Annotated in this window: 91 protein-coding genes, 1 other RNA gene, 4 pseudogenes and 1 riboswitch (2 of these 97 only partly in view); of the genes and pseudogenes, 66 read left to right on the top strand and 30 right to left on the bottom strand. The window is 68.5% G+C overall.

From position 1 onward, the window contains the following. The 3 genes from H570_RS0111580 to H570_RS0111570 all read right to left on the bottom strand — a co-directional run. Positions 1 to 909 carry the 5' portion of a proline--tRNA ligase gene (locus H570_RS0111580; protein ID WP_027080880.1) on the bottom strand. 798 nt of this gene lie to the left of the window's left edge, so 909 of the gene's 1,707 nt are visible here — the first part of the coding sequence; the start codon lies at positions 907 to 909; the stop codon falls past the left edge of the window. Between the two features lie 92 nt (positions 910 to 1,001). Next, on the bottom strand, positions 1,002 to 1,277 hold the full coding sequence (locus H570_RS0111575) for a DUF4124 domain-containing protein (protein ID WP_027080879.1): 276 nt from the start codon (positions 1,275 to 1,277) through the stop codon (positions 1,002 to 1,004). Between the two features lie 30 nt (positions 1,278 to 1,307). Then, positions 1,308 to 1,709 (bottom strand): DUF4124 domain-containing protein, encoded by a 402-nt coding sequence (locus H570_RS0111570; RefSeq protein WP_036136034.1) that lies wholly within the window; start codon positions 1,707 to 1,709, stop codon positions 1,308 to 1,310. A gap of 134 nt (positions 1,710 to 1,843) precedes the next feature. Here H570_RS0111570 and pssA point away from each other — a divergent pair, with 134 nt between their 5' ends. The 3 genes from pssA to rimI are packed head-to-tail and all read left to right on the top strand — an operon-like array spanning position 1,844 to position 3,380. After that, positions 1,844 to 2,623, top strand: a complete 780-nt coding sequence (gene pssA, locus H570_RS0111565; RefSeq protein WP_027080877.1) for a CDP-diacylglycerol--serine O-phosphatidyltransferase — start codon at positions 1,844 to 1,846, stop codon at positions 2,621 to 2,623. Next, positions 2,620 to 2,883, top strand: a complete 264-nt coding sequence (locus H570_RS17360) for a hypothetical protein (RefSeq protein ID WP_051176336.1) — start codon at positions 2,620 to 2,622, stop codon at positions 2,881 to 2,883. The genes pssA and H570_RS17360 overlap by 4 nt, the downstream gene beginning before the upstream one ends. A gap of 14 nt (positions 2,884 to 2,897) precedes the next feature. Further along, on the top strand, positions 2,898 to 3,380 hold the full coding sequence (rimI, locus tag H570_RS0111555; RefSeq protein WP_036136033.1) for a ribosomal protein S18-alanine N-acetyltransferase: 483 nt from the start codon (positions 2,898 to 2,900) through the stop codon (positions 3,378 to 3,380). A 428-nt stretch (positions 3,381 to 3,808) separates the two neighbouring features. On the opposite strand, the gene H570_RS0111550 is transcribed toward rimI, so the two are convergent. The 3 genes from H570_RS0111550 to H570_RS0111540 form a co-directional block, all read right to left on the bottom strand. Further along, positions 3,809 to 6,772: a valine--tRNA ligase gene (locus H570_RS0111550; protein WP_027080875.1), complete on the bottom strand. Its 2,964-nt coding sequence runs from the start codon at positions 6,770 to 6,772 to the stop codon at positions 3,809 to 3,811. 94 nt (positions 6,773 to 6,866) lie between these two features. Continuing rightward, positions 6,867 to 7,286: a DNA polymerase III subunit chi gene (locus tag H570_RS0111545; protein WP_027080874.1), complete on the bottom strand. Its 420-nt coding sequence runs from the start codon at positions 7,284 to 7,286 to the stop codon at positions 6,867 to 6,869. A 42-nt stretch (positions 7,287 to 7,328) separates the two neighbouring features. Then, the gene (locus H570_RS0111540) at positions 7,329 to 8,834 is read right to left on the bottom strand and encodes a leucyl aminopeptidase (protein WP_027080873.1); all 1,506 of its coding nucleotides are present in this window, start codon (positions 8,832 to 8,834) and stop codon (positions 7,329 to 7,331) included. A 227-nt stretch (positions 8,835 to 9,061) separates the two neighbouring features. On the opposite strand from H570_RS0111540, the gene lptF reads away from it, so the two are divergent. Then, complete coding sequence (gene lptF / locus H570_RS0111535) at positions 9,062 to 10,162, top strand: LPS export ABC transporter permease LptF (protein ID WP_027080872.1); 1,101 nt, start codon at positions 9,062 to 9,064, stop codon at positions 10,160 to 10,162. Further along, the gene (gene lptG, locus H570_RS0111530; protein WP_027080871.1) at positions 10,159 to 11,268 is read left to right on the top strand and encodes an LPS export ABC transporter permease LptG; all 1,110 of its coding nucleotides are present in this window, start codon (positions 10,159 to 10,161) and stop codon (positions 11,266 to 11,268) included. The genes lptF and lptG overlap by 4 nt, the downstream gene beginning before the upstream one ends. Positions 11,269 to 11,333: 65 nt before the next feature. Here lptG and H570_RS0111525 read toward each other — a convergent pair whose 3' ends face one another. Beyond that, entirely contained in the window at positions 11,334 to 11,819 is a 486-nt protein-coding gene (locus H570_RS0111525; protein ID WP_036136031.1) for an RDD family protein, read from the bottom strand. A gap of 215 nt (positions 11,820 to 12,034) precedes the next feature. Here H570_RS0111525 and xerD point away from each other — a divergent pair, with 215 nt between their 5' ends. The 3 genes from xerD (at position 12,035) to purL (ending at position 18,106) form a co-directional block, all read left to right on the top strand. Further along, positions 12,035 to 12,982 carry a site-specific tyrosine recombinase XerD gene (gene xerD, locus H570_RS0111520; RefSeq protein WP_036136028.1) on the top strand — a complete coding sequence of 316 codons (948 nt, stop codon included), beginning with the start codon at positions 12,035 to 12,037 and terminating at the stop codon, positions 12,980 to 12,982. A 97-nt stretch (positions 12,983 to 13,079) separates the two neighbouring features. Beyond that, positions 13,080 to 13,907 carry a DsbC family protein gene (locus H570_RS0111515; RefSeq protein ID WP_027080868.1) on the top strand — a complete coding sequence of 276 codons (828 nt, stop codon included), beginning with the start codon at positions 13,080 to 13,082 and terminating at the stop codon, positions 13,905 to 13,907. A gap of 131 nt (positions 13,908 to 14,038) precedes the next feature. Continuing rightward, the gene (gene purL, locus H570_RS0111510) at positions 14,039 to 18,106 is read left to right on the top strand and encodes a phosphoribosylformylglycinamidine synthase (RefSeq protein WP_027080867.1); all 4,068 of its coding nucleotides are present in this window, start codon (positions 14,039 to 14,041) and stop codon (positions 18,104 to 18,106) included. Positions 18,107 to 18,130: 24 nt separating this feature from the next. Here the strand turns inward: purL and H570_RS0111505 are convergent, their stop codons facing one another. Further along, on the bottom strand, positions 18,131 to 18,976 hold the full coding sequence (locus tag H570_RS0111505; RefSeq protein ID WP_027080866.1) for a right-handed parallel beta-helix repeat-containing protein: 846 nt from the start codon (positions 18,974 to 18,976) through the stop codon (positions 18,131 to 18,133). Here H570_RS0111505 and H570_RS17355 point away from each other — a divergent pair. Then, positions 18,956 to 20,077: a glycosyltransferase gene (locus H570_RS17355; RefSeq protein WP_211219107.1), complete on the top strand. Its 1,122-nt coding sequence runs from the start codon at positions 18,956 to 18,958 to the stop codon at positions 20,075 to 20,077. The genes H570_RS0111505 and H570_RS17355 overlap by 21 nt on opposite strands. A gap of 307 nt (positions 20,078 to 20,384) precedes the next feature. Here the strand turns inward: H570_RS17355 and H570_RS19155 are convergent, their stop codons facing one another. Beyond that, complete coding sequence (locus H570_RS19155; protein WP_169447774.1) at positions 20,385 to 21,257, bottom strand: sulfotransferase family protein; 873 nt, start codon at positions 21,255 to 21,257, stop codon at positions 20,385 to 20,387. Next, entirely contained in the window at positions 21,254 to 21,805 is a 552-nt protein-coding gene (locus H570_RS19150; protein WP_169447773.1) for a hypothetical protein, read from the bottom strand. Before H570_RS19150 ends, H570_RS19155 begins: the two co-directional genes overlap by 4 nt. An 802-nt stretch (positions 21,806 to 22,607) precedes the next feature. Here H570_RS19150 and H570_RS17350 point away from each other — a divergent pair. The 19 genes and pseudogenes from H570_RS17350 (at position 22,608) to pncB (ending at position 48,336) form a co-directional block, all read left to right on the top strand. Continuing rightward, positions 22,608 to 28,238 (top strand): ESPR-type extended signal peptide-containing protein, encoded by a 5,631-nt coding sequence (locus H570_RS17350; protein WP_169447772.1) that lies wholly within the window; start codon positions 22,608 to 22,610, stop codon positions 28,236 to 28,238. A gap of 101 nt (positions 28,239 to 28,339) precedes the next feature. Beyond that, positions 28,340 to 28,828 (top strand): YadA C-terminal domain-containing protein, encoded by a 489-nt coding sequence (locus tag H570_RS18265; RefSeq protein WP_051176333.1) that lies wholly within the window; start codon positions 28,340 to 28,342, stop codon positions 28,826 to 28,828. Between the two features lie 218 nt (positions 28,829 to 29,046). Then, entirely contained in the window at positions 29,047 to 31,008 is a 1,962-nt protein-coding gene (locus H570_RS0111480; RefSeq protein WP_027080863.1) for a S8 family serine peptidase, read from the top strand. A 73-nt stretch (positions 31,009 to 31,081) separates the two neighbouring features. Next, positions 31,082 to 31,513, top strand: a complete 432-nt coding sequence (locus H570_RS0111475) for a post-PEP-CTERM-1 domain-containing protein (protein WP_027080862.1) — start codon at positions 31,082 to 31,084, stop codon at positions 31,511 to 31,513. Beyond that, the gene (locus tag H570_RS19145; protein WP_051176332.1) at positions 31,510 to 33,516 is read left to right on the top strand and encodes a PA domain-containing protein; all 2,007 of its coding nucleotides are present in this window, start codon (positions 31,510 to 31,512) and stop codon (positions 33,514 to 33,516) included. The genes H570_RS0111475 and H570_RS19145 overlap by 4 nt, the downstream gene beginning before the upstream one ends. A 171-nt stretch (positions 33,517 to 33,687) precedes the next feature. Next, on the top strand, positions 33,688 to 35,409 hold the full coding sequence (gene gspE / locus H570_RS0111465) for a type II secretion system ATPase GspE (protein WP_051176331.1): 1,722 nt from the start codon (positions 33,688 to 33,690) through the stop codon (positions 35,407 to 35,409). A gap of 293 nt (positions 35,410 to 35,702) precedes the next feature. Then, a complete protein-coding gene (gene xpsF / locus H570_RS0111460) occupies positions 35,703 to 36,920 on the top strand; it encodes a type II secretion system protein XpsF (RefSeq protein WP_027080860.1) in 1,218 nt (405 codons plus the stop codon). Between the two features lie 104 nt (positions 36,921 to 37,024). After that, a complete protein-coding gene (gene gspG / locus H570_RS0111455; protein ID WP_027080859.1) occupies positions 37,025 to 37,459 on the top strand; it encodes a type II secretion system major pseudopilin GspG in 435 nt (144 codons plus the stop codon). Positions 37,460 to 37,624: 165 nt separating this feature from the next. After that, a complete protein-coding gene (gene xpsH / locus H570_RS0111450; RefSeq protein WP_051176413.1) occupies positions 37,625 to 38,098 on the top strand; it encodes a type II secretion system protein XpsH in 474 nt (157 codons plus the stop codon). 254 nt (positions 38,099 to 38,352) lie between these two features. After that, positions 38,353 to 38,763 (top strand): type II secretion system protein XpsI, encoded by a 411-nt coding sequence (gene xpsI, locus H570_RS0111445; protein ID WP_027080857.1) that lies wholly within the window; start codon positions 38,353 to 38,355, stop codon positions 38,761 to 38,763. 167 nt (positions 38,764 to 38,930) lie between these two features. Further along, positions 38,931 to 39,569, top strand: coding sequence for a prepilin-type N-terminal cleavage/methylation domain-containing protein (locus tag H570_RS0111440; protein WP_027080856.1), 639 nt, complete (start codon positions 38,931 to 38,933; stop codon positions 39,567 to 39,569). After that, a complete protein-coding gene (locus H570_RS0111435) occupies positions 39,566 to 40,420 on the top strand; it encodes a type II secretion system minor pseudopilin (protein WP_027080855.1) in 855 nt (284 codons plus the stop codon). Before H570_RS0111440 ends, H570_RS0111435 begins: the two co-directional genes overlap by 4 nt. Next, positions 40,417 to 41,595: a PilN domain-containing protein gene (locus H570_RS17340; protein WP_051176330.1), complete on the top strand. Its 1,179-nt coding sequence runs from the start codon at positions 40,417 to 40,419 to the stop codon at positions 41,593 to 41,595. Before H570_RS0111435 ends, H570_RS17340 begins: the two co-directional genes overlap by 4 nt. Further along, the gene (gene gspM / locus H570_RS0111425; RefSeq protein ID WP_027080854.1) at positions 41,576 to 42,196 is read left to right on the top strand and encodes a type II secretion system protein GspM; all 621 of its coding nucleotides are present in this window, start codon (positions 41,576 to 41,578) and stop codon (positions 42,194 to 42,196) included. The genes H570_RS17340 and gspM overlap by 20 nt, the downstream gene beginning before the upstream one ends. Further along, complete coding sequence (locus H570_RS0111420; protein ID WP_027080853.1) at positions 42,186 to 42,995, top strand: hypothetical protein; 810 nt, start codon at positions 42,186 to 42,188, stop codon at positions 42,993 to 42,995. The genes gspM and H570_RS0111420 overlap by 11 nt, the downstream gene beginning before the upstream one ends. Before the next feature lie 9 nt (positions 42,996 to 43,004). After that, positions 43,005 to 45,230, top strand: coding sequence for a type II secretion system secretin GspD (gspD, locus tag H570_RS0111415; protein ID WP_027080852.1), 2,226 nt, complete (start codon positions 43,005 to 43,007; stop codon positions 45,228 to 45,230). A 19-nt stretch (positions 45,231 to 45,249) separates the two neighbouring features. Next, positions 45,250 to 46,083, top strand: a pseudogene (locus H570_RS17335) (glycosyltransferase); the annotation flags it as partial. 214 nt (positions 46,084 to 46,297) lie between these two features. Next, a complete protein-coding gene (locus tag H570_RS0111405; RefSeq protein WP_036136215.1) occupies positions 46,298 to 47,167 on the top strand; it encodes a glycosyltransferase family 2 protein in 870 nt (289 codons plus the stop codon). Then, positions 47,164 to 48,336 (top strand): nicotinate phosphoribosyltransferase, encoded by a 1,173-nt coding sequence (gene pncB, locus H570_RS0111400; protein WP_027080850.1) that lies wholly within the window; start codon positions 47,164 to 47,166, stop codon positions 48,334 to 48,336. Before H570_RS0111405 ends, pncB begins: the two co-directional genes overlap by 4 nt. Positions 48,337 to 48,510: 174 nt before the next feature. Here pncB and pyrF read toward each other — a convergent pair whose 3' ends face one another. Together pyrF and ettA are read right to left on the bottom strand one after the other, a co-directional pair. Next, positions 48,511 to 49,323 carry an orotidine-5'-phosphate decarboxylase gene (gene pyrF / locus H570_RS0111395; RefSeq protein WP_027080849.1) on the bottom strand — a complete coding sequence of 271 codons (813 nt, stop codon included), beginning with the start codon at positions 49,321 to 49,323 and terminating at the stop codon, positions 48,511 to 48,513. Positions 49,324 to 49,367: 44 nt separating this feature from the next. After that, a complete protein-coding gene (gene ettA / locus H570_RS0111390) occupies positions 49,368 to 51,029 on the bottom strand; it encodes an energy-dependent translational throttle protein EttA (RefSeq protein WP_027080848.1) in 1,662 nt (553 codons plus the stop codon). A gap of 218 nt (positions 51,030 to 51,247) precedes the next feature. Between ettA and H570_RS0111385 the strand changes: the two genes are divergently transcribed. The 10 genes from H570_RS0111385 (at position 51,248) to thiL (ending at position 59,792) form a co-directional block, all read left to right on the top strand. Beyond that, positions 51,248 to 51,733 (top strand): RcnB family protein, encoded by a 486-nt coding sequence (locus H570_RS0111385; protein ID WP_027080847.1) that lies wholly within the window; start codon positions 51,248 to 51,250, stop codon positions 51,731 to 51,733. A 192-nt stretch (positions 51,734 to 51,925) separates the two neighbouring features. Then, a complete protein-coding gene (gene glyA / locus H570_RS0111380; RefSeq protein WP_027080846.1) occupies positions 51,926 to 53,194 on the top strand; it encodes a serine hydroxymethyltransferase in 1,269 nt (422 codons plus the stop codon). A gap of 96 nt (positions 53,195 to 53,290) precedes the next feature. After that, positions 53,291 to 53,824, top strand: a complete 534-nt coding sequence (gene nrdR / locus H570_RS0111375) for a transcriptional regulator NrdR (RefSeq protein ID WP_027080845.1) — start codon at positions 53,291 to 53,293, stop codon at positions 53,822 to 53,824. Positions 53,825 to 54,098: 274 nt separating this feature from the next. Further along, entirely contained in the window at positions 54,099 to 55,196 is a 1,098-nt protein-coding gene (gene ribD / locus H570_RS0111370) for a bifunctional diaminohydroxyphosphoribosylaminopyrimidine deaminase/5-amino-6-(5-phosphoribosylamino)uracil reductase RibD (protein ID WP_027080844.1), read from the top strand. A gap of 324 nt (positions 55,197 to 55,520) precedes the next feature. Continuing rightward, a riboswitch (FMN riboswitch) is annotated at positions 55,521 to 55,755 on the top strand. A gap of 75 nt (positions 55,756 to 55,830) precedes the next feature. Continuing rightward, entirely contained in the window at positions 55,831 to 56,478 is a 648-nt protein-coding gene (locus H570_RS17330; protein ID WP_051176329.1) for a riboflavin synthase, read from the top strand. Beyond that, positions 56,475 to 57,587, top strand: coding sequence for a 3,4-dihydroxy-2-butanone-4-phosphate synthase (gene ribB, locus H570_RS0111360; RefSeq protein WP_027080843.1), 1,113 nt, complete (start codon positions 56,475 to 56,477; stop codon positions 57,585 to 57,587). The genes H570_RS17330 and ribB overlap by 4 nt, the downstream gene beginning before the upstream one ends. Positions 57,588 to 57,685: 98 nt before the next feature. Further along, positions 57,686 to 58,153, top strand: a complete 468-nt coding sequence (gene ribH, locus H570_RS0111355; protein ID WP_027080842.1) for a 6,7-dimethyl-8-ribityllumazine synthase — start codon at positions 57,686 to 57,688, stop codon at positions 58,151 to 58,153. Next, the gene (gene nusB / locus H570_RS0111350) at positions 58,102 to 58,620 is read left to right on the top strand and encodes a transcription antitermination factor NusB (RefSeq protein ID WP_051176328.1); all 519 of its coding nucleotides are present in this window, start codon (positions 58,102 to 58,104) and stop codon (positions 58,618 to 58,620) included. Before ribH ends, nusB begins: the two co-directional genes overlap by 52 nt. A 3-nt stretch (positions 58,621 to 58,623) precedes the next feature. After that, positions 58,624 to 58,833, top strand: a complete 210-nt coding sequence (locus H570_RS0111345; protein WP_027080840.1) for a hypothetical protein — start codon at positions 58,624 to 58,626, stop codon at positions 58,831 to 58,833. Between the two features lie 5 nt (positions 58,834 to 58,838). Then, positions 58,839 to 59,792, top strand: coding sequence for a thiamine-phosphate kinase (thiL, locus tag H570_RS0111340; protein ID WP_027080839.1), 954 nt, complete (start codon positions 58,839 to 58,841; stop codon positions 59,790 to 59,792). Between the two features lie 150 nt (positions 59,793 to 59,942). On the opposite strand, the gene H570_RS17325 is transcribed toward thiL, so the two are convergent. The 4 genes from H570_RS17325 to H570_RS17320 all read right to left on the bottom strand — a co-directional run bounded on the left by H570_RS17325 (position 59,943) and on the right by H570_RS17320 (position 63,552). Continuing rightward, positions 59,943 to 60,542, bottom strand: a complete 600-nt coding sequence (locus tag H570_RS17325) for a uracil-DNA glycosylase family protein (RefSeq protein ID WP_036136023.1) — start codon at positions 60,540 to 60,542, stop codon at positions 59,943 to 59,945. Continuing rightward, positions 60,539 to 61,918: an FAD-binding oxidoreductase gene (locus H570_RS0111330; protein WP_027080838.1), complete on the bottom strand. Its 1,380-nt coding sequence runs from the start codon at positions 61,916 to 61,918 to the stop codon at positions 60,539 to 60,541. The genes H570_RS17325 and H570_RS0111330 overlap by 4 nt, the downstream gene beginning before the upstream one ends. A gap of 90 nt (positions 61,919 to 62,008) precedes the next feature. Continuing rightward, the gene (locus H570_RS18945; RefSeq protein WP_027080837.1) at positions 62,009 to 62,377 is read right to left on the bottom strand and encodes a YraN family protein; all 369 of its coding nucleotides are present in this window, start codon (positions 62,375 to 62,377) and stop codon (positions 62,009 to 62,011) included. Then, positions 62,374 to 63,552: a penicillin-binding protein activator gene (locus tag H570_RS17320; RefSeq protein ID WP_051176327.1), complete on the bottom strand. Its 1,179-nt coding sequence runs from the start codon at positions 63,550 to 63,552 to the stop codon at positions 62,374 to 62,376. The genes H570_RS18945 and H570_RS17320 overlap by 4 nt, the downstream gene beginning before the upstream one ends. A gap of 127 nt (positions 63,553 to 63,679) precedes the next feature. On the opposite strand from H570_RS17320, the gene rsmI reads away from it, so the two are divergent. The 16 genes and pseudogenes from rsmI to lpxC all read left to right on the top strand — a co-directional run bounded on the left by rsmI (position 63,680) and on the right by lpxC (position 82,825). After that, on the top strand, positions 63,680 to 64,543 hold the full coding sequence (rsmI, locus tag H570_RS0111315) for a 16S rRNA (cytidine(1402)-2'-O)-methyltransferase (protein WP_051176326.1): 864 nt from the start codon (positions 63,680 to 63,682) through the stop codon (positions 64,541 to 64,543). 471 nt (positions 64,544 to 65,014) lie between these two features. Next, an RNA gene (gene rnpB, locus H570_RS18355) (RNase P RNA component class A) lies at positions 65,015 to 65,430 on the top strand. Positions 65,431 to 66,280: 850 nt separating this feature from the next. Further along, positions 66,281 to 66,727: a division/cell wall cluster transcriptional repressor MraZ gene (gene mraZ / locus H570_RS0111310; RefSeq protein WP_027080835.1), complete on the top strand. Its 447-nt coding sequence runs from the start codon at positions 66,281 to 66,283 to the stop codon at positions 66,725 to 66,727. A 56-nt stretch (positions 66,728 to 66,783) separates the two neighbouring features. Then, the gene (gene rsmH, locus H570_RS17315) at positions 66,784 to 67,806 is read left to right on the top strand and encodes a 16S rRNA (cytosine(1402)-N(4))-methyltransferase RsmH (RefSeq protein ID WP_084500223.1); all 1,023 of its coding nucleotides are present in this window, start codon (positions 66,784 to 66,786) and stop codon (positions 67,804 to 67,806) included. Then, the gene (gene ftsL / locus H570_RS0111300; protein ID WP_027080834.1) at positions 67,803 to 68,066 is read left to right on the top strand and encodes a cell division protein FtsL; all 264 of its coding nucleotides are present in this window, start codon (positions 67,803 to 67,805) and stop codon (positions 68,064 to 68,066) included. The genes rsmH and ftsL overlap by 4 nt, the downstream gene beginning before the upstream one ends. Next, the gene (locus H570_RS17310; RefSeq protein WP_084500101.1) at positions 68,063 to 70,000 is read left to right on the top strand and encodes a penicillin-binding transpeptidase domain-containing protein; all 1,938 of its coding nucleotides are present in this window, start codon (positions 68,063 to 68,065) and stop codon (positions 69,998 to 70,000) included. The genes ftsL and H570_RS17310 overlap by 4 nt, the downstream gene beginning before the upstream one ends. Continuing rightward, positions 69,997 to 71,472: a UDP-N-acetylmuramoyl-L-alanyl-D-glutamate--2,6-diaminopimelate ligase gene (locus H570_RS0111290; RefSeq protein WP_027080833.1), complete on the top strand. Its 1,476-nt coding sequence runs from the start codon at positions 69,997 to 69,999 to the stop codon at positions 71,470 to 71,472. Before H570_RS17310 ends, H570_RS0111290 begins: the two co-directional genes overlap by 4 nt. After that, positions 71,469 to 72,881 (top strand): UDP-N-acetylmuramoyl-tripeptide--D-alanyl-D-alanine ligase, encoded by a 1,413-nt coding sequence (locus H570_RS0111285; protein WP_027080832.1) that lies wholly within the window; start codon positions 71,469 to 71,471, stop codon positions 72,879 to 72,881. The genes H570_RS0111290 and H570_RS0111285 overlap by 4 nt, the downstream gene beginning before the upstream one ends. Further along, positions 72,871 to 73,959 (top strand): phospho-N-acetylmuramoyl-pentapeptide-transferase, encoded by a 1,089-nt coding sequence (mraY, locus tag H570_RS0111280; protein WP_027080831.1) that lies wholly within the window; start codon positions 72,871 to 72,873, stop codon positions 73,957 to 73,959. Before H570_RS0111285 ends, mraY begins: the two co-directional genes overlap by 11 nt. 5 nt (positions 73,960 to 73,964) lie before the next feature. Further along, the gene (gene ftsW / locus H570_RS0111275) at positions 73,965 to 75,326 is read left to right on the top strand and encodes a putative lipid II flippase FtsW (protein ID WP_036136201.1); all 1,362 of its coding nucleotides are present in this window, start codon (positions 73,965 to 73,967) and stop codon (positions 75,324 to 75,326) included. After that, on the top strand, positions 75,323 to 76,774 hold the full coding sequence (murC, locus tag H570_RS0111270; protein WP_027080829.1) for a UDP-N-acetylmuramate--L-alanine ligase: 1,452 nt from the start codon (positions 75,323 to 75,325) through the stop codon (positions 76,772 to 76,774). The genes ftsW and murC overlap by 4 nt, the downstream gene beginning before the upstream one ends. Continuing rightward, positions 76,771 to 77,724: a D-alanine--D-alanine ligase gene (locus H570_RS0111265; protein WP_027080828.1), complete on the top strand. Its 954-nt coding sequence runs from the start codon at positions 76,771 to 76,773 to the stop codon at positions 77,722 to 77,724. The genes murC and H570_RS0111265 overlap by 4 nt, the downstream gene beginning before the upstream one ends. 256 nt (positions 77,725 to 77,980) lie before the next feature. Beyond that, on the top strand, positions 77,981 to 78,859 hold the full coding sequence (locus H570_RS0111260; RefSeq protein ID WP_027080827.1) for a cell division protein FtsQ/DivIB: 879 nt from the start codon (positions 77,981 to 77,983) through the stop codon (positions 78,857 to 78,859). Continuing rightward, positions 78,856 to 80,091, top strand: a complete 1,236-nt coding sequence (gene ftsA, locus H570_RS0111255; RefSeq protein ID WP_027080826.1) for a cell division protein FtsA — start codon at positions 78,856 to 78,858, stop codon at positions 80,089 to 80,091. Before H570_RS0111260 ends, ftsA begins: the two co-directional genes overlap by 4 nt. Before the next feature lie 273 nt (positions 80,092 to 80,364). Beyond that, positions 80,365 to 81,340: pseudogene (gene ftsZ / locus H570_RS0111250) on the top strand (cell division protein FtsZ); the annotation flags it as partial. 579 nt (positions 81,341 to 81,919) lie between these two features. Continuing rightward, positions 81,920 to 82,825, top strand: coding sequence for a UDP-3-O-acyl-N-acetylglucosamine deacetylase (lpxC, locus tag H570_RS0111245; protein WP_036136019.1), 906 nt, complete (start codon positions 81,920 to 81,922; stop codon positions 82,823 to 82,825). Positions 82,826 to 83,329: 504 nt separating this feature from the next. Here lpxC and H570_RS19435 read toward each other — a convergent pair. Then, entirely contained in the window at positions 83,330 to 83,776 is a 447-nt protein-coding gene (locus H570_RS19435) for a DciA family protein (RefSeq protein WP_027080823.1), read from the bottom strand. A gap of 9 nt (positions 83,777 to 83,785) precedes the next feature. Between H570_RS19435 and H570_RS0111235 the strand changes: the two genes are divergently transcribed. From H570_RS0111235 to H570_RS0111220, 4 genes are all read left to right on the top strand, one after another. Further along, positions 83,786 to 84,778, top strand: a complete 993-nt coding sequence (locus H570_RS0111235; protein WP_084500098.1) for a M23 family metallopeptidase — start codon at positions 83,786 to 83,788, stop codon at positions 84,776 to 84,778. A gap of 302 nt (positions 84,779 to 85,080) precedes the next feature. Then, positions 85,081 to 87,831 (top strand): preprotein translocase subunit SecA, encoded by a 2,751-nt coding sequence (secA, locus tag H570_RS0111230; protein ID WP_027080821.1) that lies wholly within the window; start codon positions 85,081 to 85,083, stop codon positions 87,829 to 87,831. Between the two features lie 171 nt (positions 87,832 to 88,002). Next, complete coding sequence (locus H570_RS0111225) at positions 88,003 to 88,956, top strand: Nudix family hydrolase (protein ID WP_027080820.1); 954 nt, start codon at positions 88,003 to 88,005, stop codon at positions 88,954 to 88,956. A 201-nt stretch (positions 88,957 to 89,157) separates the two neighbouring features. After that, the gene (locus tag H570_RS0111220; RefSeq protein ID WP_027080819.1) at positions 89,158 to 89,634 is read left to right on the top strand and encodes an REP-associated tyrosine transposase; all 477 of its coding nucleotides are present in this window, start codon (positions 89,158 to 89,160) and stop codon (positions 89,632 to 89,634) included. A 271-nt stretch (positions 89,635 to 89,905) separates the two neighbouring features. Here H570_RS0111220 and coaE read toward each other — a convergent pair whose 3' ends face one another. The 4 genes from coaE to pilB all read right to left on the bottom strand — a co-directional run bounded on the left by coaE (position 89,906) and on the right by pilB (position 94,885). Continuing rightward, positions 89,906 to 90,514 (bottom strand): dephospho-CoA kinase, encoded by a 609-nt coding sequence (coaE, locus tag H570_RS0111215; RefSeq protein ID WP_027080818.1) that lies wholly within the window; start codon positions 90,512 to 90,514, stop codon positions 89,906 to 89,908. A gap of 310 nt (positions 90,515 to 90,824) precedes the next feature. Then, a complete protein-coding gene (locus H570_RS0111210; RefSeq protein WP_027080817.1) occupies positions 90,825 to 91,685 on the bottom strand; it encodes a prepilin peptidase in 861 nt (286 codons plus the stop codon). A 7-nt stretch (positions 91,686 to 91,692) separates the two neighbouring features. Then, positions 91,693 to 92,973, bottom strand: coding sequence for a type II secretion system F family protein (locus H570_RS0111205; RefSeq protein ID WP_027080816.1), 1,281 nt, complete (start codon positions 92,971 to 92,973; stop codon positions 91,693 to 91,695). 187 nt (positions 92,974 to 93,160) lie between these two features. Continuing rightward, entirely contained in the window at positions 93,161 to 94,885 is a 1,725-nt protein-coding gene (gene pilB, locus H570_RS0111200) for a type IV-A pilus assembly ATPase PilB (protein ID WP_027080815.1), read from the bottom strand. A gap of 129 nt (positions 94,886 to 95,014) precedes the next feature. Between pilB and H570_RS0111195 the strand changes: the two genes are divergently transcribed. The 4 genes from H570_RS0111195 (at position 95,015) to H570_RS18630 (ending at position 98,574) form a co-directional block, all read left to right on the top strand. Continuing rightward, complete coding sequence (locus H570_RS0111195; protein WP_036136017.1) at positions 95,015 to 95,866, top strand: glycosyltransferase family 2 protein; 852 nt, start codon at positions 95,015 to 95,017, stop codon at positions 95,864 to 95,866. Positions 95,867 to 95,972: 106 nt separating this feature from the next. Continuing rightward, positions 95,973 to 96,566: a methyltransferase domain-containing protein gene (locus H570_RS0111190; RefSeq protein WP_169447770.1), complete on the top strand. Its 594-nt coding sequence runs from the start codon at positions 95,973 to 95,975 to the stop codon at positions 96,564 to 96,566. 20 nt (positions 96,567 to 96,586) lie between these two features. Beyond that, the gene (locus tag H570_RS0111185) at positions 96,587 to 97,687 is read left to right on the top strand and encodes a glycosyltransferase (protein WP_169447769.1); all 1,101 of its coding nucleotides are present in this window, start codon (positions 96,587 to 96,589) and stop codon (positions 97,685 to 97,687) included. Then, complete coding sequence (locus H570_RS18630) at positions 97,684 to 98,574, top strand: GNAT family N-acetyltransferase (protein WP_084500094.1); 891 nt, start codon at positions 97,684 to 97,686, stop codon at positions 98,572 to 98,574. Before H570_RS0111185 ends, H570_RS18630 begins: the two co-directional genes overlap by 4 nt. On the opposite strand, the gene H570_RS18260 is transcribed toward H570_RS18630, so the two are convergent. The 9 genes and pseudogenes from H570_RS18260 to H570_RS0111135 all read right to left on the bottom strand — a co-directional run bounded on the left by H570_RS18260 (position 98,541) and on the right by H570_RS0111135 (position 110,961). Beyond that, positions 98,541 to 99,290, bottom strand: coding sequence for a class I SAM-dependent methyltransferase (locus tag H570_RS18260; RefSeq protein WP_051176325.1), 750 nt, complete (start codon positions 99,288 to 99,290; stop codon positions 98,541 to 98,543). The genes H570_RS18630 and H570_RS18260 overlap by 34 nt on opposite strands. Further along, a complete protein-coding gene (locus H570_RS0111170) occupies positions 99,283 to 100,236 on the bottom strand; it encodes a lysylphosphatidylglycerol synthase domain-containing protein (protein WP_156899957.1) in 954 nt (317 codons plus the stop codon). Before H570_RS0111170 ends, H570_RS18260 begins: the two co-directional genes overlap by 8 nt. Beyond that, positions 100,233 to 101,396: a DegT/DnrJ/EryC1/StrS family aminotransferase gene (locus H570_RS0111165; RefSeq protein ID WP_027080809.1), complete on the bottom strand. Its 1,164-nt coding sequence runs from the start codon at positions 101,394 to 101,396 to the stop codon at positions 100,233 to 100,235. The genes H570_RS0111170 and H570_RS0111165 overlap by 4 nt, the downstream gene beginning before the upstream one ends. Before the next feature lie 207 nt (positions 101,397 to 101,603). After that, positions 101,604 to 103,475, bottom strand: coding sequence for a hypothetical protein (locus H570_RS0111160; RefSeq protein WP_169447768.1), 1,872 nt, complete (start codon positions 103,473 to 103,475; stop codon positions 101,604 to 101,606). 45 nt (positions 103,476 to 103,520) lie between these two features. Next, positions 103,521 to 105,371, bottom strand: coding sequence for a hypothetical protein (locus H570_RS18255; RefSeq protein ID WP_051176324.1), 1,851 nt, complete (start codon positions 105,369 to 105,371; stop codon positions 103,521 to 103,523). Between the two features lie 429 nt (positions 105,372 to 105,800). Further along, a pseudogene (locus tag H570_RS19640) lies at positions 105,801 to 105,903 on the bottom strand (prepilin-type N-terminal cleavage/methylation domain-containing protein); the annotation flags it as partial. A gap of 449 nt (positions 105,904 to 106,352) precedes the next feature. Next, a pseudogene (locus tag H570_RS19635) lies at positions 106,353 to 106,455 on the bottom strand (prepilin-type N-terminal cleavage/methylation domain-containing protein); the annotation flags it as partial. Between the two features lie 726 nt (positions 106,456 to 107,181). Then, positions 107,182 to 108,606: a sigma-54-dependent transcriptional regulator gene (locus tag H570_RS0111140; protein WP_036136008.1), complete on the bottom strand. Its 1,425-nt coding sequence runs from the start codon at positions 108,604 to 108,606 to the stop codon at positions 107,182 to 107,184. Between the two features lie 735 nt (positions 108,607 to 109,341). Beyond that, positions 109,342 to 110,961 carry a sensor histidine kinase gene (locus H570_RS0111135; protein ID WP_027080805.1) on the bottom strand — a complete coding sequence of 540 codons (1,620 nt, stop codon included), beginning with the start codon at positions 110,959 to 110,961 and terminating at the stop codon, positions 109,342 to 109,344. Positions 110,962 to 111,249: 288 nt separating this feature from the next. On the opposite strand from H570_RS0111135, the gene sucC reads away from it, so the two are divergent. The 4 genes from sucC to H570_RS0111115 form a co-directional block, all read left to right on the top strand. Beyond that, positions 111,250 to 112,416 (top strand): ADP-forming succinate--CoA ligase subunit beta, encoded by a 1,167-nt coding sequence (gene sucC, locus H570_RS0111130; RefSeq protein ID WP_027080804.1) that lies wholly within the window; start codon positions 111,250 to 111,252, stop codon positions 112,414 to 112,416. A 100-nt stretch (positions 112,417 to 112,516) separates the two neighbouring features. Continuing rightward, positions 112,517 to 113,392, top strand: a complete 876-nt coding sequence (sucD, locus tag H570_RS0111125; RefSeq protein ID WP_027080803.1) for a succinate--CoA ligase subunit alpha — start codon at positions 112,517 to 112,519, stop codon at positions 113,390 to 113,392. A 299-nt stretch (positions 113,393 to 113,691) separates the two neighbouring features. After that, on the top strand, positions 113,692 to 114,069 hold the full coding sequence (locus H570_RS0111120; RefSeq protein WP_027080802.1) for an endonuclease domain-containing protein: 378 nt from the start codon (positions 113,692 to 113,694) through the stop codon (positions 114,067 to 114,069). A 16-nt stretch (positions 114,070 to 114,085) separates the two neighbouring features. Beyond that, positions 114,086 to 115,343: the 5' portion of an NAD+ synthase gene (locus H570_RS0111115; RefSeq protein WP_027080801.1), read on the top strand. It continues 395 nt past the right edge of the window; the window shows 1,258 of its 1,653 coding nt (coding positions 1-1,258); it begins with the start codon at positions 114,086 to 114,088; its stop codon lies off the right edge, out of view.

Below are 115,343 nucleotides of genomic sequence, written 5' to 3'. Positions count from 1 at the left end.
GTCGTGGTCGCCGCGCACCAGCGCCAGCACGAACTGTTCGTTGCCGTCGGCGTCGGTACCGATGAGCGCGATCGACTTGGCCGTGCGCTGCAGCGCGATGCCCAGCAGCGCGGCCACGTCCTCGCAGGTCTTCTGGGTGGGAGTGTCGACCTTGCGCATCGCCTCGGCGGCGGCCGGGCGCGCGCCGGGCAGCGCGGCCTGCGCGGCCTCGACGTTGGCTGCGTAGTCGGAGCCGGTGGAGAAGGCGATCGCGTCCTCGCCCGAGTCGGCGAGCACGTGGAATTCCTGCGACGCATCGCCGCCGATCGCGCCGCTGTCGGCCTGGACCGCGCGGAAGCGCAGCCCCAGGCGGGTGAAGATGCGCACGTAGGCCGCGTGCATGGCCTCGTACGAGCGCTGCATGCCGGCGTCGTCGAGGTCGAACGAATAGGCGTCCTTCATCAGGAACTCGCGCGAACGCATCACCCCGAAGCGCGGGCGGATCTCGTCGCGGAACTTGGTCTGCACCTGGTAGAAGTTCAGCGGCAGTTGCTTGTAGCTGGCCAGTTCGTTGCGGGCGAAGTCGGTGATCACTTCCTCGGCCGTGGGCGCGTAGCAGTATTCGGCTTCCTTGCGGTCGCGGATCTTCAGCAGCTGGCCGCCGAATTTCTGCCAGCGTCCGGTTTCCTCCCAAAGCTCCCTGGGCTGGATGGTCGGCATCAGCAGTTCGATCGCGCCGGCGCGGTCCATCTCCTCGCGCACGATCGCCTCGACCTTGCGCAGCACGCGCAGGCCCAGTGGCGACCAGGTGTACAGGCCCGCGGCGAGCTTGCGCAGCATGCCGGCCTTGAGCATCAGCCGGTGGCTGGCGATCTCGGCTTCGGCCGGGGTTTCCTTGACGGTATGGAGATGGAACTGCGACAGGCGCATGGGCGTGGCGGTCGGGGAAAGGGCGTTCATTCTGCCATGCGGCACTGCAGCAGGGCCGCGGATGCCGATCCGCAGGAAAGTCGTTGCAACCGCTACTGGCGGTTGCCGTGGACCTCGATCGCCGGGTCCGGCTCGATCGGGACGCGCTCGTACCTGCGGCCCTTGGGCGCGGTGTCGGTGACGTGCAAGGCGTCGTTGTCGTCGCGCCAGCGGTACAGCACAGGGCGTGATTCCTCGAAGTTGGCGGCAGCGGCCGCTTCGGCGCGGGCCTGTTTCTCCTGCGCCACTTCGGGCGGGTCGCGCGACAGCCACCAGGCCAGCGCCACGCCGGCCATCGCGCCCAGCACGAGCGCCCAGCCCAGCCGCATCAGCAGCCCCTCGCGGCCATCGCCAGGTCGCTAGTTCGCCGCCGCGGCGCTTTGCGCGCAGTTGGCCTTGAGCAGGGCTCGCGCGAGCTCGAGCTGGTTGGCACGCTCGGTGTCGTCAAGGGTCTTGTCGGGCTTGCCGTCACCGTCGGAGTCTTGCTGCACGGCGCCCTTGCTTTCGAGCATGGCGATGTTCGCGCGGGCCGTGGTGCACTGCGCCGACTCGGCCGGCTTGGCGGTCGCCGTCTCGACCGGCCGGGCGCTGGCGCGGCCGCTTTCGGTGCGCTCGGTATAGCTGCCGCTGGCCGGCGGGGTCTGCGAATAGTGGGTGACGCCGTTGGCGTCCTTCCACTGGTAGAGATCGCCGGCGCAGGCGGTGGATGCCGCAAGCAGCAGGGACAAGCCGAACAGGGTGGCAAGCGCGAGACGGGGCATCGGGGGAATCCTGCGGGAAGCGGTTCTGCGGAGGATTGCAGCACCGCCGGCGCGCCGGCGCAAGCCGCGGCGCGCCGAAGCGTGACCGCGCCACGGCCTGCCGCCGCGTCGCCGGGGCGGATACACTCGCGGCCATGGACGACCAGCCCCTGCAACGCCCGCGCGGCCGCGGCATCTACCTGCTGCCCAACCTGTTCACCACCGGTGGCCTGTTCGGCGGCTTTTTCGCGATCATCGCCGCGTCCCAGGGCCGCTTCGAGGCCGCCTGCGTGGCGATTTTCATCGCCGCGATCCTCGACGGACTCGACGGCCGGGTCGCCCGGCTGACCAACACCCAGAGCGAGTTCGGCGTGCAGTACGACTCGCTGGCCGACCTGATCAGCTTCGGCATGGCACCGGCGCTGGTGATGTACCACTGGGCGCTGGTGTCGCTGAAGCTCGACGGCAGCACGCCCGGCAAGATCGGCTGGCTGGCGGCGTTCCTGTACGCCGCGTGCGCGGCGCTGCGGCTGGCGCGCTTCAACAGCCAGGTGGGGAAGGTCGACAAGCGCTGGTTCATCGGCCTGGCGAGCCCGGCGGCGGCGGGGCTGATGGCCAGCTTCGTCTGGACTTTCCACGGGCTGGACTGGAGCGGCGACGAGATGCGCTACGCCGCGCTGGCGATCACCATCGTCAGCGGCCTGCTGATGGTCAGCGGGCTGCGCTACAACAGCTTCAAGGGCGGGCGCGGGCCGAAGTCGGACAAGGTGCCGTTCTTCGCCCTGCTGATCGCGGTGGCGGTGATCATCGCGCTGGTGATCGAACCGGCCAAGACGCTGCTGGCCGCGTGCGTGCTGTACGCGCTGTCCGGCCCGGCGTTGTGGTTCAGGCGCCGCAGGCTGTCGCACGAGGACGAAGCGGAGCCGTCGCCGTGACCTGGGATCCGCTGCAGCGCGAGATCCTCGAAGCCCTCGGCCACACCGTGTATCGAGCCACCGCGCCCGCGCCTGCGGCCCTGCCCGACGACGCACTGCTGCATGCGCTGTTGCGCGCGGCCGGGCGCGACGCGGATGCCGCCGATGCGGCGGCGCTGTGCCGCCAGTGGATGCCGACCGCGCGGCTGCGCGACCCGGCCGCAAAGCGCGCGCTGTGGCCGACGCTGCGCGCGCTGCGGGCGTCGACGCCGTCGCGCTGAGGAGGCGTGGGGCCATGAGCGCGATCGCCTCCGACCGGGCCGACAACGCGAACGGCCGCCTGCGGCCGATGCGCGAGGACGACCTCGACACGGTGATGGAGATCGAGCGCCGCGCCTATCCGTTCCCGTGGACCCACGGCATCTTCCGCGACTGCCTGCGCGCCGGTTATCCGGCGTGGATCCTGCATGAAGGCGAACGCATCCTCGGCTACGGCGTGCTCAGCGTCGCGGCCGACGAGGCGCACGTGCTCAACCTGTGCATCGATCCGCGCGCGCAGGGCCACGGCCTCGGTCGCCGGCTGCTGCGCGCGCTGCTCAAGCTTGCGCACGGACATGGCGCGCGGCGGGTGTTCCTCGAGGTGCGGCCGTCGAACCCGCACGCGATCGCGCTGTACGACGACGAAGGGTTCAACGAGATCGGCCGTCGACCGCGCTATTACCCCGCGCACGTCGGGCGCGAGGACGCGATCGTGATGGCGATCGAGTTGCTGGACTAGGCGCGGCAATTCCGGCCGGTCGGTCCGTCCGAAGGCAAGCAAAAGCGTTTCGCGCCGTGACGGCGCGAGCCTGTGCAAAGAAACCTGGCGCAAGGAAAGCACGCCCCGCCTGCGCGCCCGATGCGGCGCATCGGGTTCGCGGAGCCGGCGGGAATTTTCCGAGAGGGCATCCTGCCCTCGCGGAGAACGCCGCATATCCCTGTGCGGCGCCCTGCGGGTTTGACCCGCCGTCTCCGCCGCTTCGGAGGGGTCCCGAAGTGCGAAAGGCGACAGCAACAGCGGCAGTAAAAGCGGCAGTAAAAGCGGCAGTAAAAGCAGGGGCAAGCGCGCAGGTTGATGAATATCTGGCAGCGCTGGCCGTAGCGCGGTCCAGAATGCCGGGTCGCGCCATGCGATGTCGCCAGCGCGCGCCCGTCAGTGCAGACCCGTCAGCCCAGTCGGCCCCGCTGGACCGACAGGGCCTCGAGCTTCGTGGTCCAGTCGGCCAGGCGCTGGCGCTCCTGCTCGACCACGGCGGCCGGCACGTTGCCACCGAACTTCGCCAGCTTGGCCTCGCTCTTGCCCTTTTCCGCGGAGACCTTGGCGATCTCCTTGTCCAGGCGCGTGCGTTCGGCGTCCAGGTCCACCAGACCTTCGAGCGGCACGAACAGCTGCATCTCGCCGACCACGGCGGGTGCGGCCGCAGGCGGTTCGCCGGCCAGCATCTCGATGCGTTCGAGCCTGCAGAGGAAGCGCAGTTGTGCGTCGAAGCGGGCGATCCGCGCGCGTCCGGTATCGTCGCCGCTGCGGACCAGCAAGGACACCTGCTTTGCCGGCGACACGCCCAGTTCGCTGCGGATGCGGCGCACGGCGGAAATGACGTCCTTCAGCCATTCGACGTCCGACTCGGCCGCCAGCAGCTCCTCGGTCGGGAATTCGTTGCCGTCGAACATCGTCGGGTAGGGCTGGACCATGATGCTGCCGGACTTGCGCAGCTTCGGCGCGACGGCCTGCCACAACTCTTCGGTCACGAAGGGGGCCAGCGGATGGAGCATGCGCAGCAGCGCGTCGAGCACGTAGACCAGCGTGTGGCGAGTGCTTTGTGCGGCTTCGGCGTCGCCGCCGTTGAGCGCCGGCTTGGCGAGTTCCACGAACCAGTCGCAGAACTGGTTCCATGCGAACTCGTACAGGCATTGCGCCAGCAGGTCGAAGCGGTAGCTGGCGAAATGCTCGCCGGCTTCGGCACTCGTGCGCGCCAGCTGCGAGAGGATCCACTTTTCCGCATCGGTCTTCGGCTGCGGCGCGCCTGCGAACACCGCATCGTCGCCGGTGTTCATCAGCACGAAGCGGGTGGCGTTCCACAGCTTGTTGCAGAAGTTCTTGTAGCCCTCGGCGCGCGCCAGGTCGAACTTGATGTCGCGGCCCGGGCCGGCCAGCGCGGCCATGGTGAAGCGCAGCGCGTCGGCACCGTGGGCATTGATGCCGTCCGGGAACTCCTTGCGCGTGGCTTTCTCGATCTTCGGTGCGTCCTGCGGTTTCATCAGGCCGGTGGTGCGCTTGGCGACCAGGTCGTCCGCGCTGATGCCGTCGATGATGTCGAGCGGGTCGAGCACGTTGCCTTTCGACTTGGACATCTTCTGCCCGTGCGAGTCGCGCACCAGGCCGGTGATGTAGACGTCGTTGAACGGCACCCGGCCGACCAGCCGGTCGGTCATCATGATCATCCGCGCGACCCAGAAGAAGATGATGTCGAAGCCGGTGACCAGCACGCTGGTCGGCAGCGCGATGTCGAACCCGAGCTCGCCCATCGCGTCTTCGTCGGGCCAGCCCTGGGTACTGAACGGGAACATCGCCGAGGAGAACCAGGTTTCCAGCACGTCCGGGTCCTGGCGCAGCGGCGCGTCGCCCAGGCCGTGTTTTTCGCGCACCTCGGCTTCGCTGCGGCCGACATGCACGTTGCCCGCCTCGTCGAACCACGCCGGGATGCGGTGGCCCCACCAGAGCTGGCGGCTGATCGTCCAGTCCTGGATGTTCTCCAGCCAGTGGCGATAGGTGTTGATCCAGTTGGGCGGGAAGAACTTCACCTCGCCCGGCTTGCCGTCGACGCCTTCGACCAGTTCGAGGCCGCGCCTGGCCAGCGCGTCCATCTGCACGAACCACTGGTCGGTCAGGAACGGCTCGATCACCTGGCCGCTGCGGTCGCCGAACGGCTGCATGATCGGCTTGGCATCGACCACCGGCGCGCCATCGGCGTCGGTCACGGCCAGGCCTTCGGCGGTGACCTGTGCAACGATGCGCGCGCGCGCTTCGTAGCGGTCGAGGCCGCGCAGTTCCGCGGGCACCAGGTTCACCGTGGACACGTCGCCGACATCCTCGCCGCGAGCTGCGCGGCCGGCGATGGCGACGCTGTCCTCGAACGACAGGCCGTCGGTGCGCATGTGCGCCGCGTCGTCCATCAGCGCGTAGAGCGGGATGCCGTGGCGTCGCGCAACCTGGTAGTCGTTGAAGTCGTGCGCGCCGGTGATCTTGACCGCGCCCGAGCCGAAGTCCGGGTCGGGGTATTCGTCGGTGATGATCGGGACCAGGCGCCGATGCGCCTTCGGCCCCACCGGGATCTCGCACAGCTTGCCCACGATCGGCGCGTAGCGCGCATCCGCCGGATGCACCGCCACGGCGCCGTCGCCGAGCATGGTTTCCGGCCGCGTGGTGGCGATGGCGATGTAGTCGCGCGTCTCGCGCAGGGTGACGTTGCCGTCGGCGTCGCGCTCGATGTATTCGTAGGTCTCGCCGCCGGCGAGCGGATACTTGAAGTGCCACATGTGGCCGGGCGCTTCGCGGTTTTCGACCTCGAGGTCGGAGATCGCGGTCTTCAGCACCGGGTCCCAGTTGACCAGGCGCTTGCCGCGGTAGATCAGCCCCTGTTCGAACAGGCGCACGAAGGCCTCGGTGACCGCGTTCGACGCCATCGGATCCATCGTGAACACGCTGCGCGACCAGTCGCCGCTGGCGCCGAGGCGGCGCATCTGGCGTTCGATGGTGTCGCCGGAGTGCTGCTTCCACTCCCACACCTTCTCGATGAACTTCTCGCGCCCGAGCGAGTCGCGGGTCTCGCCGTTGCCCTCCAGCGCGAGGTTGCGGCCGACCACCATCTCGGTGGCGATGCCGGCGTGGTCGGTGCCCATCTGCCACAGCGTGCGGAAGCCGCGCATGCGGTGATAGCGCACCAGTGCGTCCATCAGCGTGTGCTGGAACGCGTGGCCCATGTGCAGGGTGCCGGTGACGTTCGGCGGCGGCAGCAGGATGGTGTAGGCCGGGCCGTTGCCCTGCGGGGCGAACACGCCGCTGGCCTCCCACTGCGCGTACAGCCGCGATTCGAAGGTCCTGGGGTCGTAGCCGGTGGCGAGGGTGGTCATGGCGGGTCGTGATTCGAAGGAATGGGTTGATTGTAGGAGCGCCCCATGGGCGCGATGGGCTTCCGCGGGAAGCCATCGCGCCCACGGGGCGCTCCTACATGTCGTGCTTGCTGACGTCCAGGCCGCGCGCCTTGTACTGCTTCCAGCGCTCGCGCAGCGGCTCGCGCGCCGAATCGTCGGCGGGCACCACTTCCAGCACCCGTTCGAAGCTGCCTTCCACCGCCGCGTCGCGCAGGTTGATCACCAGCGGGCGCAGCGGCGTGTCGACCTCGGGCGGCGCGATCAGCACCGGCGTGACGTCGTCCTCCTCGTCGCCGGCGACCTGGTGCGCGATGTAGGCGTCGTCGCCCATGTCCCACAGCATTTCATCCAGCGCTTCGGCCTGCGCCGCGTCGCGCGCCAGCACCAGCGTCCACAGGCCTGCATCGTGGGCCTTGCGCGCCAGCTCGCACACCAGCCGCAGCGGCTCGGCGCGGAAGCGCGGCTTGGCGATGAGGTAGAAGTCGGCGCGCATGTGAAGCCGGGAATGGGGAATGGTAAGGGCGGGCTTCGGCTTTTACCGATTCCCGATTCCCGATTCCCGATTCCCGGCCCTGTCCAGCAGCCACTGCGCCAGCAGCCCCACCGGGCGGCCGGTCGCCATGCCGCGCTTGCCTTCGCCGCTGGCGGTGCCGGCGACGTCAAGGTGCGCCCAGCGCTGGCCTTCGGTGAAGCGCGACAGGAAGCAGCCGGCGGTGACGGCGCCGGCCCAGCGGCCGCCGATGTTGTAGACGTCGGCGAAGCTCGAATCGAGCATGCCCTGGTACTCGTCCCACAGCGGCAGGCGCCAGGCGCGGTCGAAGACGTTCTCGCCGGCGTCGAGCAGTTCGGCGCCGAGGTCGTCGTGCTTGGTCATCAGGCCCGAGGCGAAGCGGCCCAGCGCGACCATGCAGGCGCCGGTGAGCGTGGCGACGTCGACGGTGGCCTGCGGCTCGTACTTCTGCACGTAGGTCAGCGCGTCGCACAGGATCAGGCGGCCCTCGGCGTCGGTGTTGCCGACTTCGATGGTCTTGCCGGACATGCTGGTGATCACGTCGGACGGGCGATAGGCGTTGCCGTCGATTGCGTTCTCGACCGCCGGCACCACCACGACCAGGTTGATCGGCAGTTTCATCTTCACCGCCGCGACGAAAGTGCCGATGACCGTGGCGCCGCCGCACATGTCGTACTTCATCTCCTCGATGCCGCCCTGGGTCTTGAGGTTGACGCCGCCGGTGTCGAAGGTGATGCCCTTGCCGACCAGCGCGAACGGCTTGGCGTCGCCGCCGCCATTCCATTTCAGCACCACGAGGTGCGGACGGTTGGCCGAGCCGCGTGCAACCGCCAGCAGCGAGCCCATGCCGAGCGCTTCCATTTGCTTCTCGTCGAGGATCTCGGACTCGGCGCCGTTGTCGGCGGCGAACTTGCGCGCCTGCCCGGCGATGTACGCCGGGTTGCAGATGTTGGGCGGCAGGTTGCCCAGGTTGCGCGCGAACTCGACGCCTTCGGCGATCGCGATGCCCTGCGCCAGCGCGGTGGCGTCGTCGCCGGCGATCGCCAGCGACTTCAGGCCGCTGTCGTCGTTCCTGGCCTTGTTCTTGTCGCCCAGCGTGGCGGTGTAGCGGTAGCTGGCATGCGCGGCGGCGATGACCGCCTGGCGGATGTTCCAGGCGGCGTCGCGACCGGGAACCGCGAGTTCGGACAGCGTGAACAGCGCGCTGGCGCAGGCACCGCCCTTGAGCGCGCGCGCCGCGTCGGCCACCGACTTGAGGTATTGCGGAACCGCGAACTTGGCCTTCTCGCCCAGGCCGACCACCAGCACGCGCGCGGCGGTGATGCCGGACAGGTCGTGCAGCAGCGCGGTGCGGCCGGTCTTGCCGGACACGTCGCCGCGCTCGGCCAGCGCCTTCAGGCGGCCGCCGCTGGCAGCGTCGAGGGCTTCGCCGGCCGGGGACAGCGACTTGTCGGCGAACATGCCGACGATGACGCAATCGGTGGCGGCGGAGGCGGGGGCGGACTGGTTCAGTGCGAATTCGAGGGTCATGGGGTCTTCTTGTGTCTTCGTAATGCGAATGGCCGCGTCGGCAGCGGTGGACGGGCGGGGCTTCGGCGGGATCCCGGGGGCGTCCATGGCCGGCATGAACGCTTCCTCACGAAACCCGCGGCGTGTTCCTTACAATTGGCCGTTCAGCAACGCAGCACGACGCTGCCGGCGCTGCGGCCGAGATGACGCGGTTGGACTCCCAATTCTAAGGCAAGCCCCGCCTGATGCTGAAAAAGCTCGATTCCTACCTGTTCCGCGAATTCGCGCAGGCCACGTTCGCCACCCTGGTGGTGCTGATGATCGTCAGCCTCGGCGGCGTGTTCGCCGACGTGCTGGGCGACGTCGCCCGCGGCCGGGTGCCGGCCGGGATGATGCTGGCCCAGCTTGGCCTGCAGATCCTCAACTACCTGCCGCTGATCCTGCCGCTGGGGCTGATGCTGGGCCTGCTGCTGGCGGTGGGGCGGCTGTACCGCGATTCGGAGATGCCGGTGCTGACCGCGATCGGGGTGGGCCCGCGGCGCCTGCTGCGGCCGCTGCTGATGCTGGCGCTGCCGGTGGTGGGGCTGATCGCGCTGTGCTCGCTGTGGCTGGGGCCGTGGGCGCGGGATTATTCGCAGAAGATGATCGAGGCCGGCAACCGCAGCCTGCTGGTGGCCGGGCTGGAGCCCGGGCGCTTCATCGAGCTGCCCGGCGGCGGCGGGGTGGTCTACGTCGGCTCGATGTCCGATGACGGCACCGGCCTGACCCGCGTGTTCGTCTACCGCCAGGACGGCGACCGCCTCGATGTCACCACCGCGCGCACCGGCAAGCTCAACGTCGACGGTGAGGATCGCTTCCTCACCCTGGGCCAGGGCTTCGAGGTCGAGGGGCCGCTGGGCGCGGGGCGCGACTATCGCCTGATGCGCTACGCCAGCAACGACCTGCAGCTGCCGGACGCCGAGGGCGACTCCGACGAGAACGACCCCGAGCGCCTGCCCACCCGCGCGTTGCTCGACGATCCGCGCCCCGAGGCCACGGCGCAGCTGCATTTCCGGCTGGGGCCGCCGCTGCTGGCGCTGGCGTTCGCGCTGCTGGCGGTGCCGCTGGGCCGCAGTTCGCCGCGGCAGACCCGCTACGGCCGGGTGATGCTGGGCTTCCTCGCCTACATGGTCGGCATGAACCTGGTCTACCTGGGCAGCGACTGGCTGGCCAAGGGCAAGCTGCCGCTGGCGGCCGGGCTGTGGTGGCTGCTGCTGCCGCTGCTGGCGTTTGCCACCTGGGCCTACCTGCGCGACGGGCGGATGCGCAGCGCGCGTTTGCCGCGGCTGGCGGCCGGGAGGCAGCGATGACGCCGTTCCCTAAAATCCACGACCTCTACGTCAGCCGCACGGTGGTGACCACGGTGCTGCTGACTTGGACGGTGCTGGTGGGCCTGGACGTGGTCAACGCGATGGTCGGCGAGTTCAGCGACATCGGGAAGGGCAATTACGGCTTCTTCGAGGCGCTGACCTACATCGCCTACACCGTGCCGCGGCGCGCCTACACGATGTTCCCCACGGTCGCGGTGATCGGCGCGCTGATGGCGCTGGGCCAGCTGGCCGCGAGTTCCGAGCTGACCGCGCTGCGCGCGGTCGGGCTGTCGCGGCGCCGGCTCAGCCTGTCGGTGGCTGCGCCGCTGCTGGTGCTGACCGCGCTGATGGTGGTCAACGGCGAAAGCCTGGCGCCCTGGGCGCAGCGCAGCGGCGACACCCTCAAGGCGGCGGCCCGGTCGAAGGACATGACCGTCGCCCAGTATTCCGGGCTCTGGGCGCGCGAGGGCGACACCTTCCTCAACGCACAGAACGGACAGGAGCACGCCGAAGGCAAGGACACCTGGCTGGAGCTCAACGACGTGCGCCTGTTCGAGTTCGCCAAGGACGGGCGGCTGGAATCGATCGCCCGAGTCGCCTCCGCCGAGCATCGCAAGAGCGGCTGGCTGCTGCGCGACGTCAAGCGCACCTATTTCGAGGACAACGCGGTCACCCAGACCGAGGTGATGGAAGAGCGCTGGGCCTCGCAGCTTGACGCCTCGGCGCTGGCCGCCAGCGCCAGCAACATCTGGCGCCCGCGCTTCATGTCCGCGCACGACCTGCGCAGCGGTATCAGCTATCGCAAGCGCAACAGCCTCGATGCCAGCGAGTTCGAGGAGTATTACTGGGGCCGCTGGTTCTACCCGCTCAACGTGCTGGCGCTGTGCCTGGCGGCGATTCCGTTCGCGTTCGGCACGCTGCGCAGCGGCGGTGCCGGCAAGCGGCTGTTCATCGGCATCGTGTTCGCACTGGGGTTCTGGCTGCTGCAGCTGCAGTTCGTGAAGCTGGCCGGTGTGTACCGCTTCGATTACCGCATCGCCTACCTGATGCCGCCGCTGGTGATGCTGGGCGTCTCGGCCTGGCTGTTCCGGCGCAGGAGCGGGTAGGAGCGCCCCATGGGCGCGATGGGCAACCGTGAACCGTGAAAGCCCATCGCGCCCATGGGGCGCTCCTACGGAGCCTTGCGCGCCACTCGCACCATGCGCGTTCCGCTGGCCCGGTCGTGCCACGCCAGCCGGTCGCGGTCGAGCCACGCCCACCAGAACCCGAGCCCCGCCGCCAGCAGCGACGCCGTGCCTACGAGATAGCGCAGGCACAGCGCCCGCCACGAAGGCACGCCGCCATCGGCAGCGACCACGCGCAGCCGCCACGGCCGCATCCCCAGCGTCTGCCCGCCGCGCCGCCAGCTGAGCACCGCATACAGCCCGCCGAGCAGCCAGCACACCAGCCACAGCAGCCACTGCAGGCCGCTGAGCGGCGCGATGTTGTCGTGCGGGTCGTGGTGGCCGGCAATCGTGTAGCCCAGGGTGAAGCACAGCGACGCCAGCATCCACAGCGCCAGCGCCGGCCAGAAGTCGTAGAACAGCGCCAGCAGGCGCAGGCCGACCAGCGGGCGTGGCGGGGCGGGCGTGGCGGCTTCGGGGGCGGTGTCGGGCATGCGCGACAGGATACCGGGCGCCCGATTGAAAGCCCTTTCCGACGCCGGGGGTCGTCCAGCGGCAGCGGCTTCGGTGGCGAGCTGTCCCGTGGCAGCCGGCAACGACCAGGAGCACGCGGCTGGAACCGCTTCCGCACGGCTGTGCTCGTTCGCTCGAAGGCTTGCGTGCCGGCGTCCGCGCTACGCTTCCACTGGCTTCCACCGATCGCCGCCCCATGTCCACGCCCGCCGACCGCCGCGCACTCACCGGAAGCCTGCCGCCGCTGCAGGAGGCCGACGCGCGCGCGATCGAGGCCTTCATCGACGCGATCTGGGCCGAAAGCGGGCTGGCCAGGCAGTCGCTGGACAGCTATCGCCGCGACCTCGAAGGCTTCGCGCGCTGGCGCAACGGTGCCTGGGGCGGGCTGGCCGGCGCGGATCGCGCGGCGCTGTTCGAGTACCTCGCCTGGCGGACGCGGCACGCCTGGTCGCCGCGCAGCAACGCGCGCCTGCTCTCGGCGCTGCGGGCGTTCTTCGGCCACCAGGTGCGGCAGGGTCGGCGCCAGGACGATCCGACCGCCTTGCTCGAACCGCCCAGGCTGCCGCGTTCGCTGCCCAAGGCGCTGGCCGAGAGCCAGATCGACGCCATGCTCGCCGCGCCGGACGTCGCCACGCCGCTGGGCCTGCGCGACCGCGCGATGCTGGAGCTGATGTACGCCGCCGGCCTGCGCGTGAGTGAGCTGGTCGGCCTGCCGGCCACCGCGGTGAACCTGCGCCAGGGCGTGCTGCGGGTCACCGGCAAGGGCAGCAAGGAGCGGCTGGTGCCGCTGGGCGAGGAGTCGCAGCACTGGCTGGAGCGTTACCTTGCCGAATCCCGCCCGCAGCTGGCCGGCAAGCGCAGCCTGCCGGCGCTGTTCCTCGGCAGCCGCGGCGAGCCGCCGAGCCGGCAGCAGTTCTGGATCCTGGTCAAGCGCTACGCCGCCGCCGCAGGGATCGATCCGGCCAAGGTCAGCCCGCACGGCCTGCGCCACAGCTTCGCCACCCACCTGCTCAACCACGGCGCCGACCTGCGCGCGCTGCAGATGCTGCTGGGGCACAGCTCGCTGTCGACCACCCAGATCTACACCCTGGTCGCGCGCGAGCACCTCAAGCAGCTGCACGCGAAGCACCATCCGCGCGGCTGAACCGGCTGCCCGGCGCCTGAACGCGGAGCCCAGCCCCGGCCGCCGCGGCGGGGCGCATGCGACAATGCCGGGCTTCGAGCCTTCCCCCGGAAAATCCATGAAACAGTACCTCCTCGCCGCGCTCGGCGCCTTCAGCCTGACTGCGTGCGCGCAGACGGACAGCCCGCAGGTTGCTGCCGGGAAGGCGCCGGCCCCGGCGGTCGCCCCGGCTGCGGTCGCCAGCGCCCCGAAGGTCGAGCCCGGCTCGGCTGATGCGCGGGCCGTGGAGGCGATCCGCAAGCTCAACAGGCAGCTGCAGGTCGACCACGTCGGCGCGGCGCCGATCCCGGGCTTCCGCGAGGCCATCGTTGGCGGACAGACCCTGTACGTCAGCGATGACGGCCGCTACATGCTGCAGGGCAGCCTGTACGACCTCGATGCCCGGCGCGACCTCAGCGAAGCCAGCCTGGCCAAGCTGCGTCGCGACCTGCTCAAGACGATCCCGGTCAGCGACCGGATCGTGTTCGCGCCCGCCAACCCGAAGTACACGGTGGCGGTGTTCACCGACGTGGAGTGCGGCTTCTGCCGCAAGCTGCATTCGCAGATCGACGAGTACAACGCCGAGGGCATCGAAGTGCAGTACCTGGCGTTCCCGCGCATGGGACTGGGCAGCCCGGACTTCCAGAAGATGGTCAACGTCTGGTGCGCGACCGATCGCAAGCAGGCCCTGACCGACGCCAAGAGCGACCGCGCGGTGCCGCTGCGCAACTGCAAGAACCCCGTGACGATGGAATACGACGTGGGCCAGCGCATCGGCCTGGCCGGCACGCCGCTGATCGTTGCCGCCGACGGCTCCGCGATGCCCGGCTACATGCCGCCGAAGGAGCTGCGCGCCGCGCTCGACAAGCTGGCGGCCGCGGCCACCGGCAGCGCGGGCAGCCGGTAGGCGAAGCGGCATCGGGCGGCCGCGCCGCGTCCGGCGGGCGGTCGTCCCGGTTCCCGCGCCGCGGTTCCTGCGGACTTGCCCCCGGCTCCGGCTACAATGACGCCCCCCGCAGCTCCCGACCGCCTCCGGACATGATCGTCCTCGAGGGCCAGCCGGCCCTGTCGCAGTTCCGCCGCGAACGCCTCGAAACCCGCCTCCAGGCACTGTCGCCGGACGTCCGCGTGGCCGGTGCCTGGCACGTGTACTGGATCGAGCCGGAAGCCGCCGCGCAGGCGGTCGACAGCGCCGCGCTGCATCGCATCCTGCAGGCCGGCGACAGCCCCGCCGCGCGCGAAGGCGATGCAACCTCGCGCTACGTCGCCCCGCGCCTGGGCACGATTTCACCGTGGGCCAGCAAGGCCACCGAACTGCTGCGCGGCGCCGGCCTTGCGGTGAAGCGCGTCGAACGCGGCCTGCGGATCGACATCGCGGGCTGGCCAAGGGCGGCGGCGGACAGCGACGCGCTGGCCAACCTGCTGCACGACCCGATGACGCAGTCGCTGCTCGCCTCGCACGACCAGGCCGCCGCGCTGTTCCACGCGCCCGCGCGCGGCAAGCTCGAGCGCATCGCGCTGGCCGATCTCGAAGCGGCCAACGCGCGCCTCGGCCTGGCGCTGGCCGACGACGAGATCGACTACCTGCGCCAGCGCTTCGGCGAGCTGGGCCGCGACCCCAGCGACGTCGAGCTGATGATGTTCGCGCAGGCCAACTCAGAGCATTGCCGGCACAAGATCTTCAACGCCACCTGGACGATCGACGGGCAGGACATGCGGCTCGACGACGGCTCGCACGACGTCGGCGCGCCTGCGTCGCTGTTCAAGATGATCAAGCACACCCACGCGCGCACGCCGCAGTACACGCTGTCGGCGTACAGCGACAACGCCGCGGTGGTCGAAGGCTATCCGGCGCGGCGTTTCCGCCCGGACCCGCGGACGCACGCTTACCGGGCCGAGCCGCAGCGCGACAGCGCGTTCTGCATCAAGGTCGAGACCCACAACCACCCGACCGCGATCTCCCCGTTCGCGGGCGCGGCCACCGGCGCCGGCGGCGAGATCCGCGACGAGGGCGCGACCGGCCGCGGCGGCAAGCCCAAGGCCGGGCTGTGCGGTTTCTCGGTGTCGCACCTGCGCATCCCGACGCTGCCGCAGCCGTGGGAACATCCGCGCGCGCTGAATCCGCGCATGGCGCCGGCGCTGGAGATCATGCTCGACGGCCCGCTCGGCGCGGCCGCGTTCAACAACGAATTCGGCCGACCGAATCTCACCGGCTACTTCCGCTCGTTCGAACTCGAGCAGCCCGCGCACGGCGACGATCCCGCGCTGGTCCGCGCCTACGACAAGCCGATCATGCTCGCCGGCGGGCTGGGCGCGATCGACCGGGCGATGGTCGAAAAGACATTGCTGTCGCCCGGCGACGCGGTGATCGTGCTTGGCGGCCCGGCGATGCTGATCGGCCTGGGCGGCGGCGCGGCCAGTTCGGTGGCATCGGGCGAGAGCGCCGAGGACCTCGATTTTGCGTCCGTGCAGCGCGACAACCCGGAGATGGAGCGTCGCTGCCAGGAAGTGCTCGACCGCTGCGTCGCGCTCGGCGACGACAACCCGATCCTGTGGTGCCACGATGTCGGTGCCGGCGGCCTGTCGAACGCGATCCCGGAGCTGCTGCACGACTCCGGCGTGGGCGGCGTGATCGACCTCGACAAGGTGCCCAGCGACGATCCTTCACTGTCGCCGCTGCAGCTGTGGTGCAACGAATCGCAGGAACGCTACGTGCTCGGCGTGGCGCAATCACAGCTGGCCGAGTTCGCGGCGCTGTGCGAGCGCGAACGCTGCCCGTTCGCGGTGGTAGGCACGGCGACGGCGGAAGAGCGGCTGGTGGTCGGCCACGGCGTTTCCCTTCTCCCTCCGGGAGAAGGTGCCCGAAGGGCGGATGAGGGAACGCAGCCACAAGTTGCATCGAGGGGTAATCGCAGCGGAGAGTCCACGCCCTCATCCGTCGCTGCGCGCCACCTTCCCGCGGAGGGAGAAGGAACGACGGCGCACCCGATCGACCTGCCCATGGACGTGCTGTTCGGCAAGCCGCCGAAGATGCACCGCGATGCGCGCCGCCCGCGCCACTCGCGCTGGACGTCGCTGTCGACCGACACGCTCGACCTGCACGAAGCCGGGCTGCGCGTGCTCGCGCACCCGACCGTGGCCTCGAAGAGTTTCCTGGTCACCATCGGCGACCGCAGCGTCGGCGGGCTCACCGCGCGCGACCAGATGGTCGGGCCGTGGCAGCTGCCGGTTGCGGACTGCGCGATCACGCTGTCGGATTTCGAAGGCCACGCCGGCGAGGCGATGGCGATCGGCGAACGCGCGCCGGTTGCGCTGATCGATTCGGCCGCCGCCGCGCGCATGGCCGTGGGCGAAGCGATCACCAACCTGTGCGCCGCGCCGGTCGAAGCGCTCGACCGGATTAAGCTGTCGGCCAACTGGATGGCCGCCGCCGGCCATCCGGGCGAGGACGCGCGCCTGTTCGACGCGGTTGAAGCGGTGGGCATGGCGCTGTGCCCGGAGATCGAACTGAGCATCCCGGTCGGCAAGGATTCGCTGTCGATGCAGGCGCAGTGGCACGCGCCCGATGAAAGCGGCGACCGCGTCGCCCAAAAATCAGTGTCGCCGGTGTCGCTGGTGGTCACCGCATTCGCGCCGGTGCCCGACGTGCGCGGCCAGCTGACGCCGCTGCTGTCGCGCGACGCCGATACCGAGGTCTGGCTGATCGGCCTGGGTGCCGGCCGCCAGCGCCTCGGCGGCTCGATCCTGTCGCAGTGCTTCGACGCGTTTGGCGGCGCGGCGCCCGACCTCGACGATCCGCAGCGCCTGCGCAGCCTGTTCGAACTGGTCCGCGACGCGCGCGAAGCCGGCCTGCTGCTGGCGTACCACGACCGCTCCGACGGTGGCGCCTTCGCCGCGCTGTGCGAGATGGCGTTCTGCTCGCACCTCGGGCTCGACATCTCGCTCGAAGGCTGGGGCGGCGACCGCGCCGACGACGTCTGCCGCACGCTGTTCAACGAAGAGCTTGGCGCGATCGTGCAGATCCACGGCGCCGACCGCGCCGAGTTCGCGGATCTCGTCGCACGCCATGGACTGATCGAATGCGCCCAGCGCATCGCCCGGCCCAGCACCGCGCCGTCGATTCGCGTCATCGACGACGGCAAGACCCTGGTGGAGTGGCACTGGGAAGCGCTGTTCGGCGCCTGGTGGGCGACCAGCCACGCGATGCAGCGGCTGCGCGACGATCCCGAATGTGCCGACGAGGAGCGCGCCGCGGTGTGCCGCTTCGACGCACCGGGGCTGCACCCGACGCTCACGTTCGACCCTTCCGAGGACGTTGCCGCGCCGTACGTCAATGCCGGCGCCGCGCCGCGCGTGGCGATCCTGCGCGAGCAGGGCGTCAATGGCCAGATCGAGATGGCCTCGGCCTTCGTGCGCAGCGGTTTCGAAGCCGTCGACGTGCACATGAGCGACTTGATCGCAGGCCGCGCCGACCTGTCGACGTTCGCCGGCCTGGTGGCCTGCGGCGGCTTCAGCTACGGCGACGTGCTCGGCGCCGGCCGCGGCTGGGCCACCTCGATCCTCGAGCGCGAAGCGCTGCGCGAGGCGTTCGAACGCTTCTTCGCGCGTGGCGACACCTTCTCGCTGGGCGTATGCAACGGCTGCCAGATGATGTCGCAGCTCAAGGCCATCATTCCCGGCGCCGATCACTGGCCGCAGTTCCTGCGCAACCGCAGCGAACAGTTCGAGGCCCGCTTCGGCATGCTGGAAGTGGTCGAGTCGCCATCGCTGTTCTTCGGTGGCATGTCCGGCTCGCGGCTGCCGGTCGCCATCGCCCACGGCGAAGGCCGCGCGACGTTCGCCGATCCCGCGGAGCGAGCCGCCGCCCGCGTCGCGCTGCGCTACGTGCAGGGCGACGGCAGTCCGGCGACGCATTTCCCGGCGAATCCGAACGGTTCAACCGGCGCCATCGCAGGCCTGTGCAGCGACGATGGCCGCGCCACCATCCTGATGCCGCACCCCGAACGCACGCCGCGCATCGCCAACCTCAGCTGGGCGCCGCGCGACTGGTCGGGGGATTCGCCGTGGCTGCGCATGTTCCGCAACGTGCGCACGATCATGGAGTGAAGGCGAGGCGATCCGCGGATGTCATCAGGGCAGGTTTCCAATGCTCGAGCCGCATGTGCCGTAGGACGTCGCAAAGTTGCCAACCGTATTGCCGACACAGAATTGCATGGATCTGATGCCGGTGCCGACGACCGATTGACCCACTGCGCCCGCGAGAACCTGATTGCGGACCGCGCTGGTCAAGTTGGAGAAGCCGGCAATGCCCGTTGCGTAGCCACTTCCGTTGCTAACGTTCGGTTCGACCCCGACCACCCGGTTTTCACTGACTACGGGGCCGAGTGCCTGGATCCCGAACGGCCATGAGGGTGTCACCGAGGAGAAGACACCCTGGACATCGTTGTCGACGATACTCGCATAGGCAACGATGCCCGTTGGAGAGTGCGCTATTCCGCCAACCGCGCCGCCGGTGTCGTACACCGCATTTTGCCGGACACGGTTGTTGTCGCCGGAGACGAAGATGCCGACATCCAGGTTGTTGTCCAAGCGGTTGTCCTCCACAAGGTGGCCGGCTCCGCCCTGAAGGTGGATGCCGCTGCGGAACCCGCGCACGTTGCAGTGGCGCACGGTCGCGTTCTGCCGGTTGACGGCGTGGATTCCGATGGTTTGCGAGGTATTCCCGGCCGCCAGCCCACCGACCTTGAAATCGTTGCAGTCGATGGTGACGTTGTTGGCGTTGATCGTGATCGCGTCGCCGCTGGTATTGGCCGTGCTCAGGTCCTTGCGCAGGCACCACACGCCCTGCTTGCCGATCGTGGCCGGCAGCGAGTCGATGAAGCCGGTGCAGTTGTCATAGCTTTGCGCGGCCAGCGCCGGCTGGGCGCATGCGCCTGCCAGCAGGAGGGCGAGGGCATGGACGGAGGAACGCGGCATGGTGTCTCCTTTCGGCGGTTGCGGGACGGAAACGAGCAGCAAGGCAACAGCAGCCAGGCAATACCTGGTACGGACGGGAAATGGTGGTGGCTGCGGCCATCTTCGACGATCGGCAAGGACCGCCGGTCAACCGGGCCGCGGCATGTCCCTGCCCGCGCGATGGCACAATCCATCAGCGGCGACGTGGTGTCGTCCGGGGAGTCGTTGGTGCAGCCGCTGCTATCGATCGTCGTGATCTGCCACAACATGGTGCGCGAGGCGCCGCGCACGCTGCATTCGCTGAGTCGTCGCTACCAGCGCGGCATAGAGGACCTGGAGTACGAGGTGATCGTCGTCGACAACGGCTCGTCGCGACCGCTCGCCGAAGCGCAGGTCCGGGAATTCGGGCCGGAATTCCGGTACGTCTTCTTCCCGACGGCGTCTCCCTCGCCGGTGGCCGCCATCAATGCGGCCGTGGATGCGAGCACTGGGAGCCACGTCGTCATCTGCATTGATGGCGCGCGCATTCTCTCGCCGGGCATGCTGCGCTTCATCGCGCTTGCGATCCGGCTGTCACCGAGGCCGGTGATTGGATCGCTTGCATGGCACTTGGGAAGCAAGGTGCAGAAGGTCTCCATGCTTGAAGGCTACAACCAGGAAGCGGAGGACCGATTGCTGGCCGATTCCGGCTGGTTGGAGGACGGGTATCGGCTGTTCTCGGTAGCCTGCCTGGCCAACTCGTCCGGCAAGGGATGGTTTCGTTCGATCTCCGAGTGCAACTGCATTTGCCTGTCCAGGGGCATGTATGACGAGCTCGGCGGGTTCGACGAGCGGTTCGTCCTGGCCGGAGGCGGGTACGCCAACCTCGACTTCTACAAGCGCGCTTGCGAACTGCCGGGCGCGCAGCTGATCACCCTGCTGGGCGAAGGAACGTTCCACCAGTTCCATGGTGGTGCGGCGACGAATGCGCGGCCGGAATCGCATCCGGGTAAACGTTTCGCGGACGAATACCGCGGTCTGCGCGGGATGCCGTATGCCAAGCCGGAACAACTGCCGATCTACCTGGGCTCGTTGCCGAAGCAGGCAGTTCCCTTCCTGAGGCAATCCGCAGAGCAAGCCTAGTCCATGAGTGGCGGTGACCTCGCTGTTCTCACGGCGTCGACACCCGCGGCGCTGCGGATGAAGCCGCGCAGGTCCGTCTTGATCGAATCGACGCTTTGGCGGCATCGGGGTGATCCAGTCGCTGCTTCGTTTCAGGCTGGCCGTCGGTTGCCGGCGTAGCGGCAGCGCGCTCATGGGGAACATGCCAGGGGCACGCTTTGTAGAAGCGGCCGGGGTGATCGGCGTTGTTTCCCTGCCATGGAGGCATTGCGCTCGGCATGAAGGCCATCGCGGGCAATTGCACGCAGGACAGAGACCCATTGGTTCTTCAGGCGATTGCCGGCTCTGTACCGGCGGGCGCGGTCGTGTCGTATCCAAGCGAGTGCACGAAGGCGATATCGGCCGGGTCGAAGGCGTCCGTGCCATCCAGCTCAACCCACCGGGAGCGTGGAGGCTGGATCATGTCGCACTGCGCGCCTGTCGGTCTGGACGAATAGTCCAGGAAGCGGTACAGCGCGGAAAGTTCGGCTTCAGGGTCACGGCACAGCGCATCGTAATCCAGCCAGTACATCCGGTCCGGATTCTTCGCCAGCAGGCCTTGCATGCGCTTGTGCACCTTGCACCAGTAGGCGAGCGACCGCGCCGGGGTCGCTTCGCCCCCGGTGCCAAGCACGGAAGGTCCCCACAAGTGCAACTGGTTCTGGTTGCTGCTGTAGGCCATGTCCAGTCCGTGGCGGACGACGTGGATGTACCGAAGCGTTGGCAGACGCTGCCACAGTCGTTCGATGACAAAGTGGGTGTTGGGTTCCTTCCAGCCCCAATTGCCGTGGAAGCGTGGCTGGCGGGCGGCATCGCGCAGGGAAACGGCGCGGCTTCGCAGCCACGATGCCGGATGCTGCGCACGACCCCGTGCGGACAAGTCCTGCAGCAATGCACAGGTAGCCCGATCCAGCGGTTGCCCGCCCCGCAGGCCTGACACCAATGCCTGCGTCAGCAGGTCGAACTCGGCGTCGTCGCAGTCCAGGATCTCCTCGCGCTTGAACAGCAAGGTGAACCACAACAGGTCGTTGGCCTGGTTGAGATCGCCGCCGATATGCACACCTGCTTCTCGCAGCAGTTGCGCGACGAGGCGTGTCCCGCTTCCGCCAACGCCGCCAATGGCAACCGGCGGTCGGCTCGCGCAAGCGTCGGTCGCGGTCACTGGACGTCGAAAGCGACCGTGCGCAGGGTCTTCCCGTTGATCGCGAGTTCGATGTTGTTCCTGCCCGCAGGCCAGCCGTCCGGCTTGCTCAGGCTGATCACGGTCCGCTTCGGGCCAGCTTCGTTGACCCTGATGCCGTAGTCGGCAAGGACCTCGCCATCGGCGCCGGTCCACTTCGCGTAGATCGTGTAGGCGCTCGCCGTGCCGTTGCTGCGGATTTCCGCGTAAACCGAGTCCTTCGGGCCGAAATGGGTCTTGGGGGGGCCCAGCGTGTTCTGCTCGGTGTCGCCTTCGGCACTGAGCGTCACCGCGTCGATCACCGTGTCCACGGGCGTCGTGTCGCGTTCCGGCAGTGCCGATGACGGGTCGCGCATCGAATCGGCGTCGACTGCACTGGCTGGCGGCAGCTTGGCTGCCGGTGCCTGCTCCTGGGCCGGAGTCGTACTGGCATCCGAAGTATCGGCTACCGGTTGCGATGGTTGGCAAGCCAGCAGGAAGCCAGTGACCAGCACAAGGCCCGTAAGACGGAGTTTGGCGCGTCGACCCATATCGTTCCCCTAGCGTGGTGGCACCGTCTTCGACATATGCCGGCGGATATCCAGTTGTACATCGTAATGTCAAAGCGGGCCGGTTTGGGCGGCCGTGCGCATGGCCGCCCTGGGATCCCGTTGTTTCCGACGACCCTGATTGCCTGCTGCGCCGCCATGCAATCGATCCGAAACGACTGGCGGGAGGAGCGCGGCCGTCGTCCGCGTATGCCAAGTGCGCACCTGCCGCGGCACGGAAGCGTCCGCAGGGCCCCGGGGGAGCGTCGGGGTCACGGCATCGCGTGGGTTTCTTCGCGTGCGCGCAAAAAGCGAGTCAGGTGGGGACGGGTCGCATCCCGTCCGGACCGCCGTTGTGCGCAGTTTGCCCTCCATGCGCATGCGGATGGAAGGGTGTTTCGCGACAGTCAGAAAAGTTCTCACAGCGTCGAAGTTCTGCGGAGTGCGCGAGTTCAGCTTGCCGGGCGTACGCAAGAATGGCTCATGTTCTTTGCATCTATCTATTTGAAATATATAGAAAACTATCGTGACGCTTTTGCTCTAGTTAAATGTTTGTTCCAGCGTGCTGAGCTCCGTGAGCATGACTTGACGCACAAAATTCGAACGGTAAGTATCGGACAGCGTCGCCGATTCCGGATGTGTTCATGTCCGTGTCGAAGGCCAATGAACCGCGACGGGGCCAGGGCCTTGGCTGCGCGTCCATGACTGAAGCGGGAAGGGGTAAGCCAATTCAATTCGATCGTCAGGCTGCAAGCCTGGCGGTCACTGTCAACTTCGCCATCAATTTCAAAGGGGTATGGAGTCAATGAACCGCATTTATCGCAAGGTCTGGAGCGTCCAGCGTGGTGTTGTCGTGGCGTCTGAAATGGCGAAGGCGAAAGGCAAGGGCAAGGGCGCCCGGCTGCTGCAGGCCGTCGTCTTGGCTGGGGCAGTGGTCTCCGGATCGGCAATGGCGGGCGAAGTCTGTGTCCTTGAGGATGGGGGTGTACCCGCGACGGCAACGGGCAGCAACGCCCTGGCGTGCGGCTCGGGCAGCATTGCCGATGGCAATGGTGCGACCGCAATCGGGGTCAAGAGCTACGCCTCGGGCAACATGACGTTCGCGGCCGGCTATTCGAGTCAGGCATTGACCCCCAATGCCGTGGCAATCGGCGCATATAGCGAAGCGAGTGGAGTGTCATCCACGGCAATCGGCTATCGCAGCGAGGCGTCGGGCGGCCGGTCGACCGCAATGGGCGTGAAGAGCACGGCAAGCGGCAACTATTCCACAGCTTTCGGCTTCCAGAGTGTCGCCTCAGGCGCGTACTCCATCGCGTTGGGCTACCAAAGCGCTGCCTCGTACTACAACGCGGTGGCGATCGGGTCGATGAGCGATGCGAGCGGATTGACGGCGGTCGCCCTGGGATATCGGAGCATTGCCACCGGAAAGCGCTCGGTAGCGCTGGGCGGCAAGAGCGAGGCGACCGGTGAACTCTCCAGTGCTGTGGGTTTCGGCAGTCTGGCGAGCGGGGCGAACTCGACCGCACTGGGTGCACACAGCGTGGCATCGGCGGACGACGCTACGGCCGTCGGCGTTGATGCGACGGCGACCGAAGTTGGCGCGAGCGCCTTCGGCGTGGGGTCGGACGCCAGCGGGTTTTACAGCACCGCGAGCGGGTTCGAATCCACGGCTTCCGGCCTGCAGGCCACTGCAAACGGTTTTCGCAGCGATGCCTTCGGCGATGGCAGTACGGCGCTAGGTAGCTACAGCAGCGCGGTCGGCACGCTGTCGACCGCAATCGGTTATTCCTCGGATGCCAGCGCGGATTCGGCCACGGCCATGGGCGCGGGCGCGACCGCGTCCGGCCTGGAAAGCACCGCCGTCGGTGGCACCGCGTACATTTTCTCGGCAGAGGCGACCGGGATGAACTCGTCGGCGTTTGGCGCCGGCGCCGGCGCGACCGCCGACTACAGCACTGCGATCGGCAGTCTGTCGTGGGCTGACGGCGAAGGGTCTTCGGCCTTCGGCTACAACGCGTATGCGGCGGGCGAGAACTCGGTGGCATTGGGCGCCGAATCGCTGGCGCTGCGCGACAACACGGTTTCGGTCGGCGTCGAAGGGTTCGAGCGCCAGATCACCAACGTGGCGGCCGGCACCGAGGGCACCGATGCGGTGAACCTGGACCAGTTGCAGGAAGTGGCGAAGACGGCCGACAACACGGACCACTTCTTCAAGGCCACGGACGACCCGGACAACCCGGGCGTGGGTGCCTATGTGGAAGGCATCAACGCGACCGCGGCCGGCGAAGCGACCAACGCCATCGGCGACGGCGCGTCGGCCTACGGCAGCGGCGCCAACGCGATCGGTGCGAACACCGTTGCCGTGGGTCAGAACAGCATCTCCGACGGAGATGGCAGCGTCGCCGTCGGTGGCATGGGCCAGGCCTACGACCAGTACAACTCTCCGATCTACGATGAGGATGGCAATCCGGTCCTGACAGGCACCAGTGCAGTGGCAGGATCCACAGCTCTCGGTGCGGGCGCTCAGGCCACAGGCGAGGTCAGCACCGCCTTAGGCTACGGCGCGCAGGCACTGGGCAACAATTCGTTCGCGGGAGGCTACAAGTCGCGCGCCACGGGCGATTACAGCGTCGCGATCGGACAGGATTCGCTGGCCAGCGGATATTTGTCCACCGCGGTCGGCTGGTTGGCCTGGGCCACGCAAGAAGGTGCCACCGCGTTCGGCTCGAACGCCTGGGCGACCGGTGCCGACTCTTCAGCATTCGGTGAAGCCGCATGGGCCAGCGGGTCCGGCGCCACATCCATCGGCTACAACAGCTGGGCGCCGGGACGGAGCTCGACAGCCGTAGGCCGCGGCGCCTTCGCTTATCAGGACTACAGTGTTGCCATGGGCTACCAGGCGCTGGGCAACCAGATCAATGCCATCGCCATCGGTACCAACTCACTGGCCGATGCCGAGAGCGCGATCGCGATCGGAGCGGGAAGCGAGGCGACCGGCAACAACGCAGTCGCGCTGGGTGCCGGATCCATTGCGGATCGCGATTACAGCGTGTCTGTGGGCGATGTCGGCAGTGAGCGCCAGATCACCAACGTGGCGGCGGGTACCGAGGGCACCGATGCAGTGAATCTGGACCAGCTCACTGCGGTGGCCGAGGTTGCCGAGAATACCGACAAGTACTTCAAGGCCACCGGCAGCGACGACAGCGACGCCGGTGCATACGTGGAAGGCGACAACGCAACTGCCGCCGGTGAGGCGGCCAATGCGATTGGCAACGGCGCGTCGGCGTTCGGCAGCGGTGCAACTGCATTTGCCGATGGCGCTACGGCCGTGGGCTTCAACGCCCTGGCCGTGGGCCAGAACAGCGTGGCGTTCGGCCAGAACGCGCAGGCGACCGGCCCGGCCGCAGTGGCCGTGGGCGGCAATGCGGTGGACGAGGACGGCAATCCGCTGATCACGGTCGGCGGCGTGCCGGTGGACACCGGTGCGACCAGTGCCGGCGTGGGCGGCACGGCGCTGGGTGCGAGCGCGAACGCGGACGGCTTTGCGTCAACGGCCGTGGGCGTGGGCGCGCAGTCGGTGGGCTCGCAGTCCTCGGCGTTCGGTGCGGTGGCCAATGCCCTGGGTGATTACAGCACCGCTGTGGGTACGCAGAGCGAGGCCAGCGGAACCAGCAGCACGGCAGTGGGTGAATCCAGCATTGCCTCGGGCGAGGAGAGCACGTCGGTAGGCGGCGCGACCTTCTTCGGCCTGATCGCGACCGAAGCCAGCGGTACGGGTTCGTCGGCGTTCGGCAACGGCGCCTGGGCGACGGGCGAGTACGCCACGGCGATCGGCTGGAACAGCTGGTCAAGCGGCGACAGCAGCACGTCGCTGGGCGAGAGCGCGTTTGCGACGGCGGACGGCGCGACCGCGCTGGGTGCGGGCGCCAATGCCGATGCGCTGAACAGCGTGGCGCTGGGCGCAGGCTCTGAAGCTGACCGCGACAACAGCGTGTCGGTGGGCAGCGCAGGCGAAGAGCGCCAGATCACCAACGTGGCGGCCGGTACCGAGGACACCGATGCGGTGAACCTGGCGCAGCTGCAGGAAGTGGCGAAGACGGCGGACAACACCGATCACTTCTTCAAGGCCAGCGACGATCCGGACAACCCGGGCGTAGGCGCCTACGTGGAAGGCATCAACGCGACCGCCGCCGGCGAGGCGACCAATGCCGTCGGCGACGGCGCGTCGGCCTATGGCAGCGGCGCGATGGCAATGGAACTCAACGCCACCGCGATCGGCTTCAACGCAACGGCCATTGGTGCCAACAGCGTGGCCTTGGGCGCAGCGGCACAGGCTGCCTCCGAATACGCGACGGCGGTGGGCGCGGAGAGCGCCGCGCTGGGCGAGCAGAGCACGGCAACGGGCGCGGCGGCCTATGCGGTTGGCGACGGCAGCGTGGCAATGGGCGCGCTGAGCGAGGCCGACGGCATCGAGTCGACCGCGGTGGGTTACTTCAGCACGGCGGCGGGAGACGCGTCGACCGCCCTGGGCGCGGAAAGCATTGCCGAAGGCGTGGAGTCCTCTGCAGTCGGCTACCAGGCCACGGCGACGGGCCTGGGTGCATCCGCCCTTGGTGCGGAAAGCCTGGCTAGCGGCGACTTCTCCACGGCGGTTGGCGTGGTGGCCGAAGCCTCCGGCGCGAGCAGCACGGCGGTGGGCGAGTTCAGCGTCGCCTCGGGCGCGGAGTCCACCGTGGTCGGCGGCACCGCGTTCGGCTTCATCAGCGCAGAGGCGACCGGAGATGGCGCATCCGCGTTCGGCAACGGTGCCTGGGCCACCGGGGACCAGAGCACGTCGATCGGCTGGATGAGCAGTGCCGATGGCCTGAACTCGACTGCGCTTGGCGCGGGGTCGTGGGCGGAAGTGGATGATGCGACGGCACTTGGCTATGGCTCGTATGCAAGCGCCGACAACAGCGTGGCGCTGGGTGCCGGTTCGGTTGCTGATCGCGCCGATAGCGTGTCCGTCGGCGAGATCGGCGGCGAGCGCCAGATCACCAACGTCGCGGCGGGCACCGAGGACACCGACGCGGTGAACCTGGCGCAGCTCAACGACGTGGCCGATGCTTCCGCTGCGGCGACCCGCTACTTCAAGGCGGCCGGTGCAAACGACGGTACCGACGATGCGGCGGTCAACGGGACGCTGGGCGTGGCGGTGGGCTCCAATGCCGAGTCCAACGGCGCCTATGCGATCGCGATCGGCAACAACGCCAGCACCCAGGGCAACTACGGCGGCACGGCGATCGGCGGCGGCTTTGCCAACGATCCGACCAGGCAGAACATCGCCGGGCAGTTCGGCACCTCGGTGGGCTTCGGTACGCAGGCCAAGGGCGTGGGCGACACGGCGATGGGCACGTACGCCAACACCGGCGACACGGTCGATCCGACCAGCGACGCGACCAACTCCTACCGCACCGCGATTGGTTACAAGTCGTTCGCTTCGGGTGATGCAGCAGTGGCACTGGGTACGTTCAACACCGCCATCGGCCAGCGCAGCACCGCGCTCGGCTACGAAGCCGACTCGAACGGTGATGACAGCGTCGCGGTGGGCTCCAGGTCGTCGGCCAACGGCATGTCCTCCATCGCAATCGGTGACAGCGCCAGCGTGCAGAACGACCTGGGCGTGGCGATTGGTTCCAACGCGCAGTCCAATGGCGTGTACGCGATCGCGATCGGCAACAACGCCAGCACCCAGGGCAACTACGGCGGCACGGCGATCGGCGGCGGCTTTGCCGACGATCCGACCAGGCAGAACATCGCCGGGCAGTTCGGTACCTCGGTGGGCTTCGGTACGCAGGCCAAGGGCGTGGGCGACACGGCGATGGGCACGTACGCCAACACCGGCGACACGGTCAACCCGACCGATGACACGACAAACTCGTACCGTACGGCGATCGGCTACAAGGCCTTCGCTTCGGGTGATGCCGCGATCGCGGTAGGTACGTTCAACAGTGCCACGGGAGCCCGTAGCGCCGCGTTGGGCTACGAAGCACACGCCAATGCAGATGACAGCGTTGCTTTGGGCTCGAACTCGGTTGCCGACGAGGCCAACACCGTATCGGTGGGCAGCCTTGGCAACGAGCGCAGGATCGTCAATGTCGCCGATGGCAACGTCAACGCGAGCAGCACGGATGCGGTCAACGGCCGCCAGCTGTTTGGCGCGATGGATGCGGCTGCGGCGGCACTGGGAGGCGGTGCCACCGCCTTCACGGCTCCGACGTACGTGATCCAGGGATCGAGCTACAACAACGTCGGCTCGGCACTCGATGCGCTCAATGCGAAGGTGACGGAGATCGATGGAAGGGTGGATACCCTGGAGGCGAACAACGTCGTGGCCAACAACGCACGGGCACCGACGCCGCCACGCCGCCGACCGCATCCAGCAAGGGTGAGCTGACGGGCAAGGGTGACCTTGCCGGCCCTGGGCGCGATGGCCAGGAAGACGCGCAGACGGCCAGCACCACGGACGATGCAGGCACCGGCAAGCCGGGCGACCGGATGGACAAGAACGGCCGTCCGTCGACCGGCGGTGGCATCAACACCGGTGGCGATGGCAACCAGCAGGTCGCGAGCGTTGGTACGTCCAACGCCCCGGATCCCGAAACGCTTGCGGAGGCCAAGACCTATACCGACACCACCGCAACCAAGACGCTGGCCGACGCGAAGTCCTACACCGACGCCAAGTTCGCCGCATGGGACGATACGTTCACCGCGTTCCAGGGCGAGGTCGACCACCGCTTCCGCGAGCAGGATCGTCGCATCGACCGCCAGGGCGCGATGGGGGCCGCCATGCTCAACATGGCCACCAGCGCCGCCGGCATCCGGACGCAGAACCGCGTCGGCGTCGGTGTCGGCTTCCAGAACGGCGAGAGCGCGCTGTCGATCGGTTACCAGCGTGCGATCAGCGATCGCGCGGTGATCACCGTCGGTGGTGCGTTCAGCGGCGACGAGACCTCGGTGGGCCTCGGCGCGGGCTTCGGCTGGTAATGGCAGACCCGGTCGCGGGCTCGGTGCCCGCGACCGGGGTTTGATCGAAGGGCCATGGAACGCCCCCCGCATGCGCAAGGGAGGTGCGCGAACCCGCTAAACCTGATTGCTCCCACTCCGTACCGGGCGGGGACGCGGCCAGCATGCGAGCACTGGCCGGCTACGGAAAAACAAGTTCAACCATCCGCATCAACCACAAATTATCCGGGGTCCATTCGATGAAGAAGAAAAAGCTCGCAGTTACGGTTCTCGCCACGGTCGTGGCAGGCATCCTGGCCAGCACTTCGGCCGTAGCTGCGCAGAAGAACAAGCTGGGGATGGGCGAGGCGCCCAAGGTCAATGCAAGCGGTGTGGGTGAATCCGAGACATTCAGCCGCTTCATCGTGCGCTATCACGATGGGGCGACGGCCAGGAACAACAAGGCGGCGGTGGTGAAGAACGCCACCACGGCCCTGAGCCGCGCAGGCCTGTCACGGGCGCGCGCCGCCAGCGGCGCGACCGCTGCGGTTGGCGTGACCTACATGCGCAAGCTTGCCACCGGCTCGGACCTGATCCGCCTGTCGAGCAAGCTTGACCGCGCTTCGGCCGAGGCCTTCGCGCGCCAGCTCGCCGCGGACCCGAATGTCGCCAAGGTGACGATCGACAGGATGCGTCATGCGACGGCGCAGCCCGCCTACGTTCCGAATGACCCCTACTTTGCCGAAGACCACTGGCACTTCATGGCCCCGAACGGCACGCCGACGTACAACGGGGTCGCCAACTACGGCGGCGCCAACGTAAGCGCCGCCTGGGATGTCGCCGATGGCACCGGCATCGTGATCGCGGTGCTCGACACGGGCATCACCGCCCACCCGGACGTGGATACCTCCCTCGGCGACGCCGGCTACGACTTCATCACCGACAGCTATGTGTCGGGCCGTGCGACCGACGGTCGTGCCGCCGGCGGCTGGGACCTGGGCAGCTGGACCAACACCGCGCCGTGGAACACCGATCCGCAGTGCGTCAGCGCCTCGCGGCCGCCGGCCAACAGCAGCTGGCATGGCACGCATGTCTCCAGCACCGCCGGTGCCGAGCTGACCGACAACGGCGTTGGCGAGTCGGGCATTGCCCACGGCGCCAAGATCCTGCCGGTGCGCGTCCTGGGGCATTGCGGTGGCTACGACAGTGACATCAACGACGCCATCGTGTGGTCGGCAGGCGGTCACGTGGACGGCGTTCCGGACAACCAGAACCCGGCGCAGGTGATCAACCTCAGCCTCGGCGGCAGCGGTGCCTGCGCCGCGGATGACGATGCCGCCCTGGCAATCGCGCAGGCCAGGTCGCTGGGCGCGGTGGTGGTGGTGTCGGCCGGCAACAGCGGCGCCGATGCCGGCAACTACTCGCCGGCCAGCTGCCCGGGCGTGATCACGGTCGCATCGAACGGCGTGACCAGCAGGCGCGCCTACTACTCCAACTACGGCAGCGCGGTGGAGATCTCGGCGCCGGGCGGCGGCGTGTACGCCAATGACGGCAGCTCGGGCAGCCAGGCGTACGACGGTTTCGTCTGGCAGGCGAAGAATCCCGGCGCTACCACGCCGGTCCCGGTTGGCGAGATAAATGCGGCAACCGCATACGGCGGCATGGCCGGTACTTCGCAGGCGGCTCCCCATGTCAGCGGCATCGTTGCGCTGATGCAGGGCGCGCGCCTCGACGCCGACCTGCCGCTGCTGACGCCGGATGAGGTGCTGTCGATCCTGCAGTCGACCGCCAGGACGCCGCAGATCGCCCCGGACCGTCCGATCGGTGCGGGCATCGTCGATGCCGCGGCTGCGGTCGCTGCGGCGGTCAACGTCGAAGAGCCGTGCGATCCGGAAACCGAGGAGTGTGATCCGCCGGGCTCGGTGGCTACGCCGCTGACCAACAAGGTGCCGGTGGGCGGCCTGGCGGGCAACGCGGGCGAAGTGCTCTACAGCTTCGAGGCCCAGGCAGGTGCGGTGCTGAGCATCATGACCTACGGCGGCAGCGGCAACGTGTCGATGTACGTCAGCCTCGGCGAGGAGCCGACCACGGACGCCTACGACAGCAAGTCGACCCGCGCCGGCAACAGCGAGACCGTGCGTTTCACTGCCCCGACGGCAGGGACGTACTACATCAAGCTGACAGGTACCTACAGCGGCCTGACACTGGTCGCACGCCAGTAAACGATCGGTGCCCGGGCCGGTGACATCCGGCCCGGGCGAGCTCAGTTCATTCTTTCAAAGGGAGAGACCAGCGATGCAGAAGAAACTGATGGGGGCGGTGGCCGTTGCGGCCGTTGCCACGCTCGCCGCAAGCGGCGCCGCCATGGCGGCACAGCCGTTGTCCAAGGCCAAGCCGGCGGCCGTTGCGCAGCAGGGCGTGCAGGCAGCGATCGACCCGGCCACCGGGCGCCTGCGCGCACCCACTGCCGCCGAGCGCAAGGCGCTCGCCAACACCTCGCAGAGCCTGCAGGCGACGCGCCCGGTGGCGGGCCAGCGGCCGCGTACCGAGGCCGAAGCGCTTTCCACGCTCAAGGTCAACAGGAGGGGCAGGATCGGCATGTCGATGCAGGTCCCGGACAGCCAGTTCAACTACCTCACCGCGCATCGCAATGCCGACGGCACCATCAGCATCGGCCACGAAGGTGACGGCGAAAGCCGTGCCCAGGCGCAGGAGGTGACGCAATGAACCGCACCTTGTTGTATACCGCGCTGCTCGCCGCCGGCCTGATGCAGGCCACCGTCGCCCACGCCGACTCCACGATCACCGTCGTCAACCTCGATGCGGGCACCGGCCAGGGTCTCGACGACCCGACGCCGGCCACCCCGATCGGCGGCAATGCGGGCACCACCCGCGGCGAGCAGGCGCGCATCGTGTTCCAGTTCGCGGCCGACCTGTGGGGCTCGGTGCTCGACAGCGACGTCGAGATCCTCAATACCGTCACTTTCCAGCCGCTCAGCTGCAGCGAGACATCGGGCGTGCTGGGGTCTTCCGGCACCAACTACATCTTCGCCTTCAACGACCCGGCGCCGGCCGGCGCGCTCGCCAACACCTGGTACCACTCGGCGCTGACCGATGCGCTGCTGGGTACGGATGCCGGGGCTGAGAACGACCTGCCGCCCAACACGCCCGACATCATCAGCCGGTTCAACGGCAAGCTGGGCCAGCCCGGCTGCATGAGCGCGTCGGGCTGGTACTTCGGCATCGACGGCAATGCGCCGGACAGCCAGATCAGCCTGCTCGACGTGGTGATGCACGAGATGTCGCATGGCCTGGGCTTCTCCGGGTTCAACAACCTGGCCACGGGCGCGATGAACCAGGGCCGGCAGGACATCTACTCGGTCTTCGTCAAGAGCAACCGATCCGGGAAGGCGTGGACGGCAATGACCAATGCCGAGCGCCAGGCAGCTGCGGTTGACGACACCCGGCTGGTCTTCACCGGCGACAACGTCAAGAGCGAAGCACCGTTGGTGCTCAGCCCGGAGATCGCGTTCTCGGTGAGTGCGCCGGCGGCGATTGTCGGTGATTACGCCTACAACGCGGCCCAGTTCGGCGCCGCGCCGACCCCGGCGAACTTCTCCGGCGACGTGGCCGTCTCCAGCGGGGCCAACAACCTGGGCTGCGGTGTCGGTGCGCCGGTGCCGGGCGTGTCCGGCAAGCTGGCGTTGCTCGATCGCGGCACCTGCGCGTTCACCGAGAAGGCAGCGAACGCCCAGGCAGGCGGCGCCACCGGCCTGATCATCGCCAACAACGTCGAGGAGGGCATCATCCCGGCGGGCGAGGACGCGTCGATCACCATCCCGGTGATCGGAGTGCCCATGTCGGTCGGTACGACCTTCAAGGCCAACCTGCCGGTGACCGCAGGCCTGGTGCAAAAGCCGGGCATGAGCGGTACCGACGCCGAGGGCAACGTGTTGCTGTACGCGCCGACGGTGCTTGCACAGGGTTCGTCGTTCTCGCACTACGACACGAGGCTGACGGCGAACGCGCTGATGGAGCCGTTCATCAACGACTCGCTGTCGGCCGACGTCATGGTCGACCTGACGCCCGCGCTGTTCAAGGACATTGGCTGGGGCGTCAATGGCGGCAACCAGATGTTGCTCACCTGCGACACCGGCGTGCCTGCCAGCGTGCAGGGTGGCCTGATTGCGGGCGCCAACATCTACGCCAGCGCCAGGGCATTCGCCGGCAAGGCGGCCGATGTCGCGGTCTATCGCGACGAGATCCGCGGCCACGTCGACGTGCTTGCCGACGCCGAGGTGATCACCGACGCGCAGCACACTTCGGTCATGGCGTGCCTCACGGACGAAGCCACTTCCGCTCAGTTCGCGGAGTGGGGCAATGGTGAAGAACCGCCGTGCGACCCGGAAACCGAGCAGTGCGGCCCGGTGGCCACGCCGCTGACCAACAAGGTGCCGGTGGGTGGCCTGACGGGGACGGCCGGCAGCGAAGTGCTTTACAGCTTCGAGGCCCAGGCAGGTGCGGTGCTGAGCATCATGACCTACGGCGGCAGCGGCAACGTGTCGATGTACGTCAGCCTCGGCGAGGAGCCGACCGCGGACGTCCATGACAGCAAGTCGACCCGTGTCGGCAACAGCGAGACCGTGCGCTTCACCGCCCCGACGGCGGGGACGTACTACATCAAGCTGACGGGCGCCTACAGCGGCCTGACGCTGGTCGCGCGCCAGTAACGACCGGAGTCCCGGTCGGCGTTACCCGGGACCCCGGCTTCGGCCGGGGTCCTTTTTTGTGCGTGAACCGCAGCCGGGCCAAGCCGCCGCGAACGGCGGCCGGCGCGTTTCGCAAGCTGTTAAAGTCGACTCCCCATGCCGGAGCGGAACGTGAACGCGGCAGCAGACACCATGGCAAGCCAACAGGGCCTCGACGCCGGGATCGACGAACGCATCGTCGCCGCCCTGCTCGCGAAAGGCCGCCTGAAGGACGCGGACCTGGCGCGCGCCAGGCGCCTGCAGGAGGAAACCGGCAACGACCTGCTGTCGCTGCTCGGCCGGCTCGGGCTGGTCTCCGAGCGTGACCATGCCGAGACCTGCGCCGAGGTCATGCAGCTGCCGCTGCTGGCCGGCAGGGAAGCCCCCGAAACGCCGCCGGAGCTGCTGTCCGATGCACAGCCGCTGTCGCTGCGTTTCCTCAAGCAGTTCCACCTGTGCCCGTTGGGCGAGGACGAAGGCCGGCTGCTGCTGTGGATGGCCGATCCCTACGACCGCTACGCCATCGACGCGGTGCGGCTCGCGACCGGCCGCGATGTCGCGCTGTGCGTTGGCCTGCGTTCGGAGATCGATGACCTGGTCGAGCGCTGGCACGGCCAGGGCCGAAGCGCGATGGGCACCATCGTCGAGACCGCCGACGGCGAAACCTCGGGCGACATGGATGACGTCGAGCACCTGCGCGACCTCGCCTCCGAGGCGCCGGTCATCCGCCTGGTCAACCTGGTCATCCAGCGTGCGGTCGAGATGCGCGCGTCCGATATCCACATCGAACCGTTCGAGAACCGCCTGAAGGTGCGCTACCGCATCGACGGCGTGCTCGAGGAAGGCGAAAGCCCGCCCACCAACCTCACCGCCGCGGTGATCAGCCGCATCAAGATCATGGCGCGGCTCAACATCGCCGAGCGCCGGCTGCCGCAGGACGGCCGGATCATGCTGCGCGTGCAGGGCAAGGAGCTCGACCTGCGCGTGAGCACCGTGCCCACCGCGCACGGCGAGAGCGTGGTGATGCGCCTGCTCGACCGCGAGACGGTGGTGTTCGACTTCCACCGGCTCGGCTTCACCGACCACTTCCTGCCGCAGTTCCAGAAGGTGCTGGAGCAGCCGCACGGGATCCTGCTGGTCACCGGCCCCACCGGTTCGGGCAAGACCACCACGCTGTACACCGCGCTGAGCAAGCTCAACACCAGCGACGTCAAGATCATCACAGTCGAGGATCCGGTCGAGTACCAGATCGAGGGCATCAACCAGATCCAGGCCAAGCCGCAGATCGGGCTGGACTTCGCCAACGCGCTGCGCAGCATCGTCCGCCAGGATCCCGACATCATCATGATCGGCGAAATGCGCGACCTCGAGACCGCGCGCATCGCGATCCAGTCCGCGCTCACCGGCCACCTGGTGCTCAGCACGCTGCACACCAACAACGCCGCCGGCGGCATCACCCGCATGCTCGACATGGGCGTCGAGGACTACCTGCTCACGTCCACCATCAACGGCATCCTCGCCCAGCGCCTGGTGCGCCGGCTGGAGCGTACCCACGCCGAGCGCTACCCGGCCTCGCCGGAGGAAATCGAGAAATTCGGCCTGCGCCGCTACCAGCCCGAGGGCGAGATCTTCCTGTATCGCCCGGTCGGCTCGGCGATCGCGCCCACGGGGTACCTGGGCCGCACCACGATCATGGAATTCCTGGTGATGAACGACGAGCTGCGCCGCGCGGTGATGCGCCACGCCGGCATGGGCGAACTCGAGCAGATCGCTCGCCAGGCCGGCATGCGCACGATGTACGAGGATGGCATCGCCAAGGCGCTGGCGGGCGAGACGACGATCGAGGAGGTGCTGCGGGTGACGGAGGACGCGTGATGCGCGCCATCCAGCAATCCGCGAGGGCTCTGTTGCTCCGCCATTCCCGCCAAGGCGCAGGCTTCGCTGTCATCCCCGCGTGACCAGACTGTCGTCTGTTGAACGCCGCGGGGCTGACCACCAGGAGCGATAGCCTTTCCCGATTCCCGATTCCCGATTCCCGATTCCCGATTCCCGATTCCCGATTCCCGATTCCCGATTCCCGATTCCCGATTCCCGATTCCCGATTCCCGATCCCCAATCCCCAATCCCCAATCCCCAATCCCCAATCCCCAATCCCCAATCCCCATTCCATGCCCCTCTACCACTACAAGGCGCTCAACACCCGCGGCGAGGCGCTCAACGGCCAGATGGAAGCCGCCAGCGACGCCGAGGTGGTCCTGCGGCTGCAGGAACAGGGGCATCTGCCGATCGAGGCCAGGCTGGCCAGCGAAGGCGGCGGCGAGCCGGCGTGGCGGGCGCTGTTCAAGCCGAAGTCGTTCGCAGGCCAGCGACTGGTGCAGTTCACCCAGCAGCTGGCGACCCTGCTCGGCGCAGGCCAGCCGCTGGATCGCGCGCTGACGATCCTGCTCGAACTGCCGGAAGACGAAACCGCGCGGCGCACCGTGACCGACATCCGCGACGCGGTGCGCGGAGGCGCGTCGCTGTCCACCGCGCTGGAACGCCAGCACGGCGCGTTCTCGCGCCTGTACATCAACATGGTACGCGCCGGCGAGGCCGGCGGCAGCCTGCACGACACTCTGCAGCGGCTGGCAGACTACTACGAGCGCAGCAACGCGCTGCGCGGGCGCGTGGTCAACGCGCTGATCTATCCGGCGATCCTGCTGGTGATGGTGGGCGGCTCGCTGCTGTTCCTGCTCGGCTATGTGGTGCCGCAGTTCGCCGCGATGTACGAGAGCCTGGACGCGCCGATGCCGTGGTTCACCAGGCTCGTGCTCGGCCTGGGCCTGTTCGTGCGCGACTGGTGGATCGTGGTGCTGGCGGTGCCTGCGCTGCTGCTGTGGTGGTTCGACCGCAAGCGCCGCGATCCCGCCTTCCGCGCGCGACTGGACGAATGGATCCTCGGCCGCAAGCTCGCCGGCTCGCTGGTCGCCAAGCTCGATACCGCCCGCTTGATGCGCACGCTGGGGACGCTGCTGAAGAACGGCGTGCCATTGCTGACCGCGATCGGCATCGGCCGGAACGTGCTGCTCAACCGCTCGCTGGCCAGCGACGTCGCCGCCGCGGCCGAGGACGTGAAGAACGGCGTTGGCCTGTCGACCGCGCTGGCCAAGGGCAAGCGCTTCCCGCGCCTGGCGCTGCAGATGATCCAGGTGGGCGAGGAGTCGGGCGCGCTCGACACCATGCTGCTCAAGACCGCCGATACCTTCGAACAGGAAACCGGGCAGGCGCTGGACCGCATGCTCGCCGCGCTGGTGCCGGTGATCACGCTGCTGCTGGCCGGGATCGTGGGCGCGGTGATCCTGGCGGTGCTGATCCCGATCTACGACCTGACCAATTCGATTTCCTGATGGACGCAAGCCCCGCTCCCGCGGGACCACCGGACCGCGGGACATCCGCGCGGTCGTCCAGAATGACCTGCAGGCACATCCGCAAAAGAGGAGGAATCCCCACCATGCGCAACAAGCGTTCCATCACCCGCTCCCCGCGCCCCGCCGCGCAGGCGGGCTTCAGCCTGATCGAGATCATCATCGTCACCGTGCTGATCGGCGGCATCGTCGCCTTCGCGGCCACCAAGATTCTCGGCGGCGGCGATCGCGCCAACCACAACCTGGCAAGGGCGCAGGTGCAAACGCTGGCGCAGCAGGTCGAGTCCTACCAGATGGACACCGGCAGCCTGCCGAATTCGCTGGAGGACCTGGTCAGGCAACCGGCGAACGTCAGCGGCTGGCTTGGCCCGTACGCGAAGGAGGCGGCGCTCAAGGATCCATGGGGCACGCCTTACCTGTACCGGGTGCCGGGCGACAATCGCGGCTTCGACCTGATCAGCCTGGGCGCCGACCGCAAGGATGGCGGCACCAGCGTCGACGCCGACATCAAGTACGAGTGATGTGCAGGCGTTGCGCGAACAAGGTGCGTTGAATCAGCGATGACGCGTCCGTTTCGCGCCGAGCCTTCGACTGCCGGTCGGCCTCCCGGAACCTGGCGATTCATTCGCGCAAGCCGTTCCGACGGGATTGTTTCCGCAACCTCGGAAGGCAACAGGGCGCGAGGCATCATTGCTGCCGCGCCGGTGCGTTCAGCGCAGTGCGGTTTCACCCTGCTGGAAATGGTGGTGGTGATGGTGATCATTGCCGCCGCGGTGCTGCTCGGCGCGATGGCCACCACCGGCGGCACCCAGCGCATGCAGCTGCAGTCGAGCAGCAAGCAGATCGCCGCCAACCTGCGCTACACCCGCGCGCAGGCGATCGCGAGCGGGGTACCGCAGCGTTTCACGATCGACCCGCGCGGACACGCCTGGCAGGCGCCGAACGGACGCCACGGCAAGATTCCCGCCGCGCTCGATGTCAACTTCACCGGCGCGCGCCAGGTGCAGCCGGAGGCGGGCGTGGGCGCGATCGTGTTCTTCGACGACGGCGCGTCCACCGGCGGCCGCGTGCAGTTGGGCAGCGGCAGCACGGCGTGGAACGTCGACGTGGCCTGGCTGACCGGAGAGGTGACGCTGAAGCGCGCGGAGCGTGGGCCGTGAGTGGGGGCTGGAAACCGGGGACTGGCGCAAGACGCGTCTTGGCCCGTCATCGGCTCGCAATGATTCAACCAGACGGACCGACGTCAACCCTGCGACATTGTTGGCGGCACGGTGCGGAAAAGCCCAGGCGATTCATTGGCGCAAGCCGTTCCGACGGCATCATTGCGGCCATACCGGCCGGCTCGCGGGGGCGGGGCATCATTGATGTCGTACCGGTTGGTTCGCGGGGGCAGGGCATCATTGGTGCCAGGTCGGTGCGTTCGCGGGAGCGGGGCTTCACCCTGCTCGAAGTCATCATCGCCTTCGCGGTGCTGGCGCTGGCGCTGACGCTGCTGCTGGGCACGCTGTCGGGGTCGACGCGCGAGGTGCGTGCGTCCGCCGATGCCGGACGAGCGGCGATGCATGCGCAGTCGCTGCTCGACCAGGTGGGCGTCGGCGAGGCGCTGCGGCCGGGCGATCGCGACGGCGAGTTCGAAGGCGGCCGCTATCGCTGGCACCTGAGCATCGATCCCTACGTCGACCCTACCCGGCGCGCGCGCGACACGATCGAGCCGGGTGCGCCGCGGCTGATGCTGCTGGAGCTGCGCGTGGAATGGGGCGACGGCGGCCCGCGCCAGCGCCTTGACCTGCAGTCGCTGCGGCTGGCGCAGCCGGAGGCGTTATGACGACGCGGACCGGCGGGCGGGAATCGCGAGCTTTGCGGGAGCAGTCCCCGTGGGAGCGGCTACAGGACGCAAGGCCCCGGCGATTTTTTGGTGCAAGCGGTTCCGACGGCATCATTGATGTCGTGTCGGTCAGCTCGCGGGGACGGGGCATCATCGGTGCCAGGTCGGTGCGTTCGCGGGGGCGGGGCTTCACACTGGTCGAAGTGCTGTTGGCGACCGCGCTGCTCGCCGCGGGGCTCGCGCTCGCCTTCGCCACCGTGCGCGCGGCCACCGCCACCGCGCAGCGCGGCGAAGAGCTGTCGCAGCGCAGCGAGCGGATGCGCGCCGTCGAGGGGTTCCTGCGCCGACGCATCGCCTCGGCGCTGCCGATCGGCTTCGAAACCCTGCCCGACACCGGCGAGCAGATCCGCTTCATCGGCGAGCCCACGCGCATGCGCTTCGTTGCCGACCTGCCCGACTACCTCGGCCGCGGCGGCCCGCACCTGCACGACGTGGAGCTGTTCGACGATGGCGCCAGCCATCGGCTGGCGGTGTCGTTCACCATGGTCGCCGGTGCGCAGCTGCTGCCCGAGCGCCGGCCGCGGCCGCCGGAAACACTGGCCGCCGGACTGTCCGAGGTGCGTTTCCGCTACCGCGGGCTCGACCAGGACAACGCGCTGGGCGAATGGCGGGACCAGTGGGAATCGCCCGGCCAGCTGCCGCTGCAGGTTTCGATCGACATCGTCGACGCCGACGGCCGCAGCTGGCCGTCGCTGGTGGTGGCGCTGCCGCAGGCCGGCGCGGGCAGCGGAGGACTGTTCCAGTGAGGCGCCAGCGGGGCATCGCATTGTTGCTGGTGACGTGGCTGACAATGCTGCTGGCCGCGGTGGTGGGCGCGTTCGCGCTGACCGCGCAGATGGAGAAGCTGCAGGGCCGCACGCTCAGCCGCGGCGTGGTCGCCGAGCAGGCCGCGCGCGCGGGCGTGGAGTACGCGCTGACCCGGCTGGCCGAATCGGATCCGAAACAGCGCTGGCAACCCGATGGCCGGCCCTATGACTGGGCGTTCGGCGGCGCGCACGTGCGGATCGAGGTGGTAGACGAATCCGGCAAGGTCGACCTCAACGCGGCGGATGTCGACCTGCTGGGGCGATTGTTCACGGTGCTCGGCGTCAACCAGGCCGATGCGGGCGCGATCGCCGCGGCGATCGCCGACTGGCGCGACAGCGACGACCTCACCCAGCCGCAGGGCGGCGCCGAGGACCCGGCCTACGCCAGCGCCGGGTTGCCGTGGGGTGCCAAGGATGCGCCGTTCGACACCGTGGCCGAAGTCGAGCAGGTGCTTGGGATGACCCCGGAAATCTACGCGAAGGTGGCGCCGTTGCTGACCGTCTACAGCGGCCAGGGGCGTCCGGATCCGCAGTTCGCCGCGGCGCCGGTGCTGCAGGCGATGGGCGAGGATCCGGCTCCGATCCTTGCCAGGCGCAATGCCCGCGCACCATCGCCGGAAGACGCGTTCTTGGGTGGCGGCAGCGGCACGTATAGTATCGACAGCCGCGCGCGGCTCCCGAATGGCCGTCAGGCAATCTTGAGGGTCGTCGTGCGCGCGGGGATCGGAACCGTACCCGGTTCGACATACACCGCTTTGCGATGGGAACAGGGAGCCACGGCACCACGATGACGGCGGCAGTCGACAACCAGTCTGCGACCCTTTCGCTCCGGCAGCGCCTCGGGCGGGCGGGCGGCCGCCTGCGCCCGGGCCTCGGCGGATTCTGGACCTGGTGGACCCAGGCGCTCGCCAGCTGGCTGCCGCCGCGCTTGCGCACGCTGCTCGGGCTCGCCCACGAGCGCGTGCTGCTGCAGCTGGCCGGCAGCGAGCTGCGGCTGGCGCTGGAGCGCGGCGACGGCGTGCAGGACATCGCGGCATTGCCGTGGACCGGGCACGAAGCCGCGCAGGGCGACGAACTGCTTGCCTCGCTGCTGGCGCCGCGCGTGGCCGACAAGCCGCGCTGGCTGCTGCTGCCCGCCGGTGCCGGGCTGCGCCGCCGGCTCGCGTTTCCCGCCGCCGCTGCCGAACGCCTGCGCGACGTGGTCGCGTTCGAGATCGACCGGCAGACGCCGTTCGCCGCCGCCGACGTGCATTTCGATGCGGGCGTGGTGTCGCGCAGCGGCGACCAGATCGAAGCCGAACTCGTCGCCGTGCCGCGGGCTACGCTCGACGCCGCGCTGGCATCGCTGGGCAGCCTGGACGGCACCATCGCCGGCGTCGACATGGCCGGCGACGACGGCAGGCCGCTGAACATCAACCTGCTGGCCAGCGCCCGCCGACACCGTCGCGCTGACCCGTGGCGCGTGTGGAACTGGGCGTTCGCCGCGCTGGCGGTGGCCGCCGTCGCAATGGCGATGTGGCAGGTGCTCGCCAACCGCCGCGCCGTGGCCGACGCCCTTGCCGATCAGGCAGACGCGCGCGCGCGGCAGGCGCGCCAGGTGGCCACCGAAAAGCGCCAGCTGGTCGACCTGGTCGAAGGCATGGCGTTCCTGCAGCGCACCCGCGCGGCGCGGCCGACGACGGTGGAGGTGCTCGACGAACTCGGCCGCCGGCTGCCCGATTCGACGTATCTCGAGAAGCTCTCGATCGAGGGCGACCAGATCCTGCTGATCGGCCAGAGCAGCCAGGCCTCGGCGCTGGTCGGGCAGCTGGAAACCTCGAAGCTGTGGCGCTCGCCGGCGCTGACCGGCGCGCTGCAGCCCGACCCGCGCACCCACCGCGACCGCTTCACCATGACCGCGCAGCTCGCCATCGAGCCCGCGCCTGCCACTGACGGAGGCAAGGCCGATGCGCGCCGCCAACCCTGACCGCGACCGCTGGCTGGCGCTGGGCATCCTCGCCGCGCTGCTCGGCCTGGCCTACCTGGTGCTCGTGCATCCGTGGTGGACGCTGCCGATGCTGGAAGTCGACGGCCGCATCGGCGACCTCCAGCAGCGCGACCTGCGCGCGCGCATGGAACTGCGCCAGGCGCCGGAAGTGAGCAAGCGCCTGCAGGCCCTGCGGGCGGAATCGGCGCGGATGCCGGGGTTCATGCCCCAGCGCAGCCCCGAACTGGCCACCTCGGCGCTGGTGCAGCGGCTCGAGACCGCGGTGCTCGAAGCCAGCCCCGGCAACCGCAGCTGCGCGATCATCAACCGCTCGCCGCTGACCGAGGCACGCCAGCAGCGCTTCCCGCGCGTCGCCGTGCAGGTGCGGCTGCGCTGCGGCAATCCCGAACTGGCCGCGGTGCTGCATTCGCTGGAAGGCGGTTCGCCGCGGCTGTTCGTCGACAACCTCAACATACTGACCCTGGGCAGTTTCCGTTCGCGCGCCAACGGCGACGGGCAGGGCAGCGGTGGGCTCGACGCCAGCTTCGATCTTTACGGCTACCTGCAGCCGCCGCCGGGAGCGCCCGCCGATGCGCGCTGACAGCGCCAGCGCCAAGACCTGGCTGCTCGGCGCAACCGCGGCCTGGGCGCTGTGCGCCTGGCTGCTGGCGTTGCTGGGCATGGGCGGCAGCGTGGCGTCGCTGCCCGAGGATCCGGCCCTGCTGCAGCCGCTGCCGCAGGCCGGCAAGCCGCCGCCCGAACGCCTAGGCCCGCTGCCGCAGTACGCCGAGATCGGACGCCGCCCGCTGTTCTCCGAGAACCGTCGCCCGCAGCCGTTCGTGATCAATCCCGACGGCGAGGACGACGGCAAGCGCGGCTTCGACTACGTGCTCACCAGCGTGCTGATCGCGCCCGGTTTCCGCATGGCCATCCTGCAGCCCGCCGAGGGCGGCGACCCGGTGCGGGTGCGGGTGGGCAACGCGCCCGAATCCGCGCCGGGCTGGCGGCTGGTCTCGCTGGAACCACGCAAGGCCGTGTTCGAGGGCCCCGAGGGCGAACGAAAGCTCGACCTGCGGGTCTTCAACGGCGAGGGCGGCGCGCCGCCGACGGTGATGTCGACACCGACGCCGGCGTCGGCAATGGATGCCGACGCCGCGTCGCCCGCGGCCGAAGCGCCGCCGATGGTCGACGACGCGGGCATGGGGACACCGATGCCCGTCGCGAGCGGCACGGCCGGCACCGGCACGCAGCGCCCGGGCACGCCCCCCGACAAGGCCGGGCAACCGGACAACCGCGCGTCGTCCGACCAGATCGAAGCCATCCGCAAGCGCATCGAAGCCCGGCGCGCCAAGCTGCGGCAGGACGAGATGAAATCGTCCTCGCCCGGCAACAAACCGTAGAGTGCACGCATGAATCAACCTTCCCTGATCAAGGCGTTCGCCGCCGCCCTCTTCGCCACCCTGCTGGCGGGCTGCTCCACGATGCCCGCCCCCGAGCTGAGCCGGCAGGGCGACCGTGCTGCCGTGGCCGGTGCCGGCCACGCGAGTGCGGCAGGCCCCGTGGTGGCCGAGGAACTGGCCGCGGCCGACGCCGGACTGCCGCAGGCGCAGATCCGCCGCGGCAGCGGGCAGACGATCAACAGCGCGGTGGCCGCTTCGACGCCGCCCAACCTCGTCGGCACCACCGGCGAAACCACCTTCAACTTCGAAGGTGAATCGCTGCAGGCGGTGATCAAGGCGATCCTCGGCGACATGCTGGGCCAGAACTACGTCATCGCGCCGGGCGTGCAGGGCACGGTGACCTACGTGACCTCCAAGCCGGTCAGCCCGGCCGAGGCGCTGAGCCTGCTGGAGATGGTGCTGGGCTGGAACAACGCCCGCATGATCTACAGCGACGGCCGCTACAACATCGTGCCGGCCGACACCGCGATGGCCACCGGCGCGGTGGCGCCGCGCACCGGTTCGCCGGTCAATGCGCGCGGGTTCGAGTCGCGGGTGGTGCAGCTGCAGTACATCTCGGCTACCGAGATGGAGAAGATCCTCAAGCCCTACGCGCGTCCGAATTCCATCGTCAACGTCGATCCGGGCCGCAACGTCATCACCGTCGCCGGCAGCCGCACCGAACTCGAGAACTACCTGCGCACGATCCGGATCTTCGACGTCGACTGGATGTCGAGCATGTCGGTGGGCGTGTTCCCGCTGCAGAACGGCAAGGCCAGCAAGGTGGTGCAGGATCTGGAGAAGGTGTTCGGCGAGCAGAGCAAGACGCCGGTCGCCGGCATGTTCCGCTTCATGCCGCTGGAAGGCGCCAATGCGGTGCTGGTGATCACCCCGCAGGCCAGCTACCTCGACCAGATCCAGCAGTGGCTCGAGCGCATCGACGGCGCCGGCGCCGGGGTGCAGCTGTTCTCGTATGAGCTCAAGTACATCAAGGCCAAGGACTTGGCCGACCGCCTGTCCGAGGTGTTCGGCGGCGGCAGCAGTGGTGGCGGCCGGAGCACCGGTGGCGACGGCAATGTTTCGCTGATGCCCGGTTCCGACGCCTACTCCATCAGCGGTTCGGGCAGCGGCGACAGGAACGGCGATTCGCTGGGCGCAGGCGACGTTGGCAGCATGGGGGGCGACAGCGGGGGCGCGGGCGGTGGCCTGGGCGAAGGTTCGCTGCGCCTCAATCCGCGCCAGGGTGGCAACGGCAGCGTGACGCTGGAAGTCGAGGGCGACCGCGTCGGCGTGTCGGCGGTCGACGAGACCAACACCCTGCTGGTGCGCACGACGTCGCGCGCGTGGAAGTCGATCCGCGACGTGGTCGAGCGTCTCGACGTGATGCCGATGCAGGTGCACATCGAAGCGCAGATCGCCGAGGTCACGCTCACCGGAGATCTCAAGTACGGCGTCAACTGGTACTTCGAACGGGCGGTGACCGACGCCGGCCTGCCCAATGCCGTGGGTCGTGACACCTGGAGCACCATTGCCGGCAGCGTGTTGCCCGCCACCACCACGGGAGGCGGACTGAGCTGGACCTTCCTTGGCCGCAATGCAGCCGCGGTGATCAATGCGCTTGACGAGGTGACCGACGTGCAGATCCTGCAGTCGCCTTCGGTGATGGTGCGGAACAACGCCGAGGCCACGTTCAATGTGGGCAGCAAGATCCCGATTTCCTCGGTTTCATTCGATCCCGGCACCGGCAGCACCGGCGTCTACAACAACGTGCAGTACATGGAAACGGGCACCATCCTCAACGTGCGCCCCCGCGTGACCAAGGACGGCATGGTGTTCCTCGACATCGTGCAGGAGGTCAGCACGCCGGGCAACGTGCCGGACAAGAACGGCAACGTGCGCGTCGACACCCGCAAGCTCAAGACGGAGGCCGCGGTACGCAGCGGCGACACCGTGATGCTCGCGGGCCTGATTCGCGACGAAGTAGGGCGCGGCTCCAGTGGTTTCCCCGGCCTCAGCCGGATCCCGATCATTGGTGGCCTGTTCGGCCAGCAGAAGTCGAGTACGGGCCGAAGCGAGGTCATCATCCTGCTGACGCCCGTCATCATCCGCAGCGCAGAGGAAGCCGCCGACCTGACCGACGAATACAGCCGTCGCTTCCGCGCCATGGAACCGTTGAACCCGAAACGGAAGAAGTGATGCACGCGCGGGGCGCCGCATGACGGAACTGCCGGTCGTGCTGCTCCCGGTCGGCGTCGACGACGACGCCCTCGATGCCTGCCTGGCCGCGCTGGATGCCGGCACGCCCGCGGGCACGCGGGTGTGGCTGGCCGACGATGGGCAGTCGGGGCCGCGCGGCTACGCGATCATCGAGCGCTGGATCGCGCGCACGCCGCTGCGCGCCGACTACACGCGGCGCCCGCGGTCGATCGGCCAGGTCGCGCACCTGGACGAGATGCTCCAGGCCTGCGGCGACGCCGACGTGATCGTGCTGGCACCCGATGCGATCCCCGCACCGGGCTGGGCGGTGCAGCTGGCCGCCTGCTTCGCGAGGGATGCCGCCATCGCCACCGCCACGCCCTGGTGCAATGCCGGCGAAGCCGCCGCGTGGCCGCGCTGCGGCGAGGTCATGGCGATTCCCGCCGACCTCGGGCGCGTGGCGCGGGCGGCGGCGTCGATGCCGCCGCGGCACCCGGAGCTGCCGGCTGCGGTCGACCACGCGGTGATCCTGCGCGGCAGCGCGCGGCGAAAGGCCGGCGGACTCGACGCCGCGAGCTACGCGTCGTGGTACGCGGCGCTGATCGACCTGTCGCTGCGGCTGTCGGGCCTGGGCTGGCGCAACGCGCTGTGTGAAACCGCCTTCGTCGCGCGCGGCGGCGAAGGCGGTCCCGCCGACGGCGACCTCGACGTGCTGGCCGCGCGCTGGCCGGCGTGGCATGCGCGGCTGGCGAACTTCCTGATGCACGATCCGCTGGCCGCGATGCGCGAAGCGCTGTCGCAGCGCGAGCGGGAAGTGGATGCGCCGGCGGCACAGCGCGACCTGTTCTCCGCGCAGGACGAGGACGATGACGCGGGTGGTGCGGATGGCGTCGAAACCGGCGTCGAGCCGTCGGCCGGCGACGAAGGAAGTCCCGGCGAGGCTCCAACCGATGAACCGCCGGCATCGGACGAAGCGGGCGCAGTCGAAGCCTCGCAGCGCGCCGGAGGCCGCTAGCATGGGCGCGTCGAGCATGACCGGCGAGCCGATGGCGGAATCGATCGAAGGACTGACGGGCGACGGCACCGCCGCGGTCGTCGTCACCCACGAGAGTGCCGCCACGATCGATGACTGCCTGTCGCGCCTGCGCGCGGCGGCCGGTGTCTCGCAGGTCCGCGTCGTCGACAACGGTTCGCGTGACGACACGCTGGCGATCGTGCAGCGCCACGCCGCCGCCGATCCGCGCGTGCATTTCATCGGCAACCCCGACAACCCCGGTTTTGCCGTTGCCTGCAACCAGGGCGCACGCGACAGCGACGCGCCGTGGCTGGCCTTCGTCAACCCCGACTGCCTGGTGGAACCGGACGCGCTTGCGCGCCTGCTCGCGCATGCCCGGGCATGCGAAGGCGAGGTGCTGCTCGGTGCCGATCTGGTCGATCCGTCAGGCGTGCGCGACGGTGCCGCGCGGCGCAACGATCCCGACTTCGGCGCGATGCTGCGCGGCCCGCTGCGCTCCGGCAGCGGCCGGCCGCTCGACGTGGCGGCGGACGACACGCGTGCGCTGCAGGAAGTCGAGGCGATCTCCGGCGCGCTGATGCTGCTGCCGCGCGTGCTGTTCGAGCGGATCGATGGTTTCGACGAAGGCTACCGCCTGCACGTCGAGGACCTCGACCTGTGCCGGCGTGCGCGGATCGCGGGCGCGACCGTCGCCGTGGCCAACGACGTGCGCGTGGTGCACGTGCGCGGCGTGTCCAGCCGATCGCGGCCAGGATTTTCGGAGTGGCACAAGCATCGCGGGCTTTGGCGCTACTTCCGCAGGTTCGAGGCGCCGCGCCGCAACGTTGCCGTTCGCGCTGGCGTCTGGCTGGCGATCTGGCTGCATTGGACGTCGCGGTTTCCGGCTATCCTGGCCGCGAACCTCCGGACCGGTGCGTCGTGATCGTTCAGTCTTTGCTCGACACCGACCTGTACAAGTTCACGATGATGCAGGCGGTGCTGCACCAGCACCCGGCGGCGCACGCGAAGTACCGCTTCAGATGCCGCACGCCGGGCATCGACCTGGCAAGGCACGTCGACGAGATCCGCGCGGAGATCGACGCGTTGTGCACGCTGCGCCTGCAAGCCGGCGAACTCGCCTGGCTGCGCGGGCTGCGCTACTTCAAGCCGGACTTCGTGGACTTCCTCGGCCTGTTCCATCTCGATGCGAAGCGTGTCGTACTCCAGCCGTCGAACGAGATGCCGGGCGAGATCGTGCTGGAGGTCGAGGGGCCGTGGCTGCACACGATCCTGTTCGAGGTACCGTTGCTGGCGATCGTCAACGAAGTCTGGTTCCGCCACCAGTCGCCCGCCGACGAAGCCGAGGGATTGCGCCGGCTCGACGCCAAGATCGCGCGGCTGCGCGCCGAGCCCGCCTGCACGATCAGTGACTTCGGCACCCGGCGGCGCTATTCGCGCGACTGGCAGGCGCGGATCCTGCCGTTGCTGCGCGATGCGCTCGGTCCGCAATTCGCCGGGACCAGCAACGTCTTGTTCGCGCGCGAGTTCGACCTTGTCCCGCATGGGACGATGGCGCACGAGTTCCTGCAGGCTTTCCAGGCGCTGGGGCCACGGCTGGTGGATTCGCAGAAGGCCGCATTCGAGGCGTGGGCGCAGGAGTACCGCGGCGATCTCGGCGTGGCGCTGTCGGACGTGGTCGGGATCGAGGCCTTCCTGCGTGATTTCGACCTGTACTTCTGCAAGCTGTTCGACGGCATCCGCCATGATTCCGGCGATCCGTTCGCCTGGGGCGAGCGGGTGATCGCGCACCTGCAGTCGCTGCGGATCGACCCGCGTGCCAAGACCCTGGTGTTCAGCGACAGCCTGGACATCGACAAGGTACTGCTCCTGCATGCGCATTTCCGCAATCGCTGCAAGGTCGCCTTCGGCATCGGGACCAACCTGACCAACGACCTTGGCCCGACGCCGCTGAACATCGTGATGAAGATGGTCCGCTGCAACGGCCAGCCGGTGGCCAAAGTGAGCGATTCGCCGGGGAAGGGAATGTGCGACGACCCCGGTTATCTGGCATACCTGCGACAGGTGTTCGGGCTGCCGGTCGAAGGCGGCTAGGACGCGGGAAGGCGGGCCTGCAGGAGCGGCTTTGGCCGCGAGTTCCCGGGCGAGGGTCCGGGTGAACCGGGAAGCGCTTCATTCTGGGGAAGCAACTTCAGTCGCGGTTTTCGACTGGCCGAGGTTCCTGACGGAAGCTCGCGGCTGAAGCCGCCGCCAGCAAAGGCCTGGTGATCAACGGTGGCGGTTGATCTCGTCGCGCAGCGACTTCGCAGCTGACATTGCGGCTTCGGCGTAATCGTCGCCCGATGAGGCATACAGGATCGCGCGCGAGGAACTGACCAGCAGGCCGGCGCCGTCCGCGGCAAGGCCGTTGTTCACCACGGCCGCGACGTCGCCGCCCTGGGTGCCGACGCCGGGGATCAGCAGCGGCATGTCGCCGACGATCGCGCGTACTTCGCGCAACTGCTCCGGCCATGTCGCGCCGACGACCAGCGCGCAGTTGCCGTGGCCGTTCCAGTCGCGGGCGACGCGTTCGGCAACGTGCTGGTAGAGCGGACGGCCGTCGACCAGCAGGTCCTGGAAGTCGCCTGCACCGGGATTGGAGGTGTGGCACAGGATCACCACGCCCCTGTCGGTGCGGTCGAGGAAGGGCTGCACCGAGTCGCGGCCAAGGTATGGATTGGCGGTGACGGCGTCGGCGCGGAAGCGGTCGAACGCTTCGGCGGCGTAGCGCTGCGCGGTGCTGCCGATGTCGCCGCGCTTGGCGTCGAGGATCACCGGAATGTCGGGATGCGCCGCATGGATATGTGCGACCAGCCGATCGAGCGCGTCCTCGGCGCCGCGCGCGGCGAAGTGCGCAATCTGCGGCTTGAACGCACAGGCGTACTGCGCCGTCGCATCCACGATGTCCCGGCAGAACGCGAACACCGCGTCGGTGTCGCCCGCGAACCGGGCCGGGAACTTCGCCGGCTCCGGATCCAGGCCCACGCACACCAGCGACCCGGATGTCGCCCATCGCTGCCTGAGTGAGTGTATGAAGCTCATCGTGGGGTCTTGTTCCGGGTCGGTGACGGACGCGCCGGTCGCGGTTACTTCAGCGCCTTGAAGCGCAGGCGCTTCGGGCCGGCATCGTCGCCCATGCGACGCTTCTTGTCTTCCTCGTACTCGCGGTAGTTGCCCTGGAAGAACTCCACGTGCGAGTCGCCCTCGAAGGCGAGGATGTGGGTGGCGATGCGGTCCAGGAACCAGCGGTCATGCGAGATCACGAACGTGTTGCCCGGGAACTCCAGCAGCGCGTCCTCGAGCGCGCGCAGGGTTTCGATGTCGAGGTCGTTGGACGGTTCGTCGAGCAGCAGCACGTTGCCGCCCTGCAGCAGGGTCTTGGCCAGGTGCAGGCGGCCGCGCTCGCCGCCGGACAGCGTGCCGACCATCTTCTGCTGGTCCTGGCCCTTGAAGTTGAAGCGGCCAATGTAGGCGCGCGACTGGATCTCGATGCCGTTGATGTTGAGGATGTCCGCGCCGCCGCTGACTTCCTGGAAGACGTTGTGGTTGCCTTCCAGCTTGTCGCGGCTCTGGTCGACGTAGGCAATGTTGACCGTCGGGCCCATCTCGATCGTGCCCGAGTCCGGCTTTTCCTGGCCGGTGATCATCTTGAACAGGGTCGACTTGCCGGCGCCGTTGGGGCCGATGATGCCGATGATCGCGCCCGGCGGCACGATGAAGCTCAGGTCATCGATCAGCAGGCGGTCGCCGAAGCTCTTGGAGACGTTCTTGAACTCCATCACCTTGCTGCCCAGGCGCTCGCCCGGCGGGATGAAAATCTCGTTGGTTTCCTGGCGCTTCTGGTAGTCGACCGACTGCAGTTCCTCGATCCGCGCCAGTCGCGCCTTGCCCTTGGAGCGGCCGCCCTTGGCGTTGCTGCGGGCCCACTCGAGTTCCTTCTGGATCGCCTTCTGGCGCGCCTTCTCGGACGACTCTTCCTGCTTCAGGCGCGCATCCTTCTGCATCAGCCACTCGGTGTAGTTGCCCTTCCACGGGATGCCGCGGCCGCGGTCGAGCTCGAGGATCCACTCGGCGGCGTTGTCGAGGAAGTAGCGGTCATGGGTAACGGCCACCACGGTGCCGGTGTAGCGGGCGAGGAACTGCTCCAGCCACTCGACCGATTCGGCGTCCAGGTGGTTGGTCGGCTCGTCGAGCAGCAGCATGTCCGGCTTCTGCAGCAGCAGGCGGCACAGCGCGACGCGGCGCTTCTCGCCGCCGGAGAGCTTGCCGATCACCGCGTCCCACGGCGGCAGGCGCAGGGCGTCGGCGGCCACTTCCAGCTGGTTCTCAAGCGTATGCGCGTCGCCGGCGGCGAGGATCGCCTCCAGCCGCTCCTGCTCCTTGGCCAGCTTGTCGAAATCGGCGCCTTCCTCGGCGTAGGCGGCGTAGACCTGTTCCAGCGCGGCCTGGGCCTGCAGCACTTCGCCCACGCCTTCCTCCACCGCCTCGCGCACGGTTTTTTCCGGGTCCAGCTGCGGCTCCTGGGCCAGATAGCCGACCTTGATCCCGGCCTGCGGCCGCGCCTCGCCCGAGAAATCGGTGTCCACGCCGGCCATGATCTTGAGCACCGTCGACTTGCCCGCGCCGTTCAGGCCCAGCAGGCCGATCTTGGCGCCCGGGAAGAACGACAGCGAGATGTCCTTGATGATCTGGCGCTTCGGCGGCACGGTCTTGCTGACGCCGTTCATGGTGTAGATGTATTGCGACATGGGGGCTCCGGGTGAGACAGGCCGCACCCGCGCGGTTCGCGCTGGCGGGAAGAAAATCGGGGATACCGGGAATTATACCGGGCTGGTGCCGCCGCCGGGCTGGTGAGCCCGGCTTGCCGGTCGCTGAACACGGACCCCGCGCAACCGCTGCGGGTAGACGGGATTCAGCCTCGGTCGTCCATGCTCACGCCATGCAAACAACCGTGGAGGATCGCCGCATGCATGCCCCGCTGAAACTCGCAGCCCTGCTGCTCGCCCTGGCCGCCATCGCGATGCCTGCATCCGCGGCAGGCCGTGACCACGACCGTGGCCACCGCGACCGCGACCACCACGGCCAGTACGACCGCTACCGTGGCGATCGGCACGACCGCGACCGCTACGACCGCCGCGCCGATCGCCGTGGTTACCGACATGACCGCCGCCACGATCGTCGCGTCGTCTATTACCCGGCGCCACGCGTGATCCATCGCGACCGCTACTACGCTCCGCGACCGGTCGTCGTCCACCGCGGCCCGCCGCGCTGGGCGCGCGGCCACCGCTATTACGACCCCGGCTACGGCCGCACCTACGTGGTCAACGACTACTACGGCTATGGCCTGCGCCAGCCACCGCGGGGACACTACTGGCGTCGCAGCGATGCCGGCGACTTCCTGCTGGTGGCGGTGGCCACCGGGATCATCACCGACCTGATCCTGCACCGCTGAGGGTGGTGGGTCCGACCCGAGGGCGCGCCGACTGGCGCGCCCTTTTTCGTCGGAAGCCCTTCCCGGGAAGGGCTTTGCGGGAACGACCACGCACGGTCGCGATCGGAGGCTGGGCGCTCCACGGCCACCATGGCCGCACCCGCGGGGGCGCGGGCTACAATTGGCAGGTTCCCGCCCCCATCCGGAGTGACGATGTTTCCGCGCGATGCCCGTATCGAAGGCTACGATCCCGAACTGGCCGCGGCGATCGCGTCCGAGAACCGCCGCCAGGAAGACCACGTCGAGCTGATTGCGTCTGAAAACTACGCCAGCCCGCGGGTGATGGAGGCCCAGGGCAGCCAGCTGACCAACAAGTACGCCGAAGGCTATCCGGGCAAGCGCTACTACGGCGGTTGCGAATACGTCGACGTCGCCGAGCAGTTGGCGATCGACCGTGTCAAGCAGCTGTTCGGCGCCGACTACGCCAACGTGCAGCCGCACTCCGGCTCGCAGGCCAACCAGGCCGTCTACTTGGCGCTGCTGCAGCCGGGCGACACGATCCTGGGCATGTCGCTGGCACACGGCGGGCATCTCACCCACGGCGCGAAGCCCAACGTCAGCGGCAAGCTGTTCAATGCCGTGCAGTACGGCGTGAACGACCAGGGCCTGATCGACTATGACGAAGTCGAGCGCCTCGCACTCGAGCACAAGCCGAAGATGGTCGTGGCCGGCTTCTCGGCCTATTCGCAGGTGGTCGACTGGGCGCGCTTCCGCGCCATCGCCGACAAGATCGGCGCGTACCTGTTCGTCGACATGGCCCACGTCGCCGGGCTGGTGGCTGCGGGCGTCTATCCCAACCCGGTGCCGCACGCGCACGTGGTGACCTCCACCACCCACAAGACACTGCGCGGCCCGCGTGGCGGCATCATCGTCGCCAGCCGAGCGGCGATGGGCGATGCGGCCGACGAGATCGAGAAGAAGCTGCAGTCGATCGTGTTCCCCGGCATCCAGGGCGGCCCGCTGATGCATGTGATCGCGGCCAAGGCGGTCGCGTTCAAGGAAGCGCTGGAACCGGAGTTCAAGGCCTACCAGGCGCAGGTGGTGAAAAACGCCCAGGCGATGGCGAAGGTGATCATCGACCGCGGTTACCGGATCGTCTCCGGCGGCACCGAAAACCACCTGATGCTGGTCGACATGATCGGCAAGGGCATCACCGGCAAGGACGCGGAAGCCGCGCTGGGCGAGGCGCACATCACTGTCAACAAGAACGCGGTGCCCAACGACCCGCAGAAGCCCTTCGTCACCTCGGGCCTGCGCATCGGCACCCCGGCGGTGACCACGCGCGGTTACAAGGAGCCCGACTGCGTCGCGCTGGCCCACTGGATCTGCGACGTGCTGGACAACCCGAAGGACGACAAGGTCATCGCCGGCGTGCGCGAAAACGTGACCAGACAGTGCGCGCAGTTCCCGGTGTATGGCTGAGAAGCCGGGATTGGGAATTGGGGATTGGGGATTCGCAAGAGCCCTGGCCGCCGCATCTCCGAATCCCGAATCCCCAATCCCCAATCCCGTCACCTGATGCACTGCCCCTTCTGCCAGCACTCGGATACCCGCGTCATCGACTCGCGCGTCAGCGAGGACGGTGCGACGATCCGGCGCCGGCGCGAGTGCGAGGCCTGCGGCGAGCGCTTCAGCACGCTTGAAACCATCGAGCTGAAGCTGCCGGCGATCATCAAGTCCGACGGCCGCCGCGACGGCTTCGACGCACGCAAGCTGCGCCAGAGCTTCGACCGCGCGCTGCACAAGCGCCCGGTGTCGGAGGAGCAGATCGAGGCCGCGGTGCGCGCGGTGATCCACCAGCTGCGCATGACCACCGAACGCGAGCTGGGATCGCGCCGCGTCGGCGAATTCGTGATGGCCGAACTGCGCAAGCTCGACCACGTCGGCTACGTGCGCTTCGCCTCGGTGTACCGCTCGTTCGAGGATGTGGCCGATTTCCGCGAAGAGCTCGACCGGCTTGAGCGCGACCTGCCGGGCGAAGGCCAGCTGCCGCTGCTCGGCGCCGAGGTGGTGCCGTTCGACAAGCACGCGGACAAGGGCAAGAAGCGCTGAGCGTGCGAGCCGGGTTCTTGCCACGGATCAACGCGGATGAGCGCGGATCGGGAAGCAGCGAAGCGGTTGTGAAGCGCGGCGAGGATCGCAGGGCTGGATGGTCCCTTCTGCAACCGGTTGTCGTTGATTCGCGCCAACGCGCTCGCCGGTCCCCGCGAGGCGACGGCTGGCAGCCGCCCGTCCACCGTCGGGTCCGTGTCCACACCGATTCGCTCGCGTTGATCCGCGGCAAGGGATCCTGCCCGCGCTACCCACCATCACCATTGGAGCGGCAATGAGCGATTTCACTGCAACCGACCACGCCATGATGGCCATCGCGCTGCGGCTGGCCGAGCGCGGCGCCTACACCACCCGTCCGAATCCGATGGTCGGCTGCGTGATCGCGCAAGGCGACCAGGTGGTGGGCGAGGGCTGGCACCAGCGCAAGGGCGGGCCGCATGCGGAGGTGTTCGCGCTGCAGCAGGCCGGCGAGCGTGCGAAAGGCGCGACCGCCTATGTCACCCTGGAACCCTGCGCACATACCGGCAGCACCGGGCCTTGCGCCGATGCGCTGGTGGCCGCCGGCGTGACGCGCGTGGTGGCGGCGATGCGCGATCCGTTTGAGGCGGTCGACGGCAAGGGTTTCGAGCGCCTGCGCGCGGCCGGGATCGCGGTCGAGTCCGGGCTGATGGAAACGCAGGCGCGCGCGCTCAACCGCGGCTTCCTGTCGCGACTGCAGCGCGGCCGGCCGTGGCTGCGCATCAAGTTCGGCAGCAGCCTCGACGGCCGCACCGCGATGGCCAACGGCGATTCGAAGTGGATCACCGGACCCGCTGCGCGCGCCGACGTGATGCGCTGGCGTGCGCGCAGCGGGGCGATCCTGACCGGCTCGGGCACGGTGCTCGCGGACGATCCGCAGCTCACCGTGCGCTTCCACGACGACACCGAATTCGCCGCGCCGCTGCGCGTGGTGCTGGACACCGGGCTGGCCACCATCGCCCGCGGCAAGGTCCGCGAGGGCGATGCGCCGACGCTGTACCTGCACGCGCCGGACGCCAAGCCGCCGCGCGAGTTCTCCGCGGAGCGCGCATCGGTGCCGCTGCGCGATGGCGAACTGGACCTGCAGGCGGTGCTGGCGCTGCTGGCTGCGCGCGGGATCAACGAAGTGCAGGTCGAAACCGGCGCGACGCTGGCGGGTGCGTTCGTCAAGGCGGGGCTGGTCGACGAACTGCTGGTCTACATGGCCCCGGTGCTGCTGGGCGAACGCGCGCGCCCGCTGTTCGACGGACTGCGCATCGACCAGATGGCGCAGCGGCTGCAGCTGCAACTGGTGGAAACCCGCCACGTCGGCGACGACCTGCGCCTGCTGTTGCGGCCGCAGCAGCTTCTGTAGGAGCGGCTTCAGCCGCGAGCTTCTGCCCCTCCCTTGCGAAGGCAGGGCGGGGTAAAAGTCCAGGAGCTCGCGGCTTCCGCCGTTCCTGCGGAAAGCCGTATGTATCGATGGACCTTAGGGGCTGCGCCCCCGGCGGCTCTCCGATCCGCACACGGCGCCAATAACAGACGCCCCGCAGGAGCGCCCCATGGGCGCGATGGCTTTCCCGACGAAGCCCATCGCGCCCATGGGGCGCTCCTGCGGGCAGGATGCTGCGTTCGGCGGGCTGCCCGCATCCCGATGCTAGAATCGCCACGCCGGATTTCCCGGCGATGCACCAGAACCAGACGTCTTCAGGGCGGGGCGAAATTCCCCACCGGCGGTAGGCGCGGCGCTTCCCAGGAGGCCACGCGCGAGCCCGCGAGCGCTTCGATGGCATGCGAGTTCCTCGCGGAGGCCAGCACCTCACGTTGGTGGTGCAGGCTTCGATGCCCTCGAAGGCCAGCAGATCCGGTCCGATGCCGGAGCCGACGGTTGGAGGCCGCAAGCTTCCTCACAGTCCGGATGAAAGAAGACAGCGGCGCGCGGCCCCGGGGCCGCGTGCTGCCGCATGCCCCGGGACGTTTTTCATTGCCCAGCGCGAGGAAAACGTTTCATGTTCACAGGACTCATCGAAGGTGTCGGCCGGTTGGCCTCGCGCGAACCGCGCGGCGGCGACGCGCGGCTGCGGATCGACGTCGGCACGCTGCCGTTCACCGGCGTCGCACTGGGTGAAAGCATCAGCGTCAACGGCTGCTGCCTGACCGTGATTGCGTTCGACGAGGCGCATTTCGATGTCGACGCATCGACCGAAACGCTGGCACTGACGACGCTCGGCGCCCTGCCGGTCGGCGCGCCATTGAACCTGGAGCGCGCGATGCGCCCGGATGACCGCCTGGGCGGGCACCTCGTCAGCGGCCACGTCGACGGCATGGGGCGCGTGCGCAGCATCGCCATTGATGCGCGCGCGCAGCGCTGGGCCCTTGATGCGCCGGCGCCGCTGCGCAGGTACATCGCGCAGAAGGGTTCGATCTGCGTCGACGGCGTCAGCCTCACCGTCAACGCGGTCGACGACGCGGGTTTCGAAGTCGCGCTGATCCCGCACACCGTCGCGCACACCGCCTTCGCGCAGACGAAGGTCGGTGACGCGGTCAACCTGGAGATCGACCTGGTCGCACGCTACGTCGAGCGGCTGCTGTCGTCGGGCCTGCCGTCATCGGGCATGCCGTCGTCGACGACATCTTCAACCGGAGCAGGCGCATGAGCTTCGCCCCGATCCCGGAACTGCTGGAAGAACTGCGCGCCGGGCGCATGGTGGTCGTGGTCGACGACGAGGACCGCGAGAACGAGGGCGACCTGATCATGGCCGCCGAGCTGGTCAAGCCGTCGGATATCAATTTCATGGTCACCCACGCGCGCGGACTGGTGTGCCTGTCGCTGACCCGCGAGCGCTGCGCCCAGCTCGGGCTGCCGCCGATGGTGCGCGACAACACCTCGTCGCACCACACCAACTTCACCGTCAGCATCGAGGCCGCCGAGGGCGTCACCACCGGCATCTCGGCATACGACCGCGCGCACACCATCCGCACCGCGGTGCGCCCGGACGCGCAGCCGCGCGACCTTGCCCAGCCCGGCCACATCTTTCCGCTTGCCGCGCAGCCCGGCGGCGTGCTCAGCCGCGCCGGCCACACCGAGGCGGCCGCGGACCTGGCGATGCTCGCCGGGCTGGAACCGGCCGGCGTGCTGGTCGAGATCCTCAACGCCGACGGCAGCATGGCGCGGCGGCCGCAGCTTGAAACGTTTGCGCGCGAGCACGGCCTGAAGATCGGCTCGATCGAGGACCTGATCCGCCATCGCCTCGAAACCGAGCACACGGTCGAGCGCGTCGATGCGCGCGAGATCGACACCGAGCACGGCGCGTTCCGGCTGCACACCTATCGCGACCGGCTGAGCCACACGCTGCACTTCGCCCTGCTGCGTGGCGAGCCGGACCCGGCCACGCCGACCCTGGTCCGCGTGCACATGCACAACCGGCTCGCCGACGGGCTGCACTGGCGGCGCGCGGACTTCGGTCCGCTGGTCGGCGACGTGCTGGCGATGATCGATCGCGAAGGGCGCGGCGCGCTGGTGTTGCTCGGCGAACCGCATCGCAGCGAAGCCGAGCAGACCGAAGCGCTGCTGGCGCGCATCCGCGAGCAGCCGCAGGCGCAGCCCGCGCGCGCCGGCGCGCTCGCCGAATGGCGCCGCAACGGTGCCGGCAGCCAGATCCTCGCCGACCTCGGCCTGGGCAAGCTGCGCGTGCTGGGCACGCCACGCAAGCAGGTCGGCCTGGCCGGCTACGGCCTGGAAGTCGTCGAATACGTCGATACGTAGGCCAGGGCTGCGCGCCCGACGCACGTCCTCTCCGGACGCGGTGCCCCCACCCGCAGGCGGCGGGGTAAACTGTCGCCCCTTCATCGCAAGCGCCCCACATGACCCACTACGAAGGCGACCTGCGCGCGCCCGACGGCGCGCGTTTCGCGATCATCGCCAGCCGCTGGAACCCTCGCATCAGCGACACGCTGGTCGCCGGCGCGCGCGCGACCTTCGCCGCCCACGGCATCGCCGAGGACGCGGTCGACGTGGTGCGCGTGCCGGGCGCGTGGGAGATCCCCGCGGTCGCCGCGCGCATTGCCGCCGGCGGCGCGCATGCCGGCATCATCGCGCTGGGCTGCGTGATCCGCGGCGACACCCGCCACTTCGAGCACGTCGCCGACCGCTGCGCCGACGGCCTGATGCGCGCGGCGCTGGACCACGGCGTGCCGGTCGCCAACGGCGTGCTCGCGGTCGACGACCAGCAAGACGCCGAGCGCCGCGCCGGCGGCAGCCACGGCAACAAGGGCGAGGAATGCGCGCTGGTCGCGATCGAGATGGCGAGCCTGATGGAGAAGCTGCCGTGAGCGGCCATCCGCATCGCCGCCGCGACGGCATCGATCCGGTTGCCCGCTCGCGCTCGCGCCGGCGCGCGCTGCAGGCGGTGTACGCCATGCAGCTGTCGGGCGCGAACGCGAAGAACGCGATCGCCCAGTTCGCGCACGAACAGGCGCACGAAGTCGCCGACCTCGAGTATTTCGAGGACCTGGTGAGCGGGGTCGAGAAGCATCGGCGGGAGCTCGACGCCGCGCTGCAGCCGTTCCTGGACCGCGGCATCGAGGAAGTGGACCCGATCGAGCGCGCCATGCTGCGGATCTCGGCCTACGAACTGCTGCACCGCCTCGATGTGCCGTACCGCGTGATCATCGACGAGGCGCTCAAGGCGGTGAAGCGCTTCGGCTCCGAGCACGGGCACACCTACGTCAACGGCGTGCTCGACCACGCCGCCGCGGACTGGCGCGCGCTGGAAATGCAGGCCGCGCGGGACCGGTGAGCGGTGACCGCGCGCTGCCGCGAATGCAAGCAGCGTGAGGCGGTCCCCGGCGCCGCCCATCCGCTGCTGATGCTGCCGCTGCGCCTGTTCGGCCTGCGAGCCGACCGCGACGCCTGGTGCTGCGGCTGCGCACACGTCGTCAATGGCTCCGGCATCATGGTCTGGACGGTGCTGGTGGCCGCGACGCTGTGGCTCCTGCATCGGCTCGCCTGACACGCATGCCCAGCGAATTCGCCCTGATCGATGCCATCGCCCGCCGCGCCGCCGCGCGCGCCGACGTGGTGCTGGGCATCGGCGACGACGCCGCGATCCTCGCCATGCCCGAGGGCCGGCAATTGGTCGTGGCGATGGACACGCTCAATGCCGGCGTGCATTTTCCCGACGACACCGCGCCGGCCGACATCGGCTGGAAGGCATTGGCGGTGAACCTGTCCGATCTCGCGGCGATGGGCGCGCAGCCGGCGTGGTGCACCTTGTCGCTGTCGCTGCCGGACTCCGATGCGGGCTGGGTCGACGGCTTCCTCAACGGTTTCCTCGCGCTCGCCGCGCTGCACGACGTCGCCCTGGTCGGCGGCGACACCACGCGCGGGCCGCTGTCGGTCTGCGTGACCGCGCACGGCTTCGTCGCGCCCGACGGCGCGTTGCGGCGCGACGGTGCGCGTGTCGGCGACGACGTCTGGGTGACCGGCGCGCTGGGCGATGCCGCGGCCGCGCTGGTGCAGTGGCGCCGCGGCGGCGATCGCGACCCGGCGCTGCGCGCGCGGCTCGAGCGCCCGGCGCCGCGGGTTGCCGCCGGCGTCGCGCTGGCACCGCTCGCGAACGCGGCGATCGACGTGTCCGACGGTCTGTTGGCCGACATCGGCCACGTCTGTGCGGCCAGCGGCGTGGGTGCGCAGGTCGAACTCGACGCGCTGCCGACGTCGCCCGCGCTGGCCGCTGCGTTCGACCACGTCCGGCGCCGCGCCCTGCAGTGCAGCGGCGGCGACGATTACGAGCTGTGCTTCACCGCTGCGCGCCGGCATCGCGAGGCGCTGCTGGCCATCGTCGGCAACGGCGACTTGGAGATGACGCGCATCGGCCGCATCGTGCCTGGCAGCGGGGTGGTCGCGTTCGACGGCGACGGCAATCCGTGGCAGCCGCCGCAGCGCGGCTTCGATCATTTCGCGGGCTGATGGATTTCAGCGAAACCGTCATCCACGCGCAGTTGGAAGGCGCTATTTCCTGCAGGAGCGGCTTCAGCCGCGAGCTTTCGGTATTGCTCTTGCAGGAGCAGCGAAAGCCGCGATGCCCTGCCGGCGAACGCGTCGCGGCTTCCGCCGCTTCTACGCCCGTGGTGCCCCTGCAAGCACCTCGCGCACCCGCTCGCGCAGCGTCGGCAGCACTTCGCCTTCGAACCACGGGTTGGCCTTGAACCAGCCGACGTTGCGCGGGCTGGGATGCGGCAGCGGCAGCAGCGTCGGCATGAACTCGTGCCATGCGCGCACCGTTTCGGTGAGGCTGGGCTTGCGCCGCTTGCCGAGGAAGTACGCCTGCGCGTACTGGCCGACCAGCAGCGTCAGCCGCACCTCCGGCAGCAGCGGCAGCAGGCGCGGATGCCAGGTGGCGCGGCACTCGGGGCGCGGCGGCGCGTCGCCGGAACCGGCCTTGCCCGGATAGCAGAAGCCCATCGGCACGATGGCGACCTTGCTCGCGTCGTAGAAGGTGGCGTCGTCCATCCGCAGCCAGTCGCGCAGGCGCCGGCCGCTGGGGTCGTTCCACGGGATGCCGGTTTCGTGCACGCGCACGCCGGGCGCCTGCGAGGCGATCAGGATGCGCGCCGTGGCGCCGGCCTGCAGAACGGGGCGCGGTCCCAGCGGCAGGTGCGCCTCGCAGATGCGGCAGGCGCGGATGTCGCGCAGCAGCCCGTCCAGCCCGCTGCTCACGGCGGCAGCACTTTCCCGGGGTTGAGGATGCCGTCGGGATCGAACGCGGCCTTCACCGCGCGCATCGCCGCCAGCGTCGGCGCGTCGAACGCCTCGACCATGAAATCGCGCTTGGCCACACCGATGCCGTGCTCGCCCGACAGCGTGCCGCCGAGTGACAGCGTCAGCGCGAACAGCCGCGGCAGCGCGGCATGCACGCGCGCGGACTGCGCCGGATCATCCGGGTCGAACAGGATGTTGGCGTGCAGGTTGCCGTTGCCGGCGTGGCCGAAGGCGACGATGGGCAGCGTGAACTCTTGCGCCAGCGCTTCGATGCCTGCGACCAGCGCCGGGATGCGCGAGACCGGCACCACCACGTCTTCGTTGATCTTGCCCGCGGCGATCGTGCGCAGCGCGGGCGACAGCGCCTTGCGCGCGGCCCAGAGCGCCTCGTTCGCGGCCGGGTCGGTGGCCGTGGCGAGGTCGCGCAGGCCGTCGCCGCGCGCGGCGCGCTCCAGCGCGGCGACGACGTGCGGCAGGGTTTCATGGTCGCCGTCGGCCTCGATCATCAGCAGCGCACCGGCGTCGGCGATGTCGGCGCCGCCGACCTCGCGGACCAGCGCGATGCAGGCCGCATCCATGAATTCGAGCATCGATGGCGTCGCCGGCTGCGCCATGATCCGCGCCACCGCGGCGCCGGCGCTGGCGACGTCCGCGTACGACGCGCGCAAGCTGGCGCGCTGCGTCGGAAGCGGCGCGAGTTTCAGCGTCGCCTCGACGACCAGCGCCAGCGTGCCTTCGCTGCCGACCAGCAGCTGCGCGAGGTTGTAACCGGTCGCGTCCTTGGTGGTGTTGCTGCCGACGCGGATCACCTCGCCGCGGCCGGTGACGGCCACCAGGCCGAGCACGTTGTCGCGCGTGGCGCCGTACTTCACCGCGTGCGGGCCGCCGGCGTTGCAGGCGAGGTTGCCGCCGACCGTGCACTGGTCGGCGCTGGCCGGGTCGGGCGGCCAGAACAGGCCGTGCGGGGCCAGTGCGCGCTGCAGGTCGCCGTTGAGTACGCCTGGCTCGACCTGGGCCTGCCGGTCGTCGGGACGGATCTCGAGCACGCGCGCCATGCGTTCGAACGACACCACCACGCCGCCGGCGTACGGAATCGCCGCGCCGGTGCTGCTGGTGCCGGCGCCGCGGGCGACGATCGGCACGCGGTGCTCGCGGCAGGCGCGGACGATGGCGACCACGTCGTCGACGCTGCGCGGCCGCGCCACCGCGGCCGGCATGGCCCAGCGTTTCGAGCTGTCCTCGCCGTAACCGCGCAGGTCCCCACCCACCTGCCAGCCGTCGCCCAGCCGCGCGCGCAGCGCGGCGTCGAGCGGGGCGGGAAGCGGGGCATCCATGCGCGTCATTGTAGGCGCCGGCGCACGGGATTCCTTCGCCGTGGATACTCGCCGCGCGCCTCGAAACCCGCTCGCGGACGCCGCACCCGCTCAGTCGTCGGCGCGGAAGGCGTCGCGCAGCCAGTTGAACGCCGGCTGCGCGGGATCGCCGTTGGCATCGACCACATCAAACCGGCACGGCGCATCCGAAAATGCGCGGTGCGCGGCGAGGAACGCCTGCGCCGCCTTCACCAGCTTGCGGCGCTTGCCGGCGTCCACCGACGCCGCGCCGCCGCCGAAGCTCGCATCGCGGCGATAGCGCACCTCGACGAACACCAAGGTGTCGCGGTCGAGCATCACCAGGTCGAGCTCGCCGAAGCGGTAGTTGGCGTTGGCCGCCACCGCGCGCAGCCCCTGGTCGAGCAGGAATTCGCGCGCCTTGGCTTCGACGCCCGCGCCGCGCGCGCGGGTATCCGTCAACCGCCGCTGCCCAGCGAGACCACGTAGCCGTTGCTGAAGGTCGACCACAGCGGCGTGCGCAACACGTTGCCCTCGGGGCTGATGCGCAGCACGCCGGTCGCGCCCTGCACGCTGCCGTCGGCGGTCAGTGCGAGGTGTTCGAGGTAGGCGGTCAGCAGCCAGGCATCGAAGCCGAAGGCGAACAGCTTCGCCGCCGGGCCGCGCGCGCTGGGCAGCGACTTCTGGGTCTCGGCCGCGTTCGGCAGGCCGTTCACCTGCACCAGTCCCCAGCGCTCGGCGGGGAACTTGATCCCGTCGAGGACGCGGTCCTCCTCGGCCTTGCCGGTGCCCGACAGCAGTTGCGACGTGGCCACGCGCGGCCTGGCAGACAGCCCGGCAGCGGCCAGCTGCGGCGCGATCGAGCGCGCCTGGTTGCCGCGCAGGGCGATGAAGACCGCATCGACGCCCGGGCCGGTCGCCGCCGACTGCAGCAGCGGCAGCAGGTCGGGGCGTTCGCCGGTCACCGCCAGCACCTGCATCTCGCCACCGCGGGCCGCCAGCTGGCGGCCGAATGCCTCGGTGCTGCGCCGCGCGTGGTCGTCGCCGGCGCTGAGCACCAGCACCCGCTTCGCGCCGATCGAGGCGATGTAATCGGCGGCGCTGCTGCCCTCGTCCTCCGGGGCCAGCGAGAAGCTGGCGCTGTTGACCGGCGGTGCGACAACGCCGTGGTTCAGTGCCAGCACCGGCACGCCGGGCTGCACGCTGCGGAACACCGCGTCGACGCCGTCGCGGCCGAGTGGCCCGAGCACCTGGTCGGCGCCGTCGGCCACGGCCTTGTTGTATGCGGCGATCGCGCCGCCGCTGCTGTTGGCGGTGTCGTAGAAGCGGATTTCCGGACGCCGCCGATGCTCGCCGTAGTAGCCGGCGAGCAATCCGTCGCGCACCGACGCGGCGGCGGTGGCCAGCTCGCCGCTCAGCGGCAGCAGCACGGCCAGCTTCGTCGGTGGCCGGTAGCCGTCGCGCTCGGCGGGCGGCCGGCTGGCGGCGTCGAACTGCCAGTGCGCGTTGCGCTGGCTGGTGTCCTGGGGCACTTCGGCCGACGGCACTCCGGAGGGCGTGACCTGCACCGTCGAGCAGCCGGCGACGAACGCCGCGAGCAGCGCGGTGGCGAAGATCCATTTCGATGAACGACGCATATGCCGACCTGGAAGCGGGAACGGCTAGGATTCTACCGTTCCGTGCGTGTTGCCGGGGCCGGGCGCCGGTGCGGCGTTCGTCGATGGCCGGCGTGGCCTCCGGCCGCCGCGACAGCCGAGGAGAGCGATGTCCACCCGCGATCACGTTCAGGTTTCGGTCCCTTCCAGCGGTGGCGCCAGCGGCACGCTGCACGTCGTCGCCACCCCGATCGGCAACCTCGCCGACCTGTCCCCGCGCGCGCTGGAGACCCTGCGCGCGGTGGCGGCGATCTGCGCCGAGGACACCCGCCACACCCGCCAGTTGCTGGCGCACTTCGGGATCGAGCGGCCGCTGGTCGCGCTGCATGAACACAACGAAGACGAAGTCGCCGGCGGATTGGTGGCGCGGCTGCTGGGCGGGGAATCGCTGGCGCTGGTGTCGGATGCGGGCACGCCGCTGGTCAGCGATCCCGGCTTCCGCCTGGTGCGCGCGGCGCGCGCAGCCGGCGTGCGGGTCAGCCCGGTGCCGGGCGCCAGCGCGCTGGTGACGGCGCTGAGCGTGGCGGGGCTGCCGAGCGACCGGTTCGTGTTCGAAGGCTTCCTGCCGGCGAAGGCGGGCGCCCGCCGCGCGCGGCTGGCCGCGCTGGCCGGCGAACCGCGCACGCTGCTGTTCTATGAGTCCTCGCACCGCATCGAGGACACGCTGGCGGACTGCGTCGTCGCGTTTGGCGGCGACCGGCCCGCAGTGGTCGCACGCGAGCTGACCAAGCTGTTCGAGACCGTGCTCGACGGCACGCTGGCCGACCTCCACGCCCGCGTCGCGGCCGACGCCAACCAGCGCAAGGGCGAGTTCGTGCTGCTGGTGCAGGGGGCAGGCGAGGATGCGGATGCGCGCATCGCCGAGGGCCGGCGCATGTACGCGAAGCTGTGTGAACACCTGCCGCCGTCGACCGCGGCGAAGCTGGCCGCCGAGATCACCGGCGCGCCGCGGAAGGCCTTGTACGGGCATTAGGGTGCCGATGATTCGGTCGGCAACGTCAAAAGCGCTTTGCGCCGTGACGGCGCGAAGCCACCTTTCTTTGCTTGTGCAAAGAAACCCGGCGCAAAGAAAGCACACTCTGCCTGCGCGCCCGACGCTGCGCGTCGGGTTCGCGGAGCCGGCGGGAATTTTCGGAAGGGGCATCCTGCCCCGTCCGGAAACGCCGCACATCCCTGTGCGGCGCCCTGCGGTTTTACCCGCCGTCTCCGCCGCTACGGATGGGCCCCGGAAGGGCCGAGGGCAACCGCACGGGCGCCTGGCACGCTGTCTGGATCGGCATGCCTCGATTTGACTGGCCATGCGGCCGCCCAACTCCTGTCGCGGGCCGCGCCGCACAACACCATGTGATGCCATGGGAAAACAACGCTGCTGCGGGCGGGATCCGAAGGGCATGGCGATCGCGACCGGTATCGGGGCGCGCGGCGTGCGACAATCCGCATCGGCGGAGTCGGCCAGGCAGTCGCGTCATTCGAAAGAATGCCGAGGAAAGTCCGGGCTCCACAGGGCACGGTGCCAGGTAACGCCTGGGCGGCGCGAGCCGACGGAAAGTGCAACAGAAAGATACCGCCGAACGCTCCTGCCGCTCCGGGGCACTTGCCGGACGAATGTCCGGCAAAGTGTTCCCGGACCGCCGAAAGGCGGAGGCAGGAGGCGTGGCAAGGGTGAAATGGTGCGGTAAGAGCGCACCGCGAGCCTGGTAACAGGCCGGCACGGCAAACCCCACCGGGAGCAAGGCCAAATAGGGACCTCATGACGTTGCCCGCGTCGGGTCCGGGTAGGCTGCTTGAGCGTAACGGTGACGTTGCGCCTAGAGGAATGACTGTCCAAGACAGGACCCGGCTTATCGGCCGGCTCCGCCCCCAGAAAATCGAAATGCCCGAAGCCCGTGAATCATCGGATCGCGTCGTGGCCTTCGAGGCGTTTCCCGCACAGCACGAACGCTCCTCCCCCGCTTGCGGGGGGGGGGGGGTGGGGGCGACGCAGCGACACGGCATCCGAAGCCAACGCCACGACAGCCAGAACTCCCCTGGCGTCTCCCGCACGACACAAGCGGGACTCCCGCTCCGCGCACCCTTGTAGGCGGCTTCGGCCGTGAGCTTTCCTCCCAAGGCGAACGGCAGGCGCGGGGTGGCGGGGGCATAGTCGCGACCCACGACACCGCGCCGCCCCCGGCTCTTGTACGAGCGGCTTCAGCCGCGAGCTTCTTACATTGATTCCCGTAGGAGCGGCGGAAGCCGCGATGCTTCACCGGGAAAGTCATCGCGGCTTCCGCCGCTCCTACGACAGCGGAAAGCGAAAGCTCGCGGCTCAAGCCGCTCCTACAGGAGTTGATGCGCATGCCGAGCAGTCGCAGTGGAACAACCAGGCCTTGCAGGTAATTTTTCTATAAAAAATAGAACAATGCGCACTCGGCCGTCCCCAGCGACGATCCGACGCCTGCGCCCTTCAGCAATGTCGAGACCACGTTCAGATTGAGACCAAACGCCCAATTCTCAAAATTTGAGACGAATCAGCCGCTTGTGGATAAAGCTTGAACAAGTCTCTCAAGTGTCACGCAAGTCATTGACGGCATTGGCGAAAAAGCGCGCGCGGCCTGTTGACAACCCTGTGGGGCGCCCATAAGGTGGCGACTCGTGGGATAACCGGGAAATTAGTGGTTATCCTGTGCTGAAGTCCGCCCAAAGACGGACATGACGGGTCGGGGTTGTTGTGTTCCAGGGTGAGACTGCCATCACGATCGACGACAAGGGCCGGCTGGCGATCCCGACCGGTTACCGCGATGTCGTCGCGCGTGAGTGCGGCAACCATCTTGTCATCACCTACAACCCCTTCGAATCCGGCTGCCTGTACCTGTATCCGCAGTCGGTCTGGGAGGGCGTTCGCGACCAGGTCAACAAGCTGCCGCGGACCAAGAAGAACAGTCGCCTGCTGCAGCTGAAGCTGGTCGGCGCGGCGACCTTCGTCGAGCCCGACGGCAGTGGCCGCATCAGCATCCCGGCCAGCCAGCGCAATGCGATCGGCATCGAAAAAAAAGCCGTGCTGGTGGGCATGGGCGACAAGTTCGAATTGTGGAGCGAGCAGGCGCACCTCGCGCAGATCAGGCAAACGCTGGGCGATGCCGATCTGGGTGAAGAGCTGCTCGATTTGCAGTTGTGACCGGCGGTGGCGCGGACGCCCGGTCCGCCCACCTCCCTGTGTTGTTCACGCAGGTCATGGAAGGGCTGCGGGTACTCGAGGACGGAACGTATCTGGATGGCACGTTCGGTCGCGGCGGGCATGCGCGCGGCGTGCTGCAACGGTTGGGGCCGGGAGGTCGGCTGCTGCTGATGGACAAGGATCCCGAAGCGATCGCGGTCGCCGGACAGGAGTTCGGCGCGGACCCGCGCGTGGCGATCCATCGCGGCAGCTTCACCGACCTTGCACAGTGGGATGCCGCCAGCGAAGGCCTCGATGGCGTGTTGTTCGACCTTGGCGTGTCCTCGCCGCAGCTCGATGTCGCCGGGCGCGGCTTCAGCTTCGGCAAGGACGGCCCGCTCGACATGCGCATGGATCCCGACAGCGGCGAGAGCGCAGCGCAGTGGCTGGCGCGCGCCGACGAAGCGGCGATTGCCGACGTGCTGTGGAACTACGGCGAGGAACGCATGAGCCGGCGCATCGCCCGCGCCATCGTCGCGCGCCGCGCCGAGCAGCCGCTGCTGCGCACCGCGCAGCTGGCCGAGCTGATCGCCTCGGTGATGCCGCGCGGCAAGCCCGGGCAGAAGGAAATCCACCCGGCCACGCGCTCGTTCCAGGCGATCCGCATCCACGTCAACCGCGAGTTGTCCGACCTCAAGGCCGGGCTCGACGCCGCGCATGCCGCGCTCAAGCCCGGCGGCCGGCTGGCGGTGATCAGCTTCCACTCGCTGGAAGACCGCATCGTCAAGCGCTTCATCGCCCGCCACGCGAAGGCGCCGGCGGGCAACCGCCGCCTGCCGGCGGTGGAGGAATTCGTGCCGACGCTGCGCGCGATCGGTGATGCGCGGAAAGCCGATTCCGCCGAGCTCGCCGGCAACCCGCGCGCGCGCAGCGCGGTGCTGCGGGTGGCCGAGAAGCTGGGATTGGGGATTGGGGATTCGGAATTGGAAGAGCGGCAGGCGCGTCGTGAAGGCGGCAGCGAAGACGGTGTCACGCTTTCGCCTTTCCCAATCCCCAATCCCCAATCCCCAATCGCCGCTGCAGCGGAGCTGCAGCCATGACCCGCTTCATCGTCGCCGTCCTGGTGCTGGCCAACATCGTCACGGCGATCGGCGTGGTGAACGCGCGCCACCAGCATCGCCAGCTGTTCGTGCAGCTCACGAAGCTGGAGCACGCGCGCGATGAGCTCAACATCGACTTCGGCCGCCTGCAGCTCGAGCAGGCGACCTGGGCCGAGGCCAACCGCATCGACCAGATCGCGCGCACGCGGCTGGGGATGAAGTTCCCCGAGACCGCCGACATCGTGGTGATCAGGCCATGAGGCGCCGCGACTCGCGCACCGGGGGACGGGATCGGCAGGGGCGCGAGGGCGTGCTCGCGCGCCTGCGTTCGCTGTTTGCGTCGCGATCCGGCCAGCACGACGCACCGCCTCCGCGACGCAACCGCGCGCAGTTCAACCTGCGCGGGCGGCTCAAGCTGGTGGTCGGCACGCTCGGCCTGTGCGCGGTGGCGCTGGTCGGCCGCGCGGTCGACCTGCAGCTGATCGACAACGCCTTCTACCAGAAGAAGGCCGACGCGCGGATCCTGCGCGAGATCCCGATCCCGACCTCGCGCGGCATGATCACCGATCGCAACGGCGAGCCGCTGGCGGTGTCGACGCCGGTCGCGTCGCTGTGGGCCAACCCGCAGGAACTGAGCAAGTATCCCGACCGCCTGCCGGAACTGGCCAAGGCCACCGACCTGCCGCTGGATTACCTGACGCGCTACGTGTCGCAGCGCGCCGACAAGGAGTTCATGTACATCCCGCGCCATCGCCGGATCAGCCCCGGCGCCGCGCGCAGGATCCTGGCGCTCAACATCCCCGGCGTGTTCTCGCAGCGCGAATACCGCCGCTTCTACCCGCAGGGCGAAGCGATGGCGCACATCCTCGGCTTCACCAACATCGACGACGAGGGCCAGGAAGGCGTCGAGCTGGCCTTTGACACCTGGCTGCGCGGCAAGCCCGGCGCCGAGAAGGTGATCCGCGACCGGCGCGGCCGCATCGTCGAGAACGTCGACCTGGTGCGCGCGGCCGAGCCGGGCAAGGACCTGACGCTCAGCATCGATCGCCGCATCCAGTACCTGACCTATCGCGAACTCAAGCATGCGCTGCTCGAAAGCGGAGCAAGCAGTGCGTCGGCGGTGGTGCTCGACATCAACACCGGCGAAGTGCTGGCGATGGCCAACCTGCCGTCGTTCAACCCCAACGCGGTTGAATCCGGGCAGCGCGAGTCGCACCGCAACCGTGCGGTCACCGACCTGATCGAGCCCGGCTCGACGATGAAACCGCTGACCGTGGCCGCCGCGCTGGAAGCCGGCGTGGTGACGCCCAACACCCTGATCGACACCAATCCGGGCTGGATGCCCAACGGCCGCTATCGCACCACCGACACCAGCAACCACGGCGTGCTCACGGTCACCGGCGTGATCACCAAGAGCTCGAACGTGGGCGTGTCGAAGATCGTCGCCAAGCTCGGCGACCAGGACTTCTACGAGTTCCTGCGCCGGTTCGGCTACGGGCAAAGCACCGAAAGCGGGTTCCCCGGCGAAGCCGCGGGCCTGTTCCCGCCGCCGTCGCGCTGGAGCGGCACCACCAAGCAGACGATGTCGTACGGCTATGGCATTTCGGTCACGCCGCTGCAGATCGCCCACGCCTACGCCGCGCTGGCCAACGGCGGCAAGCTGATCGAGCCGACCTTCGTCAAGGGCCAGCCGCAGGAAACGCGCCAGGTGCTCGATCCGAAGATCGCGCACGAAGTGATGAAGATGATGCAGACGGTGACCGAGCCCGGCGGCACCGCCAAGGACGCCGCCATCCTGGGCTACCACGTCGCCGGCAAGACCGGCACCGCGCGCATCGCCAGCGGCGGCGGCTACTCGCGCCGCTACGCCGCGTTCTTCGCCGGCGTCGTGCCGGTCGACAACCCGCGCTTCTCGATGGCGGTGGTGGTGATGGACCCGGACCCCAGCCGCCGCGGCTACTACGGCGGCCGCGTCGCTGGCCCCGTGTTCCACAACGTCATGGAGGGCTCGCTGCGGCTGATGGACGTGCCGCCGGACGACATCGAGACCTGGCTGGCGGCGCAGGCCAAGGCGCAGGCAAAGAAGGGATTGGGGATGGGGGATTCGGGATTGGGGAAGGCCAAGCCTGCGCTCCATCCAGTCCCCAATCCCCAATCCCCGGTCCCGGCGACTCCGCAAGGAGGCGCTCCATGACCCGCGCCATGCTCCTGTCCGAGCTGCTGCCCGACGTGGCCGCCGTGCCACCGACGCTGGCGATCACCGGCCTGGTCCTCGACAGCCGCGTGATCGCGCCGGGTGACGCTTTCGTTGCGATCGGCGGGTTCGGCACCCACGGCCTGCATTTCATCGAACAGGCGCGCGCGGCCAACGCCGGTGCGATCCTGTTCGAACCGCCCGTGCCCGACGACGTGCCGGCGCCGCCGGACGACGCCATCGCCGTTCCCGGCCTGCGCGCGCGCATGGGCGCGATGGCCGATGCCTTCCACGGCCATCCCTCGCGCGCGATGGAGATGGTCGGCGTCACCGGCACCAGCGGCAAGACGTCGACCGTGCAGCTGCTGGCGCAGGCATGGACGCTTCTGGGCACGCCCAGCGGCACCGTCGGCACGCTCGGCGCGGGCCTGTACGGCGAAGCGGTCGCGACCGGCTTCACCACGCCGCTGGTGCTGCAGATGCACGCGCTGCTGGCCGACCTGCGCGATGCCGGCGCCAAGTCGGTGGCGATGGAAGTCAGTTCGCACGCGCTCGACCAGGGGCGCGTGGACGCCGTGCACTTCGATGTCGCGGTGTTCACCAACCTCAGCCGCGACCATCTCGATTACCACGGCGACATGGCCACCTACGGCGCGGCCAAGGCGCGGCTGTTCTCGCGCGATGGCCTGCGCGCGGCGGTGGTCAACCTCGACGACGACTATGGCCGCGGGCTGTTCGAACGCATCCCCGCGGGCGTGCAGCGGATCGGCACCAGCGCGCGCGGCGACTCGGCTGCGCAGGTGGGCGCCGACAACCTTTCCCTCGATGCTTCGGGCATTGCGTTCGACCTGCACGTCGAAGGAACCCGCCTGCCGGTGCGGTCGCCGCTGCTGGGCCGCTTCAACGTCGCCAACCTGCTGGTCGTGGCCGGGGTGCTGTCGTTCCAGGGCGTCGAGCCGCGGGCGATTGCCGACGTGCTGTCGCGGCTGCAGCCGATCCCGGGCCGCATGAACCGCCTCGGCGGCGACGGCATGCTGCCGCTGGTGGTGATCGACTACTCGCACAAGCCCGATCCGCTGGAACAGGCGCTGGCCTCGCTGCGCGGCCACCTGCGCGGACGGCTGGTGTGCGTGTTCGGCTGCGGCGGCGAGCGCGACCGCGGCAAGCGGCCGCAGATGGCGGCGATTGCCGAGGCCAACGCGGACCTGGTGATCGTCACCGACGACAACCCGCGCGGCGAGGACGGCGACGCAATCGTGGCCGACATCGTGGCCGGATTCTCCAATCCGCAGGCGGTCGTGGTCGAACGCGACCGCCGCAAGGCGATCGCGCGCGCGCTCGGCGAGGCCGGCGCGGATGACATCGTGTTGATCGCGGGCAAGGGCCACGAGACCTACCAGGAAGTCGCCGGCGTCAAGCATCCGTTCGACGACGGCCAGGTTGCACGCGAAATGCTGGAGGGCAAGGCATGAACCCGCTGCCGCTCGCGCGCATCGCCCAGTGGTCCGGCGGCCACCTGCAGGGCGCCGACATGCCGATCGACGCGATCGTCACCGACACCCGGGCGATCGGGGCCGACGATGGCCGCGCGGCGCTGTTCGTCGCGATCAAGGGCGAGCGCTTCGATGGCCACGACCATGTCGCCCGGGCGGGCGAACTGGGCGTGCGCGCCGCGCTCGTGTCCCGCCTCGTCGACTGCCCGCTGCCGCAGGTGCTGGTGGCCGACACGCAGCGCGCGCTGGCCTCGCTGGCCGCGGCGATGCAGCACGCGCGCCGCGGCAAGGTCGTCGGCGTCACCGGCAGCAACGGCAAGACCAGCGTCAAGACGCTGCTGCTGTCGATCCTCCGGCGCGCCGGCAACGCCTACGCCAACCCGGGCAACCGCAACAACGAGATCGGCCTGCCGCTGGCGGTGATCGACGCGCCGGACGACGCGGAGTTCGCGATCTACGAAATGGGCGCCGGCAAGCCCGGCGACATCGCCTACCTCACCGCCGTAGTGCGGCCGGATGTCGCGCTGGTCAACAACGTCGCCCCCGCGCACCTGGAGCGCATGGGCAGCCTGCTTGGCGTGGCGGACACCAAGGCCGCGATCTACGACGCATTGCCCGCCGACGGCGTCGCGGTGATCAACGCCGACGACGCCTTCGCGCCGTTCTTCGCCGAACGCGCGCACGGCCGGCGCCTGCTGCGCTTTGGCCTGGATGCGGAGGCCGACGTCGGCGCGCGGGACCTGCGCCCTGCCGACGACGGCATGCGCTTCGTCCTCGTCGCGCCCGGCGGCGAACGCGAGGCGGTGGTGCCGATGCCTGGCCGTCACAGCGTCGCCAACGCGCTGGCCGCAGCCAGCCTGGCGCTGGCCTGCGGCGTCGGCCTGGACGACATCGTCGCCGGCCTGCGCGACGCGCAGCCGGTGGCTGGGCGGCTGGTGCGGCACGGCCTCGGCGGCGGCGTGCTGCTGGTCGACGACAGCTACAACGCCAACCCCGGCTCGCTCAACGCCGCGATCGATACGTTGGCGGCGGCGCCCGGCGAGGCCTGGCTGGTGCTGGGCGACATGCGCGAACTGGGCGCCGATGCGCAGTCGTTGCACGAGGAGGCGGGCCGCCGGGCGAAGGAGGCGGGCATCACGCGGCTGTACGCGCTGGGTGCGCTGAGCGCCGCCGCCGCGGCAGCCTTCGGCGAAGGCGGGCGGGCGTTCGATTCGCACGCCGCGCTTGCAGAAGCGCTGCGCGCCGACATCGCCGCCTTTGCAGGCGCGTCTCCTGCAGGAGCTGATGCGCCTGCGAGGCTGCAGGTGCTGGTGAAAGGTTCGCGCGGCAGCGCGATGGATCGCGTCGCCAAGGCGCTGCTCAACGGGGAGGCCGCGCATGCTGCTTGAACTCACACGCTGGCTGCAGCAGCTCGACGGCCTGTTCGGACTGTTCGGCTACCTGACCTTCCGCGGCATCCTCAGCGCGCTGACCGCGCTTGCCCTGTCGCTGTGGTGGGGTCCGGCGATGATCCGCAAGCTCGCGCAGTACAAGGGCGGACAGCCGATCCGCCAGGACGGGCCGCAAACGCACTTCTCCAAGGCCGGCACGCCGACCATGGGCGGCGCGCTGATCCTGATGACGGTGCTGGCCTCGGTGCTGCTGTGGGGAGACCTGCGCAACCGCTACGTGTGGCTGGTGCTGGCGGTGATGCTCGCCTTCGGCGCGATCGGCTGGTACGACGACTGGATCAAGATCGTGCGCCGCGACCCGAACGGCCTGAAGTCGCGCTGGAAGTACCTGCTGCAGTCGCTGTTCGGCCTCGCCGCCGGCCTGTTCCTGTACTTCACCGCCGACCCGACGGTGACCGCGTCGACCACGTTCTTCGTGCCGCTGCTCAAGAGCGTCGCGATCCCGCTGGGCGCGTTCTTCGTCGTGGTCGCCTACTTCTGGATCGTCGGCTTCTCCAACGCGGTCAACCTCACCGACGGCCTCGACGGGCTGGCGATCATGCCCACGGTGCTGGTCGCCTGCGCGCTGGGCGTGTTCGCCTACGCCTCGGGCAACGCGGTGTTCTCGGCGTACCTGCAGATCCCGCAGATCCCCGGCGCCGGCGAGCTGGTGATCATCTGCGCGGCGATCGCCGGCGCGGGGCTGGGCTTCCTGTGGTTCAACACCTATCCGGCGATGGTGTTCATGGGCGACATCGGCGCGCTGGCACTGGGCGCGGTGCTCGGCACCATCGCGGTGATCGTGCGCCAGGAGCTGGTGCTGGTGGTGATGGGCGGCGTGTTCGTGGTCGAAACGCTGTCGGTGATGATCCAGGTGGCGTCGTTCAAGCTCACCGGCAAGCGCGTGTTCCGGATGGCGCCGATCCACCACCACTTCGAACTCAAGGGCTGGCCCGAGCCGCGCGTGATCGTGCGCTTCTGGATCATCTCGGTGGTGCTGGTACTCGTTGGCCTCGCAACGTTGAAGGTGCGCTGATGGACATGCACGCCAGCAACCCTCGCCAGGCGACCCGCCTCGATGCCATCACCGGCCGCTACGACGGCTGGCTGCTCGGCGCGTGCGTGGCGCTGGCGAGCCTCGGCGTGGTGATGGTCGCGTCCAGCTCCATCGCCATCGGCGAGGGGCTCGACGTCGGCCCGTTCTACTTCCTCAACCGCCACCTGATGTTCCTGGCGATGGGCATCGGCCTGGCAATCTGGGCGATGCGCACCGAGCTCAAGACGATCGAACAGTACAACCAGCTGTTCCTGCTGGGCTGCGTGGTGCTGCTGCTGGCGGTGTTCGTGCCGGGCCTGGGCGATTCGGTGAACGGCGCGCGGCGCTGGATCAACCTGGGCGTGTCGAACTTCCAGGCGGTCGAGGCGGTGAAACTCCTCTACATCGTCTGGCTGTCGAGCTACCTGGTGCGCTTCCGCGACGAGGTCAACGCGACATGGCCGGCGATGCTCAAGCCGCTGGGCGTGGCGGTGCTGCTGGTCGGCCTGCTGCTGCTGCAGCCGGACTTCGGCTCGTCGTCGCTGCTGCTGGCGATCACCGCGGGCATGCTGGTGCTGGGCGGGGTCAACCTGCCGCGGATGTCGATGCCGATCGTGTTCGGCCTGCCGATCTTCGCCTTCGTCGCCATCCTCGAGCCGTACCGCGTGCGCCGCCTGACCTCCTTCCTCGATCCGTGGGCGGACCAGCTCGGCTCCGGCTACCAGCTCAGCAACGCGCTGATGGCGGTGGGCCGCGGCGAGTGGTTCGGCGTTGGCCTGGGTGCATCGGTGCAGAAGCTGTCCTACCTGCCCGAGGCGCACACCGACTTCATCTTCTCGGTGATCGCCGAAGAGCTTGGCTTCGCCGGCGTGTGCCTGGTGATCGGCCTGTACGCGCTGCTGGTCGGGCGCGCGTTCTGGATCGGCTATCGCTGCGTCGGCATGCGCCGTCATTTCGCCGGCTACTGCGCGTTCGGCGTGGCGCTGGCGATCAGCCTGCAGGCGTTCGTCTCGATCGGCGTCAACCTCGGCATCCTGCCGACCAAGGGGCTGACGCTGCCGTTGATTTCGTCCGGTGGCTCCAGCGTGCTGATGACCTGCGCCGCACTCGGACTGCTGCTGCGGGTGTCGTACGAACTCGACCGCGCCGAGCGGCAGGTCGCGCGCCTGCGTGGCGAGGGCGCGACGCCCGCGCCGGAACCCTCGTCGCTGCCGTCGCGCGACAAGCCCGCGCGCGCGAAGACGCCCGCGGCCGCGCAGCCCGTCCCCACCAACGCCAACCCCGCGGTGGCGCGCGGCACCAGCCGCCTGCGCCAGCGCATCGAACCAACGTGGCGTGACAAACAGACCCCGGGACGCCTCGCATGATCCGCAGGATGCTCGATACCCGTGACGCGGCGGCCCCCGGCGATTTCGCCCGGCGCTACTCGCGCGTGCACTTCGTCGGCATCGGCGGCGTCGGCATGAGCGGCATCGCCGAAGTGCTGTGCACGCTGGGCTACCACGTGTCCGGCTCGGACACCGCCGACAACGCGGTTACGCGCCGGTTGCAGCAGCTTGGCGCCAGCGTGCATCGCGGCCACGCCGCGGCCAACGTCCTGGGCACCGACTGCGTGGTGGTGTCCAGCGCGATCAAGCCCGACAACCCGGAGCTGCTGGAAGCGCGCGCGCAGCGCATCCCGGTGGTGCCGCGCGCGGAGATGCTGGCCGAACTGATGCGCTTCCGCCGCGGCATCGCGGTCGCCGGCACCCACGGCAAGACCACCACCACCTCGCTGCTGGCCAGCGTGCTGGCCGAGGGCGGGCTCGACCCCACCTTCGTGATCGGCGGCCAGCTGCTCGCCGCCGGCGCCAACGCGCGCCTCGGCGGCGGCGACTGGCTGGTGGCCGAAGCCGACGAGAGCGACGGCAGCTTCCTGCGCCTGAACCCGCTGGTCGCGATCGTCACCAACATCGACGCCGACCACCTCGAGAACTATGGCGGCGACTTCGCCCGGGTGAAGGCCGCGTTCCTCGAATTCCTGCACCGGCTGCCGTTCTACGGCGTCGCGGTGCTGTGCATCGACGACCCGGAAGTCGCCGAGCTTGCGAACAACACGCCGCGCCACGTGATGACCTACGGCTTCGCCGACAGCGCCGAAGTGCGCGCCAACGCGGTGGTGCAGGAAGGCCCGCGCATGCGCTTCGAACTGTGCCTGCCCGACGGCACCTGCACGCCGATCACGCTGGCGCTGCCCGGCCGCCATAACGTGCAGAACGCGCTGGCGGCCGCCGCGGTGGCCTGGCAGCTCGGGATCCCGGCCGAGGCGATCGCAACGGCGCTGGAGAAGTTCCAGGGCATCGGCCGCCGCTTCAACCTGCTCGCGCAACTCACCACGGCGCAGGGTGCGACCGTGCAGCTGGTCGACGACTACGGCCACCATCCCAAGGAGCTGGCCGCGGTGTTCGCCGCCGCCCGCGGTGGCTGGCCGGAAAAGCGCCTCGTCGTCGCGTTCCAGCCGCATCGCTACAGCCGCACGCGCGACCTGTTCGACGACTTCGCCGGCGTGCTGTCCGACGTCGACGCGCTGGTGCTCACCGAGGTCTACCCGGCCGGCGAAGCGCCGATCGCAGGCGCCGACGCGCGCGCGCTTGCCCGGGCGATCCGCGCGCGCGGGCGCATCGACCCGGTGGTGGTCAACGGCGCGGGCGAACTGGCCTCGGTGCTGCCCGACGTGCTGCGCGACGGCGACCTGCTGCTGATGATGGGCGCCGGCGACATCGGCCACGCCGCGCAGCAGCTGGCGGCGAACGGGTTCGAAGGAGGCAGCCGATGAGCCGCACGCTACCACCGCCGCGCTTCGACGATCCCGCCGTGTTCGGCCGCGTCGCCGTGCTGATGGGCGGCACCACGTCCGAGCGCGAGGTGTCGCTGGACTCCGGCCGCAACGTGCTCGAGGCGCTGCGCGCGCGCGGCGTCGACGCCAACGGCGTGGATGGCATCCCCAACCTCGTGCGCGAGCTGCAGGACAAGCACTTCGACCGCGTGTTCAACATCCTCCACGGCGGCGACGGCGAGAGCGGCGTGCTGCAGGGCCTGCTCGAATCGCTGCGCGTGCCGTACACCGGCTCGGGCGTGCTCGGCAGCGCGCTGTCGCTCGACAAGATCCGCGCCAAGCAGGTGTGGATCGCCGACGGACTGCCGACGCCGCGCTGGATCCGGCTGGCCGGCTCCAGGACGGGCGGCAGCGATGACGTGCACGCCGCCGCGCGCGCGCTTGGCCTGCCGGTGATCGTCAAGCCGTCGCTGGAAGGTTCGAGCGTCGGCGTCAGCCGCGTCTTCAACGAGGCCGACCTCGATGCGGCGATCGAACTGGCCGCGCGCTATCCCGGCGAGCTGCTGATGGAGCAGCTGGTGGAAGGCGGCGAATACACCATCGGCGTGCTCGACGGCCGCGCGCTGGCCAGCATCCATATCGTCCCGGCCGGCGAGTACTACGACTACCACGCCAAGTACAAGGCCGAGGACACGCAGTACATCTGCCCCGGCCTGGACGAGGCCGGCGAAGCGGAAGCGCGCGACCAGGCCGAACGCGCTTTCGCCGCGCTCGGCCTGCGCGGCTGGGCGCGCGTGGACTTCATGCGCGACCGCGACGGCCGCAACTGGCTGCTCGAAGCCAACACCGCGCCGGGCATGACCAGCCACTCGCTGATGCCGAAGTCGGCTGCTGCGCTGGGCGTGTCGTTCGAGGAGCTGTGCTGGCGGATCCTGGAGACGGCGGTATGAAGCCGGGAATCGGGAATCGGGAATCGGGAATGGGAAGTGCGCCGGATCGGCCGCGTACTGGCCGTGCGCACACCTGTGCTGCCATCCCGAGTGGCGTGGCCTTTGGCCCCCAGGCAGGCGAGGGGAGGAATCGTGCTTTGCTGTTCTCCCGCGCACGCCAAGTTGGATCCAACGCTGCGTTCCGAGTGACGGCCAGGCCCGCTCTTCCGGTTCCCGATTCCCGATTCCCGATTCCCGGCTCCGAAGGAGCCAACCCATGAGCGCCTTCCTGCGCATCGCTGCATGGATCCTCGCCGTGGCGCTGGTGGTGTTGCCGGTGGTGGCCGTGCTCGAGGGCTGGATCGGCGCCGAGCGCTGGCCGCTGCGCACGCTGCGCATCGGTGGCGATCTGCATCGCGTCGACGAACAGAAGCTGCGCGCGGCGGTGCTGCCGTACGCGCGCAAGGGCTTCTTCGCGGTCCGCCTCGAGGATGCGCAGGCCGCGGTGGCGAAGTTGCCGTGGGTCGAACGCGCCGAAGTGCGCAAGCGCTGGCCGGACGTGGTCGAGGTGCGCATCGTCGAGCACCGGCCGTTCGCGCGCTGGGGCCAGGACCAGTTGCTGTCCGAGGACGGTGACCTGTTCCCGCTCGCCGGCGCGGAAGTCCCGCGCGGCCTGCCGCGCTTCGACGTCGATGCGCCGGCCGCGCGGACTGCCGATGTGGTGGCGCTCTACAACGAGGCCAGCGCCATGTTCGCGCCCGAAGGCGTGCGCGTGAGCGAGGTGTCGCTGGACCGCCGCGGCAGCTGGTCGCTGCTGCTGTCCAACGGCATCCAGGTGGTGGTCGGCAGCCAGGAAGCACGCCTGCGCCTGGCCCGTTTCGCGCGCCTGCTGCCGAACCTGCTGGCGCGCAACCCGCTGCCGCTGGCACGCGCGGACCTGCGCTACACCAACGGCTTTGCGCTGACGTGGGGCGAGGAGCCGGGATCGGGGATTCGGAATGACCAGCCTGCGGCTGTTGAAGAGCGCGCGGGACTCGGCGAGGGGCATGCGCGTCTGTCCGTTGCCGATCCAGCCCCGGTTCGCCGCATACCCTGGTTCCACGCCGCCTTCCCGAATCCCGAATCCCCAATCCCGAATCCCGGTACCACGACATGAACCGCAAAGGCGACAAGGCCCTGATCGTCGGCCTCGACATCGGCACCTCCAAGGTGGTGGCGCTGGTTGGCGAATACTCGCCCGGCAACCCGATCGAGGTGATCGGGATCGGCTCCCACGAATCGCGCGGGCTCAAGCGCGGCGTGGTCGTCGACATCGAGTCGACCGTGCAGTCGATCCAGCGCGCGGTGGAAGAGGCCGAGCTGATGGCCGGCTGCGAGATCCGCTCGGTCTACGCGTCGATCTCCGGCAACCACGTGCAGTGCCGCAACTCGCCGGGGATCGTGCCGATCCGCGACGGCGAGGTGACCTACGCCGACCTCGACCGCGTGCTGGAAGCAGCCAAGGCGGTCGCGATCCCCGCCGACCAGAAGATCCTGCACGCGATCCCGCGCGAGTACGTGCTCGACGATTCGCAGGAAGGCATCCGCAACCCGGTCGGCATGACCGGCGTGCGCCTGGAGGTGCACGCGCACCTGGTGGTGTGCGCGCAGTCCGCCGCGGCCAACATCAGCAAGTGCGTGCAGCGCTGCGGCCTGCAGATCGACGACCTGATCCTGTCGTCGCTGGCGTCGAGCACCGCGGTGCTCACCGGCGACGAGCGCGAACTGGGCGTGGTGCTGGTCGACATGGGCGCCGGTACCACCGACCTGGCAGTGTTCGTGCAGGGCGCGATCTGCCACACCGCCTCGCTGCCGATCGCCGGCGACAAGGTCACCGAGGACATCGCGCACATGCTGCGCACGCCCACGCCCGAGGCCGAGCAGATCAAGGTGCGATACGCCTGCGCGCTGGCGCAGCTGGCGACCTCGGAGGAATCGATCCAGGTGCCGAGCGTCGGCGATCGCGCCCCGCGCCGGCTGCCGCGGCAGTCGCTGGCGCAGGCGGTGCAGGCCCGCTACGAGGAAATCTTCGAGATGGTGCAGGCCGAACTGCGTCGCTCGGGCTTCGAGCAGCACGTGCGCGCCGGCATGGTGCTGACCGGCGGCGCCTCGAAGATGGAAGGCGTGGTCGAGCTGGCCGAAGAGATGCTGCAGATGCCGGTGCGCGTGGGCATCCCGCAGCACGTCACCGGCCTTGGCGAAGTGGTCAACAACCCGGTGCACGCCAGCGGCGTGGGCCTGCTGCTGATGGGCAGCCAGATCGAGCATCCGCGACGCCCGGTGATCCCCACCGGCCGCGCCGGGACGCTCTTCAACAAATTGAAGAACTGGTATCGCGGCGAATTCTGATGAATTCACCGCGCGGGATTCGGGATGACCAGCCGTTCGGCTGTTGAAAGCGGGAATTCGGGATTCGGAAGGGCAACGACAAGAGCGGTGGGGCGGACGGAGCGGGAACGGGGCGGTAAAGAGCGGCAGGCGAAGGGCAAACGATTGCAGTAACGCGACACGAAAAACCACATAAACGCCGGGCGGCAGGCCGCGGGCAAGGAAACGGAGCAGCTTCTCCGAATCCCCAGTCCCGAATCCCCAGTCCCGGCACTTAAAAACGAGGACACGGACATGGCGCATTTCGAACTGGTAGAGAAGATGGCACCCAATGCCAACATCAAGGTGGTGGGGGTCGGCGGCGGCGGCGGCAACGCGGTCGCGCACATGGTCAACAGCAGCGTGGACGGGGTGGAGTTCATCACCGCCAACACCGACTCGCAGGCGATCAAGAACTGCGGCGCCAAGCTGCAGCTGCAGCTTGGCCAGAATGTCACCAAGGGCCTGGGCGCGGGCGCGAACCCGGAGGTCGGCCGCCAGGCCGCGCTCGAGGACCGCGAGCAGATCATGGACGCGCTGCAGGGCGCGGACATGGTGTTCATCACCGCCGGCATGGGCGGCGGCACCGGCACGGGCGCCGCGCCCGTGGTCGCGCAGCTGGCCAAGGAGATGGGCATCCTGACCGTGGCCGTGGTCACCAAGCCGTTCCCGTTCGAGGGCCGCCGCCGCATGCAGGTGGCGCTCAAGGGCATCGACGAGCTCGGCCAGCACTGCGACTCGCTGATCACCATCCCCAACGAGAAGCTGATCACCGTGCTCGGTCGCAACGCGACCATGATCCAGGCGTTCCGCGCCGCCAACGACGTGCTGCTCGGCGCGGTGCAGGGCATCGCCGATTTGATCGTGCGCCCGGGCCTGATCAACGTCGACTTCGCCGACGTGCGCACCGTGATGAGCGAGATGGGCCTGGCGATGATGGGCACCGGCACCGCCCGCGGCGACGACCGTGCGCAGGCCGCCGCCGAAGCCGCGATCCAGAACCCTCTGCTCGACGACGTCAACCTGGCCGGTGCCAACGGCATCCTGGTCAACATCACCGCCGGCGCGGACTTTACCATGGCCGAATTCGACGAGGTCGGCCGCACGGTGGAGAACTTCGGCAGCGAGGACGCGACCATCGTCATCGGCACCGTGCTCGACCCGGACATGCAGGACGAGGTCCGCGTCACCGTCGTGGCCACCGGCCTGAACCGCAATGCCGGCCGCCAGGTCGGTCGCCACGAAGACCGCGGCTTCGGCCACGACATCGTGCGCAAGCCGCAGGTCGAACTGGTCCGCAGCCAGGGTCGTCGCGACGGCACCACCGGCATGCTGATCGAGGACGAGGCCACGGCGTTCAGCCCCGGCCACAGCATTGCCTCGAGCCTGCGCGGCCGCACCGGCGGCAGCGAACCGGCGGCAGCGCCGGCCCCGGCCACGGCTGATTTCGGCAGCGACAGCTACCTGGACATTCCGGCTTTCCTGCGCCGCCAGGCCGACTGATCGCGTGACGGTGGCCGGGGATTCCCGGCCGCCGCCCGCAGGAGCGCCCCATGGGCGCGAAACGTTGTGGGTAATGCTTCATCGCGCCCATGGGGCGCTCCTGCGGGAAATGTCCTCGTTCGACCCACCGGGCCTGCGCCGGCCCGGTGGTCTTTTCAACCACCAAGGCGCGACCCGAAGCGCGGCCAGGCAGGCGTGTGGCGCGAGCCGAGGGACGGCCCCGCTTTCGTTCAGGTTCAGTATCGCGCGTGCTAATCTTTCGCCGTTTTCCGCCCTTGCGGCGACACCCCGGATCCAACCCCCGCCCATGCAGCAGCGCACCATCAAGAATGTGATCCGCGCCACCGGCGTGGGGCTGCACAGTGGCGAGAAGGTCTATCTCACCCTGCGCCCGGCCGCGGTCGACACCGGCATCGTGTTCCGCCGCGTCGACGTCGAGCCGGCGGTGGAGATTCCCGCCGACGCCGAACTGGTCAGCGAAACCACCCTGTGCACCGGCCTGTCGCAGGGTGGCGCCAAGGTGCAGACCGTGGAACACCTGATGTCGGCGCTGGCCGGCCTCGGGCTCGACAACCTGTACGTCGACCTGTCGGCGGCCGAGGTGCCGATCATGGACGGCTCGGCCGGCCCGTTCGTGTTCCTGCTGCAGTCCGGCGGCATCGTCGAGCAGGCCGCGGCCAAGCGCTTCATCCGCATCAAGCGCCCGGTGGAAGTGCGCGACGGCGACAAGATCGCCCGGTTCGAGCCGCATGACGGCTTCCGCCTGGGCTTCACCATCGATTTCAAGCATCCGGCGATCCCCAGCACCCAGTCGCGTGCGGTGATCGACTTCTCCACCGAGAACTACATCCGCGAAGTCAGCCGCGCCCGCACCTTCGGCTTCATGCGCGACCTGGAGTACATGCGCGAGCGCAACCTCGGTCTCGGCGGCTCGATGGACAACGCGATCGTGCTCGACGAGTTCCGCGTGCTCAACGACGACGGCCTGCGCTACGGCGACGAGTTCGTCCGCCACAAGATCCTCGACGCCATCGGCGACCTGTATCTGGCCGGCCACGCCGTGATCGGCGCCTTCGAGGGCTACAAGTCCGGCCACGCGCTCAACAACAAGCTGGTGCGCGCGCTGCTGGCCGAACGCTCGGCATGGGAGGAAGTCACCTTCCCCGACAAGACCGGCGTCCCGCTCGCGTACGCCGAGCCGCTGCCGGCCTGAAGCGGGGTCCGGAACGCCGCCGATCGCATCGCGGGGCGGATCCTGCGCGATGGTCAACGCCTCGCGCATCGGGGGCGTAGCCCCGACCTACGAAGGCGGCGCTGCACGCCAGTCAATCTGCACGCTGGTCAAACCGTAGGTCGGGGCTACGCCCCCGACGCCCGCGCCATTGCGGGATGACTTTCCGTAGGAGCGCCCCATGGGCGCGATCGCTTTTCGGCGGTACGGTCTCGGTTCGCGCCCAAGGGGGGCTCTGCGGGACGCCGGGATTCGCCCGCCGCACGTGGAAGGATTTGCGCGCGTTGCCCCCGTCTCACGAGTCACCGAGGCGCGCCGTGTCGTGCTCACAGAAGTGAGCGCGAGGTGAATTTTAACTAAAAATTAACCTTAGATTTCTGAAAAATTATCGGCTGGTTAACGTGCCGACGGCCCATGGCCGTTAGGATGCCCCGTCCGCCCCCGCCAGGGCCGCGCAAAACGTGACCCGGCACCCCCTCCGGACAGTCAAGGATCGTCGGTCGTCGGCTTGTCTTCAGTGCCGCGAAGCGACGCCAGGGCATCGCGCACGGCGGCACGCGCGGTGGCCGATACAGGCAGGACTGCCGGCCCGGATTGCGCTTGCGCGCCAGGCACCAGCTTCGTCGTCCTGACGACGAAGCGCGTGACATCCAGCCCGAGGGAGCGGGCGGCGTCGATCAGTTCGCTGGAAGCCAGGCGCAGCCTGGCATGCCAGACGGGCGAGTCGACGAGGTAGACGAGCCTGTCGCCATCGACATTCGCCAGTCGCGCATGCGCGGCCAGCGAAGGCGGCAGGAGGGGGCTCAAGCGACGGTCCAGTTCGTCCAGCCACATGGCGCGGCGGATCGGATTGCCACCCACGGCATCGCCCAGCAGCGCATCGAGCGCCGCGCGCGGGACCGGGGGGGACGACCTGGATCTCGAATCAGACATTGGCAGAACATGACTCTACACAGCTTCCTGACATCGGCGCGTGATCTTTCCGCCAGCACCTGGCGATGGACGCGCCGGAACAGCCTTGCCCTGGCCGCCAACGTTTCGGCCCGCAGCCATGCCGGCGCTTCCCGCCTGCATGCGTACAGCGCAGGCCGCCCGGCCACCGCGATCGCGGTGCTGCTGGTCGGTGGCGTGGCGCTGGGCGCGGGTGCCACCCAGGGCATCAGCACCGCGCGCATGGCGCACCTGCAGGCCAGCAACGACGCCCAGCGGGCGCAGCTCGACAACACCCGCCGCGAGGCCCAGCGCGAGGTCAACGCGCTGGCCGCGCGCCTGGGCGAGCTGCAGGCCGAGACCAACCGGCTCAACGCGCTCGGCGAGCGCCTGACCCGCATCGGCCAGCTCGGCGACGGCGAGTTCGACTTCAACAAGCCGGTCGGCGTCGGTGGCGAAGGCCCGGTGCGCGACATGGCGGCCGGCGACCTGCGCGGCGGCATGGACAAGCTCGGCGCGCAGCTGGCCAGTTCTGGCAAGCAGCTGTCGGTGCTCGAATCGCTGCTGTTCAATCGCGAACTGGACCGCAGCGCGACCCCGTCGCGCATGCCGATCCTCAACACCTACATCACCTCCGGCTACGGCGGCCGAGCCGATCCGTTCGGCGGTGGCCGCGGCTTCCACAAGGGCATCGACTTCCACGCCAGCAAGGGCGACCCGGTGCTGGCCGTGGCCGATGGCGTGGTCAGTTTCTCCGGCCAGCGCTCGGGGTATGGCAACGTCGTCGAGGTCGACCATGGCAACGGCTATGTCACCCGCTACGCCCACAACTCGCGGCTGATCGTGCAGGTCGGCGACCTGGTGCGCAGCGGCCAGCAGATCGCGAAGGCGGGCTCGACCGGGCGCTCCACGGGCGCGCACGTGCATTTCGAAGTCTGGCAGGACGGCCGGGTGCTGAACCCGCGCAAGTTCCTCGGCGAGCAGGCCGCCACCAAGCGGATGTAGGCCGGGCAAAACCGGATGCGTGGGAGCGCCCCGAGGGTGCGATGCGTTTCGGTACCGCCGGATCGCGCCCACGGGGCGCTCCTACGAAACGATGACGAACTTTCCGCCCGCCTGGCGGTCGGAGAGGGACGCCTGAGGGGCTTGATACCCCCCGCTGGCGTCTCCACGTACAATGTCCCGTTGCCAAAAAAGGGCGCCCGGCGCCCTTTTTTCATTTGCGGGGATTGGCCAGGGTTCGCCGTGGCCCGGGGCCACCGGCTCCGTCCCGCGCTTCCATTCCAGTTCTCCCAACCGGTACACCCATGCTCAATCGCTTGCTCACCGGCGTCTTCGGCAGCCGCAACGAACGCCTGATCAAACAGCTCCAGCGCATCGTCGCCAAGATCAACGCGCTCGAACCCGGCATGCAGGCCCTCTCGGACGCCGAGCTGCAGGCCAAGACCCCGGAGTTCCGCGAACGCGTCGCCAAGGGCGAGTCGCTCGACAAGATCCTGCCGGAGGCCTTCGCGGTGTGCCGCGAGGCGTCGGTCCGGGTGTTCGGCATGCGCCACTTCGACGTCCAGCTGATCGGCGGCATGGTGCTGCACATGGGCAAGATCGCCGAGATGCGCACCGGCGAGGGCAAGACCCTGACCGCCACCCTGGCCGTGTACCTCAACGCGCTGGAAGGCAAGGGCGTGCACGTGGTCACGGTCAACGACTACCTGGCCCGCCGCGACGCCGCGCAGATGGGCAAGCTGTACGGCTGGCTCGGGCTGAAGACCGACGTGGTGTATCCCGGCATGCCGCACTCTGACAAGCACGCCGCCTACCGCGCCGACATCACCTACGCAACCAACAACGAGATCGGCTTCGACTACCTGCGCGACAACATGGCGTTGTCGAAGGACGATCGCTTCCAGCGCGGCCTCAACTTCGCGATCATCGACGAGGTCGACTCGATCCTGATCGACGAGGCGCGCACGCCACTGATCATCTCCGGCCCGGCCGACGAGTCGCCGGAGCTGTACATCAAGGTCAACCGCGTCGTGCCAAAGCTGGTGCGGCAGACCGAGGAAGAAGGCGAGGGCGACTACTGGGTCGACGAGAAGGCCAAGCAGGTGCACCTGTCCGAGGACGGCCAGGAACACGCCGAGGCGCTGCTGCGCGAGGCCGGCATCCTCGACGCCGACGAGAACCTGTACGCGCCGCAGAACATCCACGTCGTCCACCACCTCAACGCCGGCCTGCGCGCGCACGGCATCTACCAGCGCGACGTGGACTACATCGTCCGCGACGGCGAAGTGATCATCGTCGACGAGTTCACCGGGCGCACCCTGACCGGGCGCCGCTGGTCCGACGGCCTGCACCAGGCGGTCGAGGCCAAGGAAGGCGTGCCGGTGCAGCGCGAGAACCAGACGCTGGCCAGCATCACCTTCCAGAACCTGTTCCGCATGTACGGCAAGCTCGCCGGCATGACCGGTACCGCCGACACCGAGGCCTACGAGTTCCAGAGCATCTATGGCCTGGAAGTGGTGGTGATCCCCACCAACCGCCCGATGATCCGCATCGACCACCCCGACGCGGTGTTCCTCAACCGCGCCGGCAAGTACCGCGCGGTCGTCGCCGAGCTCAAGGAGGCGCACGCGCGCAACCAGCCGGTGCTGGTGGGCACGACCTCGATCGAAGTCTCGGAAATGCTCAGCGAACAGCTGCGCGAGGCCGGCATCCACCACGAGGTGCTCAACGCCAAGCAGCACGAGCGCGAGGCCACCATCGTCGCCCAGGCCGGCCGCCCCGGCTCGGTGACCATCGCCACCAACATGGCCGGCCGCGGCACCGACATCGTGCTCGGCGGCTCGCTGGACACCGAACTGGCGGATCTTGAAGCCGAGCGCGGCGAGCCGGTCGACGAAGTCACCCGCGCGCGCCTGAAGGCCGAATGGCAGAAGCGCCACGACGCGGTCAAGGAAGCCGGCGGCCTGCACATCGTCGGCACCGAGCGCCACGAGTCGCGCCGCATCGACAACCAGCTGCGCGGCCGTTCCGGGCGCCAGGGCGACCCGGGTTCGAGCCGCTTTTACCTGTCGCTCGAAGACAACCTGATGCGCATCTTCGCCGCCGACTGGGTGCAGCGGGTCATGGCCAGGATGGGGCTGAAGGAAGACGACATCATCGAAAGCCCGCTGGTGTCCAAGCAGATCGCCAACGCGCAGCGCAAGGTGGAAGCGCACAACTTCGACATCCGCAAGAACCTGCTCGAGTTCGACGACGTCAACAACGACCAGCGCAAGGTCGTGTACACGCAGCGCAACGAACTGCTCGAAGCCGAGAGCGTGCACGACAACATCGCCGGCATCCGCGCCGACGTGGTGGCCGACATCGTCGACCGCTTCGTGCCGCCGGACTCGATCGACGAGCAGTGGGACCTGCCGGGCCTGGAGGCCACGCTTGCCGAGGAGTTCGGCGTGCAGGTCGCGGTCGAGGAAATGGTCAAGGGCCGCGAGGAAGTCGACGTCGAGGTCATCCAGGCCTACGTGCAGGAGTCGCTCGACCGGCTGTTCGCCGACAAGGAGGCCTCGGTCGGGCCGGAGACGATGCGCATGCTGGAAAAGCACATCATGCTCAACGTCGTCGACCAGAACTGGAAGGAACACCTCGCGCGCATGGACTACCTCCGCCAGGGCATCCACCTGCGCAGTTACGCGCAGAAGCAGCCCAAGCAGGAGTACAAGCGCGAGGCGTTCGAACTGTTCAGCGAGATGCTGTCGAAGGTCAAGCGCGAGGTCGTCTCGCTGCTGGCGCGCGTGCACATCCGCACCGAGGAAGAAGTCGCCGCGCTGGAAGCACAGGAGCGCGCGCTGGCCGAGGCCGCGGCGCGGCAGATGCAGTTCCAGCACGCCGACTCCGGCGGCCTCGGTGCCGACGAGGAAGCCGAACAGGCGCGCCTCGCCCAGCAGGCCGCCGCGGCGCACGTCCCGATGACCCGCGAGGGGCCAAAGGTCGGCCGCAACGACCCGTGCCCCTGCGGCAGCGGCAAGAAGTACAAGCATTGCCATGGACAGCTGGCCTGAGGGCCTGCCCCTCGTAGGAGCGCCCCATGGGCGCGATTCGCTCTACGGGCAAGGCCAATCGTGCCCGCGGGGCGCTCCTACCGGAAAGGCCGATCGCCCGTGGGGCGTTCCTGCCGGAAAGGCCGATCGCGCCCATGGGGCGCTCCTACGGAACCAGGCGGCTGCTGGCTGATGCCTGACCGCGTCGAGGTCGTGGCCGCCGCCATCACCGACGCCCGCGGCCGCGTGCTGCTGGCGCGTCGCACCGAGGGCCGTGACCTCGCCGGCCTGTGGGAATTCCCCGGCGGCAAGCGCGAGCCCGGCGAATCGCCGGAGCAGGCGCTGGTCCGCGAGCTGCGCGAAGAACTCGGCATCGAAGCGGAAATCGGCGCGCCGCTGATCGCCGTCGCCCAGCAGTACCCGCACAAGCGGCTGCGCCTGGACGTCCGCCACGTCACCCGCTGGCGCGGCATCCCGCGCGGCCACGAAGGCCAGGCGCTGGCCTGGGCGCCGCCCGGCAAGCTGTCCGGCTACGCCATGCCGCCCGCCGACCGCCCCGTGGTCGCCGCCCTGCTGCAGCCGGACCGCTACCTGGTGACCCCGCAGCCTGCGTCGCCTGCGGAAGATGGCGCATGGCTCGACGCACTGGGCCGTGCCCTGGCCTCCGGAATCCGCCGCATCCAGGCGCGCCTGCCCGGCATGGACGCGTCGCGCCGTCGCGCCCTGGTCACCGAGGCCGCCGGCCAATGCGCGCTCGCCGGCGCCGAACTCCTGGTCAACGATGACCTGGCCCTCGCATGCGATCTCGGCATCGGCCTGCACCTGCCTGCCGCACGGCTGCGCCCACTCGCCACGCGTCCCGTTCCAGCCGACATCCGCCTGGCGGCCTCCTGCCACGACATCAAGGAGCTGCGCCTGGCCGAAGCCCTCGGCTGCGACCTGGCCGTCGTCGGCCCCGTCAACGCAACCACGACCCACCCTGGCGTTGCAGGCATCGGCTGGCCCGCCTTCGAAACCCTGCGCGAACACGCCTCGCTGCCGATCTACGCCATCGGCGGCCTCGGCCCGCGCGACATCGCCATCGCGCGACAACACGGCGCCCAGGGCATCGCCGCCATCCGCGGGCTGTGGCCCGCCTCCGCCTGATCCCGTAGGAGCGCCCCATGGGCGCGAAAAGCTTTCGCCGGCATGCCGATCGCGCCCATGGGGCGCTCCTACAGACATTCCGAAGGGATCGGTTTCCATCGCGCCCATGGGGCGCTCCTACGCGCATGCGCGGGGTTCGCCTACGCGTTTTGACGGGGTTCGCCGATACCGCGCGTTGCGTGTGGCCATCACGCTTGCCGGATGGAAAGCCAGCGCATCGTTTCATGTCCGGGCCACGCAGCACTGCGTCGTGGACGCGCATCGCTTCCGAACCACGCCTACCACCTGACGGTCACCACGCTGCACCGCGAGCCTGTTTTCCTGGGGTTCGAAGCGGCCTGCGAAGCGGCAAGGTGTTTCGAGGATCCGATGTTGCTGGGTGACGCGCGCATGCTTGCCTGGGTGCTGATGCCCGACCACGCCCATTGGCTGTTGCAGCTTGGCGAGTGCGACGAACTGGCAAGCATCGTGATGCGGCTCAAGTCCGCCAGCGCAAGGCGGGCGCATCGTGTCATCGGCAAAACGGGATCGCTATGGAGCAGGGCGTATCACGACCACGCAGTGCGCAAGGAAGAAGACCTGAGGGCGATCGCGCGCTACATCGTCTGCAACCCGATCCGCGCAGGCATTACCCGGCACATCGGCAACTACCCCTTCTGGAACGCCCACTGGCTGTAGGAGCGCCCCATGGGCGCGATTGGGCTTACCGGGAATGCCGATCGCGCCCATGGGGCGCTCCTACGGGTTGTGCCGCAGGCATCCGGCACATTGGCGGCAATCACGCCCTCAGTTGCCCGGCTCAACGTTCACACCACACCTCTCGCTGTAGGAGCGCCCCATGGGCGCGAAAAGCTTTCCCCGGCATGCCGATCGCGCCCACGGGGCGCTCCTACGGGGATTCCGGGCGGCTGGTGGCGGAATCGGTTTCCATTGCGCCCATGGGGTGCTCCTACCCGGCCAGGCTGCGGTAGCGCCTGTCCAGCGCGGCCACGTGGGCGTCCAGCGCATCGACGGGGCCGTCGTTGACGATGACGTCGTCGGCGATCGCCAGCCGCTGCTGGCGCGTGGCCTGGGCGGCGATCATGCGATCGGCGAGGGCGCCGTCGATGCCGTCACGCTGCAGCAGCCGCGCGTGCTGCACGGCTGCCGGCACGTCGATCACCAGGATGCGGTCCAGCCACGGGTAGGCGGCGCGGCCGCCGCCCTCGGCCAGCAGCGGAATCGCCGCGATCGCGTAGGGCCCGGTTGCGCTGATGCAGGCAGCCCGCAACGTGGCACGCACGCGCGGATGCACGATGGCCTCCAGTCGCCTGCGCGCGCTGTCGTCGGCGAACACCCGCTTGCGCATCGCCAACCGGTCGAGTTCGCCGCCTTCCGCCAGCACGCCGGTCCCGAATTCGGCGACCACCTCGGCAAGCCCCGCCGAACCCGCCGCCACGGCTTCGCGCGCGGCGATGTCCGCGTCGGCGACGGCGATGCCCAGCGCCTCGAAGCGGCGGGTGATCTCGCTCTTGCCGGAAGCCACGCCGCCAGTGAGCCCAACGATGAAATCGCTCATGGCCCGATTATGGCGTAGGTCGGGGCTACGTCCCCGACGGTTTTGCCCGCGCATGGGGTCGCGATGGATATCCGGTGATGAGAAGCGTCGGGCGCGTAGGCCCGACCTACGGCATCGGCGGGCCGCGCATCCTGCGTAGGTCGGGGCTACGTCCCCGACGGTTTTGCCCGCGCACGGGCCACGATGGATATCCGGTCACGTGCGGCGTCTCACGCCGGAGGCCCGTAGGAGCGTCCCATGGGCGCGAACGGCTTTACCGGGAACGCCAATCGCGCCCATGGGGCGCTCCTACACGGCCTGCGGTTTTGGGTCAGATGCCGGCGTACTGCCGGTACGCGCCGATGATCTGCTCGCCCCACATGAAGACGATCCAGCCGGCGATCGCCAGGTACGGGCCGAACGGGATCGGCGTCGCCCGGTCGCGGCCCTTTGCCGCCAGCCAGATCGAACCGACGATCGCGCCAACCAGCGACGACAGCAGGATCGTCGGCAAAATCCCCTGCAGCCCGATCCACGCGCCCAGCGCCGCCAGCAGCTTGAAGTCGCCGTGGCCCATGCCTTCCTTGCCGGTGAGCTGCTTGAACAGCCACCACACCGACCACAGGCTGAGGTAGCCGATCACCGCGCCCACCAGCGCGGGCTTGGCCGGCATGTACAGGTTGTCGACCGAGGCGATCAGCCCCAGCCACATCAGCGGCAAGGTCAGCTGGTCGGGCAGCAACTGGGTGCGCAGGTCGATGCCGGACAGTGCGATCAAAAAGCACGTCAGCACGATCGCGCCGAACCCCTGCCAGCCAAACCCGAACTGCCACACGCAGGCCAGCACCAGCAGCATCGTCAGCAGCTCCACCAGCGGGTACTGCGGCGAGATCGGCGCCTTGCAGCTGCGGCACTTGCCGCGCAGCGCCAGCCAGCTGAACACCGGGATGTTCTCGTACCAGCTCAACTGGTGCCCGCAGTGCGGGCAGTGCGATCGCTCCACCACGATGCCCGGCGGCGGCGGGTCGTACAGGTCCGGCTCGCCGAGGATCTCGCGGCTGTCGCGCTTCCACTCCCACTCCAGCCGGCGGGGCAGGCGCAGGATCACCACGTTGAGGAAGCTGCCGACCAGCAACCCCATCCCGGCGGCCAGCGGATAGCCGAGCTGCAGGTTCTGGTCGAGGAACGCCATCCGGCGCTCAGCCCATCACGGTCATGGCGATCTTGAAGATCGGCAGGTACATCGCGATCACGATCGACCCCACCAGTCCGCCGATGATCACCATGATGAAGGGCTCGATCAGGCTGGTGATCGCGTCCACCGAGTTGTTCACTTCCTGCTCGTAGAACTCGGCCACCTTGAACAGCATGGTGTCGAGCGCGCCGGCCTCCTCGCCGATCGCGGTCATCTGCACCACCATGTGCGGGAACAGGTTGGCCTGCTTCATCGCCACGTTGAGCGGGTAGCCCACGGCGACGTCATCGCGCATCTCGTGGACGGTGTTGGTGTAGACCCGGTTGCCGGTGGCGCCGGCCACGCTCTCCATTGCCTCCACCAGCGGCACGCCGGCCTTGAAGGTCACCGCCAGGGTGCGCGCGAAGCGCGCGATCGAGGAGTTGTGCAGCACCTGGCCGATGATCGGCACCTTCAGCAGCAGCCTGTCCATGGTGTATTGCAGCTTCTGCGAGCGCTTGTAGAAGTACATGAAGCTGAAGAAGGCGATCAGCGCGACGCCAAGGATCGCCCACCACCACCCGACCAGGATGTCCGAGATGCCGAACACCAGGGTGGTGAAGGCAGGCAGGTCGGCGCCGAAGCTCGCGAACTGCTCCTTGAAGATCGGCACCACGTACACCATCAGCACGCCGCAGACCAGGATCGCCACCGCGATGATCGCCAGCGGGTAGAACATCGCCTTCTTGATCTTGCCCTTGATCGCCTCGATGTTTTCCTTGTAGTCCGCGATGGTCTCCAGCACCGTTTCCAGCGAGCCCGAGGATTCGCCCGCGCGCACCAGGTTGCGGTACAGCTCGTCGAACTGCACCGGGTGCTTGCTCATGGCCTCGAAGATCGACGAGCCGCCCTCGATGTCCAGGCGCACGCTGTCCACCAGCTTTTTCATCCGCGGGTTCTTCTGGCCGTTGCCGATGATCTCCAGCGCCATCACGATCGGCACGCCGGACTTCATCATCGTCGCGATCTGGCGGCTGAAGATGGCGATGTCCTTCGGTGAGACCGGCTTGCCGGCGCTGCCGAACAGCGGCTTGGGCTTGAGCTTGACCACGCGCGGCTGGATGCCCTGCCGGCGCAGTTCGGCGCGCAGCATGTTGGCATTCCTCGACTGCTGCTCGCCCTTCATCTTCTTGCCGCGCTTGTCGGTGCCCTCCCAGACGAACATCTGCAAGGTCACGCCGTCGCGCACCGGCTTGGCGGCATCGCGGGCGGCGGCGGTCTTGGCGGCGGAACGTGTCACGGCCATGATGTGTTTCCCCTTGGTCCCCAGATTCCGGCATTGCCGGAGCCCCAGCCTGCGATGGTAGCCGGTTGCGGCCGCATGTGAAGCCGCGGCGTGTGACGGCGGGCAGCATTTCCGCATCGTAGGAGCGCCCCATGGGCGCGATTAGCCGTCGCCAGCAACCCATCGCGCCCATGGGGCGCTCCTACGGTCAGTCCTTGGTCACGCGGTTGATCTCGGCCAGGCTGGTCACGCCTGCCTTCACTTTTTGCAATGCCGACTGGCGCAGGTCGCGCACGCCCGAACGCTGCGCCGCCTCCGCAATCTGGAGCGCGTTGCCGCCCGCCAGCACGATGCTCGCGATCTCGTCGGTCATGGGCATCACTTGGTACAGGCCAGTGCGGCCCTTGTAGCCGGCCGTGCACTCGTCGCAGCCCGCCGCCTCGTAGACGGTGAAGCCCGCGTGCACCTCGTCGTCGGTGAAGCCCTCGGCCAGCAGCGCATGGTCCGGCAGCTCCACCGGCCGCTTGCAGCGCTCGCACAGCCGCCGCGCCAGGCGCTGGGCAATCACGATGGTCACCGAGCTGGTGATGTTGTACGGCGCGATGCCCATGTTCATCAGGCGTGCGATGGTCTGCGGCGCGTCGTTGGTATGCAGGGTGGACAGCACCATGTGGCCGGTCTGCGCGGCCTTGATCGCGATCTCGGCGGTCTCCAGGTCGCGGATTTCGCCCACCATGATCACGTCAGGGTCCTGGCGCAGGAAGCTGCGCAGCGCGGCGGCGAAGGTCATGCCGCGGCGTTCGTTCTGCTGCACCTGGTTCACGCCCGGCAGGCGGATTTCAACCGGGTCCTCCACGGTGGAGATGTTGCGGATCTCGTCGTTGAGGATGCCCAGCGCGGTGTACAGGCTCACCGTCTTGCCCGAGCCGGTGGGGCCGGTGACCAGCACCATGCCGTACGGCTTCTGGATCGCATCCAGGAACAGCTTCTGCTGGTCCGGCTCGTAGCCCAGCTTTTCGATGCCCAGTTTGGCCGCGCCGGCATCCAGGATGCGCAGCACCACCTTCTCGCCGAACAGCGTGGGCAGGGTGCTGACGCGGAAGTCGATCTGCTTGGTCTTGCTGATGTTGATCTTCATGCGCCCGTCCTGCGGCACCCGCTTCTCGGCGATGTCCAGCTGCGACATCACCTTCAGGCGCGCGCTGATGCGCTGGTTGAGCTTCACCGGCACCTTGGCAGTTTGCTTGAGGATGCCGTCGATGCGCAGGCGCACGCGGTAGTCGGTCTCGTAGGGTTCGAAGTGGATGTCCGAGGCGCCGCGCTTGATCGCGTCGATCAACACCTTGTTGACGAACTTGACGATGGGCGTGTCGTCCTGCTTGCCGTCCGTGCCGGTGTCGCGCTGCTCCTCTTCACCGGATTCGATGTCGAGGTTCTCGAGTCCCTCGCTGTCTTCCAGCGCATCGCCAAAGCTGTCGGCCGCCTGCAGCCACAGCTCCAGGGTGTGCCGGATCGCATCCTCGGCCACCAGGATCGGTTCCACCGCCAGGTTGGTATGGAACTTGATCTCGTCCAGCGCATGGGCATTGGTGGGGTCGGCCGTGCCCACGAACAGCTTGCCGCCGCGCTTGAACAGCGGCAGCACGTTGTGCTTCTGCAGCAGGTCCTCCTTCACCAGCTTGACCGCGCTCTGGGTGCCGTCCATCGCCGCCGGGTCGAACACCGGCATGCCGAACTCGGCAGAGTTGGCGGCGGCCATCTGCACCGAGGTCACCAGCTTGTGCTCGCGCAGGTACCCCGCGATGGGCTTGCGCCCGGCCGTGGCCTTGTCCAGCGCGTCGCGGGCGGTGGCTTCGTCCAGCGCGCCGTCCAGGACGAGGCGGCGGGCGATGCCGGTGATGCCGACCAGGTTGGCGGTTGAGGCTGCACTCATGTCTTTCTCCCTAATGCCCGGACTTTATCGCAAGCACGTCATATGCCAAAGGGACTTGCGCCACTTTCCGGAGACATCGCCTCCAGTCGGCGACCGTTTCGGGCTACTCTTGCCGCCAGAGGGGAATCCATGCGCCTATCCGTCATCCTGCCTGCCAAGAACGAGGCCGAAGGCCTGCGCCAGACCCTGCCGCGGCTGCGCGCCGCCCAGCCCGACGCCGAACTGATCGTCGTGGATGACGGCTCCACCGACGACACGGCCGACGTGGCCGCCGCCCACGGGGCCAGGGTGCTTTCGAGCCCGTACTCGATGGGCAACGGCGCGGCGATCAAGCGCGGCGCCCGGGCCGCCAGCGGCGAGATCCTCGTGTTCATGGATGCCGACGGGCAGCACGACCCTGCCGAGATCGCCAATCTGCTGGAACGGCTGGGGCAGGGCTACGACATGGTGGTGGGGGCGCGCGACGGCGCGGGCCAGGCCAGCGCCGGCCGCAGCCTGGCCAACCGCTTCTACAACCGCCTGGCCAGCTGGATGACAGGCCATCGCGTGGCCGACCTGACGTCGGGATTCCGCGCCACGCGCGCTGACCGGTTCCGGGAGTTCCTGCACCTGCTGCCGAATGGGTTCAGCTATCCCACCACCAGCACCATGGCGTTCTTTCGCAGCGCCTATCCAGTGGCATACGTGCCCATTCACGTGGCACGGCGAGTCGGCAACACCAGCCACATCCGTCCGCTTCGGGATGGCATCCGGTTTCTCTTGATCATCTTCAAGATCGCCACGCTTTACTCGCCGCTGAAGCTCTTCGCACCGGTCAGCGTCGGATTCGGGCTGATCGGTCTTGGCTACTACGCGTATACCTTCGTCACCCAACATCGATTCACCAACATGAGCATGCTGTTGCTGAGCGCGGCGGTAATCATCTTTCTGATCGGCTTGATCTCCGAGCAGATCACGAGCCTCACCTATCAAAAGCGATAGCGTCTTGGGCGAACTTCGTTCCTCGCTAGCGTGGCTCGCGCGTACACCGCTACATCCGCAGTGGTTGATGAGACGTCGATGCGCGCCAGTGAGCCTCCAAGGCACCGTGCTCGACATCGGCGCCGGAGATCGCTGGCTTTCGCACCACTTGCCGGACGGCGTTGACTACATCGCGCTTGACTACCCTCCAACCGGACGCGACCTCTACCACGCGCGCCCTGACGTGTTCGCTGATGCCGCCCGGCTTCCAATCGCCGACCAGACAATCGATGCCGTGGTTTGCCTGGAAGTATTGGAGCACGTGCGCCGTCCCCGCGAGGTTCTGGGCGAGATCGCCCGCGTGCTTCGGCCAGGGGGGCGGTTGTATCTGTCCATGCCATTCCTGTATCCGATTCATGATGCCCCCTTCGACTTCCAGCGCCTCACCGAACACGGGCTGAGGCGAGACATTGAGCAGGCTGGCTTGCAGGTCACGGCGATAGAAAAGAGCGGACATGCCGTGTGTGCTGCAGGTTTGCTGTTGTGCTTGGCGATCTCGGGCGGCGCCTACTACCGCAAGGGGCTCTTGAGCGTGCTGCTGATGCCGATTGCCGCCATGCTTGTAACGGTGATCAACCTGTCGACGGTCGCGCTCGGACGCTTGTGGCCGGACTGGAGCGGCATGGCCACTGGATACTCGCTGGAGGCAGTCAAGCCGTGACGCGGCAGGCCTTTGTCCTGGTGACCACGTCTTTCCCGATCGCCGGTGACGGGAGCGAGGCTGCCGGATCGTTCGTGTCTGACTTGGCCGAGCAATTGGCAATCGATGGCCCGGTCCATGTCGTCGCACCGGGTGGCGACAGCACGCGCGAGCATTGGTGTGGCGGCGTCGACGTCTTCCGCTACCCCGCGCCAGAGAAGCCGCTATCTACGCTCAGACCCTGGCGCTTGCCCGATGCCAAATGGATTGCCCGGGTCTTGCGAGGGGGCTTGCAGGCCACGCGGGCCGCCACTGCGGATGGCCCCAGCCACTTGCTTGCGCTGTGGGGCCTGCCTTGCGGTGAATGGGCGCGCAGGGTGGCGCGAGAGCGGCGCATCGGTTATTCGGTTTGGATGCTGGGAAGCGACGTGTGGTCGCTGGGAAAGATTCCTGGCCTGCGTGGCGCGCTGGCGCGTGTGATCAGGCAGGCCGAACACGCATATGCCGACGGTTACCGGCTCGCGGACGATGCCGGGCGTATTGCGGGCTCGCCGGTGACGTTCCTGCCAAGCACGCGCAGGATCGCTCTGTCCGCACCCGCCGGGCCGCGTTACAGTCCGCCATACCGGCTGATCTTTCTAGGGCGCTGGCATGCGAACAAAGGGGTCGATTTACTGCTGGATGCGCTGGATCGGCTTGGCGACGACGACTGGGAGCGAATCGAACGGATCGACATCCAAGGCGGCGGGCCACTCGACAAAATGGTTCGCTCCCGTGCGCTAGGATTGCAGCGCGCTGGCCGCCCGGTACACGCAGGGCAATATCTCGCCAAGGTAGAAGCCGAAGCCGCAATCGCGAGCGCGGATTGGGTGCTGATCCCCTCGCGCATCGAGAGCATTCCCGTGGTGTTTTCCGACGCCATGAAACTGGGGCGGCCAGTGGTCTCGATGCCGGTTGGTGACCTGCCACGGCTGGTGGCTGGCGCAGCGCCAACTGGCGTTCTGGCGGGCGCGCTGCGCGCCGACGCGTATGCCGACGCATTGCGAGTGGCTTTGGCTACATCACCGGATCAGTTTGCGGAAGACGTGTCTGCGATGGCGTCCAAGTTTGACTTGGCCACGCTCGCGGGGGCATTGCGATGACTCTCCACGCGTCTCCCGCTGCGTGGCATCGGGCGCTGTACGGACTCGGTGGTGTCATCCTGCGCGTCGGCCCGCTTGACTGGCTGGTGCTTCGACGAGGACCGTTCCGCATCGCCTACCCGTCATTTCCGGTAGGTTTCAGCATGGCCAACACTCCGATCCAGCAATGCTTGGCTGGCTCGCTCCCCGCATTGTGCCGCGCTCGCGTTGACCTGCTCAGGCTCAGCGCCCCCGAGGACGCGATGGCTGGAATCAACTGTGGAGTACTGGCTCGACTGCCAGAAAGTCGCATTGAAGGGCTTCAGGCATGGGACCGCAGCCGCCTTGCCGCGCCAGTGCGGCGCAAGCTGCGGAAGGCTGAGGGCGCCGGACTTCGGATGCGCGCGGCTGAGCCGGGTGACGGCAAGCTGTTGTATGCGCTTTATGAAAGGACCGTCAGGCGTCAGCGAGGCACCGTGCGCTACACACGCCGGTATTTCGAGGAACTGTGCCTGGGAAGCCCTGACTTGATGGTCGCCAAGGTGGTGTTGGATGACGCCGTGACAGGTTTCATCGCCGTTCTTCATCAGGGAATGGACAGCATCTACCTGCATGGCGGTTATGCAGACTCACATGCGTCTCTTCGCCCTGGCTACTTCGCAATGGCCTGGGCGATTGAAGCCAGCCGTGACCGCGGCAGCCGAACCTTCGACATGCTGGCATCGCCCTTGGGGCAGACAGCACTTCGAGAGTACAAGGAGTCGTTTGGTGCCGTGACCCACTGGCGCGTGTACTGGCAGCAGCCGCTTACGCTCCGGGGCAGGAGCGCTGTGGCCGTGCTGAGGCTTATCGGATCGGGCCGCGGGAGCGAAGCTCAAGCCTCGGCGCTGAACAACACGTCGGCGTAGTCCCAAGGCCACACGCCAGTGATCCGCGGAATGGCGCGTTCGGCCCGCATTAGTGCGCTCCATGCTCCTCTCGGCACAAGGCCATGGCGGATCAGGGGTGTCGTCGGAAAGCGGCCGTGCCGCAGGATTGCTTGACCGATCCGCTTGAAGCCGGCGCCCGCCAGAAGGCCGCGCCACTGATCGGTGGTTCGCTGGACCTTGAGCCCCTGTTCGCAAACGGTGCGGTGACGTCGCGCCTGCTCGATGATCAACAGCGGCGAACCGGGTATCAGTGTCTTGCGTATGCCTGCAAGCAATGCGGTTGCCTCTGCTTCGTCGGTGACATAGCAGAAGACACCGTAAGCTATCGCAGCGTCCATGCTGTGATCGCGAAGCGGGACTGACCGGCCATCCACCGCTACAAACAACGCGCGTTGATCGCCACATCGGTGCCGGGCATGTGATAGCAGGGAGGTGGACAGGTCCGCGCCGACTACGGAATAGCCAAGTCGCGTGAGTGCGATCGTCGCGCTACCTGTCCCGCATCCGTAGTCGAGCAGCGTGGCGCCCGGACTCACGCGAACGCCGAGCGCCTCGCGGAGAGTCGAGTCCCGCATCTGCGCGAGATAAGCGTTCTTGTAGCCGCGTTTGTCGCGCGGGTCGATGATGGAAGCGTCGGGATCCAGCGTTGCGAGCGAATCCCAGTACGCCTTCTGTCGATCGTAGAATTCATTCACGGGCTTGAACCCAATGAAAGACCGTGGATATCAGGGCGGCGAGCAATTCTGCCGCCAGCTGCATAAGTCGCAGCAATACCGCCGTGGTGGCGAGCAGGCCGATGGAAATCCCGGACGGTGCGGGTAGCGCCAAGAAGATTGCCTCGCGGACCGCTAGGCCTGCCGGGACAACGAATGCTGCCGTGGCCATCAGAGAGGAGCCCGCATAGGAAACGCCCATTTCCAGGGCTTGCGGCACGGAGCCATGGCGGGTCAGAAGCACAACGAACGAAAGCAGGTAGGTCACCCATTCGGCAACGAGCAATCCGGTTCCCAGCCACAGGAGGGGGCGCGGCCGGTGATCCGCCACGATCCCGAGCCGCGGCATGAAACGGGCTGCCAGGCGGAGCAGCCCAACTTCTGCGCCAGGATTGCGGTGCAGCCACTCCACGGCAATCAGGAGGGGCACGATTCCCCAGAGCCAAGTCGTGGACAACCAGATTACCGCGGCCGTAAGGGCCAGTACGCCCAGCGTGAGAAAGCTGTCCACGGCGAGCTGCAGTAGGTTCGCCAGTACCACGTAGGCCGGGGCGCGGACGTTTGCCATTCGCTGGGATTGATAGATAAGTCCCCAAACCTTCCCTGGCAGGTAGCGGATCAGCTGCATCTGCAGGTAGGCGGTGATGGCCAGCCCGAAGGGAAAGGGCGAGGATGCCAGCCTGTCGAGGATCAGCGCGTTGTAGATCGCCCTGAACAGCAGTGACAGCAATGTCAGTCCGATCGCCGCGAGGAATGGCCACATTCCGATCGAGGCGATGTTGCTGAGGGCGTCGCCGAACTCGCCGGACATGCGCCAGCCAATCCATGTGATGGCGAGGCCGAAAAGGACGACGACCAGCGCGCGGCGAAGCCAATTTCCCGGATTCTTCCCGGCGCGCATTGCAGAGGGCGACTCGGGTTCGGTCACGTCGCGCTCGACAGGCTTGCCCGTACTGTGCGTGAGACCCGTTCCACGTCATCGTTATCCAGCTTGGGCGACAGCGGCAAGCTTACGGTCTGTCGGCCGATTCGCATCGCATTGGGCCATTGCTCCGGACGCCAGCCAAAGCGCTCTTGGTAGTAGGGGTGCTCGGCCAGCGATAGGTAGTGCACGCCTGCACCGATGCGTGCGGCATTCATGCGGTCGAGGAAAGCGTCCCGAGTGACGCCATTCCGAGCCTCATCCACGAGGACCGTATACAGATGGTACGCATGGCGGGTGTCCAGATCGGGCTCGGTGGGAAGAGTGATCGGCAGATCGGCGAATGCCTGTTGATAGAGCGACCAAATCGCCTGCCGCCGGCGCCAGCTTGCTTCGACTCGTGCCAGCTGGTGGAGCCCGATCGCAGCTTGCAGGTCCATCATGTTGTACTTGAAACCGCATTCCACCACTTGGTAATGCTTGTAGCCCTCGTCCCCAAAGCGGTGCCAGGCATCCTTGCTCATGCCGTGCAAGGCGAGCACACGTGCGCGGGCGATGCGCGTCTCATCGCGACCGAGGATCATGCCGCCTTCGCCTGTGGTGATGTTCTTGGTGGCGTAGAAGCTGAAACAGCCGAAATCCCCGAAAGTGCCCGCCTTACGACCGTGGTACTCGGTTTCTATCGCGTGGGCGCAGTCTTCGATAACTATCAGGCCGTGCTTGTCCGCGATCTGCATGATGCTCTCCATTTCGCACGGACGGCCCGCAAAATGAACTGGCACTATGGCCCGGGTGCGCGGGGTGATCGCGGCCTCGATTGCGCCGGGCGAAATGCACAAGGTCTGGGGATCCACGTCGGCAAGCACGGGGGTTAGTCCGGCGTGGATGATGGCGTTGATACTTGCGCAGAACGTGAGAGGAGTGGTGATGACCTCCGCTTCTGGCTCCAATCCGGCCGCGACCATGCTGACATGCAACGCTGCCGTGCACGAGTTGACAGCGGCGACCTGCGCTGGCGATACGGCCTTGTAGTTTGCAAAGTCGGCCTCGAACCTGGCCACCCGTGGGCCAGTCCCGAGCCAACTGGAACGCAGGCAATCTATAACCTCATCAATCTCGGCTTCTTCGATCAGCGGGGAGCCGAACACCAAGAATTCATCAGTCATTATCTGCTCGCCTGGAAGTATGGATGGCGTTTCTTTTTGTCATCGGGGAAGACGCGACGGTTGCAGCCAATCGTCCGCTCATCGGGGCGTGGGGTCATGTGAGCGAATTGGAAGGCCATGGTTCTATGAATGATCAGGTCGCATCCATTCACGAGTAGTACTCCCGCAGACCGTCCGTCAGGGACGGCTGGATGCCGAGTGTAGTTATCAGGTCGTCTGACTGAACGCTGTCTGCATTTTGTCGAGTGCAAGCTGCCGGATTTTTTCGGCCAGGTCCGGCCTGCCCTTGGCGTGCAGTGCGCTGGCTAGTTGCATAGGGAACGGGTCGAGCGGTGGCAGCAGGGCAATGGCCTTGGTGAAATAGGGCATCGCAAGGTCCGGTTGGTCCATGTCGTTCATGATGAAATCGCCGATCGAGGCAAGCTCGCTCGGATGCAAACTGGTGGTTTCGTCCTGTGCCGCGAATACCTTGAGCAGTTCCTGTTGATCCAGCTTGACGCCGCGGCGGGCGTTGTATGTAAGCAGTGTCGGTGCGCGACGGTTGTCTCCGCTCCTGGGGGCGTTTTTCATGCGCTGCCGGAAGTCCTCCCAGTCCTGCGACGCGATGTCGCCACGCAGGGTCTTCAGGACGATCCGCAAAGCCGGGCTGTTGAGGGAACCGGGTGCAAGCGTGCTGCCGCTGTTGCAAGCCGCGATTGCGGAATCGAGCAGGGAGTTGTCCGGCCTCGGACCGCCTCCCAGCGCATAGTATTCCGCGCATAGCTGGATCCATGCCCGGGCCGAGTGCGGGGCTGCGACCGTGGCGGCTTGTGCGAACCGCAGGTTGCTGCTCCAGCTGTGCGCGCGGACCATGGTGGCGCCGCAAAGCGCCAGCAGCATCGCACTGCAGATGACCGCCTGTGTGGGGCGATCCAGGCGCAGGCGCCGGAAGGCGCCCGCCAGCACGCTGCCGACAGCCAGCAGCGCGCCGATCAGGGCGAAATGGTTGCGATGCTCGTAAGCCAGTTCCAGCCCGACCACATTACTGGTGATGAAGTGGGCGCTGAAGAACAGGAGGATGCCGAGCGCCAGAAGGGGTTGCTTCAGGCGCTGGTGCCAAGCAAGGGCGAGCAGGCCCAGGATCAGTCCAATCGATGCCAGCGTCGTCCAAGGCTGCAGGAAACCCCGTGAAGGGACGAGCCAGTCGTAGAAGAAGGGCATGTGCGAGGGGAGCGGCAACACGATCTGCCCCAGGTACATGGCCAGTACCCGCGCCTGGGTCAGCAACCGTTCGGGAGTGGAAAAGTCACGCCCCGGATACGCATCCCAGTGCCAGCGATTTGGGACAACCCAAAGGAAATACACGACCGCGGCCGCCACTGCCATCACCAGGTAGCCGCGTCGTAGCAGGCCGGCCAGTCGCGGATCCGCAGCTTTGAATCGAAGGACGGTCAACTCCAGTGCCAGGGTATAGGCAGGCAAGGCTGCGGCGTCTTCCTTGCAGCTTATCGCCGCGATCCACAATAGTGCCGTGCCGAGCAGGCCGGTACGACCGGGCCGGCCGGCGATCTGGGCACGTCGCGCCCGCAGATAGGCCAGCAGCGACAGCACCAGGAACAAGGTGCCCATCGTCTGCAACCGTTGCACCACGTACAGCACTGAAGACACCAGCAATGGGTGTGCTGCCCATGCCAGGGCCATGGCTGCAGCGGGCCAGTACGCGCGCGCCTTGTCGACGCCGGCTGCCAACAGCAGGCTGCGGAATAACCAGGCCAGTGCGAAGGCCGTTAGTGCATGGATCAGGATGTTAGTCGACTTGAACGTGGCTGGATCGGCGCCGCCGCGCCAGTAATCCAGCGCGAAGGTCAGGTTGGGCAGGTTGCGCGTGCTCCCCGATGGTTGCGGGGTGGTGATGACCCTCTTCAGTTCCCCGACACTGAGCTCCTGAAGCTGGATGGCCGGGTTATTGACGATATTCGGGTAATCGTCGAACACGAACTCACCCGGCAGGCCAGGCAGATAGAGCAAGCCTGCAAGCAGGGCGATCAGCAAGCTGGGTAGCAGGAAGCGACGAGTCGCTGCGGATGGGCTGGTCGACATGGCTGCGATGGGTGGTGAGGCGATGGGGGTGCGGAGGGAGGTGGGTCAAGGTCCCGCGCGCTGTCCGCGTGCGTGTTCTTGTTCGAGCAGTGCCAGCAGGCGTGCAGCGAATTCCGGCTGGCCCTCCTTGCGCAGGTCCGCGACCAGCGCCATCGGCAGCGTGCTGTTGCGGGGCGATGTTTCCGCGGCCTTCACGAAGTAGCGGAAAGCATCCTCGTCCAGCCCGTTCTTGGCGGCGTAGTAACCGAAGGCCACGTACTCCTCCGGCCTGAAGCCAGAGCGTGCTCCAACGATGTCGACGACGTGGATCACGTTGCGCGGATCGATGCGCTTGTCGCCATTGGAATAGCGCACCAGGTGCCAGGCGACGTCGGCGTTGCTGCGGGTCATGGTGACCTGGCCCATGCGCTCAAACAGCTGATCCCAATCACTTTGCCGCACGCTGCCGTCGATGGTCTTCAGCACGACGAGATTGGTCAGGTTGGTGGCGCCGTATGGGATTTGCGCGCCCTTGCCGCAGGTGTCGAGCGCCTTGGCGAAGTGTGGATCCCCGGGGCGATTGCCGCTCAGCTCGAAATGGATCTCGCAAAGGTTGATCCATGCCCTTTCCGAAGCGGGTGCGAGCCGCGTGCCGTACTCGGCAAAACCGACCGGTGAGCCCCACGCCTGCGCGCGCCACAGGGTTCCGCCGCCAAGCGCGACGAGGATGGCGACACAGGCAAGACCGGTGGCGCGGCTGGACAGCCGCAGGCGCGCAGCGGCGGCAACGAAGAGGTCGCTGAGCGCCAGTACCGCGCCGATCAGGGGGAAGTGGTTGCGATGCTCGAACGCCAGCTCCAGGCCGATGACGTTGCTTGAAATCGCGTGGCCGGCAAAGAACAGGAAGATGCCCAGTGCGAACAGCGGGCGCCGGGCGCGCAATCGCCAGGCCAGCGCCAGCAGTCCGAAGACCAGCAGCAGCGCTGGCAAGGTCGTCCAGGGGTGCAGCAGGCCGCGTGATGGCTGCAGGTCGTCGTAATAGAACGGCATGTGGCTGGGCAGGGGCCACAGGATCTGCCCCAGATACATGCACAACACCCGCGCCTGGGTCAAAAGCCGTTCGGACGAGGAGAAGTTGCGTCCCGCATAGGCATCCCACGACCAGTAGTGAGGCACGACGTAGAACAGGAAGATCGCGATCCCGAGCAGGCTGGTGGCCAGGTACAGCCGGCCAATGGCCTTGGCGAAATCTGGCCGTGCCGCGCGAAATCGCAGCACGGTCAGCTCAAGCGCCAGGGTGTAGGCGGGCAGCAGTGCGGAGTCTTCCTTGCACGCCAGCGCCAGGACCCAGCACAGTCCGGAGAGCACGCCGTACTGGCGGCTGCGCTCGCCGGCCATCTGCGCCTGCCGCATCTTCAGGTAGGCGTACAGCGCCAGCACCAGGAGAAGGGTGCCCATGGTCTGCATGCGCTGGACGACGTAGAGCACGGAAGACACTTGCAGTGGATGGATGGCCCAAGCGAGCGTCAGCGCGATCGCGCCGTAGCCGGCACGTCGGGCCGGCCAGCCCGCGAGCGTCAGCAGCAGGCGCAGGAGCCCGGCCAGTGCCAGCGTCGTCAATGCATGGATGGCAATGTTGGTCGACTTGAAAGCGGCGGGATCCAGCCCGGCGCGCCAGTAATCGATCGCGAAGGTGAGCATCGGCAGGGCGCGCGAACCGCCCCCGGCTGCGAAACTGTAGGCGGCCCGCTGCAGGGAGCCAGCATCCAGCGTGGCAACGTGCACCGCCGCGTTGTTGCCGATCGTCGGCGTGTCGTCCAGCAGGAAGCCGCCGCCCAGGCCGGGAAGCAGCAAGGCAGCGGCAAGCAGTGCGCACAGGACGGCGGCCGGAAAGTAGCGAAGCGAACGAAGCGGCATGCCGGAGAGTCGCGCTAGGGATTCACGGCATTGTATTCATGTTGGCCGCGAGCGCCCTCACAGTGGCGTTGCCGCTTTCCATGGCAGCTTGCGCTGGCCGACAGGCAGAACGCACAGCCGGCACTGCGCATTGGAAATTCCCCCGCAGAACGCAGGCGGAACATTGCCAGTGGCGAAGGAGTCTTCAGTTGTACCGGCAGCTGGCCTGCCCATGGCTGCCGGTGCTGTCCATCGCGCAGGTGATGGCCCTGCTACCCGGCGTGCGCGGCGTCGCCGCCACGTCGTCACCGATGGCCGAGCCGCCGCTCAGGGTGGCGCACGCGCCAAGCGTTGGCGCGGCGGGCGTTTCTTCCTGGTAGAGCTGGACGAGGGCGTCGTTGGCGTAGGCCTTCGCCTCGGACAGGCAGGCGGTCTCCGCGGCGCGGATCCGGTAGTTGCTGTAGGCCGGCAGCGCGATCGCGGCCAGGATGGCGATGATCGCTACCACGATCATCAGTTCGATGAGTGTAAAGCCGCGCGCTCTGCGGACCATGGCGTTTTCCCCCTGTTTGCAGCCATATGTCACGCAAGGAGCGCGCCAAGACTCGAGGCGTTGGCGCACTTCCTGCCGGTTGTGTGACCGCGTGCAGGGTTTCGTTGGCCTGCAGCGATGCGTCGGCTCCGAGGTCGCAAAGCTCAAAAAACAAACCCCGCCGAAGCGGGGTTTGCGGGCAATGCATGGGATCGACGATTACTGCCAGGTGCAGGTCGCGGTCTGCTCGGAGCAGCGCGGATCACGCACGCCAGGATCCTTGGTGGTGAACGTCGCGGCGTAGGTCACCGTGGTTGCCTCGGCGTTGGCAATAACAGGCGCGACATCGTTGGATACGCAGGCGCCGGCAGCGTAGGTGGGCACGGTGAAACCGCTCTTGGCGGCGGCAACCCACGAATTCATGAACGCCTTGGCCTCGCCCATGCAGGCATTTTCGGCCGACTTGATGCGGTAGTTGTTGTACGCCGGCAGCGCGATGGCGGCCAGGATGGCGATGATCGCGACAACGATCATCAGTTCGATCAGGGTGAAGCCTTGCTGGTTGTTCTTCATGGTGTATCCCCTAGGAGTGGTTTGATACTTCACGTGCCGTGTGGCCCCAACTGCTTCGGTCCTTCGGCAGCCGTGCGACACCGCACGTGCAGGGAAATATACGCACATCGCGTGCCAATGCGGCCCAGAGGAATTCCCATGCTCCGATCTGCAATCGGGCTCACGGATTGGCGCTGGCACGGCGCAGCAGAAGGTGACGCGGAGCGTCTGTTTTCGGAGATGTGGTGACGTTTGTTGTCACTTTTGTCTCGCTGCTTCGGCTGATCTGTGATTTCCATCGCAATGCGGTTTTTCTTTCGCTGCGACGAGGTGCGGCAGGCAAAGCCTGTCGCTGGGGGCGGTTCGTATCCGTGTCGGGGATTCGTGGACGCATCGCGTCATCCGGGGCAGGGCATATGTGGGCAGCGGTCATTGCGCCGACGGCGTACAGCACACGCGTGCGTTCCAGGTCACGGCTTTGGTGCGGGTTGACTGGCATGGTGGCTCGCCGTTGAGAGTTGCATCTGGTGTTTGATGCCGGGTTTGCGCGATTTGTGATTGGGCTTGCCGTGGGTCGGGGCGTGGCCCAGGCCTGCGCGGTAGGAGCGCCCCATGGGCGCGATGGGGCGTTACCGGTCAGGCTTCATCGCGCCCATGGGGCGCTCCTACGGGCGTCGTGTTGGTGGGGAGGGGCGTCGGGGGTGTAGCCCCGGCCTGCGGTGCGATGTGGTTGCGCCCTGGGGCGGCTCAGTCGATGCCGAGCTTCTTGAGCTTGTAGCGCAGCGCGCGGAAGGTGATGCCCAGGGCGGCGGCGGCCTTGGTCTTGTTGTAGCGGTTTTCCTGCAGGGCCTGCTGGATGGCGGCGCGTTCGATTTCCTCGATGTACGAGGGCAGGGCGCTGCTGGCGGTTTCGCGCGGGCCGAGGCTGCGCGGATCGGGCGGCGCGGCAGCGGCGCCGGGGTTGCTGGCGGCCGCGGCGTTGGCGCTTACGAAAGCGGACGCGACCGCGGCCGGGGTCACGCCCTGCTGCACCGGCAGGCGCAGGTCGTCGGCGTGGATGGCGTCGCCGTCGGCCAGGGCCAGGGCGCGTTCGAGGATGTTTTCCAGTTCGCGCACGTTGCCCGGGAAGGGGTAGGCGTCGAGCGCGGCCAGGGCATCGGCCGACAGCTTGGGCGTGGCGCGCTTCATCGCCTGGGCGAGGCGCTGGAGGATGGCGTCGGACAGCAGCGGCAGGTCGCCGGTGCGTTCGCGCAGCGGCGGCACGTCGAGTTCGATGACGTTGATGCGGTAGTACAGGTCGTGGCGGAAGCGGCCGTCGTTGACCAGCGTGGCCAGGTCCTTGTGGGTGGCCGAGAGGATGCGCACGTCCACCGGGACCTCGATCGAGGCGCCGACCGGGCGGATGTTCTTTTCCTGGATCGCGCGCAGCAGCTTGACCTGCATCGACAGCGGCAGCTCGGCCACCTCGTCGAGGAACAGGGTGCCGCCGTCTGCGGCCTGAAACAGGCCGGGCTTGTCGGCGTGGGCGCCGGTGAAGCTGCCCTTCTTGTGGCCGAAGAATTCGCTTTCCATCAGCTCCGACGGGATCGCGCCGCAGTTGACCGGCACGAACGGCCCGCCGGCGCGCGCGCCCTGGGCGTGGATGGTGCGGGCGACCAGTTCCTTGCCGGTGCCGGACTCGCCGCTGATGTGCACCGGCGCCTGGCTGCGGGCGACCTTGGCGATGGTGGCGCGCAGGCCCACCATCGGTTCGGAATTGCCGAGCAGGCGGCTGGCTTCCTCGGGCTGGGCCTGGCGCTTGGTGTTGAGTTCCAGCGCCTGCCGCACCAGGCCGCGCAGGACGTTGATGTCGAGCGGTTTTGCGACGAAGTCGAAGGCGCCGGCCTTGAGCGCTTCCACCGCGGCCTCGACGTTGCCGAAGGCGGTGATCATCGCCACCGGCGTGTTGGGGAAGCGAGTGGAGATGTCGCTGATCAGTTCCAGCCCGGAGCCGTCGGGCAGGCGCATGTCGGTGAGGCACAGGTCGTAGGAGACGGTGGCCAGCATCTCGCGCGCGGCGGCGAGCGTGGGCGCGGTGTCCGTGCGCAGGCCCATGCGGCCCAGGGTGAGGACCAGCAGCTCGCGGATATCGTGTTCGTCATCGACGATCAGGGCGCTGCGCGTCTCGCTCATGCACGGGAACCTTGCTGGGGGACTGGCCGGGTGACCAAGTGGGTCAATTTTAAGCCTTTTACGCGCATTGCAGGGAACTCAGGACACAAATGGAGCGTGCTGCAGTGCGGTTTCGGGTTTTTGCCGGTACGCGGGGTGGGCGTGGCTGCCGTGCGGCGAAGCGCTGGGGGCGAGGGCGAAGTGTCGTGTCGCGGATGCGGAACCAGGAAGGCATGCGAGGCGGGCGGAATGCCGGATGGGGCATTGTCACGGCTGGCGGGGCGGCTGGCGACGGGATTTTTTCTCGGGCGGGGAGCTGGGGTTCGCTTTGCGTACGAGGCGTGGCCATGCCGGACGCAGGGCAGGGGGGCCAGCCCTTCTCCCGTGTACGGGAGAAGGTGACCGGAGGGCGGATGAGGGGCGCGAGCGCAGCGAAGCGCGCGTTTGTTCCTCGCGCAAGGCGTTGATGCGGGCTCGCTGCGCTCGCGCCCTCATCCGGCGCTGCGCGCCACCTTCTCCCGCAAGCGGGAGAAGGGCTGGCTGGTCGGGAATTGCGGGATGGGCGTGGATCCGGTGGTGTCGGGCGCACAGGCCCGACCTGCGCCGGCGGCAGTGCATCCGGCCCGGGCAGGGTGGGCGGAATCCGCTGGAGCCGCTCCCCACGAAAGCCTGCCGCATCTGACGCGCGCCGTAGGTCGGGGCTACGCCCCCGACGTTCCGCTCCACATCGTGTGTCGTCGGGCGCACAGGCCCGACCTACGCTGGCGGCAGCGCATCCGGTCCCGGCAGGGTGAGGCGGAAGCAGGCGCCGCCGGCGGGGACGGCGATGTATTCGAGGTTGGCGCCGTTGGCGCGGGACAGTTCGCGGGCGATGTACAGGCCCAGGCCGGTGCCGTGCTCGGAAGTGGTGAAGAACGGGCGGAACAGCTGCGCCACCACCGCGTCGGGGATGCCGGGGCCGCGGTCGAGCACTTCGATCACCGGGCTGTCGCCGCGCTTTTCCACCCGCAGGATCACCCGCGCCGGCTGCCCGGGCATGCGGCCGTAGCGCAGCGAGTTCTGCAGCAGCACGGTGAGCACCTGCTGCAGGTGGCGCGGGTCGACCAGCACCGGCAGCGAGGCGATGCCGTGGCTGAACTTGATGTCGTCCAGGTCCGGCGGGATCGTCTCCAGGTATTCGTCGAGGAAGCGGCGCACGAAGGCCACCAGGTCGATGTTCTCGGGCTGGGCGCGCTCGCGCCGGGCCAGGCCGAGCACGCTTTCGACGATGCCGTTGGTGCGCATGCACTGCTGGTGGACGATCTGCAGCAGGCGGCGGTCGCCGTCGTCGAGGTTGTTCGATTCTTCCAGCAGCTGGGTGGCGTAGCTGATCGCCGCCAGCGGGTTGCGGATCTCGTGGGCGAGGCTGGCCGAGAAGCGGCCCATCGCGGCCAGGGTCAGCGACTCGGCGCGGCGCGAGACCAGCGAGGTGTCGTCGAGGAACACCAGCGTGGTCTCGCCGTCGACCAGCAGGCGGGCGAAGCGGGGCAGCACTTCGACCTGTTCCTCGGTGCCGAGCTGGATGGGGACGTCGCTGGTGACGTCGTTCTTGCGCCAGTCGTGCAGCCGGGTGGCGAGCTGGGGCGCGATGTCGCGCAGGTTGCGCGGCTTGCCTTCGACGGCGAGGTCGATGTCGCCCAGCAGCATCAGCGCGGCCTCGTTGGCCAGGCGCACGAAGCCGCCGCCGTCGACCAGCAGCACGCCGATGCGCATGCGGCGGATGATCAGGCCGTTGACCTCGTTGAGGTTGGCGGCTTCGGCGGTGCGCAGGTCGGCCACGGCGTGGGATTCGCGCATCTGCCGCCCGAGCAGGTTGCTGACCGTGGCCATGGCGAAGAAGCTCACCGAGAACATCAGCACTTCGGCGAGCGGGCGCTCGCTGGGCGCGCCGGCGAGGGAGTTCCACAGGTACTCGCCCACCACCGCGGCGGCGGCGGCGGCGGCCGTGGCCATCGCCAGCGGCAGCGGGACCAGCAGCGCCGCGGCGCCGACGTTGAACAGCAGCATCATCGCCACGCCCGGCGCGGCGCCCGGGATGGCGTGGGTGATCAGGGCGGCCACGAGGATGTCGACGCCGACACCGACGCAGGCCTGCCAGGCGAGCGAGGAATGGTCGCGGCGCGAAGCCAGCAGCAGGGCCAGCGCCATCGGCAGGTAGGCGATGGCGACCGTCACGGCCAGGAACCGGTCGCGCGGCTCGCTGACCAGGCCGCCGAAGGGGCTGAACACGATCAGCGCCAGCAGCGAGGCCTCGAGCGTGCGGTACAGCGCGAACAGGTACAGCTCGCGGCGCAGCGCGTCTTCGGCGGCATCGGGGCGGCGGGGCGTGCGCGTCAAGGCGGGTGGTCCATCCGGCGATTCCGGTCGAGTATAGGGGGCGTCCGCAGCAGCGCCGATTCCGCGCGACCTGTAGGAGCGCCCCATGGGCGCGATGGCCTTGCCGGGTAACGCCATCGCGCCCATGGGGCGCTCCTACGGAGCCTCCAGCCAAGGCCGGTTTTGCCCGCGGCGGCCGCATCGGCGAGAATGGCGGGCCCGCCTGCGCCCCGAGGCTGCCCATCCGGCAGCGACGGCCGCCCGCGGTCCGGCCACCGGCCGGCCTGTCTTCCCACGCATGGACCCCACATGAATTTCCACGAATACCAGGCGAAGCAGTTGTTTGCCGATTACGGCATTGCAGTCCCGGCCGGGCGCGTCGCGCGCACGCCGGAAGAGGCGGTCGACGCCGCGAAGGCGATCGGCGGCGATTTCTGGGTGGTCAAGGCGCAGATCCACGCCGGCGGCCGCGGCAAGGCCGGCGGCGTCAAGCTCGCCCGCACGCTGGACGAGGTGCGCGAGTACGCCAAGGGCATGCTCGGCCACAGGATGGAAACCTACCAGTCGGCCGGCGTCGCGCTGCCGATCGATTCGGTGCTGGTCACCCAGGCCACCGACATCGCCAAGGAGCTGTACCTGTCGGTGCTGGTCGACCGCGGCACCCAGTCGGTGACCTTCATCGCCTCCAGCGACGGCGGCGTCGAGATCGAGAAGACCGCCGAGGAGAACCCGGACGCGATCCAGACCCTCAACGTCAACTTCGTCCAGGGCCTGCAGCCCTACCAGACCCGCGACCTGGGCTTCGCCCTGGGCCTGACCGCCAAGCAGGTCGGCCAGCTCAGCAAGATCATGCTGGGCCTGTACAAGCTGTTCAACGAGAAGGACCTGGCGCTGGTGGAGCTCAACCCGCTGGCGATCCTGAAGTCCGGCGACCTCGCCGTGCTCGACGGCAAGGTCAATTCCGACGACAACGCCACCTTCCGCCACCCGGACCTGGCCGCGATGCGCGACATCCGCCAGGAAGACGAGACCGAGGTGAAGGCCAGCCAGTACGACCTGAACTACGTGACCATGGACGGCAACATCGGCTGCATGGTCAACGGCGCGGGCCTGGCGATGGCGACGATGGACGTGATCAAGCTGGAAGGCGGCGAGCCGGCCAACTTCCTCGACGTCGGCGGCGGCGCCACCAAGGAGCGCGTGACCGAGGCGTTCAAGCTGATCCTGTCGTCCGATGAAGTGAAGGCCATCTTCGTCAACATCTTCGGCGGCATCGTGCGCTGCGACATGATCGCCGAGGGCATCATCGCCGCTGTCAAGGAAGTGGACGTCAAGGTGCCGGTGATCGTGCGCCTGGAAGGCACCAACGTCGAGGAAGGCAAGGCGCTGCTGAAGTCCAGCGGCCTGGCGATCACGCCGGCCGACGACATCAACGACGGTGCGAAGAAGGCGGTGGCGGCGGCCAAGGCCGCCTGATCCTGTAGGAGCGCCCCATGGGCGCGATCCGCAGGGCGTCGAAACAACAAAGGCATCGCGCCCACGGGGCGCTCCTACGCAAGTCATCGAAGGATTTTCAATGAGCGTTCTGGTCAACAAGCACACCAAGGTCATCGTCCAGGGCTTCACCGGCACCCAGGGCACCTTCCACGCCGAGCAGATGCTCGACTACGGCACCAAGGTCGTCGGCGGCGTGACCCCCGGCAAGGGCGGCACCGAGCACCTCGGCCTGCCGGTGTTCAACACCGTTGCCGAAGCGGTTGCCGACACCGGCGCCAACGCCTCGGTGATCTACGTGCCGCCGCCGTTTGCCGCCGACGCGATCCTCGAGGCGGCCGACGCCGGCATCAAGGTCATCGTCTGCATCACCGAGGGCATCCCGGTGCTGGACATGCTGCGGGTCAAGAACACGCTGAAGGGCTACGACGACGTCGTGCTGGTCGGCCCCAACTGCCCGGGCATCATCACCCCCGGCGAGTGCAAGATCGGCATCATGCCGGGCCACATCCACAAGCCGGGCAAGATCGCGATCGTCTCGCGCTCGGGCACGCTGACCTACGAAGCGGTCAAGCAGACCACCGACGCCGGCCTGGGCCAGTCGACGGTCATCGGCATCGGCGGCGACCCGATCAACGGCCTGAACTTCATCGACTGCCTGAAGCTGTTCCAGGACGACGCCCAGACCGAAGGCATCATCATGGTCGGCGAGATCGGCGGCAGCGCCGAGGAAGAAGCGGCCGAGTTCATCGCCGAACACGTGACCAAGCCGGTGGTCGGCTTCATCGCCGGCGCCAGCGCGCCGAAGGGCAAGCGCATGGGCCACGCCGGCGCGATCGCCTCGGGCGGCGCGGGCACGGCCGAGGGCAAGTTCGCCGCGCTGGAGAAGGCGGGCGTGACCACGGTGAAGTCACCGGGCGACCTGGGCGCGGCGATTGCCAAGCGGCTGGCCGGCTGAGACATCGGTCAGCATGCAGCGCAAGAAAAAGGCCGCCTCCGGGCGGCCTTTTTCGTGGGCGAGCAAGACGCGGGAGCGGAAAAGCGGACCCTCTCCCGGCGCTTCGCGCGTCCCTCTCCCGCTGCGCAGGAGAGGGGCTGCCTGCGTAGGTGGGGAAGCTTGTGCGGCGTGCCTCTGCCGTAGCCCTCTCCTGCGCAGCGGGAGAGGGGTTGGGTTGAGGGCGCGGCTTTTCCCTGCAGACATCCCCGTCTCCCCGCGCGCCAGACTCGATCGGTCGAAAACCACAAGGAAGCGCAAGGATGCGCAACGGACACAGGACCGGCTTCGCCCGCCACCTCCGCCGGACCATGACCGATGCCGAGCGCGCGATCTGGCACCACCTGCGCAATCGCGCATTCATGGGCTGCAAGTTCCGGCGCCAGTATCCGATCGGCCCCTACATCGTCGATTTCGCCTGCCCGGCGTGCCGGCTCGTGGTGGAGCTTGATCGAGGGCAGCACCACGCGGCCAGGGACGCCGTGCGAACCCGCCGTCTCGAAATCGCCGGTTACCGCATCCTGCGTTTCTGGAACAATGATGTCTTCGTGCAACAGGACACGGTGCTCTCCGTGATCTTCGACGCGCTTGAAGGCCCGCCCTCACCCCAACCCCTCTCCCGCAGGCGGGAGAGGGGCTAACGGAACGACCAACACAATGACCGCCCGCCTCCGCATCGCCCTCGCCCAGTTCGACTTCCCGGTCGGCGCCATCGCCCGCAACGCCGAGCGCATCGCGGCGATGATCGTCGAGGCGCGCGACCTGCATCGGGCCGACGTGGTGCTGTTCCCGGAGCTTGCGCTCAGCGGCTATCCGCCGGAGGACCTGCTGGCGCGGCCGCAGTTCCTGGTCGACTGCGAGGCGGCGCTGCTGCGCATTGCGGCCGGCGTGGACGGGATCGTGGCGATGGTGGGCTGGCCGCAGTCGGCCGGCAGCGTGGTCTACAACGCGGTGAGCGTGCTGCGCGAGGGGGCGGTGGAAACCACCTGCCGCAAGCGCGAGCTGCCCAATTACGCGGTGTTCGACGAGCGTCGCCATTTCGATGTCGATCCCGATGGCGGCCCCTGCGTGGTCGACGTCGACGGCGTCGCCGTCGGGCTGCTGATCTGCGAGGACCTGTGGTTCCCGGAGCCGCTGGCGCAGACTGTCGCGGCTGGCGCGCGACTGGTGCTGGTGCCCAACGCATCGCCGTTCGAGCGCGACAAGCATGCCCAGCGCGATGCGCTGCTGGAGGCGCGCACGCGTGAAACGCAGGCGGGCGGGGGCGCGGTGGGGCTGGCCTACCTCAACGCCGTTGGCGGGCAGGACGGGCTGGTCTTCGACGGTGCCTCGCTGCTGGCCGACGCCAGCGGCCACGTGCATCCGGCCGCGCGCGCGTTCGAGGAGCACTGGCTGGTTGCGGATTTCGACGCCGCGACCGGTGCATTCACCCCGGTCGCCTGGCCGGTCGAGGAAGACGAGGGGCGCGAGGCGCTGGCGTGGCGCGCGATCGTGCTGGGCACCCGCGACTACTGCCGCAAGAACGGCTTCAACAAGGCCTGGCTGGGGCTGTCGGGCGGCATCGATTCCTCGCTGGTGCTGGCGATCGCGGTGGATGCGCTGGGCGCGGAGAACGTCACTGCGGTGCGGATGCCCTCGCGCTACACCGCCGGGCTGTCCAACGACCTGGCGCAGGAGCAGTGCGACGCGCTGGGCGTGGAACTGCTGGCACTGCCGATCGAGAAGCCGTTCCAGGGGTTCCTCGATGCGCTGGGCGACGTGTTCGCAGGCCGCCCGGTCGACACCACCGAGGAGAACCTGCAGTCGCGTATCCGCGGCGCGCTGATGATGGCGCTGTCCAACAAGTTCGGCGGGCTGCTGCTGACCACCGGCAACAAGAGCGAGTACGCGGTCGGCTACGCGACGATCTACGGCG

The sequence above is a fragment of the Luteimonas mephitis DSM 12574 genome, assembly GCF_000422305.1.
GTDB lineage: Bacteria > Pseudomonadota > Gammaproteobacteria > Xanthomonadales > Xanthomonadaceae > Luteimonas > Luteimonas mephitis.
The sequence above is the reverse complement of the archived record's forward strand: the minus strand, read 5'-3'. Positions and strand labels throughout refer to the sequence as shown.

What these genes read in the sequence shown, in the direction of transcription:
- glyA (WP_027080846.1), top strand. Translation starts at nt 51,926, where the DNA reads ATGTTTCCGCGCGATGCCCGTATCGAAGGCTACGATCCCGAACTGGCC.
- H570_RS0111505 (WP_027080866.1), bottom strand. Translation starts at nt 18,976, where the DNA reads ATGCCGCGTTCCTCCGTCCATGCCCTCGCCCTCCTGCTGGCAGGCGCA.
- H570_RS0111575 (WP_027080879.1), bottom strand. Translation starts at nt 1,277, where the DNA reads ATGCGGCTGGGCTGGGCGCTCGTGCTGGGCGCGATGGCCGGCGTGGCG.
- sucD (WP_027080803.1), top strand. Translation starts at nt 112,517, where the DNA reads ATGAGCGTTCTGGTCAACAAGCACACCAAGGTCATCGTCCAGGGCTTC.
- H570_RS0111235 (WP_084500098.1), top strand. Translation starts at nt 83,786, where the DNA reads ATGACTCTACACAGCTTCCTGACATCGGCGCGTGATCTTTCCGCCAGC.
- nrdR (WP_027080845.1), top strand. Translation starts at nt 53,291, where the DNA reads ATGCACTGCCCCTTCTGCCAGCACTCGGATACCCGCGTCATCGACTCG.
- gspE (WP_051176331.1), top strand. Translation starts at nt 33,688, where the DNA reads ATGGCAAGCCAACAGGGCCTCGACGCCGGGATCGACGAACGCATCGTC.
- H570_RS0111265 (WP_027080828.1), top strand. Translation starts at nt 76,771, where the DNA reads ATGAGCCGCACGCTACCACCGCCGCGCTTCGACGATCCCGCCGTGTTC.
- secA (WP_027080821.1), top strand. Translation starts at nt 85,081, where the DNA reads ATGCTCAATCGCTTGCTCACCGGCGTCTTCGGCAGCCGCAACGAACGC.
- gspD (WP_027080852.1), top strand. Translation starts at nt 43,005, where the DNA reads ATGAATCAACCTTCCCTGATCAAGGCGTTCGCCGCCGCCCTCTTCGCC.
- H570_RS0111120 (WP_027080802.1), top strand. Translation starts at nt 113,692, where the DNA reads ATGCGCAACGGACACAGGACCGGCTTCGCCCGCCACCTCCGCCGGACC.
- H570_RS0111545 (WP_027080874.1), bottom strand. Translation starts at nt 7,286, where the DNA reads ATGCGCGCCGACTTCTACCTCATCGCCAAGCCGCGCTTCCGCGCCGAG.
- nusB (WP_051176328.1), top strand. Translation starts at nt 58,102, where the DNA reads ATGCGCGCTGGTCGCGATCGAGATGGCGAGCCTGATGGAGAAGCTGCC.
- H570_RS18630 (WP_084500094.1), top strand. Translation starts at nt 97,684, where the DNA reads ATGACTCTCCACGCGTCTCCCGCTGCGTGGCATCGGGCGCTGTACGGA.
- H570_RS19435 (WP_027080823.1), bottom strand. Translation starts at nt 83,776, where the DNA reads ATGTCTGATTCGAGATCCAGGTCGTCCCCCCCGGTCCCGCGCGCGGCG.
- gspG (WP_027080859.1), top strand. Translation starts at nt 37,025, where the DNA reads ATGCGCAACAAGCGTTCCATCACCCGCTCCCCGCGCCCCGCCGCGCAG.
- H570_RS0111385 (WP_027080847.1), top strand. Translation starts at nt 51,248, where the DNA reads ATGCATGCCCCGCTGAAACTCGCAGCCCTGCTGCTCGCCCTGGCCGCC.
- H570_RS0111570 (WP_036136034.1), bottom strand. Translation starts at nt 1,709, where the DNA reads ATGCCCCGTCTCGCGCTTGCCACCCTGTTCGGCTTGTCCCTGCTGCTT.
- H570_RS17340 (WP_051176330.1), top strand. Translation starts at nt 40,417, where the DNA reads ATGACGGCGGCAGTCGACAACCAGTCTGCGACCCTTTCGCTCCGGCAG.
- rsmH (WP_084500223.1), top strand. Translation starts at nt 66,784, where the DNA reads ATGGAAGGGCTGCGGGTACTCGAGGACGGAACGTATCTGGATGGCACG.
- xerD (WP_036136028.1), top strand. Translation starts at nt 12,035, where the DNA reads ATGTCCACGCCCGCCGACCGCCGCGCACTCACCGGAAGCCTGCCGCCG.
- pssA (WP_027080877.1), top strand. Translation starts at nt 1,844, where the DNA reads ATGGACGACCAGCCCCTGCAACGCCCGCGCGGCCGCGGCATCTACCTG.
- lpxC (WP_036136019.1), top strand. Translation starts at nt 81,920, where the DNA reads ATGCAGCAGCGCACCATCAAGAATGTGATCCGCGCCACCGGCGTGGGG.
- H570_RS0111195 (WP_036136017.1), top strand. Translation starts at nt 95,015, where the DNA reads ATGCGCCTATCCGTCATCCTGCCTGCCAAGAACGAGGCCGAAGGCCTG.
- H570_RS0111515 (WP_027080868.1), top strand. Translation starts at nt 13,080, where the DNA reads ATGAAACAGTACCTCCTCGCCGCGCTCGGCGCCTTCAGCCTGACTGCG.
- H570_RS18265 (WP_051176333.1), top strand. Translation starts at nt 28,340, where the DNA reads ATGGACAAGAACGGCCGTCCGTCGACCGGCGGTGGCATCAACACCGGT.
- lptG (WP_027080871.1), top strand. Translation starts at nt 10,159, where the DNA reads ATGACGCCGTTCCCTAAAATCCACGACCTCTACGTCAGCCGCACGGTG.
- H570_RS0111420 (WP_027080853.1), top strand. Translation starts at nt 42,186, where the DNA reads ATGCGCGCTGACAGCGCCAGCGCCAAGACCTGGCTGCTCGGCGCAACC.
- H570_RS19145 (WP_051176332.1), top strand. Translation starts at nt 31,510, where the DNA reads ATGAACCGCACCTTGTTGTATACCGCGCTGCTCGCCGCCGGCCTGATG.
- H570_RS0111140 (WP_036136008.1), bottom strand. Translation starts at nt 108,606, where the DNA reads ATGAGCGAGACGCGCAGCGCCCTGATCGTCGATGACGAACACGATATC.
- H570_RS0111550 (WP_027080875.1), bottom strand. Translation starts at nt 6,772, where the DNA reads ATGACCACCCTCGCCACCGGCTACGACCCCAGGACCTTCGAATCGCGG.
- gspM (WP_027080854.1), top strand. Translation starts at nt 41,576, where the DNA reads ATGCGCGCCGCCAACCCTGACCGCGACCGCTGGCTGGCGCTGGGCATC.
- rimI (WP_036136033.1), top strand. Translation starts at nt 2,898, where the DNA reads ATGAGCGCGATCGCCTCCGACCGGGCCGACAACGCGAACGGCCGCCTG.
- H570_RS0111225 (WP_027080820.1), top strand. Translation starts at nt 88,003, where the DNA reads ATGCCTGACCGCGTCGAGGTCGTGGCCGCCGCCATCACCGACGCCCGC.
- ftsA (WP_027080826.1), top strand. Translation starts at nt 78,856, where the DNA reads ATGAACCGCAAAGGCGACAAGGCCCTGATCGTCGGCCTCGACATCGGC.
- ftsL (WP_027080834.1), top strand. Translation starts at nt 67,803, where the DNA reads ATGACCCGCTTCATCGTCGCCGTCCTGGTGCTGGCCAACATCGTCACG.
- thiL (WP_027080839.1), top strand. Translation starts at nt 58,839, where the DNA reads ATGCCCAGCGAATTCGCCCTGATCGATGCCATCGCCCGCCGCGCCGCC.
- H570_RS0111160 (WP_169447768.1), bottom strand. Translation starts at nt 103,475, where the DNA reads ATGTCGACCAGCCCATCCGCAGCGACTCGTCGCTTCCTGCTACCCAGC.
- H570_RS0111260 (WP_027080827.1), top strand. Translation starts at nt 77,981, where the DNA reads ATGAGCGCCTTCCTGCGCATCGCTGCATGGATCCTCGCCGTGGCGCTG.
- ettA (WP_027080848.1), bottom strand. Translation starts at nt 51,029, where the DNA reads ATGTCGCAATACATCTACACCATGAACGGCGTCAGCAAGACCGTGCCG.
- H570_RS17350 (WP_169447772.1), top strand. Translation starts at nt 22,608, where the DNA reads ATGAACCGCATTTATCGCAAGGTCTGGAGCGTCCAGCGTGGTGTTGTC.
- pyrF (WP_027080849.1), bottom strand. Translation starts at nt 49,323, where the DNA reads ATGAGCTTCATACACTCACTCAGGCAGCGATGGGCGACATCCGGGTCG.
- pilB (WP_027080815.1), bottom strand. Translation starts at nt 94,885, where the DNA reads ATGAGTGCAGCCTCAACCGCCAACCTGGTCGGCATCACCGGCATCGCC.
- H570_RS17330 (WP_051176329.1), top strand. Translation starts at nt 55,831, where the DNA reads ATGTTCACAGGACTCATCGAAGGTGTCGGCCGGTTGGCCTCGCGCGAA.
- H570_RS0111540 (WP_027080873.1), bottom strand. Translation starts at nt 8,834, where the DNA reads ATGACCCTCGAATTCGCACTGAACCAGTCCGCCCCCGCCTCCGCCGCC.
- rsmI (WP_051176326.1), top strand. Translation starts at nt 63,680, where the DNA reads ATGTCCACCCGCGATCACGTTCAGGTTTCGGTCCCTTCCAGCGGTGGC.
- ftsW (WP_036136201.1), top strand. Translation starts at nt 73,965, where the DNA reads ATGCACGCCAGCAACCCTCGCCAGGCGACCCGCCTCGATGCCATCACC.
- H570_RS0111525 (WP_036136031.1), bottom strand. Translation starts at nt 11,819, where the DNA reads ATGCCCGACACCGCCCCCGAAGCCGCCACGCCCGCCCCGCCACGCCCG.
- H570_RS0111330 (WP_027080838.1), bottom strand. Translation starts at nt 61,918, where the DNA reads ATGGATGCCCCGCTTCCCGCCCCGCTCGACGCCGCGCTGCGCGCGCGG.
- H570_RS19150 (WP_169447773.1), bottom strand. Translation starts at nt 21,805, where the DNA reads ATGGGTCGACGCGCCAAACTCCGTCTTACGGGCCTTGTGCTGGTCACT.
- xpsF (WP_027080860.1), top strand. Translation starts at nt 35,703, where the DNA reads ATGCCCCTCTACCACTACAAGGCGCTCAACACCCGCGGCGAGGCGCTC.
- mraY (WP_027080831.1), top strand. Translation starts at nt 72,871, where the DNA reads ATGCTGCTTGAACTCACACGCTGGCTGCAGCAGCTCGACGGCCTGTTC.
- H570_RS0111220 (WP_027080819.1), top strand. Translation starts at nt 89,158, where the DNA reads ATGGAAAGCCAGCGCATCGTTTCATGTCCGGGCCACGCAGCACTGCGT.
- H570_RS0111205 (WP_027080816.1), bottom strand. Translation starts at nt 92,973, where the DNA reads ATGGCCGTGACACGTTCCGCCGCCAAGACCGCCGCCGCCCGCGATGCC.
- H570_RS0111210 (WP_027080817.1), bottom strand. Translation starts at nt 91,685, where the DNA reads ATGGCGTTCCTCGACCAGAACCTGCAGCTCGGCTATCCGCTGGCCGCC.
- sucC (WP_027080804.1), top strand. Translation starts at nt 111,250, where the DNA reads ATGAATTTCCACGAATACCAGGCGAAGCAGTTGTTTGCCGATTACGGC.
- H570_RS0111290 (WP_027080833.1), top strand. Translation starts at nt 69,997, where the DNA reads ATGACCCGCGCCATGCTCCTGTCCGAGCTGCTGCCCGACGTGGCCGCC.
- ribH (WP_027080842.1), top strand. Translation starts at nt 57,686, where the DNA reads ATGACCCACTACGAAGGCGACCTGCGCGCGCCCGACGGCGCGCGTTTC.
- H570_RS0111165 (WP_027080809.1), bottom strand. Translation starts at nt 101,396, where the DNA reads ATGACTGATGAATTCTTGGTGTTCGGCTCCCCGCTGATCGAAGAAGCC.
- ribD (WP_027080844.1), top strand. Translation starts at nt 54,099, where the DNA reads ATGAGCGATTTCACTGCAACCGACCACGCCATGATGGCCATCGCGCTG.
- H570_RS18255 (WP_051176324.1), bottom strand. Translation starts at nt 105,371, where the DNA reads ATGCCGCTTCGTTCGCTTCGCTACTTTCCGGCCGCCGTCCTGTGCGCA.
- coaE (WP_027080818.1), bottom strand. Translation starts at nt 90,514, where the DNA reads ATGAGCGATTTCATCGTTGGGCTCACTGGCGGCGTGGCTTCCGGCAAG.
- ribB (WP_027080843.1), top strand. Translation starts at nt 56,475, where the DNA reads ATGAGCTTCGCCCCGATCCCGGAACTGCTGGAAGAACTGCGCGCCGGG.
- H570_RS17310 (WP_084500101.1), top strand. Translation starts at nt 68,063, where the DNA reads ATGAGGCGCCGCGACTCGCGCACCGGGGGACGGGATCGGCAGGGGCGC.
- H570_RS0111285 (WP_027080832.1), top strand. Translation starts at nt 71,469, where the DNA reads ATGAACCCGCTGCCGCTCGCGCGCATCGCCCAGTGGTCCGGCGGCCAC.
- H570_RS0111475 (WP_027080862.1), top strand. Translation starts at nt 31,082, where the DNA reads ATGCAGAAGAAACTGATGGGGGCGGTGGCCGTTGCGGCCGTTGCCACG.
- purL (WP_027080867.1), top strand. Translation starts at nt 14,039, where the DNA reads ATGATCGTCCTCGAGGGCCAGCCGGCCCTGTCGCAGTTCCGCCGCGAA.
- murC (WP_027080829.1), top strand. Translation starts at nt 75,323, where the DNA reads ATGATCCGCAGGATGCTCGATACCCGTGACGCGGCGGCCCCCGGCGAT.
- H570_RS17320 (WP_051176327.1), bottom strand. Translation starts at nt 63,552, where the DNA reads ATGCGTCGTTCATCGAAATGGATCTTCGCCACCGCGCTGCTCGCGGCG.
- H570_RS17355 (WP_211219107.1), top strand. Translation starts at nt 18,956, where the DNA reads ATGGACGGAGGAACGCGGCATGGTGTCTCCTTTCGGCGGTTGCGGGAC.
- H570_RS0111480 (WP_027080863.1), top strand. Translation starts at nt 29,047, where the DNA reads ATGAAGAAGAAAAAGCTCGCAGTTACGGTTCTCGCCACGGTCGTGGCA.